Annotated in this window: 104 protein-coding genes and 2 tRNA genes (1 of these 106 only partly in view); 45 read left to right on the top strand and 61 right to left on the bottom strand. The window is 64.5% G+C overall.

Going from position 1 to position 112146, the window contains the following annotated elements:
• Window positions 1-676: the 3' portion of a D-hexose-6-phosphate mutarotase gene (locus C2862_RS16795; RefSeq protein WP_136221282.1), read on the top strand. It extends 128 nt beyond the left edge of the window; only the last 676 of its 804 coding nucleotides appear in the window; the start codon falls outside the window, past its left edge; its stop codon occupies window positions 674-676.
• A 113-nt stretch (window positions 677-789) separates the two neighbouring features.
• Here C2862_RS16795 and C2862_RS16790 read toward each other — a convergent pair whose 3' ends face one another.
• Window positions 790-1950, bottom strand: a complete 1161-nt coding sequence (locus C2862_RS16790) for a carbonic anhydrase (RefSeq protein WP_307723553.1) — start codon at window positions 1948-1950, stop codon at window positions 790-792.
• Window positions 1951-2080: 130 nt separating this feature from the next.
• A complete protein-coding gene (locus tag C2862_RS16785; protein ID WP_136221281.1) occupies window positions 2081-2725 on the bottom strand; it encodes a VTT domain-containing protein in 645 nt (214 codons plus the stop codon).
• 162 nt (window positions 2726-2887) lie between these two features.
• Here C2862_RS16785 and C2862_RS16780 point away from each other — a divergent pair, with 162 nt between their 5' ends.
• The 5 genes from C2862_RS16780 (at window position 2888) to C2862_RS16760 (ending at window position 7010) form a co-directional block, all read left to right on the top strand.
• Window positions 2888-3802: a peptidylprolyl isomerase gene (locus tag C2862_RS16780; RefSeq protein WP_136221280.1), complete on the top strand. Its 915-nt coding sequence runs from the start codon at window positions 2888-2890 to the stop codon at window positions 3800-3802.
• 55 nt (window positions 3803-3857) lie between these two features.
• The gene (mutL, locus tag C2862_RS16775; protein WP_136221279.1) at window positions 3858-5753 is read left to right on the top strand and encodes a DNA mismatch repair endonuclease MutL; all 1896 of its coding nucleotides are present in this window, start codon (window positions 3858-3860) and stop codon (window positions 5751-5753) included.
• Window position 5754: 1 nt separating this feature from the next.
• Entirely contained in the window at window positions 5755-6717 is a 963-nt protein-coding gene (gene miaA, locus C2862_RS16770; protein ID WP_136221278.1) for a tRNA (adenosine(37)-N6)-dimethylallyltransferase MiaA, read from the top strand.
• Window positions 6718-6797: 80 nt separating this feature from the next.
• A tRNA-Met gene (locus tag C2862_RS16765) sits at window positions 6798-6874 on the top strand.
• Window positions 6875-6933: 59 nt separating this feature from the next.
• Window positions 6934-7010, top strand: a tRNA-Met gene (locus tag C2862_RS16760).
• A 48-nt stretch (window positions 7011-7058) separates the two neighbouring features.
• Here C2862_RS16760 and C2862_RS16755 read toward each other — a convergent pair.
• Genes C2862_RS16755 through C2862_RS16735 form a run of 5 tightly spaced genes read right to left on the bottom strand, consistent with a single transcriptional unit; the run spans window position 7059 to window position 12199 of the window.
• A complete protein-coding gene (locus tag C2862_RS16755) occupies window positions 7059-7379 on the bottom strand; it encodes a putative signal transducing protein (protein WP_136221277.1) in 321 nt (106 codons plus the stop codon).
• Window positions 7380-7398: 19 nt separating this feature from the next.
• Window positions 7399-8667, bottom strand: coding sequence for a DUF445 domain-containing protein (locus C2862_RS16750; RefSeq protein WP_136221276.1), 1269 nt, complete (start codon window positions 8665-8667; stop codon window positions 7399-7401).
• A gap of 32 nt (window positions 8668-8699) precedes the next feature.
• Window positions 8700-9851, bottom strand: coding sequence for a CaiB/BaiF CoA-transferase family protein (locus tag C2862_RS16745; RefSeq protein WP_136221275.1), 1152 nt, complete (start codon window positions 9849-9851; stop codon window positions 8700-8702).
• Window positions 9852-9861: 10 nt separating this feature from the next.
• Window positions 9862-11007, bottom strand: a complete 1146-nt coding sequence (locus tag C2862_RS16740; protein ID WP_229467474.1) for an acyl-CoA dehydrogenase family protein — start codon at window positions 11005-11007, stop codon at window positions 9862-9864.
• Between the two features lie 10 nt (window positions 11008-11017).
• A complete protein-coding gene (locus tag C2862_RS16735) occupies window positions 11018-12199 on the bottom strand; it encodes a lipid-transfer protein (RefSeq protein ID WP_136221274.1) in 1182 nt (393 codons plus the stop codon).
• A gap of 167 nt (window positions 12200-12366) precedes the next feature.
• Here C2862_RS16735 and ybaL point away from each other — a divergent pair, with 167 nt between their 5' ends.
• The gene (gene ybaL / locus C2862_RS16730; protein ID WP_136221273.1) at window positions 12367-14079 is read left to right on the top strand and encodes a YbaL family putative K(+) efflux transporter; all 1713 of its coding nucleotides are present in this window, start codon (window positions 12367-12369) and stop codon (window positions 14077-14079) included.
• Between the two features lie 143 nt (window positions 14080-14222).
• On the opposite strand, the gene C2862_RS16725 is transcribed toward ybaL, so the two are convergent.
• Entirely contained in the window at window positions 14223-16181 is a 1959-nt protein-coding gene (locus C2862_RS16725; protein ID WP_136221272.1) for an AAA family ATPase, read from the bottom strand.
• A gap of 576 nt (window positions 16182-16757) precedes the next feature.
• Here C2862_RS16725 and C2862_RS16720 point away from each other — a divergent pair.
• Window positions 16758-17015: a hypothetical protein gene (locus tag C2862_RS16720; protein ID WP_136221271.1), complete on the top strand. Its 258-nt coding sequence runs from the start codon at window positions 16758-16760 to the stop codon at window positions 17013-17015.
• A 25-nt stretch (window positions 17016-17040) separates the two neighbouring features.
• On the opposite strand, the gene C2862_RS16715 is transcribed toward C2862_RS16720, so the two are convergent.
• The 3 genes from C2862_RS16715 to C2862_RS16705 all read right to left on the bottom strand — a co-directional run bounded on the left by C2862_RS16715 (window position 17041) and on the right by C2862_RS16705 (window position 18983).
• Window positions 17041-17607: a DUF1697 domain-containing protein gene (locus C2862_RS16715; RefSeq protein WP_136221270.1), complete on the bottom strand. Its 567-nt coding sequence runs from the start codon at window positions 17605-17607 to the stop codon at window positions 17041-17043.
• Between the two features lie 61 nt (window positions 17608-17668).
• A complete protein-coding gene (gene gstA, locus C2862_RS16710) occupies window positions 17669-18274 on the bottom strand; it encodes a glutathione transferase GstA (RefSeq protein WP_136221269.1) in 606 nt (201 codons plus the stop codon).
• A 319-nt stretch (window positions 18275-18593) separates the two neighbouring features.
• Complete coding sequence (locus C2862_RS16705; protein ID WP_136221268.1) at window positions 18594-18983, bottom strand: hypothetical protein; 390 nt, start codon at window positions 18981-18983, stop codon at window positions 18594-18596.
• Between the two features lie 610 nt (window positions 18984-19593).
• Between C2862_RS16705 and miaB the strand changes: the two genes are divergently transcribed.
• From miaB to ybeY, 3 genes are read left to right on the top strand one after another with little or no spacing between them, the layout of a single operon-like run.
• Complete coding sequence (gene miaB / locus C2862_RS16700) at window positions 19594-20955, top strand: tRNA (N6-isopentenyl adenosine(37)-C2)-methylthiotransferase MiaB (RefSeq protein ID WP_136221267.1); 1362 nt, start codon at window positions 19594-19596, stop codon at window positions 20953-20955.
• Window positions 20952-22034 carry a PhoH family protein gene (locus C2862_RS16695; protein ID WP_136221266.1) on the top strand — a complete coding sequence of 361 codons (1083 nt, stop codon included), beginning with the start codon at window positions 20952-20954 and terminating at the stop codon, window positions 22032-22034. Before miaB ends, C2862_RS16695 begins: the two co-directional genes overlap by 4 nt.
• Window positions 22009-22479: an rRNA maturation RNase YbeY gene (gene ybeY / locus C2862_RS16690; RefSeq protein WP_136221265.1), complete on the top strand. Its 471-nt coding sequence runs from the start codon at window positions 22009-22011 to the stop codon at window positions 22477-22479. Before C2862_RS16695 ends, ybeY begins: the two co-directional genes overlap by 26 nt.
• A gap of 64 nt (window positions 22480-22543) precedes the next feature.
• On the opposite strand, the gene C2862_RS16685 is transcribed toward ybeY, so the two are convergent.
• Together C2862_RS16685 and C2862_RS16680 are read right to left on the bottom strand one after the other, a co-directional pair.
• Window positions 22544-24772 carry a xanthine dehydrogenase family protein molybdopterin-binding subunit gene (locus tag C2862_RS16685; RefSeq protein WP_136221264.1) on the bottom strand — a complete coding sequence of 743 codons (2229 nt, stop codon included), beginning with the start codon at window positions 24770-24772 and terminating at the stop codon, window positions 22544-22546.
• 11 nt (window positions 24773-24783) lie between these two features.
• The gene (locus C2862_RS16680; RefSeq protein ID WP_136221263.1) at window positions 24784-25236 is read right to left on the bottom strand and encodes a (2Fe-2S)-binding protein; all 453 of its coding nucleotides are present in this window, start codon (window positions 25234-25236) and stop codon (window positions 24784-24786) included.
• Window positions 25237-25386: 150 nt separating this feature from the next.
• Between C2862_RS16680 and C2862_RS16675 the strand changes: the two genes are divergently transcribed.
• From C2862_RS16675 to C2862_RS16645, 7 genes are all read left to right on the top strand, one after another.
• Window positions 25387-26274: an HlyC/CorC family transporter gene (locus C2862_RS16675; protein ID WP_136221262.1), complete on the top strand. Its 888-nt coding sequence runs from the start codon at window positions 25387-25389 to the stop codon at window positions 26272-26274.
• The gene (gene lnt, locus C2862_RS16670) at window positions 26274-27839 is read left to right on the top strand and encodes an apolipoprotein N-acyltransferase (protein ID WP_136221261.1); all 1566 of its coding nucleotides are present in this window, start codon (window positions 26274-26276) and stop codon (window positions 27837-27839) included. Before C2862_RS16675 ends, lnt begins: the two co-directional genes overlap by 1 nt.
• Window positions 27840-27939: 100 nt before the next feature.
• Window positions 27940-28854 carry a glycine--tRNA ligase subunit alpha gene (gene glyQ / locus C2862_RS16665; protein WP_136221260.1) on the top strand — a complete coding sequence of 305 codons (915 nt, stop codon included), beginning with the start codon at window positions 27940-27942 and terminating at the stop codon, window positions 28852-28854.
• Between the two features lie 29 nt (window positions 28855-28883).
• Complete coding sequence (gene glyS, locus C2862_RS16660) at window positions 28884-30971, top strand: glycine--tRNA ligase subunit beta (RefSeq protein ID WP_136221259.1); 2088 nt, start codon at window positions 28884-28886, stop codon at window positions 30969-30971.
• 7 nt (window positions 30972-30978) lie between these two features.
• Window positions 30979-31551 (top strand): D-glycero-beta-D-manno-heptose 1,7-bisphosphate 7-phosphatase, encoded by a 573-nt coding sequence (gene gmhB, locus C2862_RS16655; RefSeq protein ID WP_136221258.1) that lies wholly within the window; start codon window positions 30979-30981, stop codon window positions 31549-31551.
• Window positions 31552-31617: 66 nt separating this feature from the next.
• On the top strand, window positions 31618-32310 hold the full coding sequence (locus C2862_RS16650) for a 1-acyl-sn-glycerol-3-phosphate acyltransferase (RefSeq protein WP_136221335.1): 693 nt from the start codon (window positions 31618-31620) through the stop codon (window positions 32308-32310).
• Window positions 32311-32354: 44 nt separating this feature from the next.
• Window positions 32355-33290: a M48 family metallopeptidase gene (locus C2862_RS16645; protein ID WP_136221257.1), complete on the top strand. Its 936-nt coding sequence runs from the start codon at window positions 32355-32357 to the stop codon at window positions 33288-33290.
• Between the two features lie 172 nt (window positions 33291-33462).
• Here the strand turns inward: C2862_RS16645 and C2862_RS16640 are convergent, their stop codons facing one another.
• The 7 genes from C2862_RS16640 to rfbA all read right to left on the bottom strand — a co-directional run bounded on the left by C2862_RS16640 (window position 33463) and on the right by rfbA (window position 40630).
• On the bottom strand, window positions 33463-33999 hold the full coding sequence (locus tag C2862_RS16640; protein WP_136221256.1) for a YcxB family protein: 537 nt from the start codon (window positions 33997-33999) through the stop codon (window positions 33463-33465).
• Window positions 34000-34046: 47 nt separating this feature from the next.
• Window positions 34047-35315, bottom strand: coding sequence for a lipid IV(A) 3-deoxy-D-manno-octulosonic acid transferase (gene waaA / locus C2862_RS16635; RefSeq protein ID WP_136221255.1), 1269 nt, complete (start codon window positions 35313-35315; stop codon window positions 34047-34049).
• Window positions 35312-36292: a lipopolysaccharide heptosyltransferase I gene (gene waaC / locus C2862_RS16630; RefSeq protein ID WP_136221254.1), complete on the bottom strand. Its 981-nt coding sequence runs from the start codon at window positions 36290-36292 to the stop codon at window positions 35312-35314. The genes waaA and waaC overlap by 4 nt, the downstream gene beginning before the upstream one ends.
• Window positions 36293-36307: 15 nt before the next feature.
• Window positions 36308-37693 (bottom strand): phosphomannomutase/phosphoglucomutase, encoded by a 1386-nt coding sequence (locus tag C2862_RS16625; RefSeq protein WP_136221253.1) that lies wholly within the window; start codon window positions 37691-37693, stop codon window positions 36308-36310.
• A gap of 327 nt (window positions 37694-38020) precedes the next feature.
• Window positions 38021-38332, bottom strand: a complete 312-nt coding sequence (locus C2862_RS16620) for an H-NS family nucleoid-associated regulatory protein (RefSeq protein WP_136221252.1) — start codon at window positions 38330-38332, stop codon at window positions 38021-38023.
• Window positions 38333-38409: 77 nt separating this feature from the next.
• Window positions 38410-39510 (bottom strand): glycosyltransferase family 4 protein, encoded by a 1101-nt coding sequence (locus tag C2862_RS16615; RefSeq protein WP_136221251.1) that lies wholly within the window; start codon window positions 39508-39510, stop codon window positions 38410-38412.
• Between the two features lie 232 nt (window positions 39511-39742).
• On the bottom strand, window positions 39743-40630 hold the full coding sequence (gene rfbA, locus C2862_RS16610) for a glucose-1-phosphate thymidylyltransferase RfbA (protein WP_136221250.1): 888 nt from the start codon (window positions 40628-40630) through the stop codon (window positions 39743-39745).
• Between the two features lie 170 nt (window positions 40631-40800).
• Between rfbA and C2862_RS16605 the strand changes: the two genes are divergently transcribed.
• Window positions 40801-41646 carry a symmetrical bis(5'-nucleosyl)-tetraphosphatase gene (locus C2862_RS16605; RefSeq protein ID WP_136221249.1) on the top strand — a complete coding sequence of 282 codons (846 nt, stop codon included), beginning with the start codon at window positions 40801-40803 and terminating at the stop codon, window positions 41644-41646.
• Here the strand turns inward: C2862_RS16605 and C2862_RS16600 are convergent.
• From C2862_RS16600 to C2862_RS16575, 6 genes are read right to left on the bottom strand one after another with little or no spacing between them, the layout of a single operon-like run.
• On the bottom strand, window positions 41643-42401 hold the full coding sequence (locus tag C2862_RS16600; protein ID WP_136221248.1) for a lysophospholipid acyltransferase family protein: 759 nt from the start codon (window positions 42399-42401) through the stop codon (window positions 41643-41645). The genes C2862_RS16605 and C2862_RS16600 overlap by 4 nt on opposite strands.
• Window positions 42402-42447: 46 nt before the next feature.
• Window positions 42448-43728 (bottom strand): dihydroorotase, encoded by a 1281-nt coding sequence (locus C2862_RS16595; RefSeq protein ID WP_136221247.1) that lies wholly within the window; start codon window positions 43726-43728, stop codon window positions 42448-42450.
• An 11-nt stretch (window positions 43729-43739) separates the two neighbouring features.
• The gene (locus C2862_RS16590) at window positions 43740-44717 is read right to left on the bottom strand and encodes an aspartate carbamoyltransferase catalytic subunit (RefSeq protein ID WP_136221246.1); all 978 of its coding nucleotides are present in this window, start codon (window positions 44715-44717) and stop codon (window positions 43740-43742) included.
• Entirely contained in the window at window positions 44698-45228 is a 531-nt protein-coding gene (gene pyrR / locus C2862_RS16585) for a bifunctional pyr operon transcriptional regulator/uracil phosphoribosyltransferase PyrR (RefSeq protein WP_136221245.1), read from the bottom strand. The genes C2862_RS16590 and pyrR overlap by 20 nt, the downstream gene beginning before the upstream one ends.
• Window positions 45215-45607 (bottom strand): Holliday junction resolvase RuvX, encoded by a 393-nt coding sequence (ruvX, locus tag C2862_RS16580; RefSeq protein ID WP_136221244.1) that lies wholly within the window; start codon window positions 45605-45607, stop codon window positions 45215-45217. Before ruvX ends, pyrR begins: the two co-directional genes overlap by 14 nt.
• 15 nt (window positions 45608-45622) lie before the next feature.
• Window positions 45623-46276: a YqgE/AlgH family protein gene (locus tag C2862_RS16575; RefSeq protein ID WP_373888259.1), complete on the bottom strand. Its 654-nt coding sequence runs from the start codon at window positions 46274-46276 to the stop codon at window positions 45623-45625.
• A gap of 198 nt (window positions 46277-46474) precedes the next feature.
• Here C2862_RS16575 and C2862_RS16570 point away from each other — a divergent pair, with 198 nt between their 5' ends.
• Window positions 46475-47932, top strand: coding sequence for a deoxyribodipyrimidine photo-lyase (locus C2862_RS16570; protein WP_136221243.1), 1458 nt, complete (start codon window positions 46475-46477; stop codon window positions 47930-47932).
• 110 nt (window positions 47933-48042) lie between these two features.
• On the opposite strand, the gene C2862_RS16565 is transcribed toward C2862_RS16570, so the two are convergent.
• The 6 genes from C2862_RS16565 to C2862_RS16540 form a co-directional block, all read right to left on the bottom strand.
• Window positions 48043-53250, bottom strand: a complete 5208-nt coding sequence (locus C2862_RS16565; protein ID WP_136221242.1) for an Hpt domain-containing protein — start codon at window positions 53248-53250, stop codon at window positions 48043-48045.
• A gap of 35 nt (window positions 53251-53285) precedes the next feature.
• A complete protein-coding gene (locus C2862_RS16560) occupies window positions 53286-55610 on the bottom strand; it encodes a methyl-accepting chemotaxis protein (RefSeq protein ID WP_136221241.1) in 2325 nt (774 codons plus the stop codon).
• 33 nt (window positions 55611-55643) lie between these two features.
• The gene (locus C2862_RS16555) at window positions 55644-56180 is read right to left on the bottom strand and encodes a chemotaxis protein CheW (protein ID WP_136221240.1); all 537 of its coding nucleotides are present in this window, start codon (window positions 56178-56180) and stop codon (window positions 55644-55646) included.
• On the bottom strand, window positions 56180-56548 hold the full coding sequence (locus tag C2862_RS16550; protein ID WP_136221239.1) for a response regulator transcription factor: 369 nt from the start codon (window positions 56546-56548) through the stop codon (window positions 56180-56182). The genes C2862_RS16555 and C2862_RS16550 overlap by 1 nt, the downstream gene beginning before the upstream one ends.
• Window positions 56549-56568: 20 nt before the next feature.
• Complete coding sequence (locus C2862_RS16545) at window positions 56569-56964, bottom strand: PleD family two-component system response regulator (protein ID WP_136221238.1); 396 nt, start codon at window positions 56962-56964, stop codon at window positions 56569-56571.
• 320 nt (window positions 56965-57284) lie between these two features.
• Window positions 57285-57437, bottom strand: coding sequence for a rubredoxin (locus tag C2862_RS16540; protein WP_136221333.1), 153 nt, complete (start codon window positions 57435-57437; stop codon window positions 57285-57287).
• Between the two features lie 95 nt (window positions 57438-57532).
• On the opposite strand from C2862_RS16540, the gene C2862_RS16535 reads away from it, so the two are divergent.
• From C2862_RS16535 to C2862_RS16515, 5 genes are all read left to right on the top strand, one after another.
• Window positions 57533-58372 (top strand): hydroxymethylpyrimidine/phosphomethylpyrimidine kinase, encoded by an 840-nt coding sequence (locus tag C2862_RS16535; RefSeq protein WP_136221237.1) that lies wholly within the window; start codon window positions 57533-57535, stop codon window positions 58370-58372.
• Window positions 58369-59661 carry a glutamate-1-semialdehyde 2,1-aminomutase gene (gene hemL, locus C2862_RS16530; RefSeq protein WP_136221236.1) on the top strand — a complete coding sequence of 431 codons (1293 nt, stop codon included), beginning with the start codon at window positions 58369-58371 and terminating at the stop codon, window positions 59659-59661. Before C2862_RS16535 ends, hemL begins: the two co-directional genes overlap by 4 nt.
• Window positions 59662-59730: 69 nt before the next feature.
• Window positions 59731-61002: an NRAMP family divalent metal transporter gene (locus C2862_RS16525; protein WP_136221235.1), complete on the top strand. Its 1272-nt coding sequence runs from the start codon at window positions 59731-59733 to the stop codon at window positions 61000-61002.
• A 28-nt stretch (window positions 61003-61030) separates the two neighbouring features.
• Window positions 61031-61837, top strand: a complete 807-nt coding sequence (locus C2862_RS16520; RefSeq protein WP_210736022.1) for a glycoside hydrolase family 19 protein — start codon at window positions 61031-61033, stop codon at window positions 61835-61837.
• A complete protein-coding gene (locus C2862_RS16515) occupies window positions 61806-62288 on the top strand; it encodes a hypothetical protein (protein ID WP_136221234.1) in 483 nt (160 codons plus the stop codon). The genes C2862_RS16520 and C2862_RS16515 overlap by 32 nt, the downstream gene beginning before the upstream one ends.
• A gap of 144 nt (window positions 62289-62432) precedes the next feature.
• On the opposite strand, the gene corA is transcribed toward C2862_RS16515, so the two are convergent.
• From corA to mpl, 9 genes are all read right to left on the bottom strand, one after another.
• Complete coding sequence (corA, locus tag C2862_RS16510; protein ID WP_136221233.1) at window positions 62433-63407, bottom strand: magnesium/cobalt transporter CorA; 975 nt, start codon at window positions 63405-63407, stop codon at window positions 62433-62435.
• Window positions 63408-63518: 111 nt separating this feature from the next.
• The gene (gene mtgA, locus C2862_RS16505) at window positions 63519-64244 is read right to left on the bottom strand and encodes a monofunctional biosynthetic peptidoglycan transglycosylase (protein WP_136221232.1); all 726 of its coding nucleotides are present in this window, start codon (window positions 64242-64244) and stop codon (window positions 63519-63521) included.
• 8 nt (window positions 64245-64252) lie between these two features.
• Complete coding sequence (gene aroE / locus C2862_RS16500; RefSeq protein WP_136221231.1) at window positions 64253-65068, bottom strand: shikimate dehydrogenase; 816 nt, start codon at window positions 65066-65068, stop codon at window positions 64253-64255.
• Window positions 65065-65946 (bottom strand): energy transducer TonB, encoded by an 882-nt coding sequence (locus tag C2862_RS16495; RefSeq protein WP_136221230.1) that lies wholly within the window; start codon window positions 65944-65946, stop codon window positions 65065-65067. The genes aroE and C2862_RS16495 overlap by 4 nt, the downstream gene beginning before the upstream one ends.
• Before the next feature lie 148 nt (window positions 65947-66094).
• A complete protein-coding gene (locus C2862_RS16490; RefSeq protein ID WP_136221229.1) occupies window positions 66095-66394 on the bottom strand; it encodes a hypothetical protein in 300 nt (99 codons plus the stop codon).
• Window positions 66394-68436 (bottom strand): ribonuclease catalytic domain-containing protein, encoded by a 2043-nt coding sequence (locus C2862_RS16485; protein ID WP_136221228.1) that lies wholly within the window; start codon window positions 68434-68436, stop codon window positions 66394-66396. The genes C2862_RS16490 and C2862_RS16485 overlap by 1 nt, the downstream gene beginning before the upstream one ends.
• Window positions 68437-68445: 9 nt before the next feature.
• The gene (locus C2862_RS16480; protein WP_136221227.1) at window positions 68446-69024 is read right to left on the bottom strand and encodes a chorismate lyase; all 579 of its coding nucleotides are present in this window, start codon (window positions 69022-69024) and stop codon (window positions 68446-68448) included.
• Window positions 69021-69614 carry a YqiA/YcfP family alpha/beta fold hydrolase gene (locus C2862_RS16475; RefSeq protein ID WP_136221226.1) on the bottom strand — a complete coding sequence of 198 codons (594 nt, stop codon included), beginning with the start codon at window positions 69612-69614 and terminating at the stop codon, window positions 69021-69023. Before C2862_RS16475 ends, C2862_RS16480 begins: the two co-directional genes overlap by 4 nt.
• On the bottom strand, window positions 69611-70981 hold the full coding sequence (mpl, locus tag C2862_RS16470; RefSeq protein ID WP_136221225.1) for a UDP-N-acetylmuramate:L-alanyl-gamma-D-glutamyl-meso-diaminopimelate ligase: 1371 nt from the start codon (window positions 70979-70981) through the stop codon (window positions 69611-69613). The genes C2862_RS16475 and mpl overlap by 4 nt, the downstream gene beginning before the upstream one ends.
• Window positions 70982-71057: 76 nt before the next feature.
• Here mpl and C2862_RS16465 point away from each other — a divergent pair, with 76 nt between their 5' ends.
• The 8 genes from C2862_RS16465 to C2862_RS16430 all read left to right on the top strand — a co-directional run bounded on the left by C2862_RS16465 (window position 71058) and on the right by C2862_RS16430 (window position 78267).
• Window positions 71058-71690 (top strand): hypothetical protein, encoded by a 633-nt coding sequence (locus tag C2862_RS16465; RefSeq protein WP_136221224.1) that lies wholly within the window; start codon window positions 71058-71060, stop codon window positions 71688-71690.
• Window positions 71687-72250, top strand: a complete 564-nt coding sequence (locus C2862_RS16460) for a TlpA disulfide reductase family protein (RefSeq protein ID WP_136221223.1) — start codon at window positions 71687-71689, stop codon at window positions 72248-72250. The genes C2862_RS16465 and C2862_RS16460 overlap by 4 nt, the downstream gene beginning before the upstream one ends.
• Before the next feature lie 129 nt (window positions 72251-72379).
• Window positions 72380-72811, top strand: a complete 432-nt coding sequence (gene aroQ, locus C2862_RS16455) for a type II 3-dehydroquinate dehydratase (RefSeq protein WP_136221222.1) — start codon at window positions 72380-72382, stop codon at window positions 72809-72811.
• Between the two features lie 98 nt (window positions 72812-72909).
• Window positions 72910-73380, top strand: a complete 471-nt coding sequence (gene accB / locus C2862_RS16450) for an acetyl-CoA carboxylase biotin carboxyl carrier protein (protein WP_136221221.1) — start codon at window positions 72910-72912, stop codon at window positions 73378-73380.
• 91 nt (window positions 73381-73471) lie between these two features.
• Entirely contained in the window at window positions 73472-74860 is a 1389-nt protein-coding gene (accC, locus tag C2862_RS16445) for an acetyl-CoA carboxylase biotin carboxylase subunit (protein ID WP_136221220.1), read from the top strand.
• Window positions 74857-75807, top strand: a complete 951-nt coding sequence (gene prmA, locus C2862_RS16440; RefSeq protein WP_136221219.1) for a 50S ribosomal protein L11 methyltransferase — start codon at window positions 74857-74859, stop codon at window positions 75805-75807. Before accC ends, prmA begins: the two co-directional genes overlap by 4 nt.
• A gap of 9 nt (window positions 75808-75816) precedes the next feature.
• The gene (locus C2862_RS16435; protein ID WP_136221218.1) at window positions 75817-77319 is read left to right on the top strand and encodes a zinc-ribbon and DUF3426 domain-containing protein; all 1503 of its coding nucleotides are present in this window, start codon (window positions 75817-75819) and stop codon (window positions 77317-77319) included.
• 6 nt (window positions 77320-77325) lie between these two features.
• Window positions 77326-78267 carry a carbohydrate kinase family protein gene (locus C2862_RS16430; RefSeq protein ID WP_136221217.1) on the top strand — a complete coding sequence of 314 codons (942 nt, stop codon included), beginning with the start codon at window positions 77326-77328 and terminating at the stop codon, window positions 78265-78267.
• Window positions 78268-78404: 137 nt separating this feature from the next.
• Here the strand turns inward: C2862_RS16430 and C2862_RS16425 are convergent, their stop codons facing one another.
• Together C2862_RS16425 and C2862_RS25785 are read right to left on the bottom strand one after the other, a co-directional pair.
• Window positions 78405-78929, bottom strand: coding sequence for a YggT family protein (locus C2862_RS16425; protein WP_267873535.1), 525 nt, complete (start codon window positions 78927-78929; stop codon window positions 78405-78407).
• 80 nt (window positions 78930-79009) lie between these two features.
• A complete protein-coding gene (locus C2862_RS25785; RefSeq protein WP_168710091.1) occupies window positions 79010-79306 on the bottom strand; it encodes a hypothetical protein in 297 nt (98 codons plus the stop codon).
• 121 nt (window positions 79307-79427) lie between these two features.
• Between C2862_RS25785 and C2862_RS25780 the strand changes: the two genes are divergently transcribed.
• Window positions 79428-80882, top strand: coding sequence for a hypothetical protein (locus C2862_RS25780; protein ID WP_168710090.1), 1455 nt, complete (start codon window positions 79428-79430; stop codon window positions 80880-80882).
• A 394-nt stretch (window positions 80883-81276) separates the two neighbouring features.
• On the opposite strand, the gene C2862_RS16415 is transcribed toward C2862_RS25780, so the two are convergent.
• From C2862_RS16415 to C2862_RS16375, 10 genes are all read right to left on the bottom strand, one after another.
• Window positions 81277-82386 (bottom strand): ribonucleotide-diphosphate reductase subunit beta, encoded by a 1110-nt coding sequence (locus tag C2862_RS16415; RefSeq protein WP_210736020.1) that lies wholly within the window; start codon window positions 82384-82386, stop codon window positions 81277-81279.
• 72 nt (window positions 82387-82458) lie between these two features.
• A complete protein-coding gene (locus tag C2862_RS16410) occupies window positions 82459-85377 on the bottom strand; it encodes a ribonucleoside-diphosphate reductase subunit alpha (protein WP_136221214.1) in 2919 nt (972 codons plus the stop codon).
• A 514-nt stretch (window positions 85378-85891) separates the two neighbouring features.
• On the bottom strand, window positions 85892-86062 hold the full coding sequence (locus C2862_RS25305; protein ID WP_168710089.1) for a hypothetical protein: 171 nt from the start codon (window positions 86060-86062) through the stop codon (window positions 85892-85894).
• Between the two features lie 2 nt (window positions 86063-86064).
• Window positions 86065-87504 carry a sigma-54 dependent transcriptional regulator gene (locus C2862_RS16405; RefSeq protein ID WP_136221213.1) on the bottom strand — a complete coding sequence of 480 codons (1440 nt, stop codon included), beginning with the start codon at window positions 87502-87504 and terminating at the stop codon, window positions 86065-86067.
• Window positions 87505-87517: 13 nt separating this feature from the next.
• Window positions 87518-89242, bottom strand: a complete 1725-nt coding sequence (locus C2862_RS16400; protein ID WP_229467473.1) for a PAS domain-containing sensor histidine kinase — start codon at window positions 89240-89242, stop codon at window positions 87518-87520.
• Window positions 89239-89499, bottom strand: a complete 261-nt coding sequence (locus C2862_RS16395; RefSeq protein ID WP_136221212.1) for a PP0621 family protein — start codon at window positions 89497-89499, stop codon at window positions 89239-89241. Before C2862_RS16395 ends, C2862_RS16400 begins: the two co-directional genes overlap by 4 nt.
• The gene (locus tag C2862_RS16390) at window positions 89496-90305 is read right to left on the bottom strand and encodes an inner membrane protein YpjD (protein ID WP_136221211.1); all 810 of its coding nucleotides are present in this window, start codon (window positions 90303-90305) and stop codon (window positions 89496-89498) included. Before C2862_RS16390 ends, C2862_RS16395 begins: the two co-directional genes overlap by 4 nt.
• A gap of 62 nt (window positions 90306-90367) precedes the next feature.
• Window positions 90368-91168 carry an ABC transporter ATP-binding protein gene (locus tag C2862_RS16385; RefSeq protein WP_136221210.1) on the bottom strand — a complete coding sequence of 267 codons (801 nt, stop codon included), beginning with the start codon at window positions 91166-91168 and terminating at the stop codon, window positions 90368-90370.
• A 1-nt stretch (window position 91169) separates the two neighbouring features.
• Window positions 91170-91988, bottom strand: a complete 819-nt coding sequence (locus C2862_RS16380) for an ABC transporter permease (RefSeq protein ID WP_136221209.1) — start codon at window positions 91986-91988, stop codon at window positions 91170-91172.
• A 9-nt stretch (window positions 91989-91997) separates the two neighbouring features.
• Complete coding sequence (locus tag C2862_RS16375) at window positions 91998-92981, bottom strand: ABC transporter substrate-binding protein (protein WP_229467472.1); 984 nt, start codon at window positions 92979-92981, stop codon at window positions 91998-92000.
• A 203-nt stretch (window positions 92982-93184) separates the two neighbouring features.
• Between C2862_RS16375 and ffh the strand changes: the two genes are divergently transcribed.
• Window positions 93185-94552 (top strand): signal recognition particle protein, encoded by a 1368-nt coding sequence (gene ffh / locus C2862_RS16370; protein WP_136221208.1) that lies wholly within the window; start codon window positions 93185-93187, stop codon window positions 94550-94552.
• Window positions 94553-94798: 246 nt separating this feature from the next.
• Window positions 94799-95200 carry an SWIB/MDM2 domain-containing protein gene (locus tag C2862_RS16365; protein ID WP_136221207.1) on the top strand — a complete coding sequence of 134 codons (402 nt, stop codon included), beginning with the start codon at window positions 94799-94801 and terminating at the stop codon, window positions 95198-95200.
• Window positions 95201-95338: 138 nt separating this feature from the next.
• On the opposite strand, the gene C2862_RS16360 is transcribed toward C2862_RS16365, so the two are convergent.
• The 4 genes from C2862_RS16360 to C2862_RS16345 all read right to left on the bottom strand — a co-directional run bounded on the left by C2862_RS16360 (window position 95339) and on the right by C2862_RS16345 (window position 100626).
• Window positions 95339-96736 carry an alkaline phosphatase gene (locus C2862_RS16360; RefSeq protein ID WP_136221206.1) on the bottom strand — a complete coding sequence of 466 codons (1398 nt, stop codon included), beginning with the start codon at window positions 96734-96736 and terminating at the stop codon, window positions 95339-95341.
• 20 nt (window positions 96737-96756) lie between these two features.
• On the bottom strand, window positions 96757-98187 hold the full coding sequence (locus tag C2862_RS16355) for an alkaline phosphatase (protein ID WP_136221205.1): 1431 nt from the start codon (window positions 98185-98187) through the stop codon (window positions 96757-96759).
• Window positions 98188-98251: 64 nt separating this feature from the next.
• On the bottom strand, window positions 98252-98896 hold the full coding sequence (locus C2862_RS16350; RefSeq protein ID WP_136221204.1) for a lytic transglycosylase domain-containing protein: 645 nt from the start codon (window positions 98894-98896) through the stop codon (window positions 98252-98254).
• Complete coding sequence (locus tag C2862_RS16345) at window positions 98896-100626, bottom strand: proline--tRNA ligase (RefSeq protein ID WP_136221203.1); 1731 nt, start codon at window positions 100624-100626, stop codon at window positions 98896-98898. The genes C2862_RS16350 and C2862_RS16345 overlap by 1 nt, the downstream gene beginning before the upstream one ends.
• 204 nt (window positions 100627-100830) lie before the next feature.
• Here C2862_RS16345 and C2862_RS16340 point away from each other — a divergent pair, with 204 nt between their 5' ends.
• Both C2862_RS16340 and C2862_RS16335 read left to right on the top strand, forming a co-directional pair.
• Window positions 100831-101457: an RNA pyrophosphohydrolase gene (locus C2862_RS16340; protein ID WP_136221202.1), complete on the top strand. Its 627-nt coding sequence runs from the start codon at window positions 100831-100833 to the stop codon at window positions 101455-101457.
• 127 nt (window positions 101458-101584) lie between these two features.
• On the top strand, window positions 101585-102013 hold the full coding sequence (locus C2862_RS16335) for a DUF1841 family protein (protein ID WP_136221201.1): 429 nt from the start codon (window positions 101585-101587) through the stop codon (window positions 102011-102013).
• Window positions 102014-102069: 56 nt separating this feature from the next.
• Here C2862_RS16335 and C2862_RS16330 read toward each other — a convergent pair whose 3' ends face one another.
• The 3 genes from C2862_RS16330 to C2862_RS16320 form a co-directional block, all read right to left on the bottom strand.
• Window positions 102070-103575, bottom strand: a complete 1506-nt coding sequence (locus C2862_RS16330) for a SulP family inorganic anion transporter (RefSeq protein ID WP_136221200.1) — start codon at window positions 103573-103575, stop codon at window positions 102070-102072.
• A 92-nt stretch (window positions 103576-103667) separates the two neighbouring features.
• Entirely contained in the window at window positions 103668-104009 is a 342-nt protein-coding gene (locus tag C2862_RS16325) for a cytochrome c (protein WP_136221199.1), read from the bottom strand.
• 10 nt (window positions 104010-104019) lie between these two features.
• The gene (locus C2862_RS16320; RefSeq protein ID WP_136221198.1) at window positions 104020-104355 is read right to left on the bottom strand and encodes a cytochrome c; all 336 of its coding nucleotides are present in this window, start codon (window positions 104353-104355) and stop codon (window positions 104020-104022) included.
• Window positions 104356-104534: 179 nt separating this feature from the next.
• On the opposite strand from C2862_RS16320, the gene C2862_RS16315 reads away from it, so the two are divergent.
• From C2862_RS16315 to C2862_RS16295, 5 genes are all read left to right on the top strand, one after another.
• Window positions 104535-105389: a MoxR family ATPase gene (locus tag C2862_RS16315; protein ID WP_136221197.1), complete on the top strand. Its 855-nt coding sequence runs from the start codon at window positions 104535-104537 to the stop codon at window positions 105387-105389.
• Window positions 105386-105976, top strand: coding sequence for a GNAT family N-acetyltransferase (locus C2862_RS16310; RefSeq protein ID WP_136221196.1), 591 nt, complete (start codon window positions 105386-105388; stop codon window positions 105974-105976). Before C2862_RS16315 ends, C2862_RS16310 begins: the two co-directional genes overlap by 4 nt.
• A 2-nt stretch (window positions 105977-105978) precedes the next feature.
• Window positions 105979-107151: a VWA domain-containing protein gene (locus C2862_RS16305; protein WP_136221195.1), complete on the top strand. Its 1173-nt coding sequence runs from the start codon at window positions 105979-105981 to the stop codon at window positions 107149-107151.
• 167 nt (window positions 107152-107318) lie between these two features.
• Entirely contained in the window at window positions 107319-108419 is a 1101-nt protein-coding gene (locus C2862_RS16300; RefSeq protein ID WP_136221194.1) for a saccharopine dehydrogenase NADP-binding domain-containing protein, read from the top strand.
• Entirely contained in the window at window positions 108416-108958 is a 543-nt protein-coding gene (locus C2862_RS16295) for a DUF4166 domain-containing protein (RefSeq protein WP_136221193.1), read from the top strand. The genes C2862_RS16300 and C2862_RS16295 overlap by 4 nt, the downstream gene beginning before the upstream one ends.
• Here the strand turns inward: C2862_RS16295 and C2862_RS16290 are convergent.
• Window positions 108955-109560 carry a CPBP family intramembrane glutamic endopeptidase gene (locus C2862_RS16290; protein WP_136221192.1) on the bottom strand — a complete coding sequence of 202 codons (606 nt, stop codon included), beginning with the start codon at window positions 109558-109560 and terminating at the stop codon, window positions 108955-108957. The two genes, C2862_RS16295 and C2862_RS16290, sit on opposite strands and share 4 nt — an antisense overlap.
• Window positions 109561-109706: 146 nt before the next feature.
• Here C2862_RS16290 and C2862_RS16285 point away from each other — a divergent pair, with 146 nt between their 5' ends.
• Window positions 109707-110897: a cation:proton antiporter gene (locus C2862_RS16285; RefSeq protein ID WP_136221191.1), complete on the top strand. Its 1191-nt coding sequence runs from the start codon at window positions 109707-109709 to the stop codon at window positions 110895-110897.
• On the top strand, window positions 110887-112023 hold the full coding sequence (locus C2862_RS16280) for a YbdK family carboxylate-amine ligase (protein WP_136221190.1): 1137 nt from the start codon (window positions 110887-110889) through the stop codon (window positions 112021-112023). Before C2862_RS16285 ends, C2862_RS16280 begins: the two co-directional genes overlap by 11 nt.
• The last annotated feature ends 123 nt before the right edge of the window (window positions 112024-112146 follow it).

Here is a 112146-nt window from a genome sequence, read left to right as displayed (position 1 = left end):
CGACGGGCGCGAGCGCCTGTTCTGCAGCGCGAAGTCGGCGCTCGACGGCAGCAAAGCGATCCGCGGCGGCGTGCCCGTCATCTTTCCCCAATTCGCCGAGCGCGGCACGGGTATGCGCCACGGCTTCGCGCGTACCAGTACCTGGCGCGTGGCCGACCAGGGTCTCGACGAGGGCTGGGCTTTCGCCGAGTTCGCGCTGGCGCCGCATGACCTGGCTCCGCAGCATGCGCAGGCCTGGCCGCATGGTTTTGAGCTGCGGCTGCGGGTGGCGATCCGGGCCAACGACCTGACTATGCGCTTTGAAGTGCGCAACACCGGTGGTGAGGCCTTCCCCTTCGCGGCCGCCCTGCATACCTATTTCCTGGTCGACGACATCGCCTCGGTGCGCATCGACGGCGTGGAGACCGAGGAACTCGTCATCAGCGACAAGTTCGACCGCGTGTACGAGAACGTGGCGCCGCGCCAGGCGCTGGTCGACGGCGGCGTGGTGCTGACGCTGCGCCAGGAAGGTTTTACAGATGCCGTGGTCTGGAATCCGGGTGCGGAGGATGCGGCGGCGCTGGCGGACATGGCGGACGAGGAATACCGGCGCTTCGTGTGCATCGAGCCTGCCCGGCTGGAGGGAGAGGTATTGCAGCCGGGTGAGGCTTGGCGGGGCGAATATCACGTCAGCTGATGTAGGGTGGACGGCTGTGCCGTCCACGCGTTCATGCAGCGGGTGATAAATCGAGATGCGCGGTATGCGTACGCGCGTTGAACGCGTGGACGGGAGACCCGTCCACCCTACGTTTAATTCGATTCCTTGACCATGCGCCCGCCGCCATCCTGCAGCGGCCGCGCGTTCAGCGGATACAGGCGCGAGAACAGCGCCATCTGCGCCGGCGAGGCCGTCATCGGCTGCTTCATCACCATCCACAGCACATTTTCGGTGCAGGGCGGCGTGGTCATCGAGCCCATGTAGGTATAGTACTCGCGGCGGTTCGGCAGCAGTTCGAGTGGGTCGAGCTCGACGCCCGGGGTACCGAGCTGGCCCTTCTCCAGCGGGATGTTGTTCCAGACGGTCTGGATCGCCTCGTTCGGCTTGCCGCGTTCGAGCAGCACGGCGACCACGGCCAGCTGGCCTTTCGCGCCGCGGTGCACGAGGTGGACCACCATCTCGGTGCCCTTGCCGTTGATCTTCTCTTCCGACGGGCGGTGGAAGTGGAACTGCACCAGCTCGTAGCGCTCGTTGCCGACATTGATGGCATTGCCGCCGGCGAGATTCACCTGCACCGTGTGGCCGTTGTCGATCTCGCTGAAGCGCGAGGGACGGTAATCGAAATCGATCTCGTCGAGGTTGACCTTCATGCCGTCGCGGATGTCGATCGGCGACTGGCGGTTGCCCTTGCCGCACTGGGCCCAGGCCGGGTTGATCTTGCCCCAGTTCTCGGGGCCGAACTCGCCGTCGTAATCCCAGTGGTTGCTGATCTTCGGCGCGGCCGCGATTGCCGCTTCCTTCTTGCGCTTGGCATCAAGGGCCTTGCGGGCCTTCGCGGCGGCGGCCGCGCGCGCGGCCTGCTTGGCGCGCATTTCGGCCAGGCGTTCGGCGATCTTCACCGAGAGGTCGACCTGGTCCTCGTCCTCGCTGGTTGAAACGGCGGCGGCGACCTTGTCGGCAGTGGCGGCGCTGACCTTGGCCGGCTTTTCCACCAGCGACTTGTCGATGGTCGGCTTCTCGACCAGGGGCGCGTGCAACTTCGCGGACTTCTCGTCCTTTTTCTCTTCCTTCGCTGCAGCCGGCTTCTCGGCCTTTTCGACGGCCTTGGCCGGCCTGGCCAGCTCGGCAGCGAGCTTGGCGGCGGCATCCGTCTTCGTGGCGTCCGGCGCCGGCTTGGTGCCGTGGGCCGGTTCATTGGCGCTTGCGCCGAGCATGACGATGCTGGTGGCAAACAGGGCAATCAGGTGTCGCATGGAGGTGGGCAGAAGTGAATTCACCCTCTCTTAACGACGCTGATGCATGGAAACTTGAGCACGTAAACGCAAACGCGCCGGATAAATCCGGCGCGCTGGTCATACGATCAACAGACTTGTCGGCGAGTCATCAGCGGCTGAGCACCTTGCGCCCGAACTTGTACAGGCCGCCGATCATCAGCGGCACGATCGCGGCGCTGACGCCGACCAGGACGATTTCCGTCAGGTGGTCGCGCACGATCGGGATGTTGCCGAAGAAGTAGCCGGCAGTCACCAGGCTAGCCACCCACAGCACGGCGCCGGTGATGTTGTACAGCTGGAAGCGCCAGTGGGTCATGTCGGACACGCCGGCAACGAAGGGGGCGAAGGTACGCACCACCGGTACGAAGCGCGCCAGGATGATAGTCTTGCCGCCGTGCTTTTCGAAGAAATCGTGGGTGCGGTGCAGCGCGTCCTTGTTGATCCAGCGGTAGTTCTGCGTGAACATGCGCTGGCCGACGGCTTCGCCGATGTAGTAATTCAGGGTGTTACCCGTGACCGCCGCCACTATGAGCAAGGCCATCAATAATGGATAACTCATCTGGCCAGTGGCGCAGAAGGCGCCGGCGATGAAGAGCAAAGTATCGCCCGGGAAGAAAAACAGGACCACCAGACCCGTTTCGCAAAACACGATCGCGAACAGGACAGCGTAGACATAGATGCCATACTCGGCGAGCAGCACTCCCAGTGTCTTATCGACATGAAGAATCATGCCGAAAAATTCCATCAGATCCATAATTTTCCTAAACGGTAACGCCAAATGATACCACCAGACGGGGGCGCCAAACCGCCGGGCCGGCCGGCGCCGCTTTCATTTTTAAGTGAGTGTTAAGTTTTTTAGACAGGTTTGGATTCACCATTACAATTACTTAACGTTAATAACAAAACCGGAGCGGGAATGAAGGCAGTCAAGATCGCAGCACACGCAGTCATTACGGCCCTGGTGGTATCGGGCGTCCAGGCGGCCGCCCTGAAGCCGCTGCCGCCCAAGCCGAGCGCGGCCGACATCATCAAGGAATCGAAGGCGGCCGACTGGCGAGCGCTCGATCCCGAGAACACCCTGTACATGGACTTGCCGGCCGGCCGCGTCGTGATCGAACTGGCGCCCACCTTTGCCCCGAACCACGCGGCCAATATCAAGGCGCTGGCACGCGAACATTATTTCGACGGCCTCGCGATCCTGCGCTCGCAGGACAATTTCGTCGTCCAGTGGGGCGACCCCGACGAAAAGAACCCACGCGAACCGAAACAGGCGAAGAAGACCCTGAAGGGCGAATTCACGGTGCCGATGAAGAGCGACAGCGGGTTCACGCGCCTGAAGGACGTCGACGGCTACGCGCCCCAGGTCGGCCATTCGAACGGCTTCCCGGTCGGACGCGATCCGAAGACGGGCGAAACCTGGCTCGCCCACTGCTACGCGATGGTCGGCGTGGGACGCGACACCGATGCCGACAGCGGCGGCGGCACCGCCCTGTACGTCGTCACCGGCCAGGCGCCGCGCCAGCTGGACCGCAACATCACCGTGGTCGGCCGCGTCGTGTCGGGCATGCCGCTGCTGTCGACGGTGGCGCGCGGCCCGGCCCCGATGGGCTTTTTCGACAAGCCGGAGATGCAGGTGCCGATCAAGGCCTTCCGCGTCGCCGCCGACCTGCCGGAAGCCGAGCGCAACAAATTCGAAGTCATGCGCACCGAAAGCACGACCTACCAGAAAGTGGTGGAAGCCCAGCGCAACCGCGGCGGCCCATGGACCAAGGTCGCGGCCGGCCATATCGACTTGTGCAATGCGCCGATTCCGGTGCGCGAAGTCAAGTAAGCAGAAATAAGACAGGTGCTGCTTTCCGGGTGGGGCTGCGCGATATAATCGCTGCATGAATGCGCCCGTCCCCACCCACCGTCCCATCCAGCAGCTGAACGACCAGCTGATCTCGCAGATCGCCGCCGGCGAGGTCGTCGAACGGCCCTCGGCCGTGGTGAAGGAGCTGCTGGAAAATGCGCTGGATGCGGGCGCGACCCAGATCACGATCCGTCTGGAAGAAGGCGGCGTCAAGCGCATCGCCATCACCGACAACGGCCGCGGCATCGCGCCCGACCAGCTGCCGCTGGCCCTGGCGCGCCATGCGACCTCGAAAATCGCCTCGCTGACCGACCTCGAGAACGTGTCCACCCTCGGTTTTCGCGGCGAGGCGCTGGCCTCGATCGCCTCGGTGGCGGCGGTGTCGATCACCTCGAGGACAAGCGACGCACCGCACGCCTGGGAAATCATCGGCTCGCACCAGGGCACCGTCTCTCCCTCCTCCGGCCCCTGCGGCACCACGATCGACGTCCAGGACCTGTACTTCAATACGCCTGCACGGCGCAAATTCCTGAAGTCGGAACAGACCGAATACGGCCATTGCGCCGAAGTCGTGCGTCGCATCGCGCTGGCGCGGCCGGACGTGTCCTTCAGCCTGACCCACAACGGGCGCACGATCGACCACTGGAAAGAAAGCGAGATGGCGCGCCGCAGCGCCCAGATCCTGGGCAGCGATTTCGCCGAGGCGCGTCTCGCCATCGACGAGGCGGCCGGCCCCTTGCGCCTGTACGGCTATGCCGGTCTGCCGACGGCCTCGAAAGCCCGCGCCGATGGCCAGTTCTTCTACGTGAACGGCCGGTTTGTCCGCGACAAGCTGCTGGTGCACGCGGTGCGCGCGGCCTACCAGGACGTGCTGCACGGCGACCGCTTCCCTTCGTATGTGCTGGCGCTGGATCTCGATCCGGCCCTGGTCGACGTCAACGTCCACCCGTCGAAGATCGAAGTGCGTTTCCGCGACAGCCGCGCGGTGCACCAGTTCGTGTTCCACGCGGTGCAGCGCGCGCTGGCGGCCACTTCGGCCACGGCCCATGGCAGCGTGCCGGCGCCGATCACGGCGGCCGAGATCACGCCCTCATCGTCTTCCGGCTCCGACTGGCGCCGTCCGCACGAGCAGACCAGCTTCGGCGCCCAGCTGGCGCCGACCTTCTCGCCTTCTCCCTTCCCGCCGGGCAGCCGCTGGGATGCGCCGGCGACGAATGGCGTCGCCCAGAGCACGGCAGCCTACGGCGCGCTGTTCGCCTCGGAGCCACGTCCGACGGCATCGTCAGCCTCGGTGGCGCCGATGCCGGTGCCGTCCAGCGCGCCGAGCAACGACGACTTCCCGCTCGGCTTCGCGCTGGCCCAGCTGCACGGCATCTACATCCTGGCCCAGAACACCAAGGGCCTGGTGCTGGTCGACATGCACGCCGCGCACGAGCGCATCCTGTATGAACAACTGAAAAACGCGCTTGACGCCCAGGTCGAGGGCAGCGACATGCAGGTGCAGTCGCTGCTGATTCCGGTGACCTTCTTCGCCGACGCGATCGAGGTGGCGACCGCCACCGACCATCAGGAGACCTTGCAGGCACTGGGCTTCGACATCGCCGCGATCTCGCCCACCACACTGGCCGTACGCGCGGTGCCGACCCTGCTGAAGAATGCCGACGCCCAGACGCTGGCGCGTGACGTGCTGCGCGACGTGCGCGAATTCGGCGGCTCGCGCGTACTGATCGAGCGCCGCAACGAACTGCTCGGCACCCTCGCCTGCCATACGGCCGTGCGGGCCAATCGCATCCTGTCAACCCAGGAAATGAACGCGCTGCTGCGCCAGATGGAACAGACCGAGCGCGCCGACCAGTGCAACCACGGCCGTCCGACCTGGGTCCAGCTCGACATCTCCGCGCTCGACAAACTTTTCCTGCGCGGTCAATAAGATGAGTGTTCGTAGCAAAGACGCCAAGCCTTTGGCGGTGGCGATCATGGGCCCGACCGCGTCGGGCAAGACCGCGGCGGCCCTGCGCATCGCGCAGGAGATCCCGAGCGAGATCATCTCGGTCGATTCCGCCCTCGTGTACCGCGAGATGGACATCGGCACCGCCAAGCCCACGCCCGAGGAACTGGCCGCCGTGCCGCATCACCTGATCGACATCATCGATCCGCTCGACGCCTATTCGGTGATGCAGTTCAGGAATGACACACTACGGCTCGTGGCTGAGATCAGCGCGCGCGGCAAGCTGCCGCTGCTGGTGGGCGGCACGATGATGTATTTTAAGGGTCTCACCGACGGCCTGGACGACCTGCCGACGGCCGATGCAGACGTGCGCGCCGCGCTCGACGAGGAAGCCGCGCGCATCGGCTGGCCCGGCATGCACGCGAAACTGCAGGTGCTCGACCCGGTCACGGCGGCGCGCCTGGCGCCGAACGACGCCCAGCGCATCAACCGCGCCCTGGAGATCATCGAACTGACGGGCCAGCCGATGTCGTCCTTGCTGGCGCGGCGCGAAAAGCCCGAACTGCCTTTCGAACTGGTCTCGTTTGCATTGGAGCCCTCCGACCGCGCGGTGCTGCACCGCCGGATCGCGCTGCGCTTCGACCAGATGCTGGGCGAGTCCGACGATGCGGGCATCGTCGCGGAGGTGGCGCGCCTGCGCGCCCGGGGCGATTTGTCGCCGAATTTGCCCTCGATGCGCTGCGTCGGCTACCGCCAGAGCTGGGACTACCTGGACGGCAGGATCGACCGCGCCGGCCTGCGCGAAACGGGCATCATCGCCACCCGCCAGCTGGCCAAGCGCCAGCTGACCTGGCTGCGCGCGATGCCGGACCGGATCGTGGTCGATTGCCTCGGCCCCGACCCGACCGGCGAGATCCTGACTCAGGTGCGCGGCTTGCAAAAATAACAGGCCAGATACAAACTGCTCGGTTTGGCGCACGCAGCCTTGACAGGGATGGCTGCGCCTTGGATAATGTCGTTCGCTTTGGTGATATAGCTCAGCTGGTTAGAGCACAGCACTCATAATGCTGGGGTCGGTGGTTCAAGTCCACCTATCACCACCAAGAATTTGTAGACGAATGGCTTGGCTCACGGGTCGAGCCATTTTGTTTTAGAAGGTTTCGGTGATATAGCTCAGCTGGTTAGAGCACAGCACTCATAATGCTGGGGTCGGTGGTTCAAGTCCACCTATCACCACCAAACGCAGTAGTCGAAAAAGCCGCCCGCTCGCAAGAGCTGGCGGCTTTTTCATTCCACGCCCCCCACGTCCGTATTGTCGTCGAGCGCGAATTCGCCGCGTTTGAAGGCCTCGATGGTCGCCAACGCCTGCTGCACATACGCGGCCGGCACCAGGATCCGGACGCCGCCCAGGGCCGGCGCCAACAGCAGATCGGCCTGCATCAAATGGGCGTCAGCCAATACCGCGGGAATACCGGAAGCCTCCATGCAGCCCTGCATCAGCGCCGCTTCCATCGGAATCAGGTAGCGCGCGACGATGAACAGGTCGCGGCCGGGAATCGCCTCGATCTCGGGGTGTGCGGCGAGCCATGCATTCAATGCCTGTTCCATGGTGCTTCCTCGTGATGAGTTAATGCAGCAATCCCGGCAGCGACGACAGCAAATACAGGGTCACGCCAATCAGGCCGCCGACGATCGTGCCGTTGATACGAATGAATTGTAGATCCTTGCCGATGTTCAGTTCGATTTGTTCCGACATCTCGGCGCTGTCCCAATTCTTCACCGTGTCGGCGATATGGCGCGTCAGATAGCCGGCGAATTCCGGCGCCGCTGCCCGCGCCGCCCCTTCCAGGTTGTCGTTCAGCGACTGGCGCAGGGCCGGGTCCTCGGCCAGGGTCTTGCCGAGCCAGGCGCCGGTCGCTTCCAGGCGCCGGCGCAGGGTCGAGTCCTCGCTTTCCAGGTCCTTCTTGAGCCAGGCTTTTAAATCGCCCCACAAGGACTTCAGGTAATTGTTGAGCGTGTCGTCGTTGAGCAGGTAATGCTTGATTTCCTCGCTCTTGCTTGCAAACTGGGGATCGGCTTTCAAACGCTCGATAAAGTCCGCGGTGAATTCGTCGAAACGGCGGCGTAGCGGGTGATCCGGATCCCTCGCTACCTTGTTCAGGATGCCGAAGGCCAGCTTGACGGCGATGTCGGCGCCTTTGCGGCCGATGAGTTCGGACGGCAGCATTTTCTCGACCAGCGCATATTCGTCTTTCAGCCAGTCGACGATCCCCTGTGCGATCGTGGCCTGGGTTTCTTCGTTGTCGAGCAGTTTCGCCAGCTGATAAATACCTTCGTTCAGGAGTTCCTGGTGGCGCCCGCCTTTGGTCAGGCTTTCCAGGATGGTGCCTGTCGATTTGGACAGATCGACGCTGCCGACCATCGTGTGCACGGCCTTGCGCATAAAGTTCTGAACCGCCGCGTCTTCGGTGAAATCGAGCATCCAGCTCGCGGTGTTCACCAGGTAGCCGCCCATGTGCTCGGTATTTGCCGGTTTGGTCAGCCAGTCGGCGACCTTTTGCGCCGGGTCGTGTTTCTGGATCAGGCGGACGATCGATTCCGTATCCAGGAATTTCTCGTGCACGAACAGCGCCAGGTTATCGGCGATCTTGACCTTATTGTTCGGGATGATGTTGGTATGACGCGAGACGATCGGGATCGGCACCCGCTTGAACAGGGCGACCACGGCGAACCAGTCGGCCAGGGCGCCGACCATGGCCGCTTCCGCAAACGCTTTGATTAAACCCGTCCACCAGTTCTGGGGCAGGAAAAAGCTGAGGACAAACAGCAGCGCGGCGCCGGCAAAAAAGCCCAGCGCCAGCCGTTTCGATCGATCGAGTTCGCGTTCCTTCGTCATATGCTCACGGTATTGGCTCTACCGTGGCAATCCTATATGACTCCGGCGCCTTTCAGCGCTTCGATTGATTCATTGGCAAAACCCCAGTCCGCGAGCACGGCGGCGCTGTGCTGGCCCGGGGAGGCGGCAGCCTGCCCTGCCTGCGGCATCGTGCGGCTGAAACGCGGCGCCGGCGCCGGCTGCACGACGCCGTCAATCTCGATGAAGCTGGCGCGCGCCGCATTGTGCGGGTGGGCGGGCGCTTCGGCCATGTCGAGCACCGGGGCGACGCAGGCGTCGGTCCCTTCCAGGACCGTGCACCACTCGTCGCGGGTGCGGGTGGCGAACAGCGCCGCGAACTTCGCTTTCAGTTCCGGCCAGCGTTTGACGCTCCACTGCTTCTGGAAGTCGAAGTCCTGCGCGCCGCTCAGCTCCAGCAGCTGGGCATAGAACTGCGGTTCGATCGCGCCCACCGACAGGAATTTGCCGTCGGCGCAGGCATAGGTATCGTAGAAAGGTGCGCCACCATCGAGCATGTTCGCTTCGCGCGCGTCAAGCCAGGAGCCGAAGGCGCGCAGGCCGTACATCATCGCGCCCAGCAGCGCCGAGCCGTCGGTCATGGCGGCGTCCACCACCTGGCCCTTGCCCGAGGTCTTCGCTTCCAGCGCCGCGCAGACGACGCCGAAGGCAAGCATCATGGCGCCGCCGCCGAAGTCGCCAACCAGGTTCAGCGGCGGGTTTGGCGGCGTGTCGGCGCGGCCCATCGCGTGCAGCATGCCGGACAGGGCGATGTAGTTCAGGTCATGGCCGGCCGCTTGCGCCAGCGGGCCGTTCTGGCCCCAGCCGGTGACGCGGCCGAAGACCAGTTTCGGGTTGCGCGCCTGGCAGGCCTCGGGGCCGAGGCCGAGGCGCTCCATCACGCCGGGCCGGAAACCTTCGATCAGGATGTCGGCCTGTTCCACCAGTTTTAATACGACCTCGCGCGCTTCAGGCTTCTTGAGGTCGAGGGCGAGCGAGCGGCGTCCGCGCGCCATGACGTCGAATTTCGTGCCCAGCATCGGGAACGGGTTGTCGGCGCCGGGTTTCGTCTTGCGGTCGATGCGGATGACCTCGGCGCCCATATCCGCCAGCATCATGGCGGCGAAGGGACAGGGGCCGAGGCCGACCATTTCGATGATTTTGATGCCAGTGAGCGGTCCGGGCATGAGCGAGTCCTTATAACGACCTGGCGATGATTTCTTTCATGATCTCGTTGGCGCCGCCGTAGATGCGCTGAACGCGCGCGTCGACGTACATCTGGGCGATCGGGTATTCGAGCATGTAGCCGTAGCCGCCGAAGAGCTGCACGCACTGGTCCACCACCTTGCACTGCAGGTCCGAGATCCAGTACTTCGCCATCGAGGCGCGCACGGTGTCCATGCGGCCGGCCAGCATGTCTTCCACGCAGCGGTCGATGAAGATGCGCGCCACCGTGGCTTCGGTCTTGATCTCGGCCAGCACGAAGCGCGTGTTCTGCATCTCGATCAGGGCCTGGCCGAAGGCCTTGCGCTCCTTCGCATGTTCGACCGTGAGCGTGAGCGCGCGCTCGATCGCCGCCACGCCGGCGACGCCGATGATGGTGCGTTCGTAGGGCAGCTCCGTCATCAGCTGGGCAAAGCCCCTGCCCGGCTCAAAGCCGAGCACGCCGTTCAAGGCCACATGGGCGCCATCGAAGAACAGCTCGCAGGTGTCCTGCCCCTTCTGCCCCACCTTTTCCAGGATGCGGCCGACGCGAAAGCCCGGATTGTCCTTCGTTTCGAGCAGCATCAGCGAGATGCCCTTGGCGCCGCCCGCCGGGTCGGTCTTCGCCACCACCAGGATCAGGTCGGCCATGTAGCCGTTCGATATAAACGTTTTCGAGCCGTCCAGGCGGTAGCCGTCGCTGCCCTTGACGGCCGTGGTGCGGATGCCCTTCAGGTCGGAGCCGGCGCCCGGTTCCGACATCGCGATCGCCGCGATCATCTCGCCGCTGGCGAGCTTGGGCAGGTAGTGCCGCTTCTGTTCCTCGGTGCCCTGGTTCAGCAGGTAGTGGGCGACGATGGCGTGCACGTGCAAACCGAAGGCCATGTCGCCGGCATAGCCGAGTTCCTCGAAGACGATGGCCATGTGGGCGAAGTTGCCACCCGAGCCGCCGTATTCCTCGGGGATGTCGGCGGCCAGCAAGCCCATCTCGCCGGCTTTCGTCCACAGCGCGCGGTCGACATGCTGCTGCTGGCGCCAGCGCTCGCCGTGCGGGGCGACTTCGGTGGCGATGAAGCGGCGCACGGCGTCGCGGAAGGATTCCAGTTCCGGGTTCATCCAGGATGGCGTCGTCAAGTCCATGCGCCGCTCCTTAGGCTGACTGGTACAGGGTGACTACGCAGGCGCCGCCCAGGCCCAGGTTGTGCTGCAGGGCCGTGCGCGCGTTGTCCACCTGACGCGCGCCGGCGCTGCCGCGCAGCTGGTGGGTCAGCTCGAAGCACTGGGCCAGGCCGGTGGCGCCGAGCGGGTGCCCTTTCGAGAGCAGGCCGCCCGATGGATTGGTGACGACCTTGCCGCCATAGGTGTTGTCGCCCTCGCGGATGAATTTGTCCGCGCCGCCTTCCGGGCACAGGCCGAGCGCCTCGTAGGTGATCAGCTCGTTGTGGGCGAAGCAGTCGTGCAGTTCGACGACGTCGAGGTCTTCGGGACCGATCCCCGCCTGCTGGTAGACTTTATTCGCCGCTTCGCGGCTCATCTCGTAGCCGACCAGGCGCATCATGTCATTGGCTTCAAACGTGCTGGCGCGGTCGGTCGTCATCGCCTGGGAGGCGATGAAGACGTCGCTGCGCAGGCCGCGCTTGCGCGCAAACTCTTCCGACACCAGCACCGCGGCGGCCGCACCGCAGGTCGGCGGGCAGGCCATCAAACGCGTCATCACGCCCGGCCAGATCATCGGCGCGTCCAGCACGTCCTGCGCCGTGACTTCCTTTTTAAATAGCGCCAGCGGATTGTTGACGGCGTGGCGGCTGGCCTTGGCGCGGATCTGCGCGAAGGCTTCCAAAGGCGTGCCGTATTTTTCCATGTGGGCCAGTCCCGCGCCGCCGAAGTAGCGCAGCGCCAGCGGGATTTCCGGTTTGCCGACCAGGCGATCCGTGACGGCGTCGAAGTCGTCGAAAGGCGTCGGGCGATCGGTGAAGACCGAGCCGAGGGCGCCTGGGCTCATCTGCTCGAAGCCGAGCACCAGCACGCACTCAAGCGCGCCGCTGGCGATTGCCTGGCGCGCCAGGAACAGGGCCGTCGAGCCCGTGGAGCAGTTGTTGTTGACGTTGACGATCGGGATGCCGCTCATGCCGACGCCATACAAGGCTTTCTGGCCGCAGGTCGAGTCGCCGTAGACGTAGCCGACGTAAGCCTGTTCGATGTCGGCGTAGTCGATGCCGGCGTCCTGCAGGGCCGCGCGCGCGGCCTCGGCGGCCATCAGGTGGTACGGGGCGCTCGCGCCCGGCTTGGCGAAGGGGATCATGCCGACGCCCGTGACGTATGCCTTGTTCATGCTGTCTCCTGTGTGTGTTCTTAGCCTGTGGCTTTTATTGAATCGATTATAGCCAGCCAAAGCGGCGCTGGATCGGCCCGGCCTTCGAGGCCCTCCTCTATTTTCCGGCCGTGCCGTCAACGTGCCTTATACTCGTACGATTCCACCTTGATAAGGAGCTGTACTGCATGCATCACGAACTCAGTCTGATCACCACCATCGCCGCCGCCCTGGGCTTCGGCCTCCTGTTCGGCATGATTGCCGTGCGCCTGAAACTGCCGGCCCTGGTCGGTTACCTGGCGGCCGGCATCGTCATCGGACCGGCGACGCCGGGCTTTGTTGCCGACGTGTCGCTGGCCTCCCAATTGGCTGAAATCGGTGTGATGCTGCTGATGTTCGGAGTCGGCCTGCATTTCTCCTTGCGCGACCTGCTCGACGTGCGGAGAATCGCCCTGCCCGGCGCGGTGCTGCAGATCGCGGTGGCGACCCTGATGGGCATTGGCATGGCCTGGTTCTGGGACTGGAGCCTGGGCGCCGGTCTGGTGTTCGGCCTGGCCCTGTCGGTGGCCAGCACCGTGGTGCTGCTGCGCGCGCTGGAAGCGCGCGGCATCCTCGACTCGATGAACGGCCGCATCGCGGTCGGCTGGCTGGTGGTCGAAGACCTCGTGACCGTGCTGGTGCTGGTGCTCTTGCCGGCCCTGGCCGGTCCGCTCGGAGGCAAGGGTGCCGAAGGCGCCGGGGGAGCAGATGCGTCGCTGCTGGCCGCCCTCGGCAAGACCTTGCTGCAGGTCGGGGCTTTTGTGGCCTTCATGCTGATCGTCGGGCGCAAGGTCTTCCCCTGGTTCCTGTGGCGCGTGGCCAAGACCGCGTCGCGCGAACTGTTTACGCTGTCCGTCATCGCCGCCGCAGTCGGCATCGCCTACGGTTCGTCCGAACTGTTCGGCGTCTCGTTCGCGCTGGGCGCCTTCTTCGCCGGCATGGTGCTGCGTGAATCGGACCTCTCGCACCGCGCCGCCGAAGAGTCGCTGCCGCTACGCGACGCATTTTCGGTGCTGTTCTTCGTCTCGGTCGGCATGCTGTTCGACCCGATGGTACTGATCCAGAGCCCGTGGAAGGTGCTGGGCGTGGTCCTCGTCATCATCTTCGGCAAGTCGATCGCCGCGATGCTACTGGTGCTGGCCCTGCGTTATCCACTGAATACCGCGATCACGGTCTCGGCCAGCCTGGCCCAGATCGGTGAATTCTCCTTCATCCTGGCGGCACTCGGCATTTCGCTGGGACTGATGCCGCAGGAGGGACAAAGCCTGATCCTGGCTGGCGCCATCATCTCGATCGCGGTCAACCCGCTGCTGTTCACGGCGATCGAACCGCTGCAGCGCTGGTTGCGCGCCAATTCGCAGGCCGTGCGCAACATGGAGGCCTCGCCCGATCCGCTGGCCGAACTGCCGATGTCGGTGCCGCACGAGCGCCTGACGGGCCAGGTGGTGCTGGTCGGCTTCGGCCGCGTAGGCCGGCGCATCGCCGACGAGCTGACGGCCCAGGGCGTGCACTTCGTCGTCGCCGAGCAGAACCGCGAACTGGTCGAAGCGCTGCGCCGCCGCGACCAGCCGGCGGTGGTCGGCAACGCGGCCGAACCGGCGGTCCTGATCCAGGCCCACATCGCGCGCGCCTCGGTGCTGGTGATCGCCACGCCCGACACCTTCCACGTGCGCACGATGGTCGAGACGGCGAAGATGCTCAATCCGACGATCCGCTGTGTGGTGCGCACCCATAACGAAGAAGAGGCGGAGCTGCTGCGCAAGGAAACCGGCGGCAAGGTCTTCCTGGGCGAGCACGAGCTGGCGGGGAGCATGACGCGGTATGTGATGGAGACGCTGGAGAAGAAGGAACACGCGCACTGAGGCAGCGCACGCACTGGTGGGCACGGGGCGCCCACCCTACCGTAGGGTGGGCGCCCCGTGCCCACCATGTCGTACGTATCGGTCGACGAAAAAAGCCCGCTGGCGTATAACGCACAGCGGGCTTTTTATTCAGAGATGCCGGATCAGGCGGCAACCATCTCGCCAGTCTCCGAGCACAGCTTCAGGTTCGCGTGCTTCGGTGCGAACTGCAGCAGTTCCTTGCGCTCTTCCAGCAGCGCGAACACGGCGTCCTTCGAGAGCACATACTGGTCGAGGAGCGTATCCTTCAGCGACTCGATCATCGCGCGGTAGTCGCGCATCGCGCCCAGCGTGTAGCTGTAGAGTTCATCGGCCTTCTCTTCCATCTGGCGCAGCGTGTGCTCGCCGCTGGCATCGTTCTGAAGCTGGCTGTAATCGATCTTCGAGCGCGAATACATCGACAGGCGGTTCACCATCAGGTTCAGCATCTTGGTGACTTTCTCGATGTCGTTCTGGGCGCCGACCGAGATGCCGCGGGCGCCGTAGAACAGCTCTTCGGCCGCCATGCCGCCGTACAGGCCGATCACGTCGCGCTCGAGTTCTTCCAGCGTGCGCAGCGACATGTCGTCGCCCGACTGCAGGACGTAGCCCAGCGCGCCGATCTTCGATACGGCTTCGGTCGAGATCTTCAGCAGGTGCGACTTTTCCTTCACCTCGTCCAGCGTCAGGCCGGCGCGCAGGTGCGGGTCGATCTGCATGAAGAAGTGGCCCAGTTCGTGCAGGGCGATGCGCTCGCGCTGCTTGTGCTTTTCGGCGGTGGTGGCACGGTCGGTCAGGCCGATCGTGGCGCGCTCGTAGGCACGGAACAGCAGATCGGTATTGATGATCGTCTTTTCCTGGATCGACAGCATCGATGCGCGCTCGACCACGGTTTCCAGCAGCGCCGGGCTCAGGTTCTGGGTAATTTCCGCGACTTGATCCAGATCCAGGTCCTTGTAGTCGACCAGGCCTTCTTTTTTACGCGACAGGAAGCTGCGCAGCAATTCGCGGCGCTCGGTCTTGTTCGGCAGGCGGAAGTTGATCTTGACCGAGAAGCGGCGCAGCATCGCTTCGTCCATTTCGGTCGAGGCATCGTCGAAGTTCGAGGCGACGACCCAGATCACGCCCTGGCCCTTGTCGCTTTTGACGCCGTCCAGCAGGCCCAGCAGGGTATTGGCGGTATCGTCTTCCCACTTCTTTTCGCTGCGGCCGCGCGGCATGAACAGGCTCTGCGCCTCATCCAGGAAAATGATGCACTTACCCTTGGCGCACGCCTTGCGGTACAGGGCGTTCAGGGCCTTCGAGCCGCCACCGACATAACCCGATTCCAGGGCCGAACCCGAGGCCGAGATCAGCGGCATGTTCAGGCGCTTGGCCAGGTAGCCGACCAGCTTGGTCTTACCGGTACCGGCAGGACCGGTCAGCATCACGTTGAAAGGCTTGTCGATGTTGTGCGACGCGTATTCGTCGCGGTTGCGGATCATGTCTTCCAGGTGCAGCACTTCCTGCTTGATGTCTTCCATGCCGATCAGGTCGTCCATGCTGCCCTTGAGCTTGTCCGGGGAAATCATGGTCGCGCTGGCACCCATGCCCGGGATGCCGAACTTCAGGCAGTACACGATCAGCAGAAGCAGGACGATCTCGAAGGCGTGGCGCTTGAGGAAGTCGCCCGCGGCGGCGCCCATCGAACCGCCTTCGTCGAGCACGGCCTTGTGCGAAGCCAGGTATTCGTCCTTGGCGATCGAATAGGGAATGGCGTTCTTGAGCAGCACTTCGCGCTCCAGGCTCAGGTGCGAGGTGCTCGGCACCTTGACCACGTGCAGTTCCGGCGCGTTCTTGAACTTGAAGACGTAGCGCGGCGACTCCGACAGCGGCTTGGCCACCATCAGGTAATCGAGCTTGTCCTTCTGGCCTGCCAGACGGGTGATTTCAGAAATGTCTTGCGAATGAACGACCGGGGCCGGATCCTGCGGCGCGTCGGCCGTATAGATCGCGATACCGGTAGCCGCGCCCAGCAGGACGGCGGCAGCGATGCGGACATAAACGTTCTTGAAGGCAATCTGAAGTCGGGCAAAGTTGGGCATTATCGGTACTCTACAAATGTATGGGTGCGCGTATGCGACAGTGCAAACAGCGGTTGCGTTTCCGAGAAAGCGATCGGAGCAGCGGCGGCTCTTGAAGGCCGGTGGCGTGTCAAACATGTGTGTTCGACATCAATTTGATGCCCTAAGGCAATAGGAATAGAGAGACTATACCCGTAAAAAAAACCCAGATGTATACGCCACGCTTAAAATTTCTTGATCGATGTCATAGCTGGAAAACCTGATAACGCTATTTATTGCAGGCTTGGCAAAAAATGCAGCGCAAGCCGTGGTCATCCTGGAAAGCAGTGGGCATTGTTTCAACAAACGGAAGCGAAATGCTTGACAACTTGCCATTGTCGAATTGACCTGCTGTCGCATTTATTTCACACCCTGCGCCGACGGCGCGCGTCTGTCTAAGACACTTGCCGTAGAGCTGTTTTCAACACGTATCGAACGTCGGTTTCTTCGAAGGCTTTGCTATGCTGGATTGGCACAGGTGTCGCCTGCAGCTGTCACCTGCACTGCTCCGTACTTTCCTCGTTTCGCTACCGGCAGGTTGGCTTGGAAGGAAATATCGTGAACAAGTTCGCACTCGCAGCAGCGCTCGCCTTTGGGCTGAGCGGCATCGCCCAGGCGAAGGTCATTGACCTGGTGGCGGTACCGGCGGGCGCCAATCAGTCCGGCGCGACGGTACAGGGCGGTCCCTGGTCGGCGTTTGCCCTGCCCTCGGGACTCTCCGAACTGCCGGAACCCGAGGTCTTCGCCATGATGCTGGTCGGCCTGATCTTGCTCGGTTACCGGGCACGCCGGGACAGCAACGAAAAATTCAAATAGAACGGCCTTGTGCTTGGACGATCTCTCAGGCGCCCGGCGGGGTAGCTGCGGGCTCATCGCATAGTGCATAGAGCTTGCACAAGGTATTCCAGTTGCGCGAGGTCGTGGTGTCGCCCAATTGCTTACCTAGCGCGGTGGCCGCTGCGCTGGCCAGCACGCCCTCCGGACACCAGACATAGGCCGCGCGCTGGCCGAGCGCCAGCGCTTCCTTGCCCCATGCCTGCTCGCATAGTGGCGCGATCGCGTCACGCAGGGCGGCATCGCCCAAGATGAACACCAGCAGGCGCGCATGGTCGCTCGCCTGTTCCACCAAGGTATTTTCGGCCAGGACGGTAGCCAGCTCCTCGCGGCTGAGCACGAGGACGCGGGCCGCCACGCCCAGTTTCAGCACCAGCTGCTCTTCGATCGCGGCCGCCGCCGCGCCTGGCGTCACCCCATCGGCGGCGAACACGAGGTTCCCGCTGTTGAGGACGCTGCGCACGTCGCGGTAGCCGAGATCGCCGATCAGCTTGCGCAGGTCGGCCATGGCCACGCGCTTGGCGCGGCCGACGTTGATCCCGCGGATCAGGGCGATATAGCGTTGACTCGTCATCTGGCCATGGTAGCGCCCACCGGGCGGTGAGCGGGCTGCGCTTACTTTCTGTTACTTCCTATTACTTGAGCAGGCCTTCCGCGCGCAGCGCCTGCTGCACGGCTGGACGGGCAGCGATGCGGGCGCGGTAGCCGGCCAGTTGCGGCCAGTCGGCCAGGCTGACGCCCACGCGGTCGGCCCAGCCGAGCACCGTGAACAGGTAAGCGTCGGCGACGCTGAAGCGCGCTTCCAGATAGTCCTGCTTGCCCAGTTGCGCCGCGATCGGTTCGATGCGCAGCGCCAGCATCTTGCGCGCGTGGGCTTTCATGTCTTCGCTGGCGGCCGGATTGAACAGGGGGCTGAAGTTCTTGTGCACTTCCGTCGAAATGTAGTTGAGCCAGGAAATGACGCGATAGCGCGCAGCGTCGCCCACGGGCGGCAGCAGGTTCGCGCCTGGAACGCGGTCGGCCAGGTACTGGACGATGGCCGGGCCTTCGGTCAGCAGGCTGCCGTCGTCCAGCGCCAGCGCCGGCACGTAGCCTTTCGGATTGATGGCGCGGTAGTCGTCGCCGCTGGCCGTCTTCTTTTCGCGCAGGTCGACGCGCTCGGCGCTAAAGTCCAGGCCGGTCTCGAGCAGGATGATGTGGGGAGACAGCGAGCAGGCGCCAGGGCTGAAGTACAGTTTCATGAAAGTCCTTGATCTGATGAGAAGAGACGCCGGCATGCACGGGCGGCAGGACCGGCGGAGCATGGCGAGAATACAATAATCGGCGTGGCGGTGCTTGGGACGGTGCAGAAAAGGGATGCGGTACCGGGGCGGGCGCCCAAGGCGCGGGTCAGGTCCCGGGCGTCAGGATGGGGAGGAAAAGAAACGACAACGCATCCGGCAGGCAGGCGCCAGCGGGACGCGAAAAAGTAAAGGCAGCGGGCGCAGCGTCGCTCAGGACGCCGGGCCGCTGCCTGGCTTTACCGAAGGCATGGCAACAAACACCGCCATGCCGCCGGCATTAGTGCGCATAGTTACCGGTCGAAGAAGGCGCTGCCTCGTTGGTCTGCGCTTGCTGCTGCTGTTGCTGCTGCTGCGCGGCGGCGGCTTGCGCTGCCTTCTCTTCTGGCTTCGGACGGCCTTGCGCGTCGGACAGGCGATATTTGGTACGGCGGTCGCCCATCAGGTCGCGCAGATCGCGAATGCTCATGCCGGTCACTTCGTGCATGCGGATCAGCAGCGAGGCGCCGACCGGCAGGCGGTGGTGGCGGATCTTGCTGATGACCGGCGGGGCCACCTCGAGCATGCGCGACAGGGCCGCGTCATTCTTCAGCTGCATCTTGCCCAGCAAGATGTCCAGCAGGTGGTTCGGGTTGTAGCTTTCCTGCGATGACAAAGCATGGTGTGCCATGATGTTTACCTCGTAAAGTGAATGAAATAGTTCCGTTACGAACTTCGAATGACTACCTTTCGTCAACCTAAGTTCCCGGACACGCTCCTGGGCCATTAAACAGAACGAGTCTGAGTCCTAGCTTAAAAACAATGCCGGCGTACATCCGTCCTGCTTAACAATCCCCGAACGCACTTGTCTTTCAAACAAATTATCAGACCCTTACGAACCCTTCGTGTCCGTCCTGAGCACATGAGTCATTGTTGGAAATCAAGCTATCGTGTGGAAAGCTTGTCACATAAGCATTTCAACACATGGGGATAATTTGTGGCGCACGCAAGAGATTTTTTTTAGTAATTTATGTAAAAGAATTCATAGGGAAGCCTTTGATTTACAACAGGAAACATATTGAGCAAACGCTGACTCTACCTTAGTTCCAGCGATTTAATTCCTGGGTGCAATTTAACAATCTGAATAGATTGGCAATCGTTTCGAGGGATGCAACAATCGATTCCCAGGCGCATTGAATCTCGCCCGTTTGCATGTCCTTTTTTGGTCAGCAAGAGCGAATTACGGTAAACTCCCTTGTCGCCTTGTCACAGCCCCGCCCTTCTTTTCCCACCAAGCATTTATGCAGAAAAAAGTATTTATCAAGACCTTTGGTTGCCAGATGAACGAGTACGACTCGGACAAAATGGCAGACGTCCTCGGCGCATCCGACGGGCTCGTGCGCACCGACACGCCCGACGATGCCGACGTCATCCTCTTTAATACTTGTTCTGTACGAGAAAAGGCTCAGGAAAAAGTATTTTCCGACCTGGGTCGTCTGCGCGCCTTGAAACGCGAGCGTCCCGACCTCATCATCGGTGTAGGCGGATGCGTGGCTTCGCAGGAAGGCGAAGCGATCGTCAAGCGCGCGCCGCATGTGGACATGGTGTTCGGGCCGCAAACCCTGCATCGCCTGCCGCAGATGATCCGCGAACGGCGCAGCACGGGATCGGCCCAGGTCGACATCAGTTTCCCGGAAATCGAGAAGTTCGATCACCTGCCTCCGGCCAAGATCGAAGGGCCGGTAGCCTATGTGTCGATCATGGAAGGCTGCAGCAAGTATTGCAGCTACTGCGTCGTGCCCTATACGCGTGGCGAAGAAGTCTCGCGCCGCTTCGAGGATGTGCTGACGGAAGTCGCCGGCCTGGCCGCCCAGGGCGTGAAGGAAATCATGCTGCTGGGCCAGAACGTGAATGCCTTCCGCGGCACGATGGAAAATGGTGACGTGGCCGACTTTGCCTTGCTGCTCGAATATATTGCCGCCATTCCCGGCATCGAGCGCCTGCGCTTCGTCACCAGCCATCCGAAGGAGTTTACCCAGCGCCTGATCGACGCCTACGCGAAGATTCCGCAGCTGGTGAACCACCTGTACCTGCCGGTGCAGCACGGCTCCGACAAGATCCTCGGCGCCATGAAGCGCGGCTATACGGGCCTGGAGTACAAGTCGATCATTCGCCGCATCCGCGCCGTGCGTCCGGACATCGCGATCTCGTCGGACTTCATCGTCGGCTTCCCCGGCGAGTCCGACGCCGATTTCGAAGCGATGATGAAGCTGGTGGAGGATGTCGGCTTCGATAACAGTTTTAGCTTTATTTTCAGCAAGCGCCCCGGTACGCCGGCCGCGAACCTGGAAGACGATACCCCGCACGAGGTCAAGCTGGCGCGCCTGCAGCGCCTGCAAGCCCTGATCGATGCCAACACGCGCAAGTACAGCGCGGCAATGGTCGGCACCGTCCAGCGCGTGCTCGTCGAGGGACCGTCGAAGAAAGATCCGTCGGAACTGCAAGGCCGCACCGAAAGCAACCGTGTGGTCATCTTCGCGCCGGGCGCCCTGGGCGCCGCGCTGATCGGCCAGCTGGTCGATGTGCGCGTCACCGAGAGCCTGGATTATTCATTGCGCGGCGAGCTCGTCGCCAATCTCGATACGATTGCCAAAGCCAGTTGAAAACACAAGCAACCCAGCCGTCCTACTTCATCCCCGAGCCGCTCGATAACACGCGGCTCGCCCACCTGTGCGGTCCGCTCGACGAGAACCTGCGCCAGATCTCGGCGGCCCTCGACGTGACCATCTTCCGCCGCGGCGAGAAATTCATCGTCAGCGGCGCCAATGCCGAGCGCGCCGTCGAGCTGCTCGAGCGTTTCTATGCCGTCGCCAACAAGGTCGTGCCGATCGAGGAAGTGCAGCTGGCCCTGGTCGAACAGCGCGCCGGCCTGCGCCCTGCGGCCGAAGGCGCGCCGGCAGCGGCTGCCCAGGACAAGGACCAAGAGACGGATGCGGAAACGGACGAGACCGAGCTCGTCAGCCCGACGCTGAAAACGCGCCGCAGCGACCTGCGCGGCCGCACCCCGCACCAGATCCAATATCTGAAGGCGGTGCTCGAGCACGACATCAGCTTCGGCATCGGCCCGGCCGGTACCGGTAAAACCTACCTGGCTGTCGCCTGTGCGGTCGACGCCCTGGAGCGCGACGCGGTAAAACGCATCATCCTGACCCGTCCGGCCGTCGAAGCGGGCGAACGTCTCGGCTTCCTGCCGGGCGACATGAGCCAGAAGGTCGACCCTTATCTGCGTCCGCTGTACGACGCGCTGTACGACCTGCTCGGCTTTGACCGCACACAAAAACTATTCGAGAAGCAGGTGATCGAGATCGCCCCGCTCGCCTACATGCGCGGCCGCACGCTGAACCACGCCTTCGTCATCCTCGACGAGGCGCAGAACACGACGGTCGAGCAGATGAAGATGTTCCTGACGCGTATCGGTTTCGGCAGCAAGGCCGTGGTGACGGGCGACGTCACCCAGGTCGACCTGCATAAAACCCAGCGCAGCGGCCTGGTCGACGCCATGCACGTGCTGAAGGACGTGCGCGGGATCGCCTTCTCGCAATTCTCGAGTGCCGACGTGGTGCGCCATCCGCTGGTAGGCCGCATCGTCGACGCCTACGAAAAAGCCACGGCCGTCCAGGAAATGGGCGCTTTACCAAAACCAACTACTGTTCGCAATGCAAGAAAAAAATCATCCGCTTGACCTCGACGTCCAGTATCCGGACGCCCGCCTCGAAGCCAGCATCACGCCCGAGCTGGTGGAGCGCTGGGTGCGCGCCACCCTGCTGGGACCGGCCGAACTAACGATCCGTTTCGTCGACAGTGCCGAGGGCCAAACGCTGAACCGCGACTACCGCGGCAAGGATTACGCCACCAACGTGCTGACCTTCGCCTACAACGAAGGCGAGGAACTGGCGGACGACGAGCCGACCCAGGCCGACATCATCCTGTGCACGGACGTGCTGCAGCGCGAGGCGGAAGAACAGAAGAAGACGGTCGAGGAACACGCGGCGCACCTGATCGTGCACGGCGTGCTGCATGCCCAGGGCTACGACCACGAGCACGACGAGGAAGCGGAAGAGATGGAACAGTTCGAGCGCGACATCATGGAAGTGCTCGGATATCCGGATCCGTACGCGGGCGAATAAGCGTCGCCGAGAACAGTAAGCAACAGCAAACGCCGGCGCGGGCCACACCCGCGCCGGCGTTTTTTTATGCCTTCAACTGGTCGCCGATCGGCAGCTTGCGAATCCGTTTACCGGTCGCCGCGAACACGGCATTCGCCAGCGCCGGCGCAATGCCCGCCGTGCCCGGCTCGCCGATGCCGCCCGGCTCATCGTGGCTGTTCACGATGTGCACTTCGACCTTCGGCGCTTCGTTGATGCGCATCATGCGGTAATCGCCGAAGTTGGTCTGCTGGACGCGGCCCTTGTCGATCGTGATCTCGTTCCACAGCGCCGCCGTAGCGCCGAAGACGATGCCACCTTCCATCTGGGCAACGATCGTATCGGGATTCACGGCCTGGCCACAATCGACCGCGCACACGACCCGGTGCACGCGCACGTCGCCGTCCGGACCGACCGAGACTTCCGCCACCTGCGCCATGTAGCTGCCGAAAGCAAACTGGGTCGAGATGCCGCGCCCGACCTTGCGTCCGGCGATCGGCGCCAGTGGTTTCCCCCAGCCGGCTTTCTGCGCCGCCAGGTTCAGCACGCCCAGGGTGCGCGGCGATTTGTCGAGCATGGCGCGGCGGAAGGCCACCGGATCCTGCTTCGCCGCCTGCGCCAGCTCGTCGATGAAACTTTCGACCACAAACACGTTGTGGGTCGGACCGACGCCGCGCCAGAAGGCCGTCGGCACGCCCGGCGGTTCATGGCGCACGTATTCGACCCGCATGTCGGGGATCGTGTATTGCAAATCGGCTGCGCCCTCCACCGCATCCGGGTCAACGCCGTTTTTCACCGCCGGCGGCGCGAAGCGCGCCATGATGGACGAGCCCGTCACCCGGTGGAACCAGGCGGCGATGCGGCCCTTGTCGTCCAGGCGCGCGGCCAGGCGGTCCACATAATAGGGACGGAACATGTCGTGCTGGATATCTTCTTCGCGGGTCCAGATGAATTTTACGGGGCCCTTGGTCAGCTTGGCGAAGGCGACCGCCTGGATCACGTAGTCGACTTCCAGGCGCCGGCCGAAACCGCCGCCCAGATAATAGTTGTGGACCTTGACCTTTTCGACCGGGATGCCGGCCACCTTGGCCGCCGCGCCCTGCGCCAGCGCCGGCACCTGGGTGCCGACCCAGAGGTCGCAGCCGTCGGCGCGCAAGTCCACCGTGCAATTCATCGGTTCCATGGTCGCATGGGCCAGAAAAGGCATCTCATACACCGCCTCGAGCTTGCGGCCGCCGTCCTGGCCGAGCGCCTTGATGGCGTCGCCGGCATTCTTGGCGACCGCGCCGCCGCCTTCCGACACCTTCATCATGTCGCCGACGATGCTTGCCAGGGACACCTTGCCGTTGGCGCCATCGTCCCAGCGCGGCGCGGCCGCCAGCAGGCCCTGCTTCGCCGCCCAGAAGTGATCGGCGACGACCGCCACGGCACCTTCCAGGCGCAGCACCTGGCGCACACCCTTGACCGCCATCGCCTTGGCTTCGTCCACGCCGACCAGCTTGCCGCCCGTGACGGGCGATGCCGCCACGGCCGCGATACCCATGTTCGGCAGGCGCGCATCGATGCCGAACAGCGCTTCGCCATTCGTCTTGGCCGCCGAGTCGAGGCGCTTCATCGACTTGCCGATCAGCACGAAGTCTTCCGGCGCCTTTAGCTTGACGTTCTTCGGCAAGTCCATCTTCGAGGCTGCATCGACCAGCTCGCCGAAGTGGGCCGAGCGGTTCGAGGCCTGGTGGCGCACCGAGCCGGCCACGACCTGCAGTTCGCTGGTATCGACGTTCCAGTTCTTGGCGGCAGCGGAAACCAGAACGCTGCGCACCATGGCGCCCGCTTCGCGCAGCGGCTTCCAGGCACCGCGCACCGAGGTCGAGCCGCCCGTCACCTGGCCGCCCAGCAGCGGATCGGCATACAGTTCGTTATTCGCCGGCGCCTGCTCCAGTTTTACTTTCGACAGGTCCGCCCCCAGCTCTTCGGCCAGCAGCATCGGCATCGAGGTAAACGTTCCTTGTCCCATCTCGACCTTGTGGACGATCAGGGTGACGATGCCGGCGCGGTCGATGCGAATAAAAGCGTCGCGCGCGAGGCCGGGCGGGGTGTCGGAATGCTCGGTCGAGGCCTGGCCGACCGCCTTCTCCGGCGGCGGCTCCTTGCGGTCGTCGCTTTTCTGGCAGCCGAACAGCGAGAAACCGAACAGCAGGCCACCGCCGGCGGTCGCGCCGAGCTGCATGAAACGGCGACGGGAGTTAGGGACGCGGGTTTCCTTGATCTGGCTCATGCACGCACTCCTTATTTGGCCGCGGCGATCTTGATCGCCTGGCGGATACGTCCATAGGTGCCGCAGCGGCAGATGTTGCCGGACATCGCATTATCGATGTCGGCGTCGCTCGGCTTCGGCGTGGCTTGCAGCAAGGCCGTGGCCGACATGATCTGGCCCGACTGGCAATAGCCGCACTGCACCACGTCGATCTGGCGCCAGGCTTCCTGCACCTTGGCGCCGACCGGGTCCTGGCCGATGGCCTCGATGGTGACGATTTTCTTGCCGGCGGCGGCCGAGACGGGCGTCACGCAGGAGCGGATCGGCTGGCCGTCGAGGTGGACGGTGCAGGCGCCGCACAGGGCCTGGCCGCAGCCGAACTTGGTGCCGGTCAGGCCGGCCACGTCACGCAGCACCCACAGCAGGGGCATGTCGTCGGGAACATCGAGGGTGGTGGTGGTGCCGTTGATGGTGAGAGCGGGCATGGGCGGATTCCTTTGCTTTTTGGCCAATTAATCCATCATAAAGCAAGCGCGCCCGATACGCTGAGGACCCTGCCGAAAGGGCTACCGCGCTCTGGCGGGTCCGCTTTTGGTGTATGCTACGTCCATCGCAACAACGGCTTCACGCCAACTATGCCCGAGTATCCCAGTGACGTCCGATCGGACGCCAAACCCCACCGGTCGCTCTTCGAACGACTGACCGCACTCATCTCCCCTGAGCCAGAAAACCGCACCGAGCTGCTCGAAGTGCTGCACGAAGCACACGAGCGCAACCTGATCGATGCCGACGCCCTGTCGATGATCGAGGGTGTGTTCCAGGTCTCCGACCTCTCCGCGCGCGACATCATGGTGCCCCGTTCCCAGATGGACGTGATCGACATCACCGATCCGATCGAGGAATGGCTGCCGATCGTGCTGGAAACCCAGCACTCGCGCTTCCCCGCCATCGAAGGCGAGCGCGACAAGGTGGTCGGCATCCTGCTGGCCAAGGATTTGCTGCGCTATTACGCAGAGGAAAGTTTCGACGTGCGCGCCATGCTGCGTCCGGCGATCTTCATTCCGGAATCGAAACGCCTGAACGTGCTGCTGCGCGATTTCCGTGCGAATCACAACCACATGGCCATCGTCGTCGACGAGTACAGCGGCGTGGCCGGCCTGATCACGATCGAAGACGTGCTGGAGCAGATCGTCGGCGACATCGAAGACGAATACGATTTCGACGAGGAAGAAGACAACGTGTTGTCGGTCAAGGAAGGACAATTGGGCCCGCGCTGGCGCGTCAAGGCCCTGACCGAGATCGACCAGTTCAACGAAGAAATCGGCGTCGACCTGCCGGAAGACGAGGCCGACACCATCGGCGGCTTCGTTGCCGGCCACCTCGGCCGGATGCCGCACAAGGGCGAGGAATTCACCCTGCGTAACCTGCGTTTCGAGGTGCTGCGCGCCGATGCGCGCCAGATCCACGTCCTGCTGGTCGAAAAGCTGCCGTCCGCGCAGCACGCCCGCGACGACGACGATTGATGCTGCGCCGCCGTCCCGCCAGCGCGCCCGTGGCCACCGTGCGGGGCGCCCGTCCTTCCCTGCGTGAACTGGTGCTGGCGGCGCTGGCCGGCGGCGCCTCCCTCTTCTCCTTCGAACCCTTCGGCTGGTGGCCGCTGCAGTTCCTGCTGCTGGCCTATTTCTTCTACCGGGTCGGGCTCGGCCAATCGGTAAAGCGTGCGACCCTGCTCGGCTGGGCCTTCGGCTTCGGCTGGTCGGTGGCCGGCATGCACTGGCTGTACATCGCCCTGAACCGCTTCGGCGGGCTGCCCGCCATCCTGTCGGCCATCGCCATCTGCCTGCTCGGTCTCTACATGGGCCTGTTCGGGGCCTTTGCCGCCGGCAGCGCCACCTGGCTGCGCCGCCGCTGGTCGCTGCCGCTGGCCAGCTTCGTGCTGCTGGTCCTGCCCGTCACCTGGGGCGTATCCGAATGGATGCGCGGCTGGGTGTTTACCGGTTTCCCCTGGGCCTCTTCCGGCTATGCGCATAACGTCGCGCCGCTCGGCGGCTTCGCTCCGCTCATCGGCGTGTACGGCATCGGCGTGCTCGTCGCACTGTGCGCCGGCTGCCTCGTCATGCTGACCCAGCGCAAGCGGCCCTGGACGATCGGCCTGCTCGGCGCCGTGCTGATGGCGGGTTTTACTCTGCGCCACATCGACTGGACGGCGCCATCCGGCGCGCCGATCTCGGTACGCCTGCTGCAGGGCGACATCCCGCAAGACGAGAAATTCAGCAACGCCCACCTGCAATCCATCCTCGACCGCTACCAGCAACTGCTGACGGCGAAGCCGGCCGACCTGGTCGCCGCGCCGGAGACGGCGATCCCCGTGTTTCCACACCAGCTGCCGGCTGGCTACCTGACGCGCCTGGGCGATTACGCCAAGGAAAGCGGCAGCCACCTGGTGTTCGGCATTCCGCTGATGGACAGCGCCACCAATTACGCCAACAGCGTCGCCAGCCTGGGTCCGCAAGGCGAATCCTTCCGCTACGACAAGCACCACCTGGTGCCCTTCGGCGAATTCATCCCGACCGGCTTCCGCTGGTTCACCGACCTGATGCACATTCCGCTGGGCGACTTTACGCGCGGCGCCGCCGTGCAGCAGCCGTTCAGGGTGAAAGACCAGCTGGTGCTGCCGAACGTCTGCTACGAGGACGTGTTTGGCGAGGAGATCGCGGCCCAGCTGCGTGGTGCGCCGCAACCGGCAACCCTGCTGTTGAACGTCTCGAACCTCGCCTGGTATGGCGAATCGGTGGCGATTCCCCAGCACCTGCAGATTTCGCGCATGCGCTCGCTCGAAACCGGCCGCCCGATGCTGCGTGCGACCAACAACGGCGCCACCGCGATCATCGACGGCAAGGGCAATGTCGTGCAGTCGATCCCTTACTTCCGCCAGGGCGTGCTCGAGGCGAAGGTGCAGGGCATGCGTGGCATGACCCCGTACATTCGCTTCGGCAACTACGCCTTCCTGCTGCTCGGCGCCCTCGCCTTGCTGGGCGCATGGTTTTCCGGGCGCAATTACCGAAAGAAAAAGGCCAATGCTGAATAGTTGAGGTAAATCCAGCCCCAGAGGCCGGGCAAAACCCGCTAGAATTGGTCATTTAGCAAACTCACCGTGTTCGCGCCTCCTTATGCGCGGCCAATCCAAGATGCTCACATTCCAACAAATCATCCTGACCTTGCAAACCTACTGGGACAAGCAAGGTTGCGCCCTGCTCCAGCCTTACGACATGGAAGTGGGCGCCGGCACCTTCCACACTGGCACCTTCTTGCGCGCGATCGGACCTGAGCCTTGGCGCGCCGCCTATGTGCAGCCTTCGCGCCGCCCGAAGGATGGCCGCTACGGCGAGAACCCGAACCGTTTGCAGCACTATTACCAGTACCAGGTGGTCCTGAAGCCGGCCCCGGAAAATATTCTCGACCTCTACCTTGGCTCGCTCGAAGCCCTGGGCCTGGACCTCAAAAAGAACGACGTCCGCTTCGTCGAGGACGACTGGGAAAGCCCGACCCTGGGCGCCTGGGGCCTGGGCTGGGAGGTCTGGCTGAACGGCATGGAAGTGACGCAGTTCACCTATTTCCAGCAGGTCGGCGGCCTCGATTGCAAGCCTGTGCTGGGCGAGATCACCTACGGTCTCGAGCGTCTGGCCATGTACCTGCAGGGCGTGGAAAACGTCTACGACCTGGTCTGGACCGAGTGGGAAGAGAACGGCGTCACCAAGAAGCTGTCCTACGGCGACGTGTTCCACCAAAATGAGGTCGAGCAGTCGACCTATAACTTCGAGCACGCGAACACGGATTTGCTGTTCCAGGCCTTCGCCAACCACGAATCGGAAGCCAAGCGCCTGATCGAGCTGGAACTGACCCTGCCGGCCTATGAGCAGATCATGAAAGCCTCCCACAGCTTCAACATGCTCGATGCGCGCGGCGCCATCTCGGTGACCGAACGCGCCGCCTACATCGGCCGCGTGCGTACGCTCTCGCGCCTGGTTGCCCAGGCCTATTACGACTCGCGCGAGAAGCTCGGCTTCCCGATGGCTCCGAACGCCGCCCAACAAGCCGCTTGAGTGCCCAGGAACAGACAAGAACAGAACCCATGAATCAAACACTCCTCGTCGAACTGCAGACCGAAGAACTGCCACCGAAAGCGCTCGTCAAACTGGGCGCCGCCTTTGCCGCCGGCATCGCCAACGGCCTGAAGGCCCGCGATTTCCTTGAGCTTGATAGCGTCGTCACCTCATACGCAACGCCGCGCCGCCTGGCGGTCTCGATCACCAAGGTGCGCGCGACCTCGCCCGACAAATCGATCCGCGAAAAAGTGCTGCCGGTCTCGGTGGCGCTGGACAAGGACGGCAATCCGAGCGCGCCGCTCGCCAAGAAGCTGGCCGCGCTCGGCTTCCCGGAACTGCGCATCGCCGACCTCGAACGCGCCCAGGACGGCAAGGCGGAAAGCTTCTTCTACACGTATACCGCACCGGGCAGCGCCCTGGCCGGCGGCCTGCAGGAAGTACTGGCCGATACGGTGGCGAAGCTGCCGATTCCGAAAGTCATGAGCTACCAGCGCCCGGACGGCGCCACCGTGCAGTTCGTGCGTCCGGTGCACCTGCTGCTGGCCCTGTTCGGCGAACAGGTGCTGCCTCTGACCCTGCTCGGCCTGGATGCCGGCCGCCAGACCATGGGCCACCGCTTCCTGTCGCACGGGCAGGAGATCGCGATCACGCACGCCGACCAGTACGCCGCCATCCTCGAGAACGAGGGCAAGGTGCTGGCCAGTGCCGAGGCGCGCAAGGAAAGCATCCGCGCCCAGCTGCTGGAAAAAGCCGGTAGCGACCAGGTCCTGATGCCGGAATCGCTGCTGGACGAAGTGGCGGCCCTGGTCGAATGGCCGGTCGTGTACGAGTGCCGGTTCGAGGACGTGTTCCTCTCCGTGCCGCAGGAATGCCTGATCCTGACGATGCAGACCAATCAAAAATACTTCGCGCTGACCGATAGCGAAGGCAAGCTGCGTTCGCGCTTCCTGATCGTCTCGAATATCGCAACCGACGATCCGCAACACATCGTCGGCGGCAACGAGCGCGTCGTGCGTCCGCGCCTGTCGGACGCCAAGTTCTTCTTCGAGCAGGACAAGAAGAAGACCCTGGAATCGCGCCTGCCGCTGCTGGCCAACGTCGTCTACCACAATAAACTCGGCACCCAGGCCGAACGTACCGAACGCGTGACGACACTCGCCAGCGCGATCGCCAAGCGCCTCGGCTTCGATGTGGCGCTGGCCGAACGCGGCGCGCGCCTGGCCAAGGCCGACCTGCTGACCGACATGGTCGGCGAGTTCCCCGAGCTGCAAGGCATCATGGGCACCTATTACGCGCGCCACGACGGCGAGTCGGACGAAGTGGCGCTGGCGGCCTCGGAGCACTATCAGCCGCGCTTCGCCGGTGACAAGCTGCCCTCGACCAATACCGGTCTCGCGGTCGCGCTGGCCGATAAACTGGAAACTCTGGTCGGCATCTGGGCCATCGGCCTGCAGCCGACCGGAGAGAAGGACCCGTTCGCGCTGCGCCGCCACGCGCTGGGCGTGATGCGCATGCTGGTCGAAAAGCGCCTGCCGCTGGCGATCTCGGAGCTGCTGCTTGATGCTGCCGGCGTCTTCGCGGGCCAGGCCGCATTCAAGGATCCGCGCGAGGAAGTCGGCGCCTTCATGCTCGACCGCCTGCGCGGCATGCTGCGCGAGCGCGGCTTCACCCCGAACGAGGTGGAAGCGGTGCTGGCCCAGAATCCGGACCGCGTCGACGACGTGGTGCAGCGCCTTGAAGCGGTGCAGGCTTTCGCGGCCCTGCCGGAAAGCGCCTCGCTGGCGGCCGCCAACAAGCGCATCACCAACATCCTGAAGAAGACCGACGCCGCCATCGGCAGCGTTTCTCAGGACCTGCTGCAGGAAGAAGCCGAGCGCAAGCTGGCCGCCGCGATCGAACGGGTGCGTCCGCAGGTCGACGCGGCTTTTGCGGGCGGCGACTTCGCCGGCACCCTCAAGACGCTGGCCCAGCTGCGCGACGACGTCGACGCCTTCTTCAACGACGTGATGGTGATGGCCGAAGACCACGCATTGCGCAACAACCGCCTGGCCCTGCTGTCCTCGCTGCACGGCATGATGAACCGCGTGGCCGACATCTCGAAACTGGCGGCGTAAGGTTCATATGAAGCTGATCATCCTCGACCGTGACGGGGTCATCAACCACGACTCGCCGGATTTCATCAAGAGCCCGGCCGAATGGATTCCGATCCCCGGCTCGCTCGAGGCGATCGCACGCCTGAACCAGGCCGGCTACCGCGTCATCATCGCCTCGAACCAGTCCGGTATCGCGCGCGAGCTGTTCGACATGCCGACCCTGAACGCGATCCACCAGAAGATGCACAACCTTGCCCAGCAGGTCGGCGCCGACATCGACGCCGTGTTCTTCTGCCCGCACGCGGCGATCGACAACTGCGACTGCAGGAAGCCGAAGGCCGGCATGTTCGAGGAGATCAGCAAGCGCTTCAAGGTCAGCCTGAAGGGCGTGCCGACCGTCGGCGACTCGCTGCGCGACCTGCAGGCCGGTTTCGTCAGCGGCTGCCTGCCCAACCTGGTCCTGACCGGCAAGGGCGAAAAAACCCACCAGACCGGCGGCCTGCCGCCCGGCACCCAGGTCTATCCCGACCTGGCCGCGATGGTCACGGCCTTGTTGAAGACCGCGCCACGCATTCAACCCAATCAGCAGCCAAACCAATAAAGCCAGAGAGAGCCCTTCTTGCGTACCGTCGTCCCGTTCCTGCGTTCCCTGCTGTTTACCATCATCATGGTGGTCGCCACCGTGGTTTGGGCCTGCGTCTGCTTCCTGGCCGCTCCCCTGCCCTATAACAAGCGCTTCTGGGTGACCTCGCGCTGGAACGTCTTCATCATCTGGTGCGCGAAGGTCATTTGCGGCATCCGCTACCAGTTCAAGGGCTACGAGAACCTGCCGGACGCGCCGGCGATCGTGCTCTCGAAGCACCAGTCGGCCTGGGAGACCATCTTCCTGCTGCCGAACCTGACGCACCCGCTGGTTTTCGTCTTCAAGAAGGAAATCCTCTACATCCCCTTCTTCGGCTGGGCGATGGCCTTGCTGCGCATGATCCCGATCGACCGCAGCGAGGGCAAGAACGCCTTCGCCCACGTGGTCCGCCACGGCAAGCGGCGCCTGGCCGACGGCCAGTGGATCATCATGTTCCCGGAGGGGACGCGTATACCTGTTGGAAAAAAGGGAAAGTACAAGAGCGGCGGTGCACGTCTTGCGGTGGAAACCCAAGCCGTTGTCGTGCCGATCGCGCATAATTCAGGTGAGTGCTGGCCGAAGAATTCCTTCATCAAGCGGCCAGGGCTCGTGACGGTCTCGATCGGCAAGCCGATCTCGCCACAACACCATACTCCCGACAGTCTGATGCAAGAGGTCGAAAATTGGATAGAATCAGAAATGCGCGTCATTTCGCCCCACGTCTACACCGGTGGCTGAACGAAGTCGGCGCGCACGTCAAAGCATCTCCACCTCTGCACGCCATGAATTCCCCCAAGATTGCCGGGTCCCAGCTGGACCTGTTTAGCCAGGGTCCTGCCACGCAGGACCCGTTCGCCGCGCTGGCGCCGGCCGCAAGGCCGGTCGCATTGCCGCCGCCTCCGCCGCCTCCGCAACCGCTGTTCAAGGCGCCGCCCGCGCCGCCGCGCATCACGCTTCCCTCGCCTCCCCGTAGCCCTGACGATCCGCCCCTGCGCCGCATCGTGCTGGGCCACTATGCGGTCGACTACGAACTGAAACGCTCGTCGCGACGCTCGATCGGCTTCATGATCGACGACGACGGCCTGCACGTGACGGCGCCGCGGCGCGCCATCCTGACCGACATCGACAATGCGATCCGCGCCAAGCAGCGCTGGATCCTGACCAAGCTGCATGAGCGCGGCGAGCGCCGCGCCAAGCGCGCCGAGCGTCCGCCGATCAAATGGGAAGACGGCGCGCGCCTGCCCTACCTGGGCGGAGACATCACGCTGCGCCTGCAGCCGGCCGCGCGCAGCCACTGCGTGTTCGATGGAGAGGCCCGCGAGCTCAATATCGGCGTGACGCCGGGCCTGTCGGAATGGCAGCTGAAGGAGCGCGTCAAGCTCTGGTTCCAAGCCGAGGCCAAGCGCCTGTTCGTCGAACGCCTCGACTTCTATGCGCCCCAGCTCGATGTGCGCTACAGCGCCCTGACCCTGTCCTCGGCCGGCACGCGCTGGGGTTCGTGCACGATCGGCGGCAGCATCCGCCTGAACTGGCGCCTGATCCACTATGCGCTGCCGCTGCTCGATTACGTGGTGGTGCACGAACTGGCGCACCTGAAGGAGATGAACCACAGCCCGCGCTTCTGGGCGGTGGTGGGTTCGGTGTATGCGGATTACGACGGCGCGCGGCTGGAATTGCGGCGCCGCTCGCACGAGATGCCGGTGTTGTTCACGGATTGAGCGGAACGAAGGCTAATTGAACGCGTGGACGGCAAAGCCGTCCACCCTACGAGTCACAGGAACAGGTCGATGTAGGGTGGACGGGTCTCCCGTCCACGCGTTCAGCATACGTCAGACCCGTAGGGTGGGCGGGTTCCCCGCCCACGCGTTCAACGCACGTCAGCAGACCACGTTACCGCAGCACGTGGTCCCGGCGCGCCTCCGCCAGCCCGCGCATCGCACCGCGCTGCGCCTCGTTCAGGCAGCGAAACGGAATCGGCAGCGTGCCGCGTTTCAGCACCATCATGAAGCCGCGCGAATAGGTGCGCACGGCCGTCACGTCGGACCAGCCGATCAGGGTCACGCCGCCGCTGGTGCGCACGATGCCGTGTTCGTCGATGGTGAATTCGTAGGTGCGGCGTCCGCGTCCGAGCAGGACGAAGTTCAGGGCCGCGCTGGCGGTGCTCTTGATGCGCAGGTAGAGGCTGGCCGGCCAGCGGATGCGGCGGCGGCGGATCAGGAAGCCGCCATGCTGCCACATGAAGCCGATATATTCGCGCAGCGAGTAGCGCACGAAGAAATGCAGGTCGCCCAGCTTGGTGCCGACCGTCGGCAGGGAGGGCGTGTTCGCGGAACCAAAAATGCCTTCGCCGCCATCGGTCGCTCCATGCGCCACCATGGTCATCGGCTTGTTGCTACCGGCCGGTCCCGGGTGATTTAACGACGACATGCGCATCCCCTTTTTCTGCCGAACTCAAAAAGCAATGGTATCAAAACCTAGTCGAATTCCTGTTGCAAGAGTTCAACAGTGCGCAGGGTTGCGCCACGGTGGCGGCTTGCGAAAGCGGCCGCGGCAGCGCCCATGCGCTCGCGGGCATGCGTGTCGCATAACAGGCGCACGGCCTGCGCCAGCAGACTGTCCGCATCAGGCAGGCGCAAGGCTGCACCGGCCGCGACCGCTTCCTCGGTCGCATCCAGGAAGTTGAAAGTGTGCTCGCCGACCAGCACCGGCTTGCCCAGCGCGCAGGCCTCGATCAGGTTCTGTCCGCCCAGGGGCAGCAGACTGCCGCCGATGTAAGCGCAATCGCAGGCGGCGTAATAGGCGAACATCTCGCCCATCGAATCGCCCAGGAGGACGTCGGCATCGACCGCAGCGTCGGTCATTTCCGAACGCCGCTGCAGCCTCAGGCCGCGCGCGCGTACCAGCTGCGCGACGTCCTCGAAGCGCTGCGGATGGCGCGGCACGATGGCCAGCAGCGCGCGCTCCGGCTTGTCCTGCAGGCGCGTCCAGGCGTCCAGGATCAGCGCCTCCTCGCCTTCGCGCGTGCTGGCGCACAGGAAGACCGGCCGCTCGGCCCAGCGCGCGCGCAGCCATGCGCCGGTATCGAGCGCGGCCTGCGGCGGCACCACGTCGAACTTGATGCTGCCCGTGACAGCTACCTTCGGCGCGCCGAGCGAACGGATGCGCGCAGCATCGTCCTCGGTCTGCGCCGCCACGACCGTGATCGCGCGCGCCGCGCCCGACATCAGGGTGCCGAAACGCTGGCCGCGGCGCAGCGAACGCTCCGACAGGCGCGCGTTCACCAGCGCCACCGGCACCTGCTGCGCGGCGCAGCCGGCGATCAGGTTCGGCCAGACCTCGGTCTCCATCAGGATGCAGATGCGCGGCGTGTAATGGCGCAGGAAGCGGCGCACCATGAAGCCGGTGTCGTAGGGAAGATAGGATTGAATGACCCGTGCCCCATGCTGCGCGAACAGCGCACGGCCGGTGGCGCGGCCGGTCGGGGTCATGTGGGTCAGCAGCACGCGGCTGTCCGGCCATCGCGCCAGCAGGGCTTCGACCAGGGGCTGCGCGGCGCGCGTCTCGCCCACCGACACGGCGTGCACCATGAAAGTCATGGGCACGCGCGGCACGGCCGGATAGAAGCCGAGGCGCTCGCCCCACTGCGCGCGGTAGCCGGGCTCCTTGCGCCCGCGCCACCATAGGCGCGCCAGCACGATGGGCAGCGCCAGCCACCACAGGAAGGAGTACAGCGTGCGGTTCATTGCGCTTCCAGCAGGCGGCGCGCGGCGGCGATCACATCAGCGCTGGAAGGCGGCGCGCCCTTCTCGCCCAGGTTGAGGATGCGCGGCGACCAATTACCCTCGGTCTTCCACTTCGGCGAGTCGGCGTAGATCTCCACCGTCGGCCGGTAGAAGGCGGCCGCGATGTGGGTCAGGCCGGTATCGACGCCGATGGCCAGCGCCGCCTGCTGCGCCAGCGTCACCGCATCCATCATCGACAGTTTCGGCAGTACGCGCGCATTCGGCAGCTGGGCGGCAAGCGCTTCGGCCTCGCGCTTTTCGCCCTCCGAGCCCCAGGGCAGCAGCACCGGCATCGGAGACAAGGCGCGTCCGGTGGCGATCCAGTTGGCGGGAGCCCACTTCTTGGCGTCGCGCGCGGTACCGTGGAAGAAGACAGCATACGGTTCGCGTGGCAGCCAGTCGGGGCGTTGCGCGGTTTCAGGCGGCGGCAGGCCGAAGTCGGGCGGCGTATCGACGGCGTAGCCGAGCGCCGCGCCGGCAACCAGGCGCCCCCGTGCGACCGCATGCGTACGCGGATCGAGCGGGATGCTCTCGGTATGGAAGATGCGCGAGATGCCCTCGTAGCCGGAGCCCTCGCTGCCATTGGCGAGACCCACCTTGCGTCCGCTCTTGCGCACGCGCGCGGCGCCCATGATGATCCCGGTTTTCAATAAACCCTGGGTGTCGAACACGAGGTCGTATTCCTCGTCGCGCAAGGTGCGGAAGAAGGCCTTGATTTCCGCCCGTACCGCGGGATTGCGCAAGCCCTTGCGCCAGCGCCGCAGCGCGAACGGAATGATCTTGCGTACATGCGGATTCAGGCGCACGAGGCTGACATAGCCCTCTTCCACCACCCAGTCGATCGTCGCCTGCGGATGGTGGCGCAGCAGGTCGGCCACCATCGGCAGGTTGTGCAGGACATCGCCCAGGGACGACACCCGCACCAGCAGAATCTTCATCTCTTTAAAACCGATTCAGAACGGCAGCTTGGCATCCGGCTTGGCGGCCAGGATCACGCTGCGGAACTCGTCCTGGATGCGTGCCAGCGCTTCCGGGTTCTCGCCTTCGAAACGCAGCACCACGACCGGGGTCGTGTTCGACGAGCGGGCCAGGCCGAAGCCGTCCGGGTACTCGACACGCAGGCCGTCGATGTCGTTGATCTTTTCCGAGGTCGGGAAGGTGGCCTCAAGGCGCAGCTTGTCGATCAGCGCGAAGTTCTCGCCTTCGTTCAGGTGCAGATGCAATTCCGGCGTGCTGATCGCCATCGGCAGCGCGTTCAGCAGGGCCGACGGGTCGTCGGTCTTCGTCAGCAGCTCGAGCATGCGCGCGCCCGAATACAGGCCGTCGTCGAAGCCGTACCAGCGGTCCTTGAAGAAGATGTGGCCGCTCATTTCGCCGCCCAGCGGCGCACCGGTTTCCTTCAGCTTGGCTTTCACCAGCGAGTGGCCGGTCTTGTACATCAGCGGACGGCCGCCGTGCTGTTCGATATACGGCGCCAGGTGGCGCGTGCACTTCACGTCGTACAGGATTTCGGCACCCGGATTACGCGACAGCACATCGGCTGCGAACAGCATCATCTGGCGGTCCGGATAAATGATGTGGCCATCCTTGGTGACGATGCCGAGGCGGTCGCCGTCGCCGTCGAAGGCCAGGCCGATCTCGGCGTCGCTGGTCTGCAGCGCGCGGATCAGGTCCTGCAGGTTTTCCGGATGCGCCGGGTCAGGATGGTGGTTCGGGAAGTGGCCGTCGACTTCGCAGAACAGTTCCATGACTTCGCAGCCCATGCCGCGGTACAGGTCGCCCGCGAAGGCGCCGGCGACGCCGTTGCCGCAGTCGACCGCGATCTTGATCGGACGCGCGATCTTGACGTCGCCAATGATGCGCTCGAGGTAGGCGGCGCGGATGTCGTGGGTGCCGTAGCTGCCCTTGACCGCGGCGCTGCTGCCGTCATGCGCCTGGATGCTCTCGTACAGGCCGGTGATCGCATCGCCGTAGATTGCTTCGCCGGCGAGCACCATCTTGAAGCCGTTGTAGTCGGGCGGATTGTGGCTGCCGGTGACCATGATGCCCGAGCGGGTGCCTTCCAGCACATTGGTGGCGAAATACACCATCGGGGTGGCAACCATGCCGAGGTCGATGACGTCGACACCGGCGGCCTGCAGGCCTTCGGCCAGGGCTGCGGCCAGGCTCGGGCCCGACAGGCGGCCATCGCGGCCGATCACGACCTTGCGCTCTCCCTTTGCCAGCGCCGCCTGGCCGAAGGCCTGGCCAATGCTGCGTGCCACGCCGGCGTCGAGCGTGCTGTCGATCACGCCGCGAATGTCATAAGCCTTGAAAATCGTCTTTGAGAGAGCAACCATGTTCTACCTTGAAGAGTCGAGCGCCGTCATGCCTGCCCCGGAGAGCGGCCAACGCCAATGATGAGAGGATGACAAAACAGGGAGTATTGTAGCGGCAAGCGCGGCCATCGAGAAATCCGATGGCCGGCTAGGGTGCGTTACCAGCGAGCGCCGGTAACGTAAATAAGGTTTTTGACGTTTTTGCAGCAGAATACTAGTTAGCGTAACGGGACCTCGAGAAACCGTAGCGAGCGGAAGGAGTGTTGGCCGAGGAGCGGAGCTGTACGAGTAGTACAGCGAGCACCGCAGGCCGACAATCCGACGCGCAGTAGGTTTATCGAGGTTCCCTCAGACGCGGAGTTTGTCGAGCGACTTGCCGCCTTCGACCCATTCCTTGACCCATTTCGGCTGGCGGCCGCGGCCAGTCCATTGCTGCGACGAATTGTCCGGGTGGCGATAACGCACTGCGACCGAACCCGTTTTGCTTCCGCGCGCAGGAGTATTGATCAGGTCTTTCAGCGGCACGCCCACCTTTTGAGCAATCGCCAGGATCTGCTCGCGTGCCTGCTGCACTTCCTGGTGCTCGCGCTGTTTCATTTCCTGTTTGATTTGCTCCTGCAGGTTGCGCAAATCGCCAACCGACATATTTGACAGATCCATCATCGTTCCTCGAAAGTTGGGTTTAGTCCAATTCAGGTGAAATCTCACCAAATGTCGCAATATACTACATTGGCAATTTATTGCCAGTCCTTCTTGCGCGAAATCAGCCATCTGGGGGATCTGAATCGAACAATACGCGCATACAACCACAGATAGCTGATTACGAACAATAAACAGAATACTATCAAGACGATTGTATTTTTCCAGAACAATGTAGCAGGGATGACGGCCATCAGTGAAAACAACCACAAATAAGGCGATGTCCGTGCATTTCGCTGCAACAGGGCGCGCGCCTCCTTTTTACCGATAGTCCACCTGACAATACGCCTGAAAATAAGGCTGTGCAAGTGAATACCGTCAGGAACTGCAGGAGATTTTCCACGCACAAACATACGTCGGTAAGCGGAAAAGATTGTTTCAAATGCAGGATAAATCAGAAGCAATGCCGCGTACCAGGTCGACACTTCCGGGTTGCGCATTACCAGTAGCAGCGCCAGCTCGCCGAGCATGAATCCGATGAAATAGGCGCCGCCGTCGCCAAGGAAAATCAGGCCGACCGGATAATTCCAGATCAGGAAGCCGGCAGTGGCGCCGGCGACCATCAGGGCCGTAATCAGGACGAACATGTCGTCCACCTGCAGCGCCACATAGGCCAGCGACAGCAGCATGCAGATCGTGACCATGCTGGCCAGGCCATTGAAGCCGTCGATGATATTCACGGCATTCGCAATCCCCGCCACCGCCAATACCGTCAGCGGCAAGGCCAGCCAGCCTGACGCGAGGATGACGAGATCGAATGGCAGGTCGATGCGTTCGATTTTCGCATCGAGCATCAGGTAAGCCAGCGTGGCGCCGGCCATCGTGAGAAACAGCCGGCGCGAGGGCCGCACCGCGCCGGTATAGTCTTCCAGCACGCCGCCGAGAAAGGCGATAAAGGCGCATAACAGCAACACGGGCAGCGTCTGCAGCGGTACCGGCTGGCGCGCGATCGAGATCGCGGCGGCCAGCACCACCGAGAGGTAGATCGGCAAGCCGCCGATCCGCGCCACCAGGTGCGTATGCGCGCGCTGCACCCCCTTGTAGTCGGTGTCGAGGGCGAGGCCGCGCAACTTCGCCTGCTTGATTACAAGCAGGGTCAGCAGGGCCGAGCAGACGAAGCCGACGAAGAATGAAAACATGGGTATCCCGCGGTTCCACAGCGCATCAGGCGGCCGCTCAGGCACTGCGGCAGCGGCGGAGGATGCACGTCAGCGTGCATGCACAGAGGCCGGTTCTATTCTAACCGGATAAGCACCCTCATCACGGGCACGCCAGTGTAGCGTCTGTACAGTGTTGGAAATTGCGCCAGATCGCGTGCGGCAGCGTGCCGGCAACGCGAAATGCGGCGCCATCGCAACGCCGGAGACCGGCTTATTTCAGTACGCCTTCTTTCAGCAATTGCAGCAGATATTGGCCATATCCGGTATGACGCACCGGTTCGGCCAGGCTTTGCAGTTGCGCTGCATCGATATAGCCCATCCGGAATGCCATTTCCTCGGGCACCGCGACTTTCAGCCCCTGGCGCTTTTCGATGGTGGCAATGAATTGCGAGGCCTCGAGCAAGGATTCATGGGTGCCGGTATCGAGCCAGGCCATGCCGCGCCCCATCAGTTCGACCTGCAATCGCCCGGCCGACAGATAAGCCTGGTTAATATCGGTGATTTCGAGTTCTCCCCGGGCCGAGGGGCGCAGGCCGGCAGCAATATCGCATACCCCGCCATCGTGGAAATACAGCCCGGTTACCGCATAATGCGATTTCAGGATGTGCGGCTTTTCCTCGATCGACAAGGCCTTGCCGTCCGCGCCGAATTCGATCACGCCATAACGCTGCGGATCGTTCACATGATAAGCAAATACGGTCGCCCCATCGGGATGTGCGCTGGCCGCCACCAGGGTCTGTTCGAGGCCGTGGCCATAAAAGATATTATCGCCCAGAATCAATGCCGCCGGTCCGCCGGCCAGGAATGCGCGGCCGATCAGATAGGCCTGGGCGATTCCCTCGGGAGCGCGCTGCACGGCGTAATGCAGGGACAAACCCCATTGCGCGCCATCGCCCAGCAATTGTTCGAAGCGCGGCAGATCCTCCGCGGTCGAGATAATCAGGATCTCGCGAATTCCCGCCTGCATCAGCGTGGTCAGCGGATAATAAATCATCGGCTTGTCATACACCGGCAATAACTGCTTCGACACGGACGTCGTCATCGGATACAGGCGCGTGCCCGATCCGCCGGCCAGGATGATTCCCTTGCGTGCATTCATGCTGCCCCCTGTCTTCCTTGTCCAGGCGCCCGGTCCGCAACACGACGCACCCCGGCAAAATCATTTAGTATGCCCCCACGGCACATCCGTCCGCATTACTGCGATGGCGGCATTATCCAACAAGAATATCCGCCACGGCACCCGTATCCCAGGCGGCAGGAAACGAGCTTATGAAAACCTATGTCATCGGCGACCTGCAGGGTTGCGCCCACGAGGCCGAAGCCCTGCTCGACAAGATCGCCCAGGACGCCAGGGGCGACGCCCGCATTCTTTTCGTGGGCGACCTGATCAACCGCGGCCCGGAATCGCTGCTGGCCCTGCGGCGCATGAAGGCGCTGGCTGAAAGCAGCACCGGCCGCGTGGAGGCCCTGCTCGGCAACCACGACCTGCACCTGCTGGCGGTGGCCGCCGGCGCGCAGAAGGCCAGCAAGTCCGACACACTCGAGGAAATCCTGGCCGCACCCGACCGCGACGAACTCATGGCCTGGCTGCGCCAGCGGCCGCTGGCGATGTTCGTCGACGCCCACCTGCTGGTGCATGCCGGCGTCGCGCCGCAGTGGGATGCGGCGCAGACGATGGCGCTGGCCGGCGAGGTCGAAGAGGTGCTGCGCGGCCCGGGCTGGATCGACTTCCTGGCCAACATGTATGGCAACCAGCCCGACCGCTGGGACGACAATCTGCAGGGTATCGACCGCCTGCGCTGCATCGTCAACGCCCTTACCCGCATGCGCCTGTGCCTGCCCGACGGGACCATGGATTTCGCGCACAAGGAAAGCGAGAGCGGTCCGATCGGCTCCGGGCTGCTGCCCTGGTTCGAGTTGCCGGGACGGCGCACGATGGACGTGACGGTGGTGTTCGGCCACTGGTCGGCGCTGGGCCTGATCCTGCGCCCCAACCTGGTGGGACTGGACAGCGGCTGCGTCTGGGGCGGCAAGCTGACCGCCGTCTGCCTCGACGACCGCGGCCTGCTGCAGGTGGACTGCCCCGAGTACCGCCCGCACAGCGGCAAGGCCTAGCCGACCGTCTGGCCTTCGGCAGTGCCCAGCAGGGCCGCCTGGATCGCATCCTGCGCCGCCTGTGCCAGTTCGCGGCGATGCGCGCCGCTGCCCTCGAGGGGCGCGAGGCAGGCCACGCGCGCCCTGACCGGCGCGCCTTTCAGGATCGTGAGCAGGCTGTCGACGAAAGTCACCTCGCCCATGTAGTCGACGCCGCGGTGCCAGCCGCCGTTCGCATCGAGGTAGGCCAGCGCGCAGGGTTGCAGCGCCACCTTCGCGTCGATCGCGGCCTCGAACAGGTTGGCATGGAAGGGCAGCACGCTGCCCTGCTGGCCGACCGTCCCTTCCGGGAAGAAGGCGACGCGCTCGCCCTGCTCCAGCACCGCGACGATGCCCTTGAAGATGTGGCGCAGTTCGCGCCGGTTGCCGCGCGCAATGAAGACCGTGCCGGCGGCGCTTGCCAGCCAGCCGAGCACCGGCCAGCTGCGGATCTCGGCCTTGGCGACAAAACGGCAGGGATGCAGCGAATTGAGGACGAAGATGTCGAGCCAGGAGATGTGGTTCGCCACGAACAGCGCGTGTTCCAGCGCCGGTGCGCCGGACGCGCTTTCCACGCGCACGTTGCAGATCGCCAGCAGGCGGCGCGACCAGCGCCGGGTGGCCGCGTCGCGCAGCCCGCTGCTGGCCCAGGGGAAGACGAGCGCGCAGGTCGCCAGCCCGGCCAGCAGGTGGACGATCACGCGCGCAAGGCGCAAGGCGAGGCGAAGTCGGGTCATGAGATAAATACAGGGAAAACGGGGCCCGCGAACGCGCCCCGTTTTCTCAACGCTGGTAGGCGATGCGTCCGCCGACGATGGTCGCCTGCACCTGGCCGCTCACCTCAAAGCCGAGGAAAGGCGTGTGCTTGCCCTGGCTGGCCAGGGCCGCGCCCTCCACCTTCCAGCGCTTGGCCGGATCGAAGACGACGATGTCGGCTTGCGCGCCCACGCCCAGCTGGCCTGCGGGCAGGCCGGCGGTGCGTGCGGCGCTGGAGGTGATCATCGCCAGCGCGCGCGGCAGCGCATCCTGGCCGCGCTGCTCCTGCGCCCATTTCAGGGTCAAGGACAGCAGCAGCTCCAGGCCGGTGGCGCCGGGGGAGGCTTCGGCGAAAGGCAGCAGCTTCTCGTCGTCGTCGACCGGGGTGTGGTCGGAGCAGACGGCGTCGATGGTGCCGTCCAGCAGAGCGGCCGTGATCGCATCGCGGTCGCGGCCACTCCTCAGCGGCGGGGTCAGGCGCGCGTTCGAATCGAAGAAGCCGATGTCGGCATCGGTCATGTGCAGGTGGTGCACGCCGACGTCGCAGGTGACCGGCAGGCCTTCCTTTTTCGCGGCGCGCACCAGCTCCAGGCCCGCAGCGGACGACAGGCGGCACAGGTGGACCCTGGCGCCGGTCGAGCGCACCAGTTCGAAGATCGTGTGCAGGGCGATGGTCTCGGCCATCACCGGTACGCCGGACAGGCCCAGGCGCGAGGCCAGCGGACCGCTGTGGGCCACGCCGCCGCGGCCGATGTGCGCGTCCTGCGGACGCAGCCATACCGTATAGCCGAAGGTTTTCGCGTACTGCAGGGCGCGCAGCAGGACGTTGGTGTCGAGGATCGGCACTTCGGCCTGGGCGAAGCCGATGCAGCCGGCTTCCGTCAGTTCCGCCATCTCGGTCAGCGCTTGTCCTTTCAGGCCCATGGTTAGCGCGCCCAGCGGGTGCACGTTGGCGAGGTCCAGGTTGCGCGCGCGGTGCTTCAGCATCTCGACCAGGCCGGGTTCGTCCAGCACAGGGTCGGTGTCGGGCGGGCAGACCAGGGAGGTCACGCCGCCCTGCACCGCCGCGCGCATTTCCGATTCCAGTGTCGCCTTGTATTCGTAGCCAGGCTCGCGCAGGCGCGCCGACAGGTCCACGAGGCCAGGGGCGACCACGAGATTGGCGGCGTCGATCGTGCTGTCGGCAGTGAAGCCGGCAGGCGCGTCCCCGATGGCGGCTACCTTGCCATCTGCGACGAACAGGTCCGCCACGCGGTCGATGTTGTTTGCCGGGTCGATCAGGCGCCCGTTCTTGATATGGTGTTTCATCCGTGCGAAGTTCAAGCTCTGCCTCCCGCCAAAATACTCATCACTGCCATGCGTACCGCAATGCCGAAGGTGACCTGCGGCAGAATCACCGCCTGCTTGCCGTCGGCCACCGCCGAATCGATCTCGACGCCGCGGTTCATCGGCCCGGGGTGCATCACGATCGCGTCCGGCTTCGCCAGCGCCAGGCGCTCCGGCGTCAGGCCGTAGCTCTTGAAGTACTCCTGGGCCGAGGGCAGCAGCGCGCCCGACATGCGCTCGTTCTGCAGGCGCAGCATGATGATGACGTCGACGTCTTTTAAACCCTCGTCCATGTCGTTGAACACGCGCACGCCCATGTGTTCCAGGCCGCCGGGCAGCAGGGTCTGCGGGCCGATGGCGCGCACTTCCGGCACGCCCAGTGTGGTGAGCGCATGGATGTCCGAACGCGCCACACGGCTGTGCAGGATGTCGCCGACGATGGCCACGCGCAGGTTCGTGAAGTCCTGCTTGTAGTGGCGGATCGTGTACATGTCGAGCAGGCCCTGGGTCGGGTGCGCATGGCGCCCGTCACCCGCGTTGACGACGTGGATGTCCTTCTGGCCGCTGTCGTTCAGGTGCTTGGCGATCAGGTAGGGCGCGCCCGACTGCGCGTGGCGCACCACGAACATGTCGGCATGCATGGCCGCCAGGTTGTCGATGGTGTCGAGCAGCGATTCGCCCTTGGTGGTCGAGGAAGCCTGGATGTTCAGGTTGATGACGTCGGCCGACAGGCGTTTCGAGGCGATCTCGAAGGTGGTGCGGGTGCGCGTGCTGTTCTCGAAGAACAGGTTGAACACGCTTTTCCCGCGCATCAGCGGCACCTTTTTCACCTCGCGGTCGGAGATGCTCACAAAACTCTGCGCGGTGTCGAGGATGTGGTTGATGATCGCCTTGGGCAGGCCTTCGATGGTGAGCAGGTGCTGCAGCTCGCCGTTTTTGTTCAGTTGCGGGTTATTGTGCAGAATCGGCATTGTCTTCTTCGATCGTGAGCGAGAGTTGGCCGGACGCGTCGCGTGCCAGCGACAGCAGTTGCGCGCCTTCGAGCGTGGTGGTCACGCCGACGAAGTCCGGCGCCACGGGCAGTTCGCGCCCGCCGCGGTCGGCCAGCGCCGCCAGCTTGATGCAGGCCGGGCGGCCATAGTCGAACAGGACGTTGATCGCCGCGCGCGTGGTACGGCCCGTATAGAGCACGTCGTCGACCAGCAGGATGGTGGCGCCATCGACGTTGAAGCCGATGTGGGTCGGCTTCACGTCCGGATGCAGGCCCTTCTTGGCGTAGTCGTCGCGGTAGAAGGAGACGTCGATGAAGCCGAGCCGGGATTGAAGATCGAGGTCGCCGGCCAGGCGTTCGGCCAGCCAGGCGCCGCCCGAATGGATGCCGACGATGGCGGCGTCCGGCACGTCGCGCATTCCCGCGCGCACCTGTTCGAGCAGGGCGCGGTAAAGCGCCTCGGCATCGAAGTCTTGTTTAGTTGTTGGCATGATCGTCAAAGTACTGTTGCAAAATGATGGCGGCGGCCTTGGCGTCGATGATCTCGCCGCGCTTGGCGGGGATCACGGCCGACGAATACCGCTCGTCGACCAGTTCGACCGGCAAATTGAAACGGCCGTTCAGCTGGTTGGCGAAGCGGCGCGCACGCAGGGTCATGTCGTGCTCGGCGCCGTCGGGATGGCGCGGCTCGCCGACGACCAGGCGCGCCGGGCGCCATTCGTCGATCAGCTTGCCGATGGTGTCAAAACGGGTGGCGTTGTCGATGGCCTTGATGACCGTGAGCGGCTGCGCCTGCCCGGTCAGCGTATTGCCCATCGCGATGCCGATACGCTTGATGCCGAAGTCGAACCCTAGAACGATATCAACCATCGATATCAACCGACGTCACGCATGGCCGGCCTCGGTGGCGAGCATCATCGGGTCGATGCCCAGCAGTTTGATGGCGGCGTTATAGCGCTCCTCGATCGGCAGGTCGAACAGCACGTGGGCGTCGGCGCCCACGGTGAGCCAGCCGTTACGCGAAATTTCTTCTTCGAGCTGGCCGGGACTCCAGCCGGCGTAGCCGATCGACACCAGCATGCGCGCCGGACCGGCACCGCTGGCGACCGCCTCGAGCACGTCGATCGAGGTGGTGAAGGCGACTTCGTCGGTCACGTTCAGCGAGGAGGAATAGCGCCCGCCCGGGCTGTGCAGCACGAAGCCGCGGTCGTCCTGGACCGGGCCGCCGAACATGATCGGCTCGTCCACGACATGCGCGCGCAGGCCTTCCGCCACCTTCAGGTCGATGCGGTCGAACAGCACCTCCATCGTCATGTCGGTCGGCTTGTTGATGACGACCCCGAGCACGCCCTTCTCGTTGTGCTCGCAGATATAGACCACCGCGCCGCCGAAGATCGGGTCTTCCATGGAAGGCATGGCGATGAGGAAATGATTGGCCAAGTTCAACCCTGATGGCGCCGGGCCAATATTGCCGAGCGTTTCGCCTCCCTGCGGCAGGCCGGCCATGGGCAGAGTTGTGCCGATTTTACTTTTCTTCATACGCTGACTCTCTGTTGGCTCGCTCTACAAGTATCCAGACAACAACATTAGGCTTTTCGATAGTTTACACTGAAACGCGCCACCGGCCATTTTGGGGCCGTTGCGCGCGCGACCGATGACCCGCTATTCGGACCATCGAGGGGTGCAAGGCTTCGATCCTAGCCCGTAAAATGGGGCGCCCTGTTGACTGAAAACACGATGATTCCGAAAAGCAAGAGCTTGGTCTGGTTCCGGCGCGACCTGCGCGCCTTCGACCATGCCGCCCTGCACCATGCGCTGCACGATGCCATGCAGCACGGCGGCAAGGTCGTCTGCGTTTTTGTCTTCGACACCGACATCCTGGCCGGCCTGCCGCGCAGCGACCGCCGGCTGCGCTTTATCCACGCCAGCCTCGTCGAACTCGACGCCGAGCTGCGCAAGCTGGGCGGCGGCCTGCTGGTCCTGGACGGACCGGCACGCAGCGAGATCCCACGCCTGGCAGCGCAGCTCGGGGCCGAGGCGGTGTACGTCAACGAGGACTACGAGCCGGACGCCATCGCACGCGACGCCGAGGTGGCCGCCGCGCTGCACGCCGAGGGCCGGATCCTGCGGCGCTTCAAGGACCAGGTCATCTTTGAAAAGAGCGAGGTGCTGACCCTGGCCGGCGGCATCTACGGCGTGTTCACGCCTTACAAAAACGCCTGGCTCAAGCGCCTGGACGCGCAGCCGGACAGTATCGCGCCCTGGACCGTCGAACCGTATGCCGCGGCCCTGGCTGCGGTCCCTTTCAAGCCGCTGCCCACGCTCGCCGACCTCGGTTTCGACGACGGCCCCCTGCCGCTTGCTGTCGGCATGACGGGCGCCACGCAGGCCTTCGAGGACTTCCTGCCGCGCCTGGCGGACTACGGCACCGCGCGCGATTTTCCGGAACTCGACGCCACGTCGCGCCTGTCGGTGCACCTGCGCTTCGGCACCACCTCGGTCCGCCACCTGGTGCGGACAGTGCGCCAGATGATGGCCAATGGCGCGGGCGGCGCCGGTGCGCAGGTCTGGCTGTCGGAACTCGTCTGGCGCGACTTCTACGCGATGATCCTGTTCCACCATCCGCACATCGCGCAGCAATCCTTCAAGCCGGCTTTCGACGCGGTCGCGTGGGAAGCGGGCGACGCCGCCCGGGAACTGTTCGCCGCATGGTGCGAGGGCCGTACCGGCTACCCGCTGGTGGACGCGGCGATGGCGCAGCTGAACACGACCGGCTTCATGCACAACCGCCTGCGCATGGTGACGGCCAGCTTCCTGGTCAAGGACCTGGGAATCGACTGGCGCTGGGGCGAACGTTATTTTGCGCGTCAGCTCAACGATTACGACCTGGCCTCGAACGTCGGCGGCTGGCAGTGGGCGGCATCCACGGGCTGCGATGCGCAGCCGTGGTTCAGGATATTCAATCCGGTGACGCAGTCGCAGAAGTTCGATCGGCAGGGGGCGTTCATCCGGCAGTATCTGCCGCAGCTGGCGCGGCTCGATGCGCGCGATGTGCACGCGCCGTGGCTGGTGCCGGAAGATGAATTAAAAGCGTGCAGGATTGTGTTGGGGAGGGATTATGCGCGGCCGGTGGTGGACCATGCGCAGGCGCGGCAACGGACGCTGGAGCGGTTTGCCGTCGTCAAGGGCGGGTGATGCGGGCGGGTGTGCGTGGGCACGACCGCGTGGGCATGAATGCCCACCCTACGAACCCGCTTTTGTAGGGTGGGCATTCATGCCCACGCGGTACGGCCTATGAATATCGACTACGCCTCCGGCATCTCGCCATTCAGCAAACCCGCAATCGCCCCCAGCAGCACCGGCTCCTGGAACGGCTTGCCGAAATACGCATTCACACCTAATCCGAGCGCGTAGTTGCGGTGTTTGTCGGCCGTGCGCGAAGTGATCATGATCACCGGCAGATGAGCCGTCGCCGGATCGCTGCGCACGTGGCGCACGAGGTCGAACCCATCCATGCGCGGCATCTCGATATCGACCAGCATCAGGTCGGGATGCACTTCCGGCAGCTGTTCCAGCGCGTCGACGCCGTCCTTGGCCAGCGCCACCCGGTAACCTTCGCGCTCGAGCAGGCGCTGGGTCACGCGGCGCACCGTCAGCGAATCGTCGACCACCATCACGGTCGGGCGGTGCACAGGCGCCGGCTGGGCCACGGCAGGCGCCGTGCTCAGGCTGCCGGCGTTGCGGCCGAGCGCCAGGGGATTGAGGATCAGGACGATGTCGCCGGTACCGAGCACGGTGGCGCCGGCTATCCCCGGCACCCGCGCCAGCTGCGGCCCGAGGTTTTTAATGACCACTTCGCGGTTGCCCAGCACCTCGTCCACCTGCAGCGCGATGCGTTCGCCTGCGCCCTGCAGGACCAGCACGGGACGCGAGCGCAGGCCCGGCTCGAAACGCTCTCCCTCTCCCAGCAGCGCCGGCAGGTAATGGAAGGGCAGCAGTTCGCCGTTCGCCTCCAGCGTGCCGGCATCGAACGCGGCGGCCAGGTCCGGCTCGCGCACCTGCAGCACCTGCTCGACCAGGGTCGACGGCAGCGCATAGGTACGGGCGGCGCTGGCGACCAGCACCACCTGGGTCACGGCCAGCGTCAGCGGCAGGCGGATCGTGAAGCGCGTGCCCTGCCCGGCCCGGGTGTCGATGCTCACGCGTCCGCCCAGGGCTTGCGCTTCGGAGCGCACCACGTCCATGCCGACGCCGCGTCCGGCCAGCTCGGTCAAGGTGTCGGCGGTCGAAAAGCCCGGCGCGAAAATCAGTTCGGCCGCCTGCTCGTCGCTCAACTCAGCGTCGGCCGCGACCAGGCCAAGTGTCACGGCCTTCTGGCGGATGCGCGGCAGATCCAGGCCGGCGCCGTCGTCGCTGAACTGCAGCACGACTTCGTTCCCCTCCTGGCTGACCTGCACCAGCAGTTCGCCCGTATCCGGCTTGTTGCCCGCCGCGCGCTCGGCGCGCGCTTCGATGCCGTGCACGATGGCGTTGCGCAGCAGGTGCTCAAAAGGCGCGGCCATCTGTTCCAGCACGCTGCGGTCTATCTCGACGGCGCCGCCGCGAATGTCCAGGTTCACGCGCTTATCCGTCTCCTTGGCCGTCTGGCGGGCGACGCGAAACAGGCGCTCGGACAAACTCGCAAAGGGCACCATGCGCACCCGCATCAGGTCGCGCTGCAGGTCGCGCGTCATGCGCGATTGTGCGGCCAGTTCTTCGCCCGCGCCGTCCACCGTGCGCGAGAGCGATTCGTGGAAGGAAGCGACGTCGTTGACGCTTTCGGCCATCATGCGCGTCAATTCCTGCAGGCGCGTAAAGCGGTCGAATTCGAGCGGGTCGAACTCGCGCTCGCCGGCGATCGACATGCGCGAGGCGATCTGCGATTCGGCCTGCATCTCGACTTCGCGCAGCTGGCGCCGCAGGCGGCCCAGGTTGTCCGAGAACTCGGCCAGCGCGCCCTTCAGCACGCCCATCTGGTTTTCCAGTTTTGAGCGCGTGATCGAGACTTCGCCGGCCTGGGTCACCAGGCGGTCGAGGATGTCGGCGCGCACCCGCACCAGCGGCGTACGGGCCTCGCTCGGCGCCAGCGCTTCGACAGCCGGCGCGGCCTCGGGCACGTCGGATTCGGGCACCTGCGCCGGCTGCACCAGCTGTTCGAACAGGGCCAGGGCCGTGTCGTAGTTGGCCATCAGCTCATCGAACGCGGCGGGCGCGGTGGTTCCCGCGTGCACCATGTTCTCGACCTGCGTTTCCAGCTCGTGGGTATGCTGGCCGATGCGCATCGCGCCGGCCATGCGCGCGCTGCCTTTGACGGTGTGCAGGGTGCGCAGCAAGCCCTGGGCCGGTGCCGGATCCTGCGGGTTGTGCTGCCACTGGCGCAGGCCGTTGCCGATCTGCGGCAGCAGGTCGGCCGCTTCTTCCAGGAACACCGGCAGCAGGTCGGGATCGAGTTCGTCGTGCGGCACCGGCTCGGGTGCGAGCGCATCGGCAGCCAGCGCGACGGGGCGCTCGATCGTTTCCGCTTCGGGTTCCCGTTCAAGTTCCGGCTCGGCCTGCGCTTCTTCGGCTGGCGCGGGCGCTTCCTCCTGCACCTGCGGCGTGTCGAACAGCGCGTCCATATCGAAATCGAATGGATCGGCGGCGGGCGCGGCCGCTTCGCTCCGGGCAGGCTCCGCAAGCTCCGGCGCGGCGGGCGGCTCGGCCAGCAGGCTGTCGTAGGCCTGCGCAAACAGGTCGTCGAGCTTGCGCGACAGGTCCGGGCCGGCGTCGCCGTATGCGGCGGCGGCCTGCTGCTGCGCCAGCTCCTCGCGCAAGGCCTCGAGCAGAGCCAGCATGTCGGGCTGCTCGGGCGTCAGTTCGTCGCGCCCAAACGCTTGCAGCATCTGGCGCACGCGCGCCAGCACGGCATCGAAGACGTCGTGCTGGGCCGGACTCAGCGCCAGGCCTGGTTCGCCCAGCATCTCGAGCGTCGTCTCCAGCGCCTGCGCCAGGTCGCGCAGGGCAAGGAAGCCGACCGTGCCCGAGGTGCCCGCCAGCGTATGCACGGCCTTCAGGGCATCAAGATTCACAGGGCGGCCCGCCTCGTGGCGCCACTCGCCGAAATCGCGCTCGAGCAGGCGCAGCAGCTCGTCGGTTTCGGCCACATAGATGTTGTACAGGGCCAGCGGGATCTCGAGCGTGCCGACGCGGTGCAGGTTCTCGTCGGCGCTCGGGGCCGGGCGGGTCGCCGTCGGCAGCGCGAACACATTGCTGGCCGCCTCGCGTTCCGCTACCGGCGCAGCTTGCACTTCCTCCGCCGGCGGCGCTGCCACGGCAACGCTGCCGCCATCCTGCACGCGTTCGGCCGCGGCGATCAGCTCGGCGCTGCCGCGTGTCGAGGCGCCGCTGGCCGCCAGCTCGGCAACCCAGGGCGTCAGCTCGGCATGCGCGTGTTCGGCGAGATCGAGCAGCTCGGGCGTGGCGGCGCGGCCGTCGGCCAGCCAGACGTTCAGCACGCGTTCCAGCGCGGCGGCGCCAAGCGCGAATTCGTCGAGGCTGACCATGCGCGCGCTGCCCTTGAGCGTGTGGAAGGCGCGCCGCACGATGGTCAGTGCGTCCTGCGCCTGCGGGTCGCGCCGCAGTTCGGGCAGCGTGGACGCGATCGTGTCCAGCACCTCGCCCGCCTCGAGGACGAAGATCTCGAGCAGCTCGGCGTCGATGCCGGCGGTTTCCTCTTCAGCTGCAGGCGCTTCAGGTAGCTCGGGGGCCTGCACCAGCTCCTGCACCGGCGCCTGTGCCGCACCGGCCTGCTCGAAGCTCAGTTCGCGCAGCAGGCCCACTTCTTCGTCGAAGACGAAGCGGCCCTTCGCGCTGTCGCTGTTTTGCGCCAGCATGTCGGTGAAGAAGCCGAGCGCGCCGATATTGCGCGCGATGTTGTGCAGCACGCCGGCCTGGGCCTGGACGTCGCCGTCCCCTTCGGCCAGCTGCGCCACCGCCTCGCGCACGTGGTGCGCGGTGCGCGCCGCCGCTTCCTGGTCGAGGATGGACAAGGCGCCCTGGATCTGGTGCAGCAAGGGGGCGGCAGCGTCCAGCACACCGCGCTTGTGCCGGGGCTCGTCGTAGTACTCGTCGAGCAGCTTTTCGACCTGGCACAGGCCGGACTTGATCTCGCCCGCCAGCACGGCCACCGTCTGGCCCTGCTGGATCTGCTGCGCCAGTTCGTTCTGCCAGTCGGGCGCCTGCGGCGGCGTCTCGCCGGCGGCCAGGGCCAGCAGGCGCTGACCCACGACCTCGGCGTGCTGGCCGAAATCCGCCGGCAGCTGGCGCACCTGGTCCAGGCCATGTTCGACGAACAGCATCGCGGCCGCCATCTCGAGGCCGAACTGGTCGCTGCGGCCGGAGGCGATCGATGCGCTCGCGGCCTCGCCGAGTTCGCGCAGCAGCTGGGCCAGCGCCGGCGCGCCGAGCTTGTCGCTGGCGCCGGCCAGGGTCGCCAGCGCATCCTCGAAGTCCGCCTCGCGCGTGTCGTCGGGGTGCACCGCCAGCTGGTCCCAGTCGGACTTCGAGCGGGCCAGGGCTTCCTTCGCTTCCTTCAGCGCGGCCGGGTCGACCTTGCCGTAGCGGCGTTCCAGGTAGTCGGCCGGCACCGCGCCGTCCAGCCGGAACGCGCGGCGCAAGGCGGCGGCTTCGCCTTCCGCTCCAGGAGCCGCGGCGATGAAGAACAGCGCGTCGCGCAGCATGGTGTCGGGCAAGCCGGCCTGGCCCTGCGCCAGGCGGCGCAGCTGCAGGTTGATCTGGCCGAACAGCTGTTTGATGTACAGGTCGCCCGCCAGGCTGCCGTCGGCGACCAGGGTGGCGACGCTGTGCAACGCGCGCCAGGCCGTGCCGGCGCCCGTCAGGGGCGCGATCGCGGCGCCCAGTGCGCCGGCATGCGTGCGCTGGGCCGCGGCGTCCGGGCTTTTCAGGTAAGGCAGCAGCGCCTTCTCGAACTGCGCGCGGCAGGCCGCGTAATCGGGGGCGGCATCGCTGACGACTTGCGCCGCCGAGGTATCCACCTCCAGCAGGTCCGACGGGTGGATGCGCTCGGCGCCCAGCAGTTCCTGCAACGCGCGGTAATACGGGAACAGGCGCAGCGGCTGCGGCGCGCTGCCGGCCACCAGTTCGTCGAGGTATTCGCCGATCGCGCCAAAAGCGTCGCGCACGGCCTTGACGGTCTCGGGCGTGCAGTCGAGCGTGCGCTCCTTGAAGCGTTCCAGTGCGCGCTCGGCGGCGCTCGTGAGCAGCCCCACACCGCCGACGTCGACCATCTGCAGCGCCCCGTGCGCCTGGTGCAAATGCGTCTTCGCATGCAGCAGCAGGGTCGGCTGGGCTTCGCTCGAACGCGTGGCGGCGTCCTGCAGGGCGGTACTGGCGCGCTCGAGCGCGCCGCGGATCTCGCCGATCACCCAGGACAGGGGACCGGTGTCAAAGGCGGGCGCGGGCTGGGATGAAGTCATCGTCGTCTTGGTATCTTCGGGTAACTAAGTCCGGCTCAGGCGGCGACGCGGAAGCGCGACACCGAGTTTTTCAGTTCCTGCGCCAGCACGGCCAGCTGGCGGATCGAGTGGGCGGTCTGCTCGGTGCCGGCTTGCGTATGCTCGGTCACCGACAGGATATGCTGCATATTGTGCGCGACGCCGTTCGCGGAGGTCGCCTGCAGGCCGGTTGCGAACGAGATCCCCTGGATCAGTTCCGCGAGGCGGTTCGAGACGCGCGAGATGTCGGCCAGCGCCGCACCGGCGGCATCCGACAGGCGCGCGCCCTCGACCACGCCCTGGGTCGATTTTTCCATCGCCGCGGCGGCGTCGTGGGTGTCCGTCTGAATCGTCCGCACCAGCGCGCCGATCTGCTTGGCCGCCTCGCCCGAACGTTCGGCCAGGCGCTGCACCTCTTCCGCGACGACCGAGAAGCCGCGGCCCGCTTCGCCGGCCGACGCCGCCTGGATCGCCGCGTTCAGCGCCAGCACGTTGGTCTGCTCGGTAATGTCGGAAATCAGTTCGGTGATCTCGCCGATCTCCTGCGAGGATTCGCCCAGGCGTTTGATGCGCTTCGAGGTTTCCTGGATCTGTTCGCGGATCTCGTGCATGCCGAGGATCGCGTTCTGCACGGCGGCCGAGCCCTGCTCCGCCGCAGCCACCGACTGGCGCGCCACCTCGGCCGATTCGTTGGCCGACTTCGACACGTCGGTAATCTCGCCCGCCATGCGCAGGACCGTGCTGGATGCTTCCTCGATCTCGCGCGACTGCTGCTCGGTCGCGCCCAGCAGGCCCGTGGAAATCAGCTGCGCTTCGTTCGAGGCCAGCGTCACCTGTTCGGCGGTGGTGGTCACGCGCAGCACCAGGCCGCGCAATTCCTCGACCGTGTAGTTGACCGAGTCGGCGATGGCGCCGGTGATGTCTTCCGAGACGGTGGCGTGCACGGTCAGGTCGCCGTCCGCCACTTCCTGCAGTTCGTTCATCAGGCGCAGAATCGCGGCCTGGTTCTGGCTGTTGGTGGCCTTGGCTTCTTCTTCCTGGGCTTGCGCCAGCTGGCGCTGGGCTTCCGCTTCGCGGCGGCGGCTTTCTGCGCCACGGGTGCGGTTGCGCGAGTCCTGCAGCATGACGCGGCTGATCGAGCCGGCCGTGGCCAGCGTGAAGATCGAGGCCACCACCAGCAGCCAGAACCAGCCGTTCTGCGAGGATTGCTGGTCGCGGTAGCCGGACTGCAGGGCCGCCACTTCCTTTTTGACGTCTTCGTTGTCGCGGTGGATGGTGCGCGCGGCGGCGCGCGCCTTCGAGTAGGCGGCCGGGTTGTCGAGGAAGGGTGAGAAGTCCTTGCGGAAGGCGTTGAAGCGGGTCTGGATCTGGACCAGCTTGTCGCGCAGGTCGGGATTGCGCTGGGCGGCGCCGCCACCGAGCAGCACGCCGAGCGCGTGCTCGAAGGCCGCGCTGTCGGCGCCGATGCGCACGGCGGCGTCGTCGTCGGGCACGCCGATGGCGAAGAACTGGTTGGCGCCGCGCGCCAGGCGCTGGGTCAGCATCATCATGCGTCCGATCGCGGCCAGTTCGCCGGCGCTGGCGCCGCGCTCGACGTTCTGCGTCATCAGGTCTTCGGTCAGCTTGAGCATTTCGGAAGCGAGGCCGTCGAGCTGGCGCACGCTTTTATCGAAGGCGATCAGCGCCGGCTTCATTTTCAGGATGTTGGCCGCGCCCTGCTCGGAGGCGCTCCAGGTATTGCGCACGCGCGCCAGCAAGGCGGCCTGGCGGCCGCTGGCGCCGGGAATGGCAACGTCGCCCAGGTCGCCGCCCTTGCTCAGCAGGCGCATGTTGCGGTCGACTTCGGTGCGGCTTTCGTCGAGCTGGGCGAAGGAATCGGCACGGCCGGCGAGCGCGTTCGGCGCGGCCTTGCCGGCACGCTGGGTATGCATCAGGATGTCGCCGGCGACCTGGATCTGGGCGGCGACCTTGGCGTTCTCCGCCGCGTTCTGCCACATCGCGAGGATGGTCAACAGGATGCCGGCGCCAAAGGCGGCGAGCAGGATGCGCAGCTGGCGCGGCAGCGACAGGTGGCCGATCAGCGGCAGGCTGAGTTTATCGTCCTCGTCCTCGTCCTCGGCCACGGCGGAAGGGGCGGCAGCCGAGCGGCCGCGCATCACGTTCCCGAGCCGCTGCATGGCTTCCTCGGCCGAGCCTCCCGCGGGCGCGGGGTCCACGCTGTCAGGCACCGCGTCGACCAGCACGTCGGCGCCGAAGCGCGTGTCCGGCGACGCCAGCACGGTGTCGTTCTCGCCCTTCCCTTTCGGAAGGAAATTCAAACTCATCTTTGAAGCGATTCCCATTGCGGCTCCCTGATGCTGCGGTTTTTTTATGTGTTATCGGCTCGACGCGAGTGCGACGTGCAGGAAGCGTTCTTCCCGCACCAGCGCCGCCAGCGACAGCGGCGTCCAGGCATGGCCCTCGGCGTCGCGCAGCCGGCCCGTTTCTTCCTGCATCGCGCCCGGACGGCGCAGGCCGTAGACGCGGGTGACGAGCAGCGCGCAGTTGATGCCGAGGCGCGGCGCCAGCGACACCAGGCGCGCCTCCGGTCCGGCGGCGGTCGTGTCGGGATCGAGATAGCGCGCCAGGTCGATCACGCCCATCAGGCTGCCGCGCACGTTGGCCAGGCCCAGGTACCAGGGCTGGGTCAGCGGCACGGTCGCCAGCGCGGGTGGCGGCACGATCTCGCCGGCTTCGGTCAATTCGAGCAAGTAGCGCTCGGCGCCGATGGCCACGCCCAGCTGGTGCTGGGTAGCGCCCGTGCCGCTTTGCGCGGCCTGCATGCGCGCCAGCAGCTGCGCCTGGTAGTCGCGCAGGCGGGTGCGCCGCGCGGCTTGCGGCGCCAGCATGGCGGCCTCAAGGGCGGCGTTCATCAGGCGCCCAGCGCGGCGATGCGCGCCAGCAGCTGGCCAGGATCGACTGGCTTGACGAAGTAATCCTTGGCGCCCTGGCGCATGCCCCAGATGCGGTCGGTTTCCTGGTTCTTGCTGCTGCAGATGATGACGGGAACGGCGGCCAGTTCGGGATCGCGCGCGATCGCACGGGTCACCTGGAAGCCGTTCGCGCCCGGCATGACGACGTCCATCAGGATCAGTTCGGGGCGGTCGGCGCGCATCTTGAGCAGCGCATCCTCGCCGTTGTCGGCGGTCGAGACGGCAAAGCCGTTCTTCACCAGGATGTCGGTCAGGTAATAGCGTTCGGTCGGGGAGTCGTCGACGATCAGGATCTTGTTAATGGCCACGGGGGCTCCGCTTGTCAGTATCAGGCCTTCGGGGCCGTGTGCTCGCGGACGGCCGCGAGCAGGGTGTCTTTGGAAAACGGCTTGGTGAGATAGGCGCTCGAGCCGACCATGGCGCCGCGCGCGCGGTCGAACAGGCCGTCCTTCGAGGAGAGCATGACGACCGGCGTCGCGTGGAAGCGCGCGCTCTTCTTGATCAGGGCGCAGGTCTGGTAACCGTCCAGGCGCGGCATCAGGATGTCGCAGAACACGAGGGCCGGATGGTGATCGTTGATCTTGGCCAGCGCGTCGAAACCGTCCTCGGCCAGCACCACCTGGTAGCCGGCCTGAGTGAGGAAAATTTCAGCCGAACGGCGGATCGTGTTGCTGTCGTCGACCACCATGACCGTAAGGCCATTTGCTCCCTGCGATGTCGTCATATTCGTTTCACTTCAGCATGGACCGCCAAGATAGCATAGGGAGTCCGGCTTGTGCGGGAAGTGTTGCACAGAGTCAACTAAGGGCAAACGGGTGGGGGAAAAGCTTGTTGGAAGGGCTAGAAATTACGTTATCGACCGAGGTTGGTTTGATAACTTGATTGATTAATTGGCACGGTTTTGTAGGGTGGGCACTTGTGCCCACGCGGTACAAGGTGTGCGGACTCGCGGCAATTGCGGTGGTACGCACCGGTACCATACCGCGTGGGCGGAGCCCGGTGAACCCGTCATTGCGGCCATTGGCCACAATGACCCCTACAAAATCAGATTGCCGTCATCTCGAAATCATCTTTTCGGGCGCCGCACTCGGGGCACGTCCAGTTCATCGGCACATCGGCCCAGCGCGTGCCAGGCGCGATCCCGTCGTCCGGGGCGCCGGCTTCTTCGTCGTAGACCCATCCGCAGATCAGGCACATCCAGGTCTGGTAAGCGGTCGCCGTCGTATCGTTACTCACGTTGTCGTTCCTTCGATCTAGTAAAATGGGGAATCAGGTATCTTAATCTACCAGTCGTGCAAAACCAACCGTCTCCGCTGATTCTCACATTTGGGGTGTCCGACCCGGTCGGGGCGCTCGGCGTGCAGGCAGATGTCGCCACCTTCGCCGCCCACGGCTGCCATGCCCTCTCGATTCCCACCGCGCTGCTGGTGTCGGACAGCATGCGCGTCGAGGAGTGGCATGAAGTCGATACCGGCGTGATGGCCGACCAGGCGCGCCAGGTGCTGGAAGACATGCCGATCGCCGCCGTAAAAATCGGCGCCATCGCCAGCATCGAGCAGGCCGCGGCGATTGCCGAAATCGTCTCCGACTACGCCGAGGTGCCGCTGATCGTCGACCCTTTCCTGTCCGCCCTGCCCGACTCCGGCATGTCCGACGAGGACATCGTCGCCTCGATCCGCCAGATCCTGGCGCCGCAGGCAACGATCCTGCAACTGTCGCAATCGGAACTCGGACGCATGGCCGAACTCTGGCGCGAAGCGGGGGCAGACGGCTCGCTGGAAGCCGACGTGGCCGAACTGACCGCGCGCGGCTGCCAGTACGTGCTCGTCACCGGCACCTCGAGCGAGGGCCACAAGCGCGCCAACAGCCTGTTCGACCGCGACGACGGCGTCACCATCATCGACTGGCAACACCTGCCCGGCCCGTTTGTCGGCGCCGGCACCACGCTCTCGGGCGCGCTCGCCGCCTGCATGGCGCGCGGCATGGACGCCGTCGAGGCCTTGCACGCCGCCCAGGACTACACCTACGGCGCCCTCCAGCACGCCCAGCGCTTCGGCATGGGCAAGCTCGTTCCCAACCGTTTTTATCGCATCCTGCCGCAGGCCGGCAGCACGAAAGCATCCAAGACATGACGACTGAACAATCCCGCAACGACACCCTGTTCGCCCGCGCCCAGGAAAGCACGCCCGGCGGCGTCAACTCGCCGGTGCGCGCCTTCCGCTCGGTCGGCGGCACGCCGCGCTTCATCACCCGCGCCGAAGGCCCGTATTTCTGGGACGCCGATGGCAAGCGCTACATCGACTACATCGGTTCCTGGGGCCCGGCCATCGTCGGCCATGCTCACCCGAAAGTGATCAAGGCGGTGCAGGATGCGGCGGCGAATGGCCTCTCCTTTGGCGCGCCGACCGAAGGCGAGATCGAGATCGCCGAGGAAATCTGCAAGCTGGTGCCGTCGATCGAACAGGTGCGCCTGGTCTCCTCGGGGACGGAGGCGACCATGAGCGCGCTGCGCCTGGCGCGCGGCGCCACCGGCCGCGACAAGATCGTGAAGTTCGAAGGCTGCTACCACGGCCACGCCGATTCGCTGCTGGTGAAGGCCGGTTCCGGCCTGCTGACTTTCGGCAATCCAACCTCGGCCGGCGTGCCGGAAGATTTCGTCAAGCACACCCTGGTCCTCGACTACAACAACGTCACCCAGCTGGAAGAAGCCTTCGAATCGATGGGCGACACCATCGCCTGCGTGATCGTCGAGCCGGTCGCCGGCAACATGAACCTGATCCGCGCCACGCCGGAATTCCTCAATCGCATGCGCGAACTGTGCACCAAGTACGGCGCCGTGCTGATCTTCGACGAAGTCATGTGCGGCTTCCGCGTCGGCCTCGGCGGCGCCCAGGAAATGTACGGCATTACCCCGGACCTGACCGCCCTCGGTAAAGTCATCGGCGGCGGCTTGCCGGTGGCGGCCTTCGGCGGCAAGCGCGAGCTGATGCAGAAGATGGCGCCGATCGGCCCGGTCTACCAGGCCGGCACCCTGTCGGGCAACCCGGTGGCGGTGGCCGCCGGCATGACCACCCTCAAGATCGTGCAGGAGCCGGGCTTCTACGACAAACTAACGGCTGCCGGCGAGAAACTGGTCGCGGGCCTGACGGCGGCGGCGAAAGAAGCGGGCATCGCCTTCTGCGGCGATTCCGTCGGCGGCATGTTCGGTATGTACTTTAGCGAACAGATTCCGGCTTCATATGCTGAGATGATGGCTGGCGACAAGATGCGTTTCAACGCCTTTTTCCACGGCATGCTGGACGAAGGCGTGTACTTCGCTCCCGCCATGTTCGAGGCGGGCTTCGTATCGATTGCACACGATGACGCCGTCATCGAGGAAACGGTAGCCGCCGCGCGCAAGGTATTCGCCCGTATCGCCTGACGCCGCAACTGCACGCTCTTGTCGTAGCCCTGCTCGCGCGGGCCCGGGTTGCCCGACGACAGGAGCCGTATGAAACTGTTCCAACGCCTCACCGACAACGCCACCCTCAAAGCCCTCGGCCCCGGCCTCATCTCCGGCGCCGCCGATGACGATCCGTCCGGCATCGCCACCTATTCCCAGGCGGGCGCGCGCTTCGGTTTCAATACGCTCTGGACCCTGGTGCTGACCTACCCTTTCATGGTCGGCATCCAGGCCGTGTCGGCGCGCATCGGCCGCGTCACCGGGCTCGGCCTGGCCGGCAACATCCGGCGCACCTATCCGGCCTGGCTGCTGTACACGCTGGTGCTGCTGCTCCTGGCCGCGAACATGATCAATATTTCGGCCGACATTGCTGCCATGGGAGAAGCGGCGCGCCTGGTCGCGGGCGCCGGCTCGGCCCACATGTATTCGCTCGGCTTCGGCCTACTCTGCCTGGCCCTGCAATTGTTCCTGCCCTACACCCGCTACGTGCGCGTCCTGAAGTGGCTGACGCTGGGCTTGCTGGCCTATGTGGCGACCGGCTTTGCCATCGACATTCCCTGGCGCGAGGTGGCGGCGCGCACGGTGCTGCCGCATTTCTCCTTCACCAAGGAATCGATTGCCCTGATCGTGGCCATTTTCGGCACCACCATCAGTCCCTATCTGTTCTTCTGGCAGGCCTCGCAGGAAGTCGAGGAGATCCGCGCCGACGACACGGCCCACGCCCTGCGTATCAGCTCCACGGATGCGACTGAACAATTGAAACGCATGAAGACCGACACGATGATCGGCATGGGTTTTTCGAACGCGGTCGCCTTTTTCATCATGCTGACGGCGGCCGTGACGCTGGGCGCCCACGGCGTCACCGACATCCAGACCTCGGCCCAGGCCGCCGAAGCGCTGCGCCCGGTGGCGGGCGATTTCGCATTCTGGCTGTTCGCGCTCGGTATTGCCGGCACCGGCCTGCTGGCCGTGCCCGTGCTGGCCGGCTCGGCCGCATTTGCCGTCACCGAAAGCTTCCGCTGGCGTAACGGGCTGGAACTGAAGGTGCAGGAAGCGAGAAAGTTCTATGGGATCATCGCGCTGGCGACACTGGGCGGCATGCTGCTCGACTATGCGCCGATCGACCCCATCGAAGCGCTGATGCTGTCGGCCCAGATCAATGGTGTGATCGCCGTCCCGGTGATGGCCATCATGATGCTGCTTGCGCAGAACCGCAAGATCATGGGTGAGTACACGCTGTCGCGGCGCCACCTCGTGCTCGGCTGGGGCGGCGTGGCGATCATGACGGTGGCGGTCGTGGCGATGTTCGCCACGCTCTAGCCGGCTTTCAGCCAGGAAGGGGCTGACCATGGCACGACTGAGACGATCTCCTCCCGGCGCGTCCCGCTCGCGGGTGCCGCGCTCGCAGCAGCCGCTGCCCCAGGCCGGGCAGGCGGCGCCGGTGCTCACGCCTGCCCTGCTGCGCGCGGCCGACGACGCCAATTCTGACGAGTATTACGCAAGTATCGTCGACGCCCTGAACGATGGTGCGCGCCGCTACGAAGTGAATACGGCGCTGCGCCTGGCCCACTTCCTGGCCCAGATCGGCCATGAAAGCAGCTTTCGCGCGCTGGAAGAAAACGGCCGCTATTCGGCGCCGCGCATGCGCGAGATCTTCGGTTGCCGCGGCGGTCCTTCCCGCTACGACCGTACACTCGACGACTGCCGCCTCGACGCCGGGGGGCGGCCCGATCGCCTGCGTCCAAAACTCTGGCTGGAAGCGGACAGCTACGCCGGCAACCCGGAGCGCCTGCTGTCCTACGTGTATGCGAACCGCCTGGGCAATGGCGACGAGGCATCGGGCGACGGCTTTCGCTACCGCGGGCGCGGCCTGATCCAGCTGACCGGCAAGGACAACTACGCCGCCTTCACCGCGGCGCATAACGCACGCAACAGCCTGGATCCACGCGATTTCGTGGCGGACCCAGACCTGCTCATGAGCGAACTCAAATACGCCATCGAATCGGCTTTCTATTACTGGGATGCGCGTACAGTAAACCCGCTTGCCGACCAGGATGACCTTGAGCAAGTGACCCGCGCCATCAATGGCGGCTTGAACGGACTCGACGATCGCGGAGCGCGCCTTGCAAGCATCAAGAAAGCCCTGGGTATCTGAATGCGTACTCGCAGCAGCGTGCTGCGCGGTGGCGCCCGTGCAGGCAGCCTCGCTGTGCACACCCGATGAACCCGTCGTGTTCGCCTGCCACGTGGGCAGCAAACTGGTGTCGCTGTGCCGCTCCGCCGGCGACCGTGGCATGCTGAGCTACCGCTTCGGCAAGCCGGACAGCGTGGAATTGCGCTATCCCGATCCGGGCCAGCAGGCCGGCGCCGCCTTTACCGTGAAATCGGCGCCGCTGGTCGGCGGCGGCGAAACGACCGTCGCCTTCCGCCGCGGTGCCTATACCTATACCGTCTACAGCAAGGTGGCGCGCGGTGCCGACGGCGTCAGCCCGGAATTCGAAGATGGGGTGATCGTCTCGCGGCGTGGCAAGGTGCTCAGCCGGATGCGCTGCGAGGATGGGGGAGAAGGCTTCCGGGAACCGGTGGCTGCGGTGGCGGTGAAATAAAATTTCACACGGACCACCTGGCTGAAATTTTATTACGCCAGCTTCAGCCTGTAGGGTGGGCGCCCCGTGCCCACCAAACGATGCGCTAACGAAATGCACGCTGCTGGTGGGCTCGGAGCGCCCACCCTACTCGCTGAAATTTTATTACGCCAGCTTCAACCAGCCACGGCGGCGGAAGTACCACAGCGGCGCAATCGCGCTCGCCACCATCAGCCCGATCGCGAACGGATAGCCGTAATCCCAGGTCAGCTCGGGGAACCATTTCTGGAAGTTCATGCCGTAGATGCTAGCGATCAGCGTCGGCGGCAGGAAGGCAACCGAGGCCACCGAGAAGATCTTGATGATCTTGTTCTGGTTGATGTTAATGAAACCGACGGTCGCATCCATCAGGAAGTTGACCTTGTCGAAGAGGAAAGACGTGTGGCCGTCCAGCGATTCGATGTCGCGCAGGATCTGGCGCGCCTCGTCGAACTGTTCCGAGTTCAGCAATCGGCCGCGCATCAGGAAGCTGACGGCACGCCGGGTGTCCATCATGTTGCGGCGGATGCGGCCGTTCAAGTCTTCCTCGTGGGCGATCGCATTCAGCGCGGCGGCCGCGTCCTGGTCGGTGAATTCCTTTTGCAGCACGCGCTGGCTGACCTCTTCCAGGCTCTCGTAGATGCCCTCCAGGGCGTCCGCCGAATACTCGGCGTCGGTCGCGTAGAGGTCGAGCAGCACGTCCATGTAGTCGGCGATCGAGCCGGGACGCGAACGGGCGCGCATGCGCACCAGGCGGAACACGGGTAAATCGTCCGAGTGGACCGAGAACAGGCGCTTGCCCGAGAGGATGAACGCAACCGTCACCACCCGCGACGGACCGTCCTCTTCCTCGAGCAGGAAGTCGGTGCGCAGGTGCAGGTCGCCATTCTCCGCTTCATAGTAGCGGGCCGAGGCTTCGATGTCCGAGACCTCGTCTTCGCCCGGCAGCGTCACGCCATAAATCGTCTTGACCCACGCGCGTTCGTCGTCATCCGGATCGGTGAGATCGACCCAGACAGGCGTGGCATTCTCCAGGTCCGCGCGCGAGGCGATGGGCACCTGGTTCAGTCGGCCATTTTGTAGGACAAATACGTTGATCATGCGCTTTCTCGGCCGGAATCAAAACTGACGCAAGTGTACCCGTTAGCCCCGAGCCCGGCCACCCCGAAACAACAGTTTTGCCCCGTATTAAGGCGTTTTTCAACGATCGGGCTACGGCAACTCGGCCGAAGCCATGCGGCGCTGGATCAGCACCGTGCGTTTCACCAGGTAATTGGTGCTGCGATGACGGTCGTAATAGCGGGGATTGGGCAGCATCACGGCCAGGCGCGCGGCCTGGAAGGGCGCCAGGTTGGCAGCCGGAACCTTGAAGTAGTAGCGCGACGCCGCTTCGGCGCCGAACACGCCGCGGCCGAACTCGACCACGTTCAGGTAGACCTCCAGGATGCGCCGCTTGCTCATCACCGTTTCCAGCATGAAGGCGATGATCATCTCCTGCCCCTTGCGCAGGTAGCTGCGGTCGCCCGACAGGAACAGGTTCTTGGCCAGCTGCTGGGTGATGGTCGAGCCGCCGCCGACCACCTTGTGCTTGCGGTTGTTGCGGTTATACGCCTTTTCGAGCGCGTCGAAGTCGACGCCCGGGTGGTCCGCGAAGTTCGCGTCTTCCGAGGCGACCACGGCGCGTTTGAGGTTGTTCGAGATGCGCTCGTAGGGCACCCACTGGTGCTTCAGCTCGGCATTCGGGTTCTTCTCGCGCAACTCCGACAGTTGCTGACGCATGAAACTGGTCGAGCTCGGATTGAAGTAGGCGAACCAGCAGACCTGGATGAAGAAATACAGCTGGAGCAGGAAGACGGCCAGGATCGGGCCCAGGAAAATCCACTTGATCCAGCGCCGTCCGCCCTTGGCCGACGCCGATCCATTACCTCGTTTTGCCATCGTTATATTTATTTTAGGTTCAGAAGCATCGTAAAGAGTGCGCGCGTTTCCGGCCGCACGCCGCGCCAGACCGTGAACGCCTCGGCGGCCTGTTCGACCAGCATGCCGAGGCCGTCGCGCGTCTCGGCACCGTGCGCAGCCGCAAACTGCATGAAGGGCGACGGCGCGCTGCCGTACATCATATCCAAAGCCAGCGTGCCTTTGGCAAAAGCCGAGGCCGGCACCGGCGGCATATCGCCTGCCAGGCTGCTCGAGGTCGCATTCACGACGATGTCGTAGGGTCCTGCGATCTCGTCGAAGCCGCAGGCAGCGACCTCGACATCGTGGCCGGCGAACGCGGCGACCAGGTTGTCGGCCGTGGCGCGGGTGCGGTTTGCCACCAGTATCGCTGCCGGCTTCTCTTCGATAAAGGGCAGCATCACGCCGCGTGCCGCGCCGCCCGCCCCCAGCATCAGGATGCGTTGATTGGCCAGCGCCACGCCGGCATTACGCACGATGTCGGCCACCAGGCCGGGGCCATCGGTGTTGTCGCCGACAATCTCGCCATCGATGAATTGCAGCGTGTTCACGGCGCCGGCCGCAAGTGCGCGCTCGCTCAGGCGGGTGGCGATCGCCGCCGCTTCCAGTTTAAAAGGCACGGTGACATTCGCGCCCTTGTAACCCTGCTTGATCAGGGTACGGACCACCTCGGCGAATCCATCGAGCGGCGCCAGGCAGCGCTCGTATTCCATGTCCTGGCCGGTCTGCGCGGCAAAGGCCGCGTGGATCTGGGGCGATTTGCTGTGCGCGATCGGATTGCCGATCACGCAGTATTTGTCTGTCATGCCTGCTCCTGCAGTTCGGCCTTCACTTTTTCCTCGCGGGTAAAAGTAAAACGGGTGATCACGATCCACAGGTCATCCTTGCCGGCCGTGCGCATGTTTTGCGGGAAGGCGCCGAAAGGTGCGGCGCGACGCACGATGTCCAGGGCGGCGCGGTCCAGGGCCGGGTTGCCGGACGAGCGCTCGATGCGCGGTCCGCCCTCCTTCTGGTACAGGCTGCCGTCCTGGAACACGGGAATCGATATGACCAGCTCGCCATACAGCTTCTTGCCGTTCTGCTGGGGGAAGTTCAGCGTGCCGACCTCTTCCACCTGCTTCTGCATCGCCTTGTAGTACAGCGCATAGCCGACCTGGCGCGTGCTCGGCGAAATGTGGGTGCGCTTCGGGCGTTTATTCTGGTCCTCGATGGTCTGCGTGATTTCCGCCGTCATGCGCGCGATCTGCTTGGCGGTGTCGACGTCGTCGTTGCCGGTGCGGGTCGGATCGGGCTTGTCCTTGTCGGTAACGGGCGCGGCGACGAAGGCCGACTTCTGCACCCGGGTCAGCACGTTCTGCTGCAGCTGCTCGAGTTCGACGATGCGCTTTTGCAGGGCCTTGATGCTGTCGCCGTTTTCCGTCTTGCGCAGGTCGGGCAGCGGCGATTTCGAGCGTCCCGCGTCAAGCGTACCGCCGCCTTCCAGGTTGGCCTGGGCCAGCGCCTCGGCTTTACTTGGCGCCTTGGCGTGCTTGGCGTTGACGAGGATGACTTCCAGGCCCGGATCGGCCGGCTCGAAACGCAAGGCATCGGGCGCCGCGAAACGGATGGCGAGCAGGACCGCGTGGGCCAGCACGGAGGCGGCCAGGGCAATCGTCAGGGGGCGGTTTTCTCGGGAGTACTTCACGCGGGCGGCCGAACGGCAGTTGAATCTGGGAATCCAAGCATTCTACCGTGCGAAGCGGCGCTGTGGGAGCTTGGTGGCGGCGTGGCAACGCCTGAGAAAAATTGTTGGCAGATGCGTAACGTAGGGTGGACACCACCGCCAACGGTCCTTATTTCGGGCAAACGAGTTTCAACGCGTGCCCATCCTTCTCCGCGTAATACTCGACGCACTTCTCGCCCTGCCGGTAAATCGTGCGCATGCCGAAGGACGAGACGTACTCGGCCTCGTCGAAGCTGACCGAGCCGTCGTGGTCGAGGTCGATCGCTTCGTAGGGCATCGGCGCCCGGTACACCATCCAGCCGAATGCGCCCCAGTACAACAGCATGAGCGCCGCCGTGGCGAGCACGAGCGCGCGCAGCGAGCGGTGCCGGCGGCGCGACCGCGCGCCGGCCTCAGTACCTGCCGCCATCAACCGGCAGCCGGGGCTGGGTCGTCGGTGCTGACCGCAGCGACGGCGCCTTCGGCCTCGACGACTTCCTCGACCGCGGCCTCGCCCGTATCGGCCACCTCGCCCTCTTCCTCTTCGAAGGCGATGTCTTCGCTCGGCGCCGCCGCCACTTCGAGCAATCTCGCTTCCAGCGACAGGTCGACCTCGTCCCAGCGCACGATGTCGAGTTTCACTTGCGCGCCGCGCGCCACCTGCGGCATGCCGGCCAGGCGGATTACCAGCGGCACATCGGAGAGGCGCAGCACGTCGTCTTTCAATACGACGGCATCGGCCTGCTTCACGCCTTCCTGGCCCAGCCAGCGCAGGCACCAGTAGCGCTCCATGGTCTGCTGGAAATCGTTATACGCGGCATAGGCCGCATCGAAAGCGGAAACGATCGAGAACAGGGTCGCGTCGCGCGGCTTGAAGGGGGCGACCAGCGGCGCCGTCACGCCGTGTTCGGCGCAGGCGATGATCTGCCACTGGTTCACCAGGTCGGTATAGCGGCGCAGCGGCGAGGTGCTCCAGGCATATTGATCGACGCCGAGACCCTGGTGCGGGGCCGCGTGCGTGACCATGCGCACCTGCATCTTGGCCGCCCAGCCCGCGCCACTGCCGGCGCCCTGCGAACGGTAGATGCCCGGCACGCCGGAATCGTGCAGCAGCTTGCCCCAAGTGCTGTTCGCGAAAATCATGAGTTCGGCGACGATTTTATCCAGCGGCGCGCCGCGCTTGCGGCGCACGATCGAGACCACGTCGTCTTCGACATAGAAATTGAAGTCGACGCGGTTCGCCTGCTCCGGCTTCAAACCGAAGGCTTCACGCTTGGCCATGCGGCCCGCTTCCAGTTTGAGCGCCCACTTCCACAGCAGCGCCAGTTCCGCCTTGTGCGGGTACTCGCCCACGCCATTTTCCAGCGTCTCTTCGTTGACCAGCTCGTCGAGATCGTTGTGGCGCAGGTTGCTCTGGATCGGCACCAGCTCGGCGCGCGTCGTGGTCGAGACCGTCGACCAGTCGGCCGGGTTCAACACCGCATACAGCGACAAGGCCGGGCAGGTATTGCCTTCGGCCAGCGTAAACGCATTCACCACCTCATCCGGCAGCATGGTGATCTTGTCACCCGGCATATACACGGTCGACATGCGGCTGCGCGCGATCTTGTCGATCTCGTCGTCCGGCTTGATGGCCAGGCCCGGTGCGGCGATGTGGATACCCACGCGCACATTGCCGTCGTCCAGATGCTCGACCGAGAAGGCATCGTCGATCTCGGTGGTGGTCACGTCGTCGATCGAGAAGGCGGCGACCTTGGCCGTCGGCAGCGCGGTCGGCGCGTTTGGTGCGGCCACCTGCGGGAAGCCGGCGCCGCGCGGGAAGTTCTCGAACAGGAAACGGCCCATGTGCAAATCTTTAGGCGAGGCGATGCCCTTGGTGGCCAGCATCAGCCGCGGCGCGGTGGTCTGCAGCTCGTTGGCCGCCGCTTCCAGCGCCTTGTATTCGATGGTGTTCTTGTCCGGTTTAAAGAGCAGTTGGGAGACGATCGGCTGCATCGCGGCCGGCAGCGTGCCTGCCTTGAGTTCCTCGACATAGGCGGCCTGGATCAGCGCCTGCTGCTTCTTCTTTTCGATGCCGGCCTGGGCCGCGCGCAACGATTGCTCGGGCGCGGCCTTGTAGCGCCCGCGACCCTTCTTGTAGAAATAGATCGGGGCGTTGTGCAGGGCCAGCACCAGGCCGGCCGCTTCCGCTGGCAAGGGTGCGTGACCAAAATATTCGGCGCCCAGTTCGGCAAAGCCGAATTCTTCCTGGCCGGCCACTTCCCACAGGAAGTCGAGGTCGACTTCGGCGGCGATGCCCTTGGCTTCCTCCAGCAGCACTTCCGGCGCCGGCTTTTCGAACTGGAGCAAGACATCCTTGGTTTTGACCTTGGACCGTTTACCGCTCGACAGTTCAACCTGATAGGCCTCGCCGGCCGTCGACAAGACCGTGCCGACCTTGAAGTCGCCCGATTCCTCAAAAAATACGTTCATGTTATTTCGCTATCTTTTATTTATTGCAGCTGCCGTCAGGTTGATTACCGCCGGCAAGAATACTTCGGTGACCATCAGCAGGCCTTGATGGCGGCGATAGACACAGCGCCGCGCATGGAAATTTATTCCGCTCACATCAGTTCCCAGCGCTGCGCCCACGCGCGCCAGCAGCGGGTGCCCTTCGCGTAGGCGGGCAAATTCCAATGGCCCGCGCCTGACCTTCGGGTCATAAAACAGGGTGCTGCCGAGCGAGCGTTCCCCTAGCGCCGAGAACAGCGGCCAGTCGCTTGCCGTGGCCGACATCGGCACGACGGTATGGCCGAAGACCACCGGCACGCCGTCGCACAGCAGCAGCACTTCGCGTTCCCAGACCCGCTCGCGGCGCGGCAGGCCGATCGGCCCCGCTTCCTCGAGCGAGCACGGCGCCACCTTCTGGTGCAGGCGCCGCACGCGGAAGGCGTCGCTGCTCGCCATCAGGCGCGCCGTGAGCGAAGCTTTCGTCTCCAGCCAGTCGCGCATCGCCGGCTCCGCGCCGACGGCGCCGGCCTGGCGATGCCACTTCGCCAGGCGCAGCGATTGTCCCCTCACCGAGGCGCGCCTGACCAGTCCACGTCCGGCTGGCAAAAGGCCAGCACTTCGTTGACATACTGCGGAAATTCCGAAATCGCGTGATCGCTGCCCTGGATCACATGCTGGCGCGCACCCTGGTAGTGACTCACCATGTCGCGGTAATCCAGCACTTCGTCGCCGGTGGCCGCGATCAGGAAATAGCGCTCCGGCCTGGTGATGCGCGCCACTTTCAGCGCGGCCAGTTCGTCGATGTATTCGCGCTTGAACTCGAAGGGTTCATCCGAGTGCCAGCTGGTGGTGACGCCGACGTGGTGCTCCAGGTTTTTCAAAGGATCGACCGACGGGTTCAGCAACACGGCCGGCACGTCCAGGCGCTCGGCGAGCCAGGTGGCATAGAAGCCGCCGAGCGAAGAACCGACGATGGCGAGATTGTGCGGCGCATGGCGCTCGGCCAGCAGCAGGGCCAGTTCCATCGCCGCTTTCGGCGAAGCCGGCAGCTGCGGGCAGATCAGGTCGCCTGCGCGGCCGGCCGCCGTCATGCGCTCCTGCATCACCCGCGCCTTGAATGAACGCGGCGAGGAACGAAAACCGTGGAGATACAAAATCATTTCGCCAGGGCCTCGAGCAGCTTCTGGTGCACGCCGCCGAAGCCGCCGTTGCTCATCACGAGGATGTGGTCGCCCGGCTGGGCCGCCTGCACGATGGCCTGCACCATGTAGTCGATCTGGTCGAAACTGTGCGCGATCGTGCCCAGCGGCTTTAATGCATCGGCCAGCGACCAGCCCAGCGCCTGCTGGCTGCCGAAGCCGAACACCAGGTCCGCATCTTTCAAACTGCCCGGCAGCGCGTCCTTCATGGCGCCCAGCTTCATCGTGTTCGAACGCGGTTCCAGCACGGCCAGGATGCGGCCGCCCGTGCCGATACGCTGGCGCAGGCCGCCCACGGTGGTCGCGATCGCGGTCGGGTGGTGGGCGAAGTCGTCGTAGACGGTCACGTTGTTGACCACGCCGCGCACTTCCATGCGGCGCTTGACGCTCTGGAAGCGAGAGAGCGAATCGACGGCTTGCGCCACCGGCACGCCGACGTGGCGTGCAGCCGCGATCGCGGCCAGCGCGTTCGAGCGGTTGTGCTTGCCGGTCAGTTCCCAGTGGACCGTTCCCTGGCTCTCGCCATTAAAGAGAACGTCGAAGCTGGCGCCGCCCGGGTGCTCGACCATCGCCCAGTTCACGCCCTCGGACGAACCAAACGTTTCCTTGTCGCTCCAGCAGCCGCGCTTGATCACGCGTGCCAGCGAGGCTTCGTCGCCGTTCACGACCAGGCGTCCCACGCCCGGCACGGTGCGCACCAGGTGGTGGAACTGGGTTTCGATGGCGCCGATATCCGGGAAGATGTCGGCGTGGTCAAATTCCAGGTTGTTCAGCACGGCCGTCTTCGCGTGGTAGTGCACAAATTTACTGCGCTTGTCGAAGAAGGCGGTGTCGTACTCGTCCGCTTCGATCACGAAGAAGTCCGACTCGGTCTCGCCCTGCAGGCGCGCGGAAATGCCGAAATTCATCGGCACGCCGCCGATCAGGAAGCCCGGCGAGTAACCCGCGTCTTCCAGGATCCAGGCCAGCATCGACGAAGTCGTCGTCTTGCCGTGGGTACCGGCCACGGCCAACACCCATTTTTCACGCAGAATATGTTCACCGATCCACTGCGGGCCCGACACATATGGCAGGCCGCGGTTCAGGATTTCCTCGATCAGCGGATTACCGCGCGTCATCACATTGCCGACCACGTATAAATCGGGATTCAACGACACCTGTTCCGGGCCATAGCCCTGGATCAATTCGATGCCCTGGGCCTCGAGCTGGGTGCTCATCGGAGGATAGACGTTGGCGTCGCAACCGGTAACGCGGTGACCGGCTTCTTTCGCCAGGACCGCCAGGCCGCCCATGAAGGTGCCGCAAATGCCGAGGATGTGAATGTGCATGATTGTGAGGAATAAAGCGAATACGCGATTCTACCCGACGCGATGCCTTTTTCCGTTCAAGAGTATGATCAATGGCATGATGCCAACCCAGAATTATGACCTCCAGCAGTTGCGCGCCCAGATCGCCGCAACAGCAGCGCGCATGATCGCGCAAGACGGCGCCGACTACCCGACGGCGCGTAAAAAGGCGGCCCGCCAGGTACTGGGCGTGGACCAGCCGCAACCCAACCTGATGCCGGACAATGCCGAGATCGAGGACGAGGTGCGGCGCTATTTGACCCTGTTCGGCGGCGCGGCCCATGCCGAACGCCTGCAGGCGCTGCGCGAAACGGCTTTACAAGTGATGGATGCGCTGGCCGACTTCCGCCCGTATCTGACCGGCGCCGTGCTGAACGGCACGGCCGGCGAGCACGACGACATTCACCTGCAACTCTTCGCCGACAGCGCGAAAGAGGTCGAGATCTTCCTCCTGAACCGCAACGTCAATATAGACATCTCGGAAACCCCGCACTTCAAGGGCGCGAGACACGACCCCGTTGAAACGGTGAGCTTCCTGTGGCATAAGGAAGCCGTGCACGCCGAGTTGTATGATTTTCATGATCTGCGCGGCGCACTGAAACCCCGCGGCGACGGCCGCCTGCAGCGTGTCGACGCCGCCGGCCTGCGCGCCCTGATGACAACCGATCAATCCCTGGAACAGGACGAATGAAGAAGAACAAGAAGCTGGGCGCGCTGATCGCCGTGGCAGTGATTTTTTGCACCCTTGGCGTCGTATTCGGCAATAAAACGCAACCGGTCGCGGCCCCTGCTGCTGCGCCTGCCGCCGCTCCTGCCGCCGTGGCCGATGCCGGCCCTGTCGCTGGTTTCTATGGGCAAACCCTGAACGACCTGTCCGGCAAGCCGCAAGCGCTGGCCCAATGGAAAGGCAAACCCCTGCTCGTGAATTTCTGGGCCACCTGGTGCGGTCCCTGCGTGCAGGAAATGCCGGAGCTGTCCGCCATCGCCAATGAAGAAGCAGGCAAGCGCTTCAATGTGGTCGGCGTCGGCATCGACTCGCCCTCGGCCATGAGCGAGTTCGCCACCAAGCACAACATCAAATACCCGCTGTATGTGGGCGGCATGGGCGGCACGGAACTGTCGCGCGCCTTCGGCAATACGAATGGCGGCCTGCCGTTTACGGTCTTGATCGGTGCCGATGGGCAAGTGCGCAAGACCTATCTCGGCAAGCTGAAGTTCGACGAGCTGAAAGCCGACCTGGCAGGGCTCTAGCGCTCGCGAACGGTCGTTCTTTTCCGATCTCCGCTCAAGTCGCAGGTATCCACAGAGAATTTTATCGCTTGCCAATAGCGGACGTTGGCGGCAAAATGCGACACTTTCGAGCATAGACTCTAGAATACAATGGCGAAAAAGCTACTGCTGCTCAACGGTCCCAACCTGAATTTATTGGGCACCCGCGAGCCTGCGGTGTACGGCGCGGCAACGCTGGCCGACATCGAAAGCGCAGCCACGGCTCAGGCCGAGGCTGCGGGCGGGTCGCTTTCCTGCTTTCAGAGCAACCATGAAGGTGCGCTGATCGACCGCATCCACGCCGCCCGTACCGAGGGCGTGGATGCGATCGTCATCAATCCTGGCGGACTGACCCATACGAGCGTGGCCTTGCGCGATGCGCTGGCCGCGGTGGCGATTCCGTTCATTGAGGTCCATATCTCAAATATTTATCAGCGCGAAGAATTCCGTCACCACTCCTACCTGTCGGGACTGGCCCGCGGCACCATCTGCGGACTCGGCATCGACGGCTACCGGTTTGCGATCGACTTCGCGCTTAAATAGCATTAATCTACGACAACTTCACGCAACATCCTCGGCTGCGCCTTCTTTTTGCGCGCTGATTTACTCTTCTAATACACAATAATTCCAAGGGGTTTCACATGGATCTACGTAAACTCAAGACTTTGATCGACCTCGTCGCTGAATCGGACATCGCTGAACTCGAAGTGACCGAAGGCGAGAGCAAGGTCCGCATCGTCAAGTCGTCCGCCGCGCCCCAAGGCCAGATGGTCATGATGCCGCCTGCCGGCATGCAGCAATATTCGGCGCCTGCCCCTGCCGCCGCTCCTGCTGCCCCAGCCGCCGCCCCTGCCGCGCCGGCCGTGGCCGCCGAAACCGGCCACGTGGTGAAATCGCCGATGGTCGGCACCTTCTACCGTTCGTCGGCGCCAGGCGCACCGGCCTTCGTCGAAGTGGGCGCCAACATCAAGGAAGGCGACACCCTCTGCATCATCGAAGCGATGAAGCTCCTGAACGAAATCGACGCCGACGTGTCCGGCGTGGTGACCAAGATCCTGGTGGAAAATGGCCAGCCGGTCGAATTCGGCCAGCCGCTGTTCGTGATCGGCTAAGACCTCCCCCGGCCGTGACTTCTTCCCGGCCGCATGATCCCGAACCCAAGCCGGCGCACGACGCCGGCTCTCTCATACACCGAAGCTAACCATGTTTGAAAAAATTCTTATCGCCAATCGTGGTGAAATCGCGCTACGTATCCAGCGCGCATGCCGCGAAATGGGCATCAAGACGGTGGTCGTCCACTCGGAAGCGGACAAGGACGCCAAGTATGTGAAGCTGGCCGACGAGTCCGTTTGCATCGGCCCGGCCCAGTCTTCGCTGAGCTACCTGAACATGCCGGCCATCATCAGCGCCGCCGAAGTGACGGACGCAGAAGCGATCCACCCCGGCTACGGCTTCCTGTCGGAAAACGCCGACTTCGCCGAGCGCGTGGAAAAGTCGGGCTTCGTCTTCATCGGCCCGCGTTCCGATTCGATCCGTTTGATGGGCGACAAGGTCTCGGCCAAGCAGGCGATGATCCGCGCCGGCGTGCCTTGCGTGCCGGGTTCGGATGGCGCCCTCTCGGACGATCCGAAGGAAATCATCCAGACCGCGCGCAAGATCGGCTATCCGGTCATCATCAAGGCGGCCGGCGGCGGCGGCGGACGCGGCATGCGCGTCGTGCACACCGAAGCGGCCCTCCTGAATGCCGTGCAGATGACCAAGACCGAAGCCGGTACCGCCTTCGGTAATCCGGAAGTCTATATGGAGAAGTTCCTGGAAAATCCACGTCACGTGGAAATCCAGGTGCTGGCCGACGAACACAAGAATGCCGTCTGGCTGGGCGAACGCGACTGCTCGATGCAGCGCCGCCACCAGAAGGTGATCGAAGAAGCACCGGCGCCGGGCATCCCGCGCAAGCTGATCGAAAAGATCGGCGACCGCTGCGCCGAAGCCTGCCGCAAGATCGGCTACCGTGGCGCCGGCACCTTCGAATTCCTGTACGAAAACGGCGAGTTCTACTTCATCGAGATGAACACCCGCGTGCAGGTCGAACACCCGGTCACCGAAATGATCACCGGCATCGATATCGTGCAGGAACAGATCCGTATTGCCTGCGGCGAGAAGCTGCGCTTCAAGCAGCGCGACATCATGCTGGCCGGCCACGCGATCGAGTGCCGCATCAACGCGGAAGACCCGTTCAAATTCACGCCGTCGCCGGGCCGCATCACCGGCTGGCACCCGCCGGGCGGTCCTGGCATCCGTGTCGATTCGCACTCGTATGCGGGATACTATGTTCCACCTCATTACGACTCGATGATCGGCAAGGTAATTTCCTACGGTGCTACTCGGGAGCAAGCCATCCGCCGCATGCAGATCGCGCTCTCGGAAATGGTGGTCGAGGGTATCCTCACCAACATCCAGCTGCACCGCGAACTGATGGTCGATGCCCGCTTCATCGAAGGCGGCACCAACATCCATTACCTGGAGCAGAAGCTGGCCAACCGTCCCGACACGAAAGTCGTCGTGAATCCTGAGAACAAGGCTGACGCATGAGCTGGACCGAAGTCATCATCGAAATCGCACGCGAGCACGCCGAGGCCCTGTCGGACGCCTTGATGGAAGCGGGCGCGCTGTCGGTTTCGGTGGAAGACGCCGACGAAGGGACGGACCAGGAAAAGCCGCTGTTCGGCGAACCTGGCATGGAACCGACCGAAGCGGCCTGGGACCACAGCCGTGTCGTCGCGCTGACCGACACCGATGCGGACCAGGCTGCCATCGTCGCCGAAGCTGCCGCTGCCATCCAGCTGGCTCAAGTCCCGGCCTTCACCACCCGCGCAGTGGCGGATGCCGACTGGGTGCGCCTGACGCAGTCGCAGTTCGAGCCGATCCACATCGGCACCAACATCTGGGTCGTGCCGAGCTGGCACGAGGCTCCCGATCCTGACGGCTTGATTCTCGAACTCGATCCTGGTCTCGCCTTTGGCACCGGCAGCCATCCGACCACCCGCCTGTGCATGGAGTGGCTGGAAGCCCATCCGAAGCCGGGTAAATCGGTGCTGGATTACGGCTGCGGTTCCGGCATCCTGGCGATGGTCGCCAAGAAGGTCGGCGCCGGCGACGTGGCAGGGGTCGACATCGACCCGCAGGCGATCGAATCGGCGCGCGCGAACGCAGAACGCAACAACTGCGAGATCGCCTTCTACGTGCCGGACGAATTCGCCGTCTCGCCGAACGAGCGCCATGCGAAGGGCCAGTTCGACATCGTCGTCGCCAACATCCTGTCGAGCCCATTGAAGCTGATGGCGCCGATGTTGTCCGGCCGTGTGGCGCCGGGCGGTTCGCTGGTGCTGTCGGGCGTGCTGGCGCGCCAGGCCGAGGAAGTGGCCGCCGCCTACGCACCTTTCATCAAGCTGGGCGTCTGGGCCGAGCAGGACGGCTGGGTCGCCCTTCACGGGACGCTTGGCCAGGACACGGTACCGGCCCCGCGCTCCCCAGCCTAAGGAGAGCGCATGGCGCTTGCCACCCAATGCCCCCACTGCGGCACGATGTTCCGGGTCGCCTCGGACCAGCTCAAGCTACGTGGGGGCATTGTCCGTTGCGGCTCCTGCCAGGAGATCTTCGATGGCAGCGCCACCCTGGTCGACCTCGATGCGCTGCCGGCCAAGGCGCCGGTAGCGGCCAAGCCGGAACCTGCTCCTGCGCCTGCCGCGCCTGAAGCCGCTGTTTTACCCGAACCTGCACCCACCCCCGAACCGGAACCCGCTCCTGCGCCGGTCGAGGCTTCCATCGAACCACCCTCCCCCGCCATCCCCGAAGACGAGCCGCTGGCGCCGCTCGAAGTCGCCGTCGAGCTGCCGAATTTCGACGACCAGCCGGTCTACACGCTCGATTTCGATCACACCTTCGATCCGTTCGGGATCCTGCCGAAAGTCGATGCGCCGGAAGCGGCCGCGCCCGAGCGTCTGGAGCCGGTGCTGATCGAGGTCGGCACGGAGCTGGCGGACAAAACGCCGAGTGCGTCCACTGAAGACGCGATCGAGGAGCCGCCGCAGCCGGTGCTGCCGCCCTGGTCGCAGCTGTTGAAAAATCCCGAGCCGGTAGTGGAGGCAGCCGCACCGGAGCAGGCTTCCGATGCGGAGCCGCCGGCCCCGGAGCCGGCACTGCCGCCGGTGCAGGACAGCCGCATCGAACCGGTCTTTGACTTGCCGATCGACGAGGAACTGGTGGCTGCGCCCCTGCCCGGCCACGAGCCTGAAACCGAACCGGCCGCGCCCGAGCCGGCGCCGCCCATTAAAATGCCTGCCGCCGACGCGCCGCCGCCCCTGCTGCGCGAATCGACCGCGAGCGTCGTCACGCCGCCGGCCGCCGCCCATATCCCCCCGGTCGCGCGTACGCCGGCCGCCAAGCGCGCCGAAAAGGCGGCCGCGCGGCGCTCCAAGCTGACCCCGACCCGGATCGAGCCGCAGCCGAAACTGCGCGCGGCCGAAATCGACGAGCCCGAGTTCGTCAAGCGCGGCCGCCAGCAGGAGCAAAGCGGCCGCACGCGCAAGATCGCGCTGATCGCGGGCAGCATCGCCCTGCTGGTGCTCCTGTTCGCGCAGGGCGTACTCACCTTCCGCAACGCGCTGGCCGCGCGCTACCCGGCCGCGAAACCCGCCCTGGTCTCGAGCTGCGCCGTATTCGGCTGCCGCGTCGAGCTGCCGGCCCAGGCCGACAACCTCGCCATCGAAACCGGAGAATTGACCACCCTCGGCGGCGGCGCCTATTCGTACACCACCGAACTGCGCAACACGGGCACGACGGCCCAGGCCTGGCCCAGCCTCGAGCTCGCGCTCCTTGATGCCAACGACAAGCCGCTGGTGCGCCGCGTCTTCGCGCCGCGCGACTACCTCGGAGCCGACAGCGCGCTCCCGAACGGCATCGCGCCCCGCACCGAACACGCCATCAAGCTCCACTTCCGGGTGGACGACCTGAAACCCTCCGGCTATCACATCGCCGTCTTTTATCCCTAATCGCATATGACCCAAGCCACCCTGATCTGCGGATCGCTCGCCTTCGACAAGATCATGCAGTACCACGGCCGCTTCGCCGAAACCCTGCTGGCCGACCAGCTGCACCGCGTAAACGTGTCCTTCCTGGTGCCGACCCTGCGTACCGAATACGGCGGCTGCTCGGCGAACATTGCCTACAATTTGAAACTGCTTGGCGGCGAACCGCTGATCATGGCGACCCTCGGCCAGGACGGTGCCGACTACCTCGAGCGCCTGCGCAACTTCGGCATCAAGACCCGCGCCATCAAGACGATCGGGGACGCCTACACGGCCCAGTGCTTCGTCACCGCCGACCAGGACAACAACCAGATCAACGCCTTCCACCCGGGCGCGATGCAGTTCTCGCACGAGAACAACGTCGCCGACCAGGGCCCGCTGCGCCTGGCGATCATCGCCCCGGACGGCCGCGACGGCATGCTCAAGCACGCACGCGACTGCGCCGCCCAGGGCGTGCCCTTCATGTTCGACCCGGGCCAGCAGCTGCCGATGTTCAGCGGCGAAGAACTGTTGACCTTCATTGACCAGGCCACCTACCTGGCCGCCAACGACTACGAATTCGAGATGGTGATGGACCGCACCGGCCTCACCCTGAACGAGATCGCCTCACGCCTGGACGCGCTGATCGTCACCCGCGGCGAAAAGGGCTCCGAGATCTACGCCGGCGGCGAACGCCACGACATCCCGGCAGTCCCGGCCAGCGCCATCGTCGACCCGACCGGCTGCGGCGACGCCTACCGCGCCGGCCTCCTGTACGGCATCGCCCAGGGCTACGACTGGCCCACCACCGGCCGCCTCGCCAGCCTGCTCGGCTCCATCAAGATCGCCCACCAGGGTGGCCAGAACCACAGTTTTACTCCGGCCGAGATCGAGAGCAAATTCGAGTCCGCCTTCGGCTACCGCTTCAAATAAACGTGACGCCGGTTCGTAGGGTGGGCATGCCCACCGTTACGCACGTTGAACTCGGCCGGCGGCTCGAATGAATCACGCGATCCACAAAAAAAAATGGGCAGCCTCCGCTGCCCATTCTCACATCGGCACCACCATCTTCAAATCGGCACGACAATCCGCAGCAGATACAACGCAATCTGCAACAACAACACCGCCACCAGCACCGACAGATCCAGCCCACCGATCGGCGGCACCACCTTGCGGATCGGCCGCAGCAGCGGATCGTTCAGCGCATGCACGAAGGGCGCCAGCGGCGCATGCGGATTGACCCAGCTGAAGATCGCCTCGATGATCAGGAGCGCGATGAACCCGTAAATGATCCACTTCACGAAGCGTCCCAGCGCCAGCAGGAACACCTGCTCGGCCGACGCCCCGACGATGAACAGGATCGAGGTCGCCAGCAGCACCACCAGGAAGGCGCCGATCAGGCTTGCCCAGTCATAGCCGCCCGCCCCCGGCACGATGCGGCGCAGGGGTTTGACCAGCCAGTCAGTGAGCGTAAAGGTGAACTGTGCCACCGACGACGGCGGACGCACGCGGATGGCCTGCATCCAGAAGCGCAATAGCAGCACCCCGCCCAGCACGCTGGCAATGGTATCGACGATCAACTGAAGAATGGGCACGAGAACTCCTTGAGATAAAAAAAACCGCTGTGTGAAGGCTTCACACAGCGGTATTTTGCCCTAAAGCGGGCCAGACCGGATTACGGACGGCTGCTGGTCGGGAAAGGCCATGCGGCGGCTGGTGCCAGCACGGTCTTCGCGGCTGGTGCCGGTGCGGCCGGCTTGGCTTCCGCTGCCTGGGCTGGCTTGGCTTCGGCGCTCGCTTGCGGCACTGCCGAAGCTTGCTTGGCAGCTGGCTTCTTGGCCGCAGCCTTCTTCGCTGCAGGCTTGGCTGCGGCTTCCGGCTTGGCTTCGGCCTTCACTGCGGCTGCCGGTGCTGCAGCCGCCTCTGGCTTGGCTTCGGCCTTGGCGGCTTCCGGCTTCGCTTCGGCCTTCATGGCTTCCGGCTTGGCTTCTGCTTTGGCAGCTGGCTTGGCAGCGGTTTTTGCTGGCGCTTTGGTAGCGGTCTTGGTAGCGGCAGCCTTGGCTGGAGCTGGGGTGGCAGTCTTAGCGGCTGACTTGACCGGCGCCTTCGTGGCAGCGCCTTTCGCTGGTGCTTTGGCAGCGGTCTTGGCGGCGCTCTTCGCTGGTGCTTTGGTTGCAGTCTTGGCTGCCGACTTGGCCGGTGCCTTGGTTGCGGTCTTAGCGGCCGACTTGGCGGACGGCTTCGCAGCCGTCCCCTTCGATGCCGACTTGGCAGCGGTCTTTGCCGGTGCCTTCGCTGCCGATTTCGCTGGTGCCTTCGCTGCCGACTTGGTCGCTGCTGCCTTTGCTACTGGCTTGGCGGCTGCGGTTTTCTTGGCCGCTGGCTTGGCTGCTGCTTTGGTCGCGGTCTTTTTAGCCGCTGGCTTGGCTGCGGTCTTGGCGGCTGGCTTAGCGGACGCCTTCGCAGCCGTCCCCTTGGTTGCGGTCTTCTTGGCCGCTGGCTTGGCTGCTGCTTTGGTCGCGGTCTTCTTCGCTGCTGGCTTAGCTGCTGCTTTGGTCGCGGTCTTCTTCGCTGCTGGCTTAGCTGCAGCTTTGGTCGCGGTCTTCTTGGCCGCTGGCTTGGCCGCTGCTTTGGTCGCGGTCTTCTTGGCCGCTGGCTTGGCTGCTGCTTTGGTCGCGGTCTTCTTGGCCGCTGGCTTGGCGGCTGCCTTGGTTGCAGCTGCCTTTGCTACTGGCTTGGCTGCAGCTTTCTTGGCTGCCGGCTTAGCGGCGGCTTTCTTAGCAGCTGGCTTGGCTGCCGGCTTGGCGGCGGCTTTCTTAGCAGCTGGCTTGGCTGCCGGCTTGGCGGCTGCCTTCTTTGCTGCTGGTTTTGCTGCCGGCTTGGCGGCGGCCTTCTTCGCTGCTGGTTTAGCTGCAGCCTTCGCTGCAGGCTTGGCGGACGTCTTCGCAGACGTCCCTTTCGCCGGAGCTTTAGCGGCTGCCGACTTGGTTGCGGTCTTCGCTGCCGACTTCGCGGCTGGTTTTTCTGCGGCTGCAGACTTTGCTGCTGGTTTCTTAGCGGCTGTTGCCATTTTAGTTCTCCTTCTCTGCGATGAGAAAATACGCTACAAGGTTGAAACCCGTCCGTCCGACATGGCCGAGCGGGTTATTCATCGGCATAAACCTGGATGGTTACTGCCAATGAATCCGGCACCAGCTGAACTGCTGCAACTCCTCACAATTGCAGCGCTTCAGCCAACGACGACGGGACACCTGCTCCATTACTTAGCTGCGCTTTCACATCGCTGCCCTTACGAGCACGAAAAGAAAAAGCCGCCTTGCCTGATGACGATCAGGCAGTGCGGCTTGTTCTTTTCGTTACGCTTATGTGCATGCTGGCTTGAATCAGCGTCCCATTACGAAAGTCTCGAAGCTCGTTTCGCGCCGCATTTGCTGTCGCATTTGCTACGCTGCCGAGCCTGTTTCGACTCCCTTTTTTCGATCGGTTTTGTCTGCCTGAGAGCATGCGAAAAAAGCCATGTTCACGTTTTGACAAATTCAATCACGTAAAGTACACGAAAACCTTGTCACTCCGCAACCCACGCACAACAAATTCGTAGCTGAATCGCGATTACAACAAGCCCGGCGCAGGAACTCCGAGCCGATCCGACACATCTCCATTTCAAAGCGCGCCTTATTCCATCAGGCTCGCTTTGAAATGGCCGCTCCTCGCGCGCAGCGTTGCGCTTCGACGCGCAAAAACTACCTGTCCCCACCATTTCAATCGTGCGCACCCACGCATCCTGCCATCACGGCCTGCGCTTTCATCTCCGCTATCTGCTTTGACCATCGACGTCGCCATATGTCCCATCGCATCGCACACATGGTCGCCACATGTTCGATGCGGACGAAAAAAAAGCCCGATGATTTCTCATCGGGCTTCTCTATTGAGAGCAGGCTGGAATCAATCCCAGTTCAGCGCACCGCCGGTCTGGTACTCGGTCACGCGCGTCTCGAAGAAGTTACGCTCTTTCTTCAGGTCGATCATTTCGCTCATCCATGGGAATGGATTTTCTTCGGCCGGGAACAGCGGATCGAGGCCGATCTGCACGGCGCGGCGGTTCGCGATGAAGCGCAGGTAGCCCTTGAACATGGTGGCGTTCAGGCCCAGCACGCCGCGCGGCATGGTGTCTTCGGCGTAGCGGTATTCGAGTTCCACGGCCTGCAGGAACAGGGCCTTGATCTCGTCCTTGAAGGCCTGGGTCCACAGCAGCGGGTTTTCCATCTTGATCGTGTTGATCAGGTCGATGCCGAAGTTCACGTGCATCGACTCGTCGCGCAGGATGTACTGGTACTGCTCGGCGGCGCCGGTCATCTTGTTCTGGCGGCCCAGCGCCAGGATTTGGGTGAAGCCGACGTAGAAGAACAGGCCTTCCATCATGCAGGCGAAGACGATGATCGACTTGAGCAGGGTCTGGTCGGCTTCCAGGGTGCCGGTCTTGAAGTCAGGGTCGGTCAGGACGTTGATGTACGGGATCAGGAACTGGTCCTTGTCGTGGATCGACGGGATCTCGTTGTAGGCGTTGAAGATCTCGCGCTCGTCCAGGCCCAGCGACTCGACGATGTACTGGTAGGCGTGGGTGTGGATCGCCTCTTCGAAAGCCTGGCGCAGCAGGTACTGGCGGCATTCCGGGGCCGTGATGTGGCGGTAGGTGCCCAGCACGATGTTGTTGGCGGCCAGCGAGTCGGCGGTGACGAAGAAGCCGAGGTTGCGCTTGACCAGGCGGCGCTCGTCTTCCGAAAGGCCGTTCGGGCTCTTCCACAGCTCGATGTCGCGCTGCATGTTCACTTCCTGCGGCATCCAGTGGTTCGCGCAGCCGGCCAGGTACTTGTCCCAGGCCCACTTGTACTTGAATGGCACCAGCTGGTTGACGTCGGTCTGGCCGTTGATGATGCGCTTGTCGTCCGCGTTGACGCGCTTGGCGACTTCGGCGGCGGCGGCTTCCGGCTGGGCGCCGGCTTGCGGTGCGCGCGCTACCGGCGCGCTGCTTGGTTCATCGTCCCATGACAACATGATTGTTCCTCTTGAATTCTTTGACGGCAGCGCCCGGCACTCGGCCGGGCGTGGTTATTTAGTTAAATCGGCTTATTGGCAAGCTTCGCACTCGTCGAAGCCGGCATCGCCCGGACGCAGGTAGCAGGCCGCGCCTTCCACCACATCCGGAGCCGCCGCAGGAGCCGCAGCCGGGGCTGCGGGGGCCGCGTGACCGGCCGCCAGGCCGCCCGAGACCGGCACCGCGTTCAGCGCGCCGGTGCGGGTGGTCGACTTCTCCATGTGCGTCGCCGCGATGGTGCGCAGGTAGTAGGTGGTTTTGAGGCCACGCAGCCACGCGAGCTTGTAGGTTTCATCCAGCTTCTTGCCCGAGGCGCCGGCCATGTAGATGTTCAGCGACTGCGCCTGGTCGATCCACTTCTGGCGGCGCGAAGCCTGCTCGACCAGCCACTTCGGCTCGACTTCGAAGGCGGTGGCGTAGATGTCGCGCAGGTCTTGCGGCACGCGGTCGATCTTGCTCAGCGAACCGTCAAAGTACTTCAGGTCGGCGATCATGACCTCGTCCCACAGGTCGCGCGCCTTCAGGTCGCGCACCAGGTAGGAGTTGATCTCGGTGAATTCGCCCGACAGGTTCGACTTCACGTACAGGTTCTGGAAGGTCGGCTCGATGCAGGCCGAGACGCCGATGATGTTCGAGATCGTCGCGGTCGGGGCGATTGCCACGCAGTTCGAGTTACGCATGCCGAACTCTTTGATGCGATTGCGCACCACGGTCCAGTCCATCGATTCGCTGGTGTCCTGCTCGAGGTAGCCGCCGCGCTCTTCCGCCAGCAGCTTGATGGAATCTTGCGGCAGGATGCCGCGGTCCCACAGCGAACCTTCGTACGATTCATAACGGCCGCGCTCTTCGGCCAGCTCGGTCGAGGCGAGATACGCGTAGTAGCAGACGGCTTCCATCGACTTGTCGGCGAATTCCACGGCCTTGTCCGATGCAAACGGCACACGCATCATGTGCAGGCAGTCCTGGTGGCCCATGATGCCCATGCCGACCGGACGGTGGCGCAGGTTCGAATTACGGGCCTTTTCGACGGCGTAGTAGTTGATATCGATGACGTTGTCGAGCATGCGCATCGCGGTGCGGATCGTCTTCTGCAGCTTGACGTGATCCAGGCCATCGCCCTTCATGTGCTGCGGCAGGTTCACCGAGCCCAGGTTGCAGACGGCGATTTCGTCGGCGCTGGTGTTCAGGGTGATCTCGGTGCACAGGTTCGACGAGTGCACGACGCCGATGTGCTGTTGCGGCGAACGGATGTTGCACGGATCCTTGAAGGTGATCCATGGGTGGCCGGTTTCGAACAGCATCGACAGCATCTTGCGCCACAGGTCGAGCGCTTCGATCTTCTTGAAGACGCGCAGTTCGCCGCGCTCGGCCTTGGCTTCATAGGCCAGGTAGGCGGTTTCGAAAGCCTTGCCGACCAGGTCGTGCAGGTCCGGCGTTTCCGACGGGGTGAACAGGGTCCAGTGGCCCTTTTCCATCACGCGCTTCATGAACAGGTCGGGAATCCAGTTCGCCGTGTTCATGTCGTGGGTGCGGCGGCGGTCGTCGCCCGTGTTCTTGCGCAGGTCGAGGAATTCCTCGATGTCCATGTGCCAGGTTTCCAGGTAGGCGCAGACTGCGCCCTTGCGCTTGCCGCCCTGGTTCACGGCGACAGCGGTGTCGTTGACCACTTTCAGGAACGGAACCACGCCTTGCGACTTGCCGTTGGTGCCCTTGATGCGCGAACCCAGCGCACGGACCGGGGTCCAGTCGTTGCCCAGGCCGCCGGCGAACTTCGACAGCAGCGCGTTTTCTTTAATAGCGTCGTAAATGCCTTCCAGATCGTCGCCCACCGTCGTCAGGTAGCACGAGGACAGCTGCGAGCGGCGGGTGCCCGAGTTGAACAGGGTCGGCGTGGAGCTCATGAAGTCAAAGCTCGACAGCAGGTTGTAGAACTCGATGGCGCGCTCTTCGCGCTCGCTTTCGCGCAGGGCCAGGCCCATCGCGACGCGCATGTAGAAGGCCTGCGGCATCTCGATGCGGGTTTCGCGCACGTGCAGGAAGTAGCGGTCGTACAGGGTCTGCAGGCCGATGTAGCCGAACTGCAGGTCGCGGTCGGCCACGATGGCTTTCGCCAGGCGCTCGAGGTCGAACTTGCCCAGCTCTTCGTCGAGCAGCTCGTTGGCGATGCCCTTGGCGACGTATTGCGGGAAATAGGTGAGGTATTCGGCGGCGGCCTTCGCTTGCGGCACTTCCTTGCCGAAGACTTCCTTACGGATGGTGTGCAGCAGGATGCGGGCCGTGACCTGGCTGTAGGCCGGATCGGTTTCCATCAGCGCGCGTGCGGCCAGGATGGCCGACTTGTGCAGTTCCTCGACCGGCACGCCGTCGTACAGGTTGCGCAGGGTCTCGGCGACGATGGCGTCGGCGTCGACGTGCTTTTCCAGGCCGGCGCAGGCGGCGTTCACCAGGGCGTGGACGTCGTTCACGTCCAGCGGCAGGCGCTGGCCGTTGTCGACCACATGGATCTGCGGCGCAGCCACGTGCGCGGTGCCCGCGGCTTCCTTGGCGGCGCGGCGCTCTTCCATCTGCTTGGCGCGGTACAGCACGTAGGCGCGCGCGACATCGTGTTCGCCCGAGCGCATCAGCGACAGTTCCACCTGGTCCTGCACATCTTCGATGTGGAAGGTGCCGCCGTTCGGCTGGCGGCGCATCAGGGCGGCGACCACGTTATTGGTCAGCTCTTCCACCAGTTCGCGGATGCGGGCCGAGACGGCGCCCTGGCCGCCGGCGACCGCCAGGAAGGCCTTGGTCATCGCGACCGAGATCTTGTTCGGCTCGAAAGGCACGACGGCGCCGTTACGGCGCAGGATGCGGTAGTCGGCGCGCGCGGCCAGTTCGGCGGCCTTGGCCGTGCCATTGGCCGTTCCTGGTGCCGCGTGCGGGTGGATGGAAATGTCTTGAGAAGTCTGCATGGGGCCTCCAGGAAGGGCAGTCGGGCTGCCGCCTAATGTCGATCGATTGCCCGCGAACGGGCTGCCGGTTATTTACAAAATGTTCAGGCAAAACGAGCCCCGGCCAGCCTGGAGACCAGGCTGGACAACGCTGCCGCCGATGGATTTAAAATTGCTTGGAGCAAATATAGGCAACTCTATACGATTGTTGCCTTGCTACACAAATATCTTTGATGCTTGAGTCCGCTACCACTAGATCTAGTGCCGTGGTTTGACAATGGACTAATTGTAGTACTTGGCCGCCGCAAGTCGCAAGTGAATAAATTTTCAAATCCGGGTGTTTTTTACGACCCGAACTCTTGACTTCCCGCCGCTGGACATCGAATGCGCCGTCGCCGGTAAGCGAGCACTAACCTGCTGCTCAAGGCTTGATCAGCCAGCCGTGGCCCTGCCCAATCGGAGTGCAAGGCGCACCATTTTGCACTGGCGAAAAGGCAACGCTTTTTGACAAGACCGGGGTTGAGATGACACAAACTCAGGTCGTGGCGGCCGGCGCAGGTGCCGGTGCGGGCACGCAGGCATTCGTGCCGGCATCCCACTGCCCGCCCGACTTGCGGCAGGCGTCGGCGGCTTTTTCGTGGCGCATCCACATGAAGGTCGCGATCAGGGCGATCGCGAGGGCGGCATAACGTAAGAGTTTCGGCATGTTCAATTCTCCGGAGCCTGGATGTCGAGTTTTTGCATCTGGTAACGCAGCTGCCGTACGCTGATGCCGAGCAGGCTCGCGGTGCGGGTGCGGTTGAACTGGGTCTGCTGCAATGCGCGCTGGATGATGTCGCGTTCGACCTGCTCCAGGTAGGCCGGCAGGTCGATCGGCAGCGAAGCGGGGCCGAGCGGTGTCGCTTCAGGCGCGACCGGTGCCGCTGCGGGCATCGGTGGCGCGGCGGCCGGCGTCGGCGGTGTCGCCACGACCGGCGGCTCCACACGCGCCGTCTCCGCCACCCGTGCCGCCTTCAAGGACAAATCCTCGACCTGGATCACGCCGTCGTTGGCAAAGGCCAGCGCCCGCTCCAGCACGTTTTCCAGTTCGCGCACATTGCCCGGGAAGGAATACGCGCGCAGGGCATCCAGTACGCCCGGTCCGAGCGAGGCGCCGCCAGGCCCGGCCAGGCGCGCCAGGATGGCGTTCGCCAGTACGGGCAGATCGTCGAGCCGCTCGCGCAGCGGCGGCAGCGCCAGTTCGATCACGTTCAGGCGGTAGAACAAGTCCTGGCGGAAGACCCCGGTCTCGACGCATTTCGCCAGATCCTTGTGGGTGGCGCTGATGATGCGCACGTCCACCGGTTCCTCGGCGGTGGCGCCGATCTTGCGCACGCGCCGCTCCTGGATCGCGCGCAGCAGCTTCACCTGCATCGCCAGCGGCAAATCGGCCACCTCGTCCAGCATCAGGGTGCCGCCGTTCGCGGCCTGGAAGAAGCCGTCGCGCTCCTCCCCCGCGCCCGTAAAGGCACCCTTGCGGTGGCCGAAGAATTCGGACTCCATCAGGTTTTCCGGGATCGCGCCGCAGTTCACGGCCACGAAAGGTTTCGACGCGCGCGAACTCTGGGCGTGGATCTCGCGCGCGGCCAGTTCCTTGCCGGCGCCGGATTCGCCGGTGATCGCGATCGGCGCCATCGAGCGCGCCAATTTGCCGATCTGGGCGCGCAAAGCCTGCATCGCCTGCGAATTGCCGATCAGGCGCGAGCCGGTCGAGCCATCGCCCTGCGCGGCTTCGGACGGCGTTTCGGACAGCTTCAGCGCCGAGCGCACCATCACGCGCAACTCGTCCAGCACGACGGGCTTGGAGACGTAGTCGAAGGCGCCGGCCTTCAATGCCACCACCGCGTTCTCGGCGCTGCCGAAGGCCGTGATGACGGCGATCGGGGTCTTGCTGCTGCTCGCGACTTCGCGCACCAGTTCCAGCCCGAGGCCGTCGGGCAGGCGCATGTCGGTCAGGATCAGCTGATACGCGTTGTCGCCGGCCAGGCGGCGCGCTTCGCGCAAAGTGGCCGCGCAATCGACGTCCAACCCCATTTTCAGGAGCGTGATCTCCAGCAGTTCGCGCAGGTCGGCTTCGTCGTCGACGACCAGGATGCGGGGTGAAGCCATGGACTCCTCTATATTAAACGCTGCTGCCCGCCGCCTGCGGCTGGGCGAAGGTGATGACGAAACGGCCGCTGGCCTTGCGCGGGCCGAGCGCGCTCGTATCGAATCGCGATTCGTAATCCAGTTTAGCGCCATTGTTCAGACACAGCTCGCGCGCCAGGTACAGGCCCAGGCCTGTGCCCTTGCTCGAGGTCGTATAGAACGGTTCGAACAGGTGGGCGCGCACTTCCGGCGTGATGCCGGGGCCGTCGTCCTGGACGTGCAGTTCCAGCGTGCCGAAGGCGTCGAGCTCGGGCCAGATGCGGATGCTGGCCGGCTGGCGGCTGGCGTAGCGGATCGCATTGCCCAGCAAGTTCACCAGCACCTCGCGCAAATGCAGGGCGTCGAAGCGCACTTCGATCGCCCCTGCCCCGCCCAGCCAGACCATCTCCTCCGGCAAGCCATGGGTCTCGCAGAACTCGGTTTTTAACTCTAGCAGGAACGGCGCCAGCTGCACCGGTTCCGCATACGGCTGGGCCTTGCGCGAGAGCTGCAGGATATCCTCGACCATGCGGTTCACACGCGCCACGTTGTCGCCGATGATCTTGAGCAGCCGCACCTCGGCCTTGCCGTGCAGATCCTCCGCCAGCAGGGCCGTGGCGTGGCCGATCGCCGACAAGGGGTTCCTCACCTCGTGCGCGATGCTGGCCGTCAGGCGGCCCATCGACGCCAACTTGAGTTGCTGCGCCTGGTTTTCGATGGCGCTGACGTCCTGCAGGAAGATCACGCTGCGCGCCGGAGCCCCGCCGCCGGCGGCGACGCTGGCAAAGCGCAGCTTCAGGTGGGCCGGCTGGTCGCGCCGCGCGCGCGGGCCGGCCTCTCCCACCGCCGTCTCCTGATAGGGTTTTAATATGACCCAGGCTTCGTCCGGCCCCGCCTCCCCGGATACCGGCTCGACGGCGGCCAGGGCCGGCGTCGCCGCCGTTCCCATCCAGGCCGCGAAGGCCTGCGCCACCGGCTCCAGTCCGGGCAGCGCGTCCAGCTGCAGGCCGGCTGCCGCTTCCATGCCGAGCATGCGCCGCGCCGCCGGATTGGCCGTGTGGATGCGGCCGTCGGTCCCGACCACCAGCACGCCGTCGCCGACGTCGGCGATCACGATCTCGTTGATCGCTTGCTGCACCTGCAGGTCGGCGCCGCGCTGGGCCGCCAGCTCTTCCTGCCCGATCAGGCGCGCCGCCAGCCGGTTGACCAGCCAGACGACGGAGAAAAAGGCGATGCCGTACATCCCCGCCTGCATCAGGGCCGGTTCGCCCTCGCGTGTGAACAGCTGCCAGGTCGCCTCGAACAGGACGAACAGGGTCGCCAGCGCCGCCGAGAACAGGGCCGGCACCAGCGGCGCCAGGATCGCCGCGCCCGCCAGCGGGAACAGATACAGGATGCCCAGGCCGCTGCGTACGCCGCCGGCGGCCAGGTAGAGCAGCGAGATGATGGCCAGGTCGACGGCGATCTGGCTGGTCAGCTGGACCGCGAATCGGCGGCGCCAGGACAGGGTCAGTGCCCCGAACACGAGGGCGGCGCCTAAATAGAAAAAGCAGATGCGCGCATACGCGGGCGAGGCCTGGGCGCCGCCGTCGCGCACGTCGAAGGCCAGATAGAGCATCAGCACCAGCGCGATCACGATGCGCGTGACGGTCAGCGCCCCCAGCGAGCGCCAGAAGGTCGCGCGCGAGTGCGTGGACAACACCTGCCAGCCGGTCTTCAAAGCCGGGTGTTAGCCGGCAGGTGGGCCGGGCTGCAGTAGTCGCGCCCGTCCGCGTGCAGCGCTTCCGAAGCCGGGAAATGCAGGCCGCATTGGGCGCAGCTGGTCATGTCCTCGATGGCCGGCGCAGCATGCGGCCGCTGCGGCTGCTGTTGTGCCGACATGTTCATCTCCTGCTTGCGCAGGGCCGCGCGCAGTTTCGAGCGCAGGGCGAAGAAGACCAGCGCCAGCAGGGCGATCCAGAATACGATGCGGCTCATGCAATTCCCCGGTGGAGCACGACTTCAAGGACAAAACGGCTGCCGACATAGGCCAGCGCCAGGGTGGCGAAGCCGGCCAGCGTGAAACGCAGCGCCGTCTTGCCGCGCCAGCCGCGCAGGTAGCGCCCGGCCAGCAGGGCCGCGAACAGGATCCAGGACAGCAGCGCGAACACGTTTTTATGGTCCCAGCGCAGGGCGCGGCCGAACAGCTGTTCCGAGAACACCACGCCCGACAGCACGGTAAGGCTGAGCAGGACGAAGCCGATCCAGATCAGGCGAAACAGCAGCTTTTCCATGGTCAGCAGGGCCGGCAACTGGTCCAGGGCGCCGCCCAGCCAGGTCCCGCCGGCCGGCACCGCGCGCGCATGCAGGCGCGATTCCTGCAAGGCCATCAGCACGGCGTGGAAGGCGGCGATCGTCAGCGTGCTGTAGGCCAGCACCGCCACCGCCACGTGCCAGCCGAAGGCGCTCGACTGGTTTTGCAAGGGCATGATCGCGCCCGGAAAGACCAGCGGCAGCAGCGCCACGGCGCAGGCGCAGGGCATCACCAGGCGGCGCAGGCCGTCGAGGGCGAAGTTGCGGTTCTCGATCCAATAGGCGGCCACCGACACCCACAGCGCGGCCGAGAGCATGATGGCGAAACCGATGCGCAGGCCGTTCGGTGCGAACGCATCGCTCCACAGTGCCGCGCCGTGCACCGCCCAGGCCAGCGCGGTGACGCCGGAAATGAGGGCGCCCTGACGCGACGGCAACAGGGCGCAGGCCGCGTACAGGATCGCCGCGGCTAAAAAGAGGGTGTTCTGCATAGCGCGAGTCTACACCATCGCGGCATGCGGGTGGCAGGCCCCGGCCCGGCCTGCCTGGCGTTTCAGTCGACGATTGCCATGCGGCGCTCGGCCTGGTGATGCCGCTGCTGCTCTTCCATGACGAGATGACCCAGTTCGCGTTTCAAATCGTTGAACGCGGGCGCGGCCGGGTCGCGCGGGCGCGGCAGATCGACGATCAGGTCGCGCTTGACCGTGCCCGGCCGGTAAGTCATTACGACGATGCGGTCGGCGAGATAGATCGCTTCCTCGATGCTGTGGGTGACGAACAAGATCGTTTTGTTCGTCTCGCTCCAGATGCGCAGCAGCTCGTCCTGCAGGTTGCGCCGGGTCAGCGCGTCGAGGGCACCGAAGGGCTCGTCCATCAGCATGACCGGCGAATCGAGCGCCAGCACGCGCGCGATCGCCACCCGCTGGCGCATGCCGCCGGACAGGTCTTTCGGATAGCGTGCCCGAAACTCGATCAGTCCCAGCATGTTCAACAGCCGCTCGACCGTGGCGGCGATGCGCTCCTTGTCCTGCCCCTCGATCTCGAGGCCGAAAGCGATGTTGCGCTCGACCGTCATCCAGGGAAACAGCGCGTACTCCTGGAAGACCATGCCGCGCTCCGGCCCGGGCCCGACCACCGGCGCGCCATCGACCGTGATCGCGCCGCTGCTGGGCTGCGAAAAGCCGGCGACGGCATTGAGCAGGGTCGACTTGCCGCAGCCCGAAGGGCCGAGCAGGCAAGTGAACTGGCCGTGCGGGATGTCGAGGTGGATGTCCTGCAGGGCCACCACCTGGCGGCGGCCGCTGACGAAGGTTTTATTGACGCCGTCGATGCGAATATGGGCTGCCTTGTCCATGTCAATGCTCCAGGCCGCGGTGCCAGCGCAGCAAATGGTTGTTCAGGCGGTTCATGCCGATGTCGATCGCCAGGCCCAGCATGCCGATGCTGACCATGCCGGCGATGATCTTGTCCGACCAGAAGTACTCGCGCGCTTCGAGGATGCGGTAACCGAGGCCGCTGTTCACCGCGATCATTTCCGAGACGATCACGACGATGAAGGCGGTGCCGATGCCGATGCGTACGCCCGACAAGATGTAGGGCACGGCGGCCGGCAGGATCACGCGCGAGAAAACGGTGCCGGGCCCGGCGCCCAGGCTGCGGGCCGCGCGCAAATAAATGCCGTCGACCTGGCGCACGCCGGCGATCGTATTCATCAGCACCGGGAAGAATGCGCCCAGCGCGATCAGGAACACGGCCGGCGGATCGCCCAGGCCGAACCACAGGATCGCCAGCGGGATGTAGGCGATCGGCGGAATCGGGCGCAGGATCTGCACCAGCGGATTGAACCAGGCATACACCGAGCTGCTGGCGCCCATGCCCAGGCCGAGCGGCAGCGCCAGCCCGGCGCCGATGGCAAAGCCCACCACCACGCGGTACAGGCTGGCCGCCGTATCGACCACCAGTTCGCCAGAGAGCGCCCAGGCCAGCCAGCCGCCCTCCTCCGCCAGCGGCTGCAGCGGCAGCAGGTACTCGACCCACTTGCGCCATACGGCCGCAGGTGCCGGCAGCACCTGGGGATTGACCAGGCCCGCTACGGCGACCCACTGCCAGAGCGCGATGGCCAGGATCGGCACCACCATGCCGACACCGAGTTCACGCCAGTTCCGTTTGTCCATGACGTCTCCTTATTTAATTTGCAGGCTGGTCTTGGCCGCGGCCAGCAGCTCGGTGCGCACCCAGTCCTGGGCCCGCGGCGGCGCGCGCATGCGGCCGACGCCCGTCTTGACCATCATGTCGGTGGTGGCCTGGATGTGCTGGGGCGTGATGTCGTAGGAGAAGGGAGAATTGGCGATGGCGTCGTCGAAATCGTCCGCCGATATCTGGCCTTTAAAAACGACATCGCGCACGTACTTCGAGGCCAGCGCCTTGTCGTCGATGAAGGTTTTGGTGGCCTGCACGAAGCAGCGCATGAATTTTTCGGCAACCGGTTTGCGCCCTTGGTAGAACTGCTCGGTCATGACCATGGTGCGTACCGGTTCGCCGATCGCAGTCCCGTAGGGCTTCATCACCTCCATACCGAAGCCGCGGTTGATCGCCTGCGAGGACTGCGGTTCGGACTGCATCATGGCGTCGATCTGTTTATTCAGCAGCGCGCCGTTCAGGTCGGCGAAGGGCAGATACACCAGCTGCACGTCCTTGCCGGGCATGGCGTCGGCACTCAGGCCGTGGCGCGCCAGTTCCGCCATCAAGAGCACTTCCTGGATCGCGCCGCGGGTGACGCCGACCTTTTTCCCCTTGAGCTGCGCGACGTTCGCCAGCTTCAGGTCCGGCCGCGCCACCAGGCGCGCACCGCCGCGCGCGAAACCGGCGACGACCACGATCGGGGCGCCGCCGGCGCGGCCCGAGATTGCCGCTTCCGAGGCGGTGGCGCCGACGTCGAGTTCGCCGGCGATGATCGCCTGCATCACGTCCAGGCCCTTGGCGAAGATCTTTTCCTCGACCCGGATGCCGCAGCGCGGCGCGATTTCCTTGATATACGAGACGGCGCCGAAATGCGCCAGTTTCAGGTTTCCGAGCCGGACCACGTCATCGGCCTGGGCGCTGCCCGTCACCACCAGGGCCAGCGCCACCAGGGTTTTACCCACCATCTTGCCCACTGCGTTCCTCATGCCTGTCCTCCAAAAATAATTCCACACGGAAATTTTTCTCTGCGAGTGCAGAATGTGCCGGATAAAGCAAACCCGGTTTTTGAGAAGGAGCAGGACCGCACCCAAAAATTCACGTAATGCAAGCGGCATCGGCGGGCGGGCGAGCTGTACGCAGGGTAAAATGGCGGATTCCGAATGCTGTCTTATATATAGTCAGGTAGAACATGCTAGATAACCTTACCCAACGCCTTGCCAAGGTCGTCAAGACGATGCGCGGCGAGGCCCGCCTGACCGAGGCGAACACCGCCGAGATGCTGCGCGAAGTGCGCCTGGCCCTGCTGGAGGCCGACGTGGCGCTGCCGGCGGTGCGCGAGTTCATCGCCAAGGTCAAGGAAAAAGCGCTGGGCGAAGAAGTCATCGGCTCGCTCAGCCCCGGCCAGGCCCTGGTCGGCGTGGTGCAGCGCGAGCTGGCCGCCCTGATGGGCGCCGACCTCGGTCCGGAAGCGACGCAGCTGTCGTTTGCGCAGCAGCCGCCCGCGATCATCCTGATGGCCGGTTTGCAGGGTGTCGGTAAAACAACCACTACCGGCAAGCTCGCCAAGTACCTGAAAGAGCAGAAGAAGAAAAAAGTGCTGACCGTGTCGGCCGACGTGTATCGTCCGGCCGCAATCGCCCAGCTCGAATCGGTGACCAAGCAGGTCGGCGCGGACTTCTTCCCCTCCCACTCGACCGACAAGCCGGTCGACATCGCCCTCAATGCCTTGGACTGGGCGAAGAAGCACTACCACGACGTCCTGATCATCGACACCGCCGGCCGTCTCGGTATCGACGAAGCGATGATGCAGGAAATCGCCGCCGTCCACGGCGCGGTAAAGCCGATCGAAACCCTGTTCGTGGTCGACGCCATGCTGGGCCAGGATGCGATCAATACCGCCAAGGCCTTCAACGATGCGCTGCCGCTGACCGGCATCGTGCTGACCAAGCTCGATGGCGATTCGCGCGGCGGTGCGGCACTCTCCGTGCGCCACGTGACCGGCAAACCGATCAAGTTCGCCGGCGTCTCGGAAAAGCTGGACGGCCTGGAAGCCTTCGATCCGACCCGCATGGCCAGCCGCGTACTGGGCATGGGCGACATCATGGCGCTGGTCGAGGAAGCCCGTAAAGGCGTCGACGAGAAGGCCGCGGCCGACATGGCCAACAAGATCAAGGCGGGCGGCCGCTTCGACATGAACGACTTCAAGGCCCAGCTGACGCAGATGAAGAAGATGGGCGGCATGTCCGGCCTGCTCGATAAACTGCCGGCGCAGTTCCAGCAGGCGGCGGCCGGCGCCAACATGGACCAAGCCGAGAAGCAGGTGCGGCGCATGTGCGGCATCATCGATTCGATGACGCCGCAGGAGCGTGCCAAGCCGGAACTGATCAAGGCCAACCGCAAGCGCCGCATCGCGGCCGGCGCCGGCGTGCAGGTGCAGGAAGTCAATCGCATGCTGACCCAGTACGACCAGATGCAGACCATGATGAAGAAGCTGAAGGGCGGCGGCCTGATGAAAATGATGCGGGGTATGAAAGGAATGATGCCGGGAATGCGTTAACGCTTATCCGGACGGTTTTGCCCTCTTTAAACGCCGCGCCCGGCTCCTTGCCGGCGCGGCGTTTTTTCATGCATTTTCTCGTGGTTTTACACTCTATGCGGACGGGTTGCGAATAAACCCTGTTTTTTGGGCTTGTCAGAGTGAAAAAATGGCGAAAAAGACTTGCAGGAACAGTAAAACGCCACCAATATAAGCTGTGCGATGAATAGCGCAATTTCTCATTTTGTTCGTTTAGGAGGCTCGAAGATGGCAACAGCCAAGAAATCCCCAGCAGCGCCAGCAAAGAAAGCAGCCGCCAAGCCGGCCGCAGCGGCAAAGCCTGCAGCGAAGAAGGCAGCGGCTCCTGCCAAGGCAGCAGCACCGAAAGCGGCCGCCGCAAAGAAGCCGGCAGCAGCGCGCAAGCCAAACGCCGCGTTCATGAAAGAACTGACGCCGTCGGCCGAACTGGCTGCAGTGGTCGGCAACAAGCCGCTGCCACGTACCGAAGTGACGAAGAAAGTCTGGGAATACATCAAGAAAGCGGACCTGCAAGCTGCAGACAACCGCCAGATGATCAATGCAGACGACAAGCTGAAAGCCGTCTTCGGTGGCAAGGCCCAGGTCTCGATGTTCGAAATGACCAAGCTGATTTCGAATCACCTGAAATAAAACACCTGGCTTTCCTGGCCGAACGTTAAAAAGCCCCGTTCTCGCGATCGGGGCTTTTTGTTTTGGACGATGGAAATCATTCGCGGTATGTGAACTTGACCCGTAGGGTGGGCGGGAGACTCGCCCACCCTACGTGTATCACAATCCGGCCGCGGCTTTCATCAAGTTAAATACCTGGGTGTTCTCCATCGTCCCGCGGAACGGCGCCGAACCCGCACCCGCCGCGTACAGCTTGACGTCCCCGCCGCCGTGCGACTCGCTCGACCATTTGATCCCGGTCTCCTGGTGATAGTCCGCGGACAGCGCCTGCGCGCTGTCGACATCGGCGCGCACGTCCGGCCGGTTCGGCCCATTGCCGAAGACGAGCGTCGTAAACGTCTTGCCGTCGGCATCGCGCGTCGGTTCGCCATTGCCGTAGCCGCGTACGATGTCGAGCACCGGGTTGCCGCGCTTCGGATAGCCGTTCAGGACCATCGTGTGGTCGTGGTCGGCGGTGACGACGATCAGGGTGTTGTTTAGGCCCGGATCGATCGCGCGCATCTTGTCGAGCGCAGTCTGGATCGCTTCGTCAAAGGCGACGGTCTCGATCAGCGCATTGCGCGCATTCGTGTCGTGCAGCGCGTGGTCGATCTTGCCGCCTTCGACCATCAGGAAGAAGCCGTTCGGATTTGCGGACAGCAGTTCGATCGACTTGGCCGTCATCTCGGCCAGGGTCGGTTGAAGCGGCGAGCGCTTCGACGCGTAGTCGAGATGGCTCTCCGCGCTGTACAGGCCGAGGAACTTCTTGCCGGGCCGGCTCGACGCCATGTCGGCGCGCGTGTTCGCGACAAAGTAACCCTGGCGCTCGAACTCCTCGATCAGGTTGCGCCCGTCGCCGCGGCCTTTCGGATTGCGCTTGGCGTCATATGGCGTGAAGTGATTGCGCCCTCCTCCCATCAGCACGTCGACGCCATCTTTCAGACGCGCGTTGTACCCAAGCCCGCCGGGCACGATCTGCTGCGCGATCGTGTAGGCCATGTCGCGGTCGCAGACGTGGGCAAACGTCGATGCCGGCGTGGCGTGGGTCAATTCCGTGGTGGTGACGGCGCCGACCGACTTGCCGGCGGCCTTGGCCAGTTCCAGGATCGTCATCGGCGACGTGCCGTTGCTCGCGCCGCAGCGGTCGATCGAAGCGATGCCATTGGCGTCCTTGCCCGGTGCGACCGGCTTGGCGTCCTTCATCGAGATCACGTCGTTATTGATCTTCACGCCCGTCATGTAGGCGCCCATCGAAGGCGCGCTGTCGGTGACCTGGGCATCTGCCGAATAGGTCTTGATGCGCGCGGTGCGGTCGAGGCGCTCGAAATTCAGGAGGCCGTCTTCGCCTTCCTTGAAGATGCGCGCGGCCGTGATCGTGGTCGGGCCCATGCCGTCGCCGAGGAAGAAGATGATGTTCTTCGCTTGCGGCGTCGGGGCCAGGCGCATGGTGGACGCGGTCTGGGCCTGGGCGCCGCAGCAGGCTGCCAGCAGCAGCGTGGAGAGTATGGTTCTGGTCATCGGATGCTTTCTGGCGGCGCTCATAATCCCGCCGCGTTCTTGATCAGGTCGAAGACGCGGGTATTGTCGATGGTCCCGCGGAACAGTTCGGCGTTGGCGCCGGCCGCGCCGAGATAGACGTCGGCGCCGCCGTGGGTCTCGGCTCCGGTACGGGTGCGCACCACGGCTTCCTGGTGGTAGTCGTCGCCGGCCGCGATCTCGTCGGTGAGTTTGACGTCCTTGCGGCTGCCCTGGATGCGGTGTTCGCCGGTGCCGAAGCCGAGGATGGTAAACGGCGCGCCATCCTTGTCGAGGCGAACCTTCCCGTCCGGGAGGCTGCGCACCAGGCCCAGCACGCCCGGATTGGTCGGCGTCGTCCTGCCGGTGCGCGGCGAGTAGCCGTTGATCAGCAAAGTATGGTCGTGGTCGGCCGTGGCGACGATCAGGGTGTTCTTCAGGCCCGGATCGATCCGGTTCATTTTATCCAGCGCGGTCTTGATCGCCGCGTTGTACGAGACCGTCTCCTGCAGCGCGCGCTTGGCCAGCGTGGCGTGCAGCGCATGGTCGATCAGGCCGCCCTCCACCATCAGGAAGAAGCCGTTCGGGTTAAGCGACAGGATGTCGATCGCCTTGGCCGTCATCTCCGACAGGGCCGGCTGTTTGGCCGGGTCGCGCGCCGCCTCATACGCAAAGTGGTTTTGCGCGAACAGGCCGATGGCCGGCTGGCTGTTGGCAGCCAGCGCCTGCAGCTGCGCGGTGTTCGCTGCGACGCGCCAGCCTTTGGTTTGCAATTCGGCTAATAAGTTGCGCCCGTCGGCGCGCTTGCCGCCCGCATCGACAGGCGTGAATTGCTGCAGGCCGCCGCCGAAGACCAGATCGAGGCCGCTTGCGCCCAGCGCCTTGTTGTAGCCGGCGCCGCCCGGCACCAGCGCGGCCGCGATGTCCTGTTCCAGCTTGCGGTGGCAGGCGTGGGCATAGGTGGCGGCGGGCGTGGCGTCGGTGACGCTGGTGGTGGTGACGACGCCGGCCGCCATGCCGCGCGCCTTGGCCAGTTCGGCGAGGGTCGGCACCGCGCTGCCATTGTTGCAGCGGCTGACGGTGCGTCCGCCCTCGCTCGTCGGCGCGAGCGAACGCGTCTCGGTCGACATCGAGATCACGCCGTTGTTCTGCTTCACGCCGGTCATGTAGGCCGACATCGAGGCCGCGCTGTCGGTCACCTGCGCGTCGTTCGAGAAGGTTTTCACGAAGGCCGATTCGGGCAGCGTGTCGATGGTGAGTTGACCGTCTTCGCCGACGGCGTAGATGCGGGCGGCGGTGAGCGTGTTGATGCCCATGCCGTCGCCGAGGAAGAAGATGATGTTTTTCGCCTGTCCGTCGAGGGCGGTGCGCGGCTTGACGGCGGCCGGGCCGGTCGCGGCGCAGCCGGCAAGCGCCGCCAGCAGGCCGGCGGCGGCAAGAGGTTTGATTCGCATGATGAGTGTCGTAGCGGGAAAACGATGAGTGTACCCCGCAACGGAGCCGGTGCGGCGAATCGGTTCAGCGCGTCGCCACCACCACCGGATTGAATTCCCACTTCTTCCACGCCGCCAGCACCGCGTTCGGATACTGGGGCTTGCCGCGGCTGCCGTTGTAGCGGCCGAGCGCGAGATAGAGGTTGCCGCGTTCCATGTCGATGTACATGCGCAGGATCGAGCAGCCGTAGCGCAGGTTCGTCTGCATGTGGAAGAGTTTGCGGCGGTCGTTGTCGCCGATGACCTTGGTCCAGAAAGGCATCACCTGCATGTAGCCGCGCGCGCCGACGATCGAGACCGCGTACTTGCGGTAGGCCGATTCGACCTGGATCAGGCCCAGCACCAGGCCCGGATCGAGCCCGGCCCGCGTCGCTTCGTACCAGACCGACTCGAGGAACTCGGTGCGCGAGAGCTCGTCCGGCAGGCGTTTTTTCAGACGCGCCGACATCTCGGTAAACCACATCTGGTAGCGCACGCGCGCCGCCTCGTCGCGGAAAGTGGGCTTCGGCGGACGCGTGTCGGCGATGGCGTTCGACAGCGCCAGGCGCACCGAATCGGCCATCTCCTCTTCCTTCTGGTTGCCGGCGTGCGCGCTCCCGCCCGCGAGCGAAGCCGCGAGACAGAGGCTGCCCAGCCAGGCCGCAGCCCGGCTGTGGAAACCCGGGCGCATCACTGGCCCAGCTTGCCCTTGATGAAGCCGACGATGTCCGCTACCGGAACCGCGGTCGCCTCGCTCTCGCGGCGGCCCTGGTATTCCAGGTTGCCTTCCTTGAGGCCGCGCTCGCCGATGACGACGCGGTGCGGCACGCCGATCAGTTCCCAGTCGGCAAACATCGCGCCCGGACGCAGGCCGCGGTCGTCAAGGATGACGTCGACGCCGGCGGCTTCCAGCTCGGCGTACAGCTTCTCGGTTTGCTCCTTGACCAGTTCGCTGCGGTCCAGACCCATCGGGCACAAGACGAGCTGGAACGGCGCCAGCGCGTCGGGCCAGACGATGCCCTTGTCATCAAAATTCTGCTCGATCGCCGCGCCCAGGATGCGGGTCACGCCGATGCCGTAGCAGCCCATCTGCAGCACGGCCGGCTTGCCGTTTTCGTCGAGGTAGGTCGCGCCCATCTTTTCCGAGTAGGCGGTACCGAGCTGGAACACGTGGCCCACTTCGATGCCGCGCTCGATGGCGAGCACGCCCTTGCCGTCCGGCGACGCGTCGCCTTCGACCACGTTGCGCAGGTCGGCGACAATCGGTTCCGGCAGGTCGCGGCCCCAGTTCACGCCCGTCAGGTGGGCGTCGACTTCGTTCGCGCCGCAGACGAAATCGCTCATGTTGGCGACAGTGCGGTCGGCAACGACGGTCACCGCCTGTTTCGGCGAGACCGGGCCGAGGTAGCCCGGCACGGTGCCGTAGACTTCCTGGATTTCCGCTTCGGTCGAGAAGCGGTGATTCGCCAGGCCCGCGACCTTGCCGACCTTGACTTCGTTCAGCTCATGGTCGCCGCGCAGCAACAGCATGAAGTACTGCTTGCTGACCTTGCCTTCGTTGTCGTTCTCGACGGTCAGCGCGATGGTCTTGACGGTGCGCGCCAGCGGCAGGCTCAAGAGTTCGGCGACGCTTTCGCACTTGGTCTTGCCAGGCGTCGGCACCTTCTTCATGTCCTCGGCTGGTGCGGTGCGCTCGCCGATCGCCAGCGCCTCGGCCGCTTCCATGTTGGCAGCGAAGTCCGAATCCGGGCAGTAGACCAGCGCGTCTTCGCCGGTCGAGGCGATCACGTGGAATTCGTGCGAGCCGGTACCGCCGATGGCGCCGTTGTCGGCCGCCACCGCGCGGAATTTCAAACCGAAGCGGTTGAAGATGCGCACGTAGGCGTCGAACATGATCTGGTAGGACTTCTGCATGCCTTCCAGGTCGCGGTCGAAGGAGTACGCATCCTTCATCGTGAATTCGCGGCCACGCATCAGGCCGAAGCGCGGACGGCGCTCGTCGCGGAACTTGGTCTGGATGTGATAGAAGTTCAGCGGCAGCTGGCGGTAGGATTTCACTTCCGTGCGCACGACGTCGGTGACCACTTCTTCCGAGGTCGGTTGAATTGCGTAGTCGCGGCCATGACGGTCCTTGACGCGCATCAGTTCGGCCCCCATCTTGTCCCAGCGGCCGGTTTCCTGCCACAGTTCGGCCGGCTGCACGACCGGCATCAGGAGTTCGAGCGCGCCCGACTTGTTCATTTCTTCGCGGATGATGGCTTCGACCTTGCGGATCACGCGCAAACCGGTCGGCATGTACGTATAGATGCCGGAGCCCAGGCGCTTGATCATACCGGCGCGCATCATGAGCTTGTGGCTGACGATCTCGGCGTCGGAAGGCGCTTCTTTAAGAGTTGAAATAAAAAATCGTGAGGCGCGCATATCGATGAATTCTTTTTAAAAAGAGAGAGTTATAATCGACCTAATTTTAAAGGATTAGCTGGCTGATGCGTCCAATCTTTATACAAATGGGTCTTGAACACGCAGCGTCCGCCGTTTTCGTCGTGCACGAGGGAAGCTGACGTGTGGATTTGTAGGTAAAAATGTAAGGGACACAAAAGCCGGCAGAAAGTTTCGAGGTGCTTTATGCTCGATCGGGAAGGGTTCCGCCCCAACGTCGGCATCATCCTGCTTAACGCCAATAACGAGGTGTGGTGGGGCAAGCGGGTGCGCGAGCACTCGTGGCAGTTTCCGCAAGGGGGTATCAAATACGGCGAGACGCCGGAACAGGCGATGTACCGCGAACTCGAGGAGGAAATCGGTTTGCGCCAGGAGCACGTCAAGATCGTGGGCCGCACCCGCGACTGGCTGCGCTACGAGGTGCCCGACCATTTCATCAAGCGCGAGATCCGCGGCCACTACCGCGGCCAGAAGCAGATCTGGTTCCTGTTGCGCATGATCGCGCGCGACAACGACGTCAATCTGCGCCTGACCGACCATCCGGAGTTCGACGCTTGGCGCTGGCACGATTACTGGGTGCCGCTGGACGTGGTCATCGAGTTCAAGCGCGATGTCTACCAGCGCGCATTGCAGGAATTGTCGCGTTTCCTCACCAATCCGGCCAACGGCGGACATGGCGAGCGGCGCCACAGCGCGCGCTACCTGCGCCAGCCGCGCACCAGCAGTGCCGGTTCGGCCAAGCCGGCGCCCAAGGCGCCGCTGGCGGGGAGCGAGCCGCAGTTGGCGCAGTTGATATTGGCGCCGGAAAAGTAATACCGGCTCAGCCGACAGAAGCAGGCAGGCTACGCGAGTAGCCGGGCCTGCTTTTTTTTCGCGCCTGCGCGCCAGTACGGCGCGCGCTACAATGGCGGCCTACGCCAACGTTTCCCAGCATTTCCCAATGTTCACACCCTCCTCGCACGACGTGCGCCGCTTCTTCTGCGACGCCTTCCGCAAGCAGCGCGCCGGAGAGATCCTGACGCCGATGGACGCCATCGCCGCCGACTGGATCGTCCAGCACCCCGAATACCACGACGCCCTGATGGACGCCGACGCAGCCGTCGCGCGCGACTATTCCGTCGAAGGCGGCCAGCCGAACCCGTTCCTGCACCTGTCGATGCACCTGTCGATCGCCGAGCAGGTCTCGATCGACCAGCCGCGCGGCATCAAGGCCGCGCACGACCTGCTGGTGTCCCGCATCGGCGAGCACGACGCGCATCATGAAATCATGGAATGCCTGGGCGAGATGATCTGGACATCCCAGCGAAATGGCGTGCCGCCGGATACCGACGCGTATATCGAGTGCGTCAGGCGGCGTGCGACGCGTTAATAAAACGATACAAAAAAAGCGGCCCAGGCCGCTTTTTTTGTATCAGATCGTACAGATCAACCCAGCTTGTCGTCCGCCACCCGGTAACGCGGATCTTCCAGCACGTTCACCTCGATCATGTCGCGCGCCTTCTCCAGCAGCTCGCGGCAGTCCGGGCTCAGGTGGCGCAGGTGCAGGCGCTTGCCCAGCGCCCGGTAGCGTTCGGCCAGCGCGTCGATCGCCTGGATCGCCGAGTGATCGGCCACGCGCGCACGGCGGAACTCGACCACGACAGCCTGCGGATCGTCCTTCGGCGCGAACAACGTATTGAAATGCGCGATCGAGGCGAAAAACAGCGTGCCTTCCAGTTCATAGACCTTCCAGCCCTGGGCGTCGACACTGGTTTTCACGCCAATCTGCTTGGCGTGCTGCCAGGCGAAGACCAGGGCCGAGACGATCACGCCCGCCAGCACCGCGATCGCCAGGTCGAAGATCAGGGTGATCGCCGCCACCAGCACCACGACCAGGGTATCGGCGCGCGGTACCTTGCCGATGGTGCGGAAGGTGCCCCACTCGAAGGTCTTTTCGCAGACCACGAACATCACCCCGATCAGCGCCGCCAGCGGGATCTGCTCGATCCACTGCGAGCCGAACAGGATGAACGACAGCAGGAACGTTGATGCCGCGATGCCCGACAGGCGGCCGTAGGCGCCGTTGTTCACGTTGATCATCGACTGGCCGATCATGGCGCAGCCGCCCATGCCGCCAAAGCAGGCCGTGACGACGTTGGCCGCTCCTTGCGCCATGCATTCGCGGTTCGGCTGGCCGCGGGTTTCCGTGATCTCGTCGACCAGGGTCAGCGTCAGCAGCGATTCGATCAGGCCCACGCCCGCCAGCACCAGGGAGTAAGGCAGCACGATGCGCAGCGTCTCCAGGTTGAACGGTACGCTCGGCAGAGCAAACTGCGGCAGGCCGCCGCCGATCGAACCCAGGTCGCCCACCGTTTTCGACTCGATGCCGAGCAGCGCCGCACCCGCCGTCACGACCAGGATGCCGACCAGGGTCGCCGGCACGGCCTTGGTGATGCGCGGCGTGATGTAGATGACGGCCATGGTCGCGGCCACCAGTCCCAGCATCGTGGCCAGCTGCGCGCCCTGCATCCATTCTCCGCCGACCTTGAAGTGCCCGAACTGGGCGATGAAGATCACCAATGCAAGGCCGTTGACGAAACCGAGCATCACCGGATACGGCACCATGCGGATGAATTTACCCAGCCGCGCGGCCGCGAACAGCATCTGCCACAGGCCCATCAGCACGATCGCGGCAAACAGGTACTGTACGCCGTGTTCGACCACCAGCGCCACCATGACCACGGCCAGCGCCCCGGCCGCGCCGGAGATCATGCCGGGCCGGCCGCCGAAGGCCGAGGTGATGAAGGAAACCAGCACGGCGGCGTACAGGCCGGTGAGCGGCGAAACGTGGGCGACCAGCGCAAAGGCGATCGCTTCGGGCACCAGGGCCAGCGCGACGGTCAAGCCGCTGAGCAGGTTGGTCTTTAAATAGCTGGGCGAGACGGACTGCAAAATACAACTCCATTAAAAATAAAATCCCCCGGATCCAGCCCTTGAAAGGCCAGATCCGGGGGATCGAATACGGTGCTACCGGTGCGCCTGGCTTACTTGCTGACCACCAGCTGCGACGGCAGGCTATGCAGATACGCACCGATGTCGATCATGTCCTGGTTCGACAGCGGTTTCGCAAAACCGGCCATGATCGGGTTGCTGCGGCCGTTGGCCTGGTCGCCGCCGCGCTTGTAGGCGTTCAGGGCGTGGGCGATGTAGTCGGCGTGCTGGCCGGCCAGCTTCGGATAGCTCGGGTCGATCGGCTTGTTGAAGTCGGCGCCGTGGCAGGAGGCGCAATTATACTTCTTGGTCAACTCTTCGCCGCGCTTGACGTCGGCGGCGCTGGCGGAAAAGGAAACGGCGCCGAGGGCCAGCGCAATGATCAGTTTTTTCATGGCGTGGTCCTTATTTACGGCTCTGGGCGTTCTGCTGCGAATAGTAGGCGGCGACGTCGGCGATGTCCTGGTCGGACAGGCTGGCGGCGATGCCGCGCATCGAAGGATGCTTGCGGTCGCCCTTCTTGTAGGCGTGCAGCGCGGATTCGATGTACTTGGCCGACTGGCCGCCGATCATCGGCACCTGGTAGACCTCGGGGAAGCTGGCCTTGTAGCCGGGGATGCCGTGGCAACCGATACACATTTCGATCTTGTTCGGGGCTGCCTTCGGGTTGCCGACGACGTCCGCGGCCATCGCGGCGCTGCCGCAGGCGGCCAGCACGAGTACTGCCAAAAGTTTTTTCATGGTGGGAATCGCAAAATTTTTAATCGAAAACCGCTACCGCACAAAACATTAGCTATCTACTACCAACTCAGGGATTCTAGCCCAACAAAAGGTTGCAGTCTACCAACCTCGTGCGGCCCTTCAGCCAGCCTGGAAGTTCTGTCATATACTCAGGATTTCCCTTATTACGATCGCCACGTATGCAAGCCCAACCCCGTTTCGAAGGCACCGAAAGCTATGTCGCGACAAGCGACCTGAAGCTGGCCGTGAATGCTGCCCTGACCTTGCAGCGCCCGCTCCTGATCAAGGGCGAGCCCGGCACGGGCAAGACCATGCTGGCCGAGGAAGTGGCCGACGCGCTGAACATGCCGCTCCTGCAGTGGCACGTGAAGTCGACCACCAAGGCCCAGCAGGGCCTGTACGAATATGATGCCGTCTCGCGCCTGCGCGATTCCCAGCTGGGCGACGAGCGCGTGCGCGACATCCACAACTACATCGTCAAGGGCGTGCTGTGGCAGGCGTTTACGGCGCCGGAGCCGGTGGTCCTGCTGATCGACGAGATCGACAAGGCCGACATCGAATTCCCGAACGACCTGCTGCGCGAACTCGACCGCATGGAGTTCTACGTCTACGAGACGCGCGAAATGGTCGTGGCCAAGCACCGTCCGCTGGTGATCATCACCTCGAACAACGAGAAGGAACTGCCGGACGCTTTCCTGCGCCGCTGCTTCTTCCACTACATCAAATTCCCGGACCGCGAGACGATGGCCGACATCGTCAAGGTGCACTACCCGCGCCTGAAACAGGAACTGCTGAGCGCCGCCCTGCAAAGCTTTTATGACGTGCGCGACATCCCCGGCATCAAGAAGAAGCCCTCGACCTCGGAATTCCTCGACTGGCTGAAACTCCTGATGGCCGAGGACATCCCGGCCGAAGCCCTGCACAGCAAGGACAACAAGACGGTCGTCCCGCCGCTGCACGGCGCCCTGCTGAAGAACGAGCAGGACGTGCACCTGTTCGAGCGCCTGCTGAACATGTCGAGGATGAACCGATGATCCACGTCGAGCCGGTCGCGCTCGAATTCAACGGCGTGCACCTCGAGCCCCTGAGCCTGGAGCACGTCGACGGCCTGCGCCTGGCCGCCCTCGATGGCGAACTGTGGAACCTGCGCGTGACCTCGGTGCCGGAGCCGCACCGCACCCAGGCCTACGTGCATGCCGCGCTCGAGATGAAGGACCGCGTCGCCTTCGCCGTGGTCGATTCGTCCAGCGGGAATGTGATCGGCACCACCAGCTACCACGACATCGTCCCCGCCATCGACCGCGTCGAGATCGGCTACACCTGGTACGCGAAAGCCGCGCAGCGCAGCCACGTCAACACCAGCTGCAAGCTGCTCCTGCTGTCGCACGCCTTCGATACGCTCGGCTGCGCCGTGGTCGGCTTCCGCACCGATAATTTCAATTACGCCTCGCAGAAAGCGATCGAACGCCTGGGCGCGAAGAAGGATGGCGTGATCCGCCACCACGGCCTGCGCCGCGACGGCACCGTGCGCGATACGGTCATGTACAGCATCGTGCGCGGCGAGTGGCCCGAAATCAAATCGCACCTGCATTACCAACTGAGCCGGCACGCGGCGAGCTGACCATGCTGATCGACTTCTTCTTCGCGCTGCGCAATGCCAAGGTCCCGGTCTCGATCAAGGAATTCCTGACCCTGCTCGAAGCCCTGGAAAAGGCCGTCATCGCCCCCTCGCTCGACGAGTTTTACTATCTCGCGCGCCTGACCCTGGTGAAGGACGAAGCCCACTTCGACAAGTTCGACCGCGCCTTCGGCTCCTACTTCAAGGGCATCGAGGCCGTGTTCGATACAGCCAAGGGCGAGATCCCGCTCGACTGGCTGATCAAGCGGATGGAGCGCGAGCTGACGCCCGGGCAGAAGGCGGCGCTGGAAAAATTCGGCTACGACAAGCTGATGGACCGCCTCAACGAGCTGCTGAAGGAACAGAAGGAACGCCACGAAGGCGGCAGCAAGTGGATCGGCACCGGCGGCACCTCCCCCTTCGGCCACGGCGGCACCAACCCGGAAGGCATCCGCATCGGCGGCGCCGGCCGGAATCGCACGGCGGTAAAAGTGTGGGAGCAGCGCTCGTACAAGGACTACGACGACGAGCGCGAACTGGGCACGCGCAACATCAAGGTGGCCCTGCGCCGCCTGCGCCGCTTCGCCCGTACCGGCGCCCTCGATGAATTCGCGCTCGACGAAACGGTACGTGCCACGGCCAGCAACGCCGGCTACCTCGACATCAAGATGCAGCCCGAGCGCAAGAACCGGATCAAGGTGGTGATGCTGCTGGACGTGGGCGGCACCATGGACGACCACATCGAGCGTACCCAAGAGCTGTTCTCGGCGGCAAAGAGCGAATTCAAGAACATGGAGTTCTACTACTTCCACAACTGCGTCTACGACTACCTGTGGAAGAACAACCGCCGCCGCCATGCCGAGCGCTTCGACACCTGGGACGTGCTGCGCAAGTACCCGCCCGACACGCGCCTGATTTTCGTCGGCGACGCCACCATGAGCCCCTACGAGGTGCTGGCCCCGGGCGGCTCGGTCGAATACAACAACGAGGAAGCCGGCGCCGAATGGCTCGCGCGCTTCTGCCGCGCCTTCCCGAAATTCGCCTGGCTCAATCCGGAGCCGGAACACCTGTGGCAGTACCGGCAATCGATCGCGGTGATCCGGCAGATCATGAATAACCGGATGTTCCCGGTGACGCTCGAAGGGCTGGAGCGGGCGATGCGTTTGTTGAGCAAATAACCGGGCCGCGGGCCATTCAAACGTCACGCGTGGGCACGGAGTGCCCACCCTACGTTACGCATCAGCTGCCGGGTTTGTAGGGTGGGCACTCCGTGCCCACGCGGTAACACCATCCGATCAGACGCCCCTCTTCCCTCCATCACACCGCCCGTGCTATACACCTACGCATGAGCACCTATCGCGTCCTGATCATCGGCGGCTACGGCTTCTTCGGCACCCGCCTCGCCACTCTCCTCTCCCGCCAGCGTGGCTTGCATATCCTCGTCGCCGGCCGTTCCCTTACTGCGGCACGGGCGCTGGTGGACAAGCTGTCACCGGGCGCCAGCTCGCAGCTCGAAGCCCAGGCAATCGATATCGCGTCGCCCGCGCTTGCGCAGACCTTGTCGGCGTTGCACCCGGGTGTCGTCATCCACACCGCCGGCCCCTTCCAGGGCCAGGACTACCGGGTAGCCGCAGCCTGCATTGAAGCAGGAACCCACTATATCGACCTGGCCGACGGCCGCGACTTCGTGGCCGGCATCGCTGCACTGGACCAGGCCGCCACGCGTGCCGGTGTGCTGGTCACCAGCGGCGCCAGCTCGGTCCCTGCCTTGTCGTGCGCCGCGGCGGATGCACTGGCAGCAGGCATGGCGCGGGTGACGAACATCGACATCGGCATCAGCCCCGGCAACCGCACCGACCCCGGGCTTTCCACTGTGCGCGCCATCCTTGGCTATTGCGGCAAGCCCCTGCCCGGCGGCGCAACCGGGTGGCGCGGAACACGCACCCATACCTATCCGGCGCCGGTCGGCCGCCGCCTGTTGTCTCCCTGCGACGTCCCCGACCTCGTCGTGCTGGGCCCGCGGTTTCCCGGCCGGCCGCAGGTCGACTTCAACGCGGGGCTCGAACTGACACTCCTGCACCGCGGCATGAACCTGATGGCGCTGCTATCCCAGCGTGGACTGGTGGGTAACTGGGCGGATCACGCCGTGTGGCTTAAACGGGTGGCCGACCGGATCCGCCGCTTCGGTTCCGATACCGGTGCCATGCATGTGCACGTGAGGGGCGCTAGTCCGGCTGGCGTCACGCTGACGCGCAGGTGGTCGCTCGTTGCGGTCGACGACGATGGCCCCTTCGTTCCGACGCTCGCCGCAGCGGCGCTGGTGCGACGGCTCGCGGCCGGCGAGATGTTTCCATCCGGCGCCCGGCCCTGCCTCGGACTGCTGTCGCTGCAAGACTTCGAACGCGAAGCGGCTGGCCTAGCCATCACCATGAAAGCTGAACCGTGAGCACATCGATGTACGAAACCGTCATGGGACCGGCGTTCGCGGAACTGGCCGAACCCGTGCAGGCCTTCCACCGCACCCGCGGCCGGCGCGAATTGCACGGCTGGGTCGAGACCGAGGCGCCGGCCTCGTTGCCGGCGCGGCTGCTGGCCCTGTGCCTGGGTACGCCCCTGAAACCTTCGTCCGGCGCCATCCGCTTCGAACTCGAGGCCGAGCCTGACTGCGAACTGTGGGTGCGGCACTTCCCGACGAATACCATGCAGTCGCGCATGCGCCTGCGCGAGGGCGAGCTGACCGAGCGCCTGGGACTGACGCTGCTGCACTTCCGGCTCGGCGCGCGGGAGGGCCGGCTGGTGATGCATCTGCAAGACTTGAAATTCCTCGGCATCCCCTGCCCGCGCTGGGCCTTGCCGCGCATCGTGGCCGAAGAGGAAGGGCGTGACGGCTGCCTCTACTTCACGGTGCGCGCGTCGCTGCCGCTGGTGGGCCAGGTGGCCGGCTACACCGGTCACCTGGTCGTACAAGAAACGGCGAAGGCCTAAGCGCGCGCTCCGCGCAGCGCATTGCGCACCACATACAGCCCGACCACGTCGAGCGCCGTGTGCACCATCATCGCCGCCAGCAAGCCCACGTTCTGGTAAATAAAGCCCAGCACCACGCTGGCGCCGAACACCCCTGCCGCCTGCACCAGCGTCGCGCGGTTCACACGGCGGAACTGGTACACCGGCGTATGCGTCAGCAGGAAGATGACGGACGTAATCCACACCCCCAGCAGCGGCTGCAGCGCCGCGCGAAACAGTAGTTCCTCGCCGATCGCGGCCGCGAGGCTGATCCAGACCGGGTTCAGGCCCGACAGGTCGAGCCGGCCGTAAGCGGTGATCGTGTTGGCCGTCGCTTCCGACTTGGCCGTCAGGCGAAAGCTCACATACGAGGCCACCGCCGCCAGCGCCGACAGCACCAGGCCGCACAGCAGCTGGGTCGCGATGCCCATCGGCCCGCGGATGACGGACAGGAACTCGTCCTGGGCCACGAAAATGATCAGGCAGGCGATCAGGGTAAAGCCGACGCAGGTCAGCACCTGGGCGGTGAGGCGGATGGGGGGACGTGCCTGGGTTTGCGGTTGCGGTGGAATCGGTTGGGACATGAAAACGCATCAAGAATGGCGGTGCGTCATTCTAGCAGCGGCCGCCGCCCAATCGTGCGCGGGTCGCGGCCCATCGGTCTTGTAAAATCGACAAAAGACCAGCCCGCCCTAGGCCGGACCCGCCGACGTATTTTCGAGGAGTACGCATGCCCGACCTGTTGCCGATCCTGACCAGCCTCGCGTGGCCGCTCGCGATCGCCATCGCCTGGATCGCCGGCGAATTCGGGCAGCGCTGGACCGGGCTGCCGCGCATCAGCTTTTATGGGCTGGCCGGCTTCGCACTGGGCAGTCCGCAGCTCGGCGTGCTGCCGGCTCCCGACGCCGGCGCCGCCTCGATGCTGGCCGACGTCGCCTTCGGCCTGATCCTGTTCGAACTCGGCTACCGCATCAACCTGCGCTGGCTGCGCAACAATCCCTGGATCGGCATCAGCGGCCTGGTCGAATCCTTGTCCACCTTCGTTGCCGTCTATTTCATCGCCGCCGCCTTCGGCACGCCCCAGCTGACCGCCCTGATGCTGGCCGCGCTGGCGATGGCGACCTCGCCCGCGACCGTGGTGCGCGTGATCAACGAGCAGCGCAGCTCGGGCCAGGTGACGGAACGGGTGCTGCACCTGACCGCGCAGAATTGCGTGCTGGCCGTCTTCGCCTTTAACGTCGTCGTCGGTTTCTGGATCTTCCGCACCTTCGAAGACCTGGGCGACGCCATCTGGAACAGCCTGGTGCTGCTGGCGGTGTCGATCCTCACCGGCGCCGTGTTCGGCCTGGCCGTGCCGGCGCTGCTGCGCGGTCTCAAGAATCCGCGCCAGGATGCGACCGTCGCCTTCGCACTGGCGGTGATCCTGCTGGTGGCCCTGTCGTATGCGGGCGGCCTGTCGCCGGTGGTGGCGACACTCGCCTTCGGGCTGGTGGCGCGTCACCGGCGCGTCGCCTACAGCCAGGCGCAACGCGGTTTCGGGGCGCTGGGCGAACTGCTGACGGTCTTGCTGTTCGTGTTCGCCGCTTCCACGCTCGACTGGGAGAAGGTCGCGGCCGGCAGCCTGCTCGCCGTCGTGATCGTGCTGGCGCGCCTGCTCACCAAGACCTTTGGGGTGATGGCGTTTGCGCACCTGTCGGGCATTTCGTGGCGCAAGGGCGCGCTGGCCGGGGTGGCGCTGGCGCCTTTATCCGTGTTCGTGATCCTCCTGCTGGAACACGCGCGCCTGCGCGGCGTGCACGTGGTGGAAGAGCTGCGCTCGGTGGCGGCGGTGACGATGCTGCTCGAAGTCTTCGGCCCGATCATCATCCAGCGCGCCCTGGTCTGGGCCCGCGAAGCTCCGGAGCTGCGCCATGCCGCTTGAGCCCTTCAGCCAGTCGACGCCATTGACCTTCGGGGTCGAACTCGAACTGCAGCTGGTCAGCCTGTCGGACTTCGACCTGACCGCGGCAAGTCCGGATTTGCTGCACCTGCTGTCGCGTAAGCCCTTCCCCGGCAACGTGACGCCGGAGATCACCGAGAGCATGATCGAGATTAATTCGAGCGTGCATTCGCACTATCCGGCGCTGCTGGCCGAATTGCAGGAGATCCGCGACACCCTGGTGGCGGCCGGCGACGTGCTCAACATCGGCATCGCCGGCGGCGGCACCCACCCTTTCCAGCACTGGTCGGAACAGAAGATCTTCCCGAAGCCGCGCTTCGAGCACCTGTCCACGCTGTACGGCTACCTCGCCAAGCAGTTCACCGTGTTCGGCCAGCACGTGCACATCGGCTGCGGCGACGGCGACAACGCGATGTATTTGCTGCATTCCCTGAGCCGCTACATCCCGCATTTCATCGCCCTGTCCGCCTCCTCTCCCTTCGTGCAGGGCCACGACAGCTTTTTCGATTCGGCGCGCCTGAATTCCGTGTTCGCCTTCCCGATGAGCGGCCGCGCGCCCTTCATGCTGACCTGGTCCGAGTTCGAGGCACACTACTACGCGAAGATGGAACGCACCGGCATCGTCAAGAGCATGAAGGATTTTTATTGGGACCTGCGGCCGAAACCCGAGTACGGCACGATCGAGCTGCGCGTGTGCGACACGCCCCTGACGGTGGAACGGGCGGCGGCGCTGGCGGCGTATTTGCAGGCGCTGTGCAGCTACCTGCTTGAACGCTTCGACGAACCGCCGGTCGAGGACGACTATCTCGTCTATAACTACAACCGCTTCCAGGCCTGCCGCTTCGGGCTGGAAGGCGCGATCACGCATCCGAAGACCTATGAGACGGTGTCGCTGCGGGAGGATATCCTGGCGACGCTGGCGAAGATGGAACCGTACGCGGCGGCGCTGGGGAGCCAGGATGGCTTAAAGCACCTGGCGGCCGCGGCGGCGAACGGGAGCGATGCGGCGCTGCTGCGGCAGCAGTACGAGCAGCAGGGAAGCGTGGAGGGGATGGTGCATGCGGCCATTAACTGGTTCCGGGGCGAGCGACGCTTTCGGCGTAGGTAGATACCGTCTTGCTCGTCAAGCCTTACATCGCAAATGTTGGATCGTAGGGCTTGCCGGTCTGGACGACACCAAAGCACAGATGCGCCAGCTTACGCATTGCAGCGCCGATAGCGGCCATCTTGG

The sequence above is a fragment of the Massilia sp. Mn16-1_5 genome, assembly GCF_004798585.1.
In the GTDB taxonomy this organism is placed as follows: Bacteria; Pseudomonadota; Gammaproteobacteria; order Burkholderiales; family Burkholderiaceae_D; genus Telluria.
This window is presented reverse-complemented; position numbering and strand designations above follow the sequence as displayed.

What these genes read in the sequence shown, in the direction of transcription:
- C2862_RS16430 (WP_136221217.1), top strand. Translation starts at nt 77,326, where the DNA reads ATGACCCAAGCCACCCTGATCTGCGGATCGCTCGCCTTCGACAAGATC.
- ybaL (WP_136221273.1), top strand. Translation starts at nt 12,367, where the DNA reads ATGCATCACGAACTCAGTCTGATCACCACCATCGCCGCCGCCCTGGGC.
- C2862_RS25305 (WP_168710089.1), bottom strand. Translation starts at nt 86,062, where the DNA reads ATGCCGAAACTCTTACGTTATGCCGCCCTCGCGATCGCCCTGATCGCG.
- C2862_RS16355 (WP_136221205.1), bottom strand. Translation starts at nt 98,187, where the DNA reads ATGCGAATCAAACCTCTTGCCGCCGCCGGCCTGCTGGCGGCGCTTGCC.
- C2862_RS16350 (WP_136221204.1), bottom strand. Translation starts at nt 98,896, where the DNA reads ATGCGCCCGGGTTTCCACAGCCGGGCTGCGGCCTGGCTGGGCAGCCTC.
- C2862_RS16525 (WP_136221235.1), top strand. Translation starts at nt 59,731, where the DNA reads ATGAAACTGTTCCAACGCCTCACCGACAACGCCACCCTCAAAGCCCTC.
- C2862_RS16490 (WP_136221229.1), bottom strand. Translation starts at nt 66,394, where the DNA reads ATGGCGGCAGGTACTGAGGCCGGCGCGCGGTCGCGCCGCCGGCACCGC.
- C2862_RS16595 (WP_136221247.1), bottom strand. Translation starts at nt 43,728, where the DNA reads ATGAAACACCATATCAAGAACGGGCGCCTGATCGACCCGGCAAACAAC.
- C2862_RS16705 (WP_136221268.1), bottom strand. Translation starts at nt 18,983, where the DNA reads ATGGCACACCATGCTTTGTCATCGCAGGAAAGCTACAACCCGAACCAC.
- C2862_RS16680 (WP_136221263.1), bottom strand. Translation starts at nt 25,236, where the DNA reads ATGCCCGCTCTCACCATCAACGGCACCACCACCACCCTCGATGTTCCC.
- C2862_RS16485 (WP_136221228.1), bottom strand. Translation starts at nt 68,436, where the DNA reads ATGAACGTATTTTTTGAGGAATCGGGCGACTTCAAGGTCGGCACGGTC.
- C2862_RS16390 (WP_136221211.1), bottom strand. Translation starts at nt 90,305, where the DNA reads ATGCAGAACACCCTCTTTTTAGCCGCGGCGATCCTGTACGCGGCCTGC.
- gstA (WP_136221269.1), bottom strand. Translation starts at nt 18,274, where the DNA reads ATGAAACTGTACTTCAGCCCTGGCGCCTGCTCGCTGTCTCCCCACATC.
- aroQ (WP_136221222.1), top strand. Translation starts at nt 72,380, where the DNA reads ATGGCGAAAAAGCTACTGCTGCTCAACGGTCCCAACCTGAATTTATTG.
- lnt (WP_136221261.1), top strand. Translation starts at nt 26,274, where the DNA reads ATGCTGCGCCGCCGTCCCGCCAGCGCGCCCGTGGCCACCGTGCGGGGC.
- C2862_RS16365 (WP_136221207.1), top strand. Translation starts at nt 94,799, where the DNA reads ATGGCAACAGCCAAGAAATCCCCAGCAGCGCCAGCAAAGAAAGCAGCC.
- C2862_RS25785 (WP_168710091.1), bottom strand. Translation starts at nt 79,306, where the DNA reads ATGAAGGCCGAAGCGAAGCCGGAAGCCGCCAAGGCCGAAGCCAAGCCA.
- glyQ (WP_136221260.1), top strand. Translation starts at nt 27,940, where the DNA reads ATGCTCACATTCCAACAAATCATCCTGACCTTGCAAACCTACTGGGAC.
- C2862_RS16285 (WP_136221191.1), top strand. Translation starts at nt 109,707, where the DNA reads ATGCCCGACCTGTTGCCGATCCTGACCAGCCTCGCGTGGCCGCTCGCG.
- C2862_RS16395 (WP_136221212.1), bottom strand. Translation starts at nt 89,499, where the DNA reads ATGAGCCGCATCGTATTCTGGATCGCCCTGCTGGCGCTGGTCTTCTTC.
- ffh (WP_136221208.1), top strand. Translation starts at nt 93,185, where the DNA reads ATGCTAGATAACCTTACCCAACGCCTTGCCAAGGTCGTCAAGACGATG.
- ybeY (WP_136221265.1), top strand. Translation starts at nt 22,009, where the DNA reads ATGCAAGAAAAAAATCATCCGCTTGACCTCGACGTCCAGTATCCGGAC.
- C2862_RS16475 (WP_136221226.1), bottom strand. Translation starts at nt 69,614, where the DNA reads ATGATTTTGTATCTCCACGGTTTTCGTTCCTCGCCGCGTTCATTCAAG.
- prmA (WP_136221219.1), top strand. Translation starts at nt 74,857, where the DNA reads ATGAGCTGGACCGAAGTCATCATCGAAATCGCACGCGAGCACGCCGAG.
- gmhB (WP_136221258.1), top strand. Translation starts at nt 30,979, where the DNA reads ATGAAGCTGATCATCCTCGACCGTGACGGGGTCATCAACCACGACTCG.
- mtgA (WP_136221232.1), bottom strand. Translation starts at nt 64,244, where the DNA reads ATGGCAAAACGAGGTAATGGATCGGCGTCGGCCAAGGGCGGACGGCGC.
- accB (WP_136221221.1), top strand. Translation starts at nt 72,910, where the DNA reads ATGGATCTACGTAAACTCAAGACTTTGATCGACCTCGTCGCTGAATCG.
- C2862_RS16375 (WP_229467472.1), bottom strand. Translation starts at nt 92,981, where the DNA reads ATGAGGAACGCAGTGGGCAAGATGGTGGGTAAAACCCTGGTGGCGCTG.
- miaA (WP_136221278.1), top strand. Translation starts at nt 5,755, where the DNA reads ATGAGTGTTCGTAGCAAAGACGCCAAGCCTTTGGCGGTGGCGATCATG.
- C2862_RS16380 (WP_136221209.1), bottom strand. Translation starts at nt 91,988, where the DNA reads ATGGACAAACGGAACTGGCGTGAACTCGGTGTCGGCATGGTGGTGCCG.
- C2862_RS16645 (WP_136221257.1), top strand. Translation starts at nt 32,355, where the DNA reads ATGAATTCCCCCAAGATTGCCGGGTCCCAGCTGGACCTGTTTAGCCAG.
- C2862_RS16310 (WP_136221196.1), top strand. Translation starts at nt 105,386, where the DNA reads ATGATCCACGTCGAGCCGGTCGCGCTCGAATTCAACGGCGTGCACCTC.
- aroE (WP_136221231.1), bottom strand. Translation starts at nt 65,068, where the DNA reads ATGACAGACAAATACTGCGTGATCGGCAATCCGATCGCGCACAGCAAA.
- C2862_RS16415 (WP_210736020.1), bottom strand. Translation starts at nt 82,386, where the DNA reads ATGTTGTCATGGGACGATGAACCAAGCAGCGCGCCGGTAGCGCGCGCA.
- C2862_RS16755 (WP_136221277.1), bottom strand. Translation starts at nt 7,379, where the DNA reads ATGGAACAGGCATTGAATGCATGGCTCGCCGCACACCCCGAGATCGAG.
- C2862_RS16565 (WP_136221242.1), bottom strand. Translation starts at nt 53,250, where the DNA reads ATGACTTCATCCCAGCCCGCGCCCGCCTTTGACACCGGTCCCCTGTCC.
- glyS (WP_136221259.1), top strand. Translation starts at nt 28,884, where the DNA reads ATGAATCAAACACTCCTCGTCGAACTGCAGACCGAAGAACTGCCACCG.
- C2862_RS16280 (WP_136221190.1), top strand. Translation starts at nt 110,887, where the DNA reads ATGCCGCTTGAGCCCTTCAGCCAGTCGACGCCATTGACCTTCGGGGTC.
- mpl (WP_136221225.1), bottom strand. Translation starts at nt 70,981, where the DNA reads ATGCACATTCACATCCTCGGCATTTGCGGCACCTTCATGGGCGGCCTG.
- C2862_RS16290 (WP_136221192.1), bottom strand. Translation starts at nt 109,560, where the DNA reads ATGTCCCAACCGATTCCACCGCAACCGCAAACCCAGGCACGTCCCCCC.
- C2862_RS16605 (WP_136221249.1), top strand. Translation starts at nt 40,801, where the DNA reads ATGAAAACCTATGTCATCGGCGACCTGCAGGGTTGCGCCCACGAGGCC.
- C2862_RS16725 (WP_136221272.1), bottom strand. Translation starts at nt 16,181, where the DNA reads ATGCCCAACTTTGCCCGACTTCAGATTGCCTTCAAGAACGTTTATGTC.
- C2862_RS16620 (WP_136221252.1), bottom strand. Translation starts at nt 38,332, where the DNA reads ATGGATCTGTCAAATATGTCGGTTGGCGATTTGCGCAACCTGCAGGAG.
- C2862_RS16640 (WP_136221256.1), bottom strand. Translation starts at nt 33,999, where the DNA reads ATGTCGTCGTTAAATCACCCGGGACCGGCCGGTAGCAACAAGCCGATG.
- C2862_RS16305 (WP_136221195.1), top strand. Translation starts at nt 105,979, where the DNA reads ATGCTGATCGACTTCTTCTTCGCGCTGCGCAATGCCAAGGTCCCGGTC.
- C2862_RS16625 (WP_136221253.1), bottom strand. Translation starts at nt 37,693, where the DNA reads ATGGTTGCTCTCTCAAAGACGATTTTCAAGGCTTATGACATTCGCGGC.
- C2862_RS16360 (WP_136221206.1), bottom strand. Translation starts at nt 96,736, where the DNA reads ATGACCAGAACCATACTCTCCACGCTGCTGCTGGCAGCCTGCTGCGGC.
- C2862_RS16335 (WP_136221201.1), top strand. Translation starts at nt 101,585, where the DNA reads ATGTTCACACCCTCCTCGCACGACGTGCGCCGCTTCTTCTGCGACGCC.
- C2862_RS16325 (WP_136221199.1), bottom strand. Translation starts at nt 104,009, where the DNA reads ATGAAAAAACTGATCATTGCGCTGGCCCTCGGCGCCGTTTCCTTTTCC.
- C2862_RS16715 (WP_136221270.1), bottom strand. Translation starts at nt 17,607, where the DNA reads ATGACGAGTCAACGCTATATCGCCCTGATCCGCGGGATCAACGTCGGC.
- C2862_RS16650 (WP_136221335.1), top strand. Translation starts at nt 31,618, where the DNA reads ATGGTGGTCGCCACCGTGGTTTGGGCCTGCGTCTGCTTCCTGGCCGCT.
- pyrR (WP_136221245.1), bottom strand. Translation starts at nt 45,228, where the DNA reads ATGCCAACAACTAAACAAGACTTCGATGCCGAGGCGCTTTACCGCGCC.
- miaB (WP_136221267.1), top strand. Translation starts at nt 19,594, where the DNA reads ATGCAGAAAAAAGTATTTATCAAGACCTTTGGTTGCCAGATGAACGAG.
- C2862_RS16740 (WP_229467474.1), bottom strand. Translation starts at nt 11,007, where the DNA reads ATGGACTTGACGACGCCATCCTGGATGAACCCGGAACTGGAATCCTTC.
- C2862_RS16570 (WP_136221243.1), top strand. Translation starts at nt 46,475, where the DNA reads ATGATTCCGAAAAGCAAGAGCTTGGTCTGGTTCCGGCGCGACCTGCGC.
- C2862_RS16555 (WP_136221240.1), bottom strand. Translation starts at nt 56,180, where the DNA reads ATGAACGCCGCCCTTGAGGCCGCCATGCTGGCGCCGCAAGCCGCGCGG.
- C2862_RS16545 (WP_136221238.1), bottom strand. Translation starts at nt 56,964, where the DNA reads ATGACGACATCGCAGGGAGCAAATGGCCTTACGGTCATGGTGGTCGAC.
- C2862_RS16750 (WP_136221276.1), bottom strand. Translation starts at nt 8,667, where the DNA reads ATGACGAAGGAACGCGAACTCGATCGATCGAAACGGCTGGCGCTGGGC.
- hemL (WP_136221236.1), top strand. Translation starts at nt 58,369, where the DNA reads ATGACGACTGAACAATCCCGCAACGACACCCTGTTCGCCCGCGCCCAG.
- rfbA (WP_136221250.1), bottom strand. Translation starts at nt 40,630, where the DNA reads ATGAATGCACGCAAGGGAATCATCCTGGCCGGCGGATCGGGCACGCGC.
- C2862_RS16685 (WP_136221264.1), bottom strand. Translation starts at nt 24,772, where the DNA reads ATGAGCCAGATCAAGGAAACCCGCGTCCCTAACTCCCGTCGCCGTTTC.
- ruvX (WP_136221244.1), bottom strand. Translation starts at nt 45,607, where the DNA reads ATGGTTGATATCGTTCTAGGGTTCGACTTCGGCATCAAGCGTATCGGC.
- C2862_RS16590 (WP_136221246.1), bottom strand. Translation starts at nt 44,717, where the DNA reads ATGCCGATTCTGCACAATAACCCGCAACTGAACAAAAACGGCGAGCTG.
- C2862_RS16675 (WP_136221262.1), top strand. Translation starts at nt 25,387, where the DNA reads ATGCCCGAGTATCCCAGTGACGTCCGATCGGACGCCAAACCCCACCGG.
- C2862_RS16745 (WP_136221275.1), bottom strand. Translation starts at nt 9,851, where the DNA reads ATGCCCGGACCGCTCACTGGCATCAAAATCATCGAAATGGTCGGCCTC.
- accC (WP_136221220.1), top strand. Translation starts at nt 73,472, where the DNA reads ATGTTTGAAAAAATTCTTATCGCCAATCGTGGTGAAATCGCGCTACGT.
- C2862_RS16615 (WP_136221251.1), bottom strand. Translation starts at nt 39,510, where the DNA reads ATGTTTTCATTCTTCGTCGGCTTCGTCTGCTCGGCCCTGCTGACCCTG.
- C2862_RS16600 (WP_136221248.1), bottom strand. Translation starts at nt 42,401, where the DNA reads ATGACCCGACTTCGCCTCGCCTTGCGCCTTGCGCGCGTGATCGTCCAC.
- C2862_RS16575 (WP_373888259.1), bottom strand. Translation starts at nt 46,276, where the DNA reads ATGAAGAAAAGTAAAATCGGCACAACTCTGCCCATGGCCGGCCTGCCG.
- corA (WP_136221233.1), bottom strand. Translation starts at nt 63,407, where the DNA reads ATGATCAACGTATTTGTCCTACAAAATGGCCGACTGAACCAGGTGCCC.
- mutL (WP_136221279.1), top strand. Translation starts at nt 3,858, where the DNA reads ATGAATGCGCCCGTCCCCACCCACCGTCCCATCCAGCAGCTGAACGAC.
- C2862_RS16465 (WP_136221224.1), top strand. Translation starts at nt 71,058, where the DNA reads ATGATGCCAACCCAGAATTATGACCTCCAGCAGTTGCGCGCCCAGATC.
- C2862_RS16560 (WP_136221241.1), bottom strand. Translation starts at nt 55,610, where the DNA reads ATGGGAATCGCTTCAAAGATGAGTTTGAATTTCCTTCCGAAAGGGAAG.
- C2862_RS16460 (WP_136221223.1), top strand. Translation starts at nt 71,687, where the DNA reads ATGAAGAAGAACAAGAAGCTGGGCGCGCTGATCGCCGTGGCAGTGATT.
- C2862_RS16315 (WP_136221197.1), top strand. Translation starts at nt 104,535, where the DNA reads ATGCAAGCCCAACCCCGTTTCGAAGGCACCGAAAGCTATGTCGCGACA.
- C2862_RS16405 (WP_136221213.1), bottom strand. Translation starts at nt 87,504, where the DNA reads ATGGCTTCACCCCGCATCCTGGTCGTCGACGACGAAGCCGACCTGCGC.
- C2862_RS16785 (WP_136221281.1), bottom strand. Translation starts at nt 2,725, where the DNA reads ATGGATCTGATGGAATTTTTCGGCATGATTCTTCATGTCGATAAGACA.
- C2862_RS16300 (WP_136221194.1), top strand. Translation starts at nt 107,319, where the DNA reads ATGAGCACCTATCGCGTCCTGATCATCGGCGGCTACGGCTTCTTCGGC.
- C2862_RS16435 (WP_136221218.1), top strand. Translation starts at nt 75,817, where the DNA reads ATGGCGCTTGCCACCCAATGCCCCCACTGCGGCACGATGTTCCGGGTC.
- C2862_RS16340 (WP_136221202.1), top strand. Translation starts at nt 100,831, where the DNA reads ATGCTCGATCGGGAAGGGTTCCGCCCCAACGTCGGCATCATCCTGCTT.
- C2862_RS16540 (WP_136221333.1), bottom strand. Translation starts at nt 57,437, where the DNA reads ATGTGCCTGATCTGCGGATGGGTCTACGACGAAGAAGCCGGCGCCCCG.
- waaC (WP_136221254.1), bottom strand. Translation starts at nt 36,292, where the DNA reads ATGAAGATTCTGCTGGTGCGGGTGTCGTCCCTGGGCGATGTCCTGCAC.
- C2862_RS16410 (WP_136221214.1), bottom strand. Translation starts at nt 85,377, where the DNA reads ATGCAGACTTCTCAAGACATTTCCATCCACCCGCACGCGGCACCAGGA.
- waaA (WP_136221255.1), bottom strand. Translation starts at nt 35,315, where the DNA reads ATGAACCGCACGCTGTACTCCTTCCTGTGGTGGCTGGCGCTGCCCATC.
- C2862_RS16790 (WP_307723553.1), bottom strand. Translation starts at nt 1,950, where the DNA reads ATGCGACACCTGATTGCCCTGTTTGCCACCAGCATCGTCATGCTCGGC.
- C2862_RS16385 (WP_136221210.1), bottom strand. Translation starts at nt 91,168, where the DNA reads ATGGACAAGGCAGCCCATATTCGCATCGACGGCGTCAATAAAACCTTC.
- C2862_RS16520 (WP_210736022.1), top strand. Translation starts at nt 61,031, where the DNA reads ATGGCACGACTGAGACGATCTCCTCCCGGCGCGTCCCGCTCGCGGGTG.
- C2862_RS16735 (WP_136221274.1), bottom strand. Translation starts at nt 12,199, where the DNA reads ATGAACAAGGCATACGTCACGGGCGTCGGCATGATCCCCTTCGCCAAG.
- C2862_RS16780 (WP_136221280.1), top strand. Translation starts at nt 2,888, where the DNA reads ATGAAGGCAGTCAAGATCGCAGCACACGCAGTCATTACGGCCCTGGTG.
- C2862_RS16320 (WP_136221198.1), bottom strand. Translation starts at nt 104,355, where the DNA reads ATGAAAAAACTTTTGGCAGTACTCGTGCTGGCCGCCTGCGGCAGCGCC.
- C2862_RS16345 (WP_136221203.1), bottom strand. Translation starts at nt 100,626, where the DNA reads ATGCGCGCCTCACGATTTTTTATTTCAACTCTTAAAGAAGCGCCTTCC.